Source organism: Pseudomonas sp. NBRC 111124 (genome assembly GCF_001320245.1).
Taxonomy (GTDB): Bacteria; Pseudomonadota; Gammaproteobacteria; order Pseudomonadales; family Pseudomonadaceae; genus Aquipseudomonas.
In genome coordinates this window covers 56,588-141,539 of the sequence record NZ_BCBA01000016.1, presented here as the reverse complement: position 1 = coordinate 141,539, position 84,952 = coordinate 56,588, and the positions used below count along the sequence as shown (strand labels likewise).

Sequence of the window (84,952 nt, the reverse complement as noted above, 5' to 3'; positions counted from 1 at the left end):
AACCGGTAGCGGACTTCGACGAATACTACTGTATCGGCGTCGAGCATGACCAGATCAAGCTCGCCGCCTTTGCATCGCCAATTGCGCGCCAGCAGTTGCAGGCCTTGCCCTTGAAGGTACTCAAGGGCTTGGGTCTCTGCCGCCTGGCCGGCGCTGCTTGGCGACGCCTCGGGCATCAGCGTGCGGTGTCCGGCAGGCGCTTGACCTGGCCGCCAGAGAACTCGGCCCACGGCAGCTGACGCTCGACGCGCTGGCTGGCGTTGATGCTCAGGCTGCCGGACAAGCCCTGCACGCGGTTGTCCGGCAGTGCCTTCAGCTGGCCCAGGCGTGGTGCCAGGCTGTAGGCGTCGACACCCATGGCATACAGGCGGCCCAGGCTACCTGCGGCTTGTGGCCACTGCTGCACGACCTGCTGGCGCAGGTTGTTGCTGGTGTCGAGCAGCCATGGGGTTTCGCAGAAGCGAATGCCGTTCATGTCGTTGTACTGGTTGACGTCACCGCTGGCGCTGTACAGGTTCGAGGTGGCGTAGACCGGAACGTCACCGGCGTACTGGAAGTTCAGGGTCGGTTTGATCTGCTGCGCTTGCTGTGGGGTCGAGGCGAGGAAGATGAAGTCGATGTCCTGACGACGCGACGGTTGTGCTGCGATGTTGCTGCCCACGGTGCTCTGCAGGCTCTGGGCGCGGCCTTCGCTCTGGCGCAGCTGGAACAGGCTGGCGATCTGCTGGGCCAGGGCGACCGGCTGGGCGATGCGCTCGGCGGCGATGATGGTGCCACCGTTGCCTTCCCAGTCCTGGCGGAAGGCAGCCAGCACACGGTCGCCCCACTCACCGCTTGGCACCAGGGCCACGGCACGGACCATGCCGTCAGCGCGGGCGCGGCGTGCCACTTCGCGGGCTTCGTCCTCGGCGGCGAGGCCGAACTGGAACAGCTGAGGCGGTGCCTTCTGGCCGGCGTCGGCGTAGTTCAGGGCGAGGGTGGTGATGGGCAGCTGAGTGTTGGCGGCCATTTGCTTGACCAGTGGTTTTTCCAGCGGGCCGACCACCAGTTGCACGCCGTCGGCCAGGGCCTGGCGATAGAAGGCGTCGAGCGAGCCGATGCGCGAGCTGTCGTAGACCTGCACGGCAGGCGCTTGCCCGCCCGCTTGCTGGGCCTGGAAGTGGGCAGCCATGAAGCCGTCACGCAGGGCACGGGCAACGCCGGCCAGCGGGCCTTCCTGGGGCAGCAGCAGGGCGATCTTGGTCAGCGGCTGGCTGGCCAGTTCCTTGAGCTTGGTCAGGGCCAGCGGCAGCTCCTTGGCGGCCGGGTGGTCCGGATGCTGCTTGCGCCAGGCATCGATGGCCGCCTGTTGCTGCTCGAGGGTGCCAGCGCTTTTCACGGCCAGCGCCAAGCTGGTCCAGCCGGCGAGGATTTCGTTGTTGGCAGGCTGTTGCAGCTGCTCGGGCGGCAGTGCGGCGACCAGGGCCCAGATTGCGTCATTGTTGGCGCTGGCAGCCTGGCCGCTGAGCAGAGGGCTCAGCAGCGCGCGTTGCTGGGCGGCGGCCAGGGTCTGGCCGTCGGCCTCGAGCGCGGCGGCGTGGACGCTGTAGGTGCGCACCTGCTGTTGCTCCGGCAGTTCTGCGATGTGCTGCAGGCTCGGGTGGGACAGCGCGGTCAGGGCGGCCTTGGGCTGGTTGCGGCTCATGGCCAATTCGGCGCCGAGGGTGGCGGCGAAAATCTGCTGGGCTGGCTTGAGCGTGTCCATCGGCACCTGCTCGAGGATGCGTGCGGCGCGTGGGAAGTCCTTCTGCTTGTAAGCCAGGTCGGCAGCGCTCAGGCGCAGCAGGGCAGCGTCTTCGGCGGACTTGCTGGTGGCGGCCTTCTCGAGCAGTTGCTCGATGCTGGCATCCGGGGTGCGTGGCAGTTCGCCCAGGCTGGATGAGGGCGAGCTGGCGCAGGCTGCCAGCAGGGCAGCGAGGCAGAGGGCTGTGAGCAGCCGCAGGCAAGCGATCATGTAAAGGTCCTGTTACTCGATCAAGTTGGCCGGCAATTGTACCCAAGCGGCAGCCGGGGCGCGATGTGCCGTTAGCAGAACCTTCACTATAGGCGGCCCGGCGGTGGTCGCCGACGAAGTTCTTTGCGCCCTGTTACCGGTGCTCGGGCTACAATGGCGCCTTTGATCCGAAAGGCAGGGTGTGTGCAGTGACTGATGTGGCCGGGACTTCGAAATCCACCATGGGGACGCTTTATGTGGTCGCGACCCCCATCGGCAACCTTGACGACATGAGCGCCCGGGCGCTCAAGGTGCTGGCCAATGTCGCCCTGATCGCAGCCGAGGACACACGGCATTCGATCCGCCTCCTACAGCACTTCGGCATCGATACGCCGCTGGCGGCTTGCCATGAGCACAACGAGCGTGACGAAGGCGGGCGCTTCATCACCAAGTTGCTGGCCGGTGAAGATGTGGCGCTGGTGTCCGACGCGGGTACGCCGCTGATTTCCGACCCGGGTTACCACCTGGTGCGTCAGGCCCGTGCCGCGGGCGTCAGCGTGGTGCCTGTACCGGGTGCCTGCGCCTTGATTGCTGCGCTTTCGGCCGCCGGCCTGCCTTCTGATCGTTTTATCTTCGAGGGCTTTCTACCGGCCAAGTCTGCCGGTCGCCGGGCTCGCCTGGAGCACGTCAAGGAAGAACCGCGCACGCTGATCTTCTACGAGGCGCCGCACCGCATCCTGGAGTGCCTCGAAGACATGGAGCGGGTGTTCGGCGGTGAGCGCCCGGCGCTGTTGGCGCGCGAGCTGACCAAAACCTTCGAGACCCTCAAAGGCTTGCCGCTGGCTGAGTTGCGCGCGTTCGTTGCAGGTGACAGCAACCAGCAGCGCGGCGAGTGCGTGGTGTTGGTTGGTGGCTTGAGTGCACCTGAAGGCGAAGATGCGATCAGTGCCGAGGCGCAGCGTGTGCTGGATCTGCTGCTGGCCGAGTTGCCACTGAAAAGAGCAGCAGCTTTGGCGGCGGAAATCACCGGCGTGCGCAAGAACCTGCTGTATCAGGTGGCCCTGGAAAAGCAGAAAGCGCAGTAGTGGCAATTAGGCATAGTTGACGGTAACGCTTGTTCTTGCGCGCGCGTGCCGTTAACCTTGTCGGCGGAGAGTCGATCGGACAGTCGCTGCCGTCTTTTGTTCCGCAAAAGATGGGGGAGGAAAGTCCGGGCTCCATAGGGCAGAGTGCCAGGTAACGCCTGGGAGGCGCGAGCCTACGGAAAGTGCCACAGAAAATAACCGCCTAAGCACTTCGGTGCCGGTAAGGGTGAAAAGGTGCGGTAAGAGCGCACCGCACGGCTGGCAACAGTTCGTGGCTAGGTAAACCCCACTCGGAGCAAGACCAAATAGGGTTCCATCAGGCGTGGCCCGCGTCGGAACCGGGTAGGTTGCTAGAGGCGTCCAGTGATGGCCGTCGTAGAGGAATGACTGTCCTCGACAAAACCCGGCTTACAGATCGACTCTCCACCCTTTCCTCTCCTGCTTGATTCGATAGCAGATCCCTCTTGGTAATACCAAAAAGATCTTACTCTTAATAATTCACTTTAACTTCGAACGGCATTCGTTTGAGCCGGTTTGATTTTTCTCGCGTTTTTCCCCGCCTGGTAGTCCTTCCGCATTCCTTTGTTGCGCTAAATCTCAGTCCTGTAAGGATTTTCCTTATGAACGCGCCTTGACGGTGCAGCGGACGGATTCCTATAGTGTGCGCAAGTGGCAGAAAGTGGGATGAAGTGGGTTTTCTGACACAAAAACGCTAATATTGTGGGGGTCGCTACCGTGTTTCGCGGAGCCAACGCCGTCAGCCTCGATGCCAAGGGTCGTCTCGCCATGCCGAGTCGGTACCGTGACGAGCTCGAATCGCGTTGCAATGGCCAGCTGATCGTGACTATCGACGCTGTTGACCCCTGCTTGTGTGTTTATCCCCTCGATGAGTGGGAGCAGATTGAAGCCAAGTTGCGTGCCTTGCCGTCGTTGCGTGAGGAAAACCGCCGCCTGCAGCGTTTGCTGATCGGTAATGCGGTTGACCTGGAGCTCGATGGCAGTGGGCGTTTCCTGGTACCGCCCCGCCTGCGTGAGTACGCCAAGCTGGACAAGAAGGCGATGCTGGTGGGGCAACTGAACAAATTCCAGCTGTGGGATGAGGATGCCTGGAACGCGGTTTCGGCAGCCGACCTTGCAGCTATTCAACAACCGGGTGCCATGCCCGACGATTTGCGTGACCTGATCCTGTGACCATAGATAGCGGCTTCAACCACATCACCGTCCTCCTCGATGAAGCTGTCGAGGCATTGGCCCTGCGCGCCGACGGTTGCTATCTGGACGGCACCTTCGGGCGTGGCGGCCATAGCCGCCTGATCCTCAGCAAGCTCGGGCCGCAAGGGCGGCTGCTGGGCTTCGACAAAGATCCTCAAGCGATTGCCACCGGGCAAGCGCTGGCGGCCGAAGACGGCCGCTTTGTCATTGTGCAGCGCAGCTTTGCCGAGCTGGGTTCGGAAGTGGCAGAGCGCGGCCTGGCTGGCAAGGTCAGCGGCATCCTGCTTGACCTGGGCGTATCCTCGCCGCAGCTGGATGATCCCGAGCGCGGCTTCAGCTTCCTCAATGATGGCCCGCTGGACATGCGCATGAACCCGGACCAGGGCATCAGCGCTGCCGAGTTCATCGCCACCGCACCTGCCGAAGAAATTGCCCGCGTCTTCAAGGAATACGGCGAAGAACGCTTTGCCGGGCGCATGGCGCGCGCCGTGGTCGAGCGCCGCGAGAAGCAGCCGTTCACCCGTACCGCCGACCTGGCTGAAGTGCTCAAGGTCGCCAACCCGGCTTGGGAAAAGGGCAAGAACCCGGCGACCCGTGCCTTCCAGGGCCTGCGCATCCACGTCAACAACGAACTGGGCGACCTTGAGACTGGCCTTGAAGCTGCGCTCGACGCCCTGGAAGTGGGCGGCCGCCTGGCGGTCATCAGCTTCCACTCGCTCGAAGACCGCATCGTCAAACTGTTCATGCGCAAGCTGGTCAAGGGCGAGGCCGACAACCTGCCACGCAACCTGCCAGTACAGCACAAGGTCTTCGAGCCGAAGATCAAGCTCATCGGCAAGGCTCAGTTTGCTTCCGAGGCCGAACTCAAGGCCAACCCGCGGTCGCGCAGCGCCGTGATGCGGGTAGCGGAGAAGCTTCGGTGAGCCGGCTATTCGCCAAACCTCTGCCAGGCGGAAGCTTTCTGATGCTTCTGCTGTTTGTCGGCGTGCTCGTTTCGGCCATCGCCGTGTCCTACAGCGCCCACTGGAATCGCCAGCTGCTCAACACCCTGTACGGTGAGTTGAGCGAGCGGGACAAGGCCCAGGCCGAATGGGGCCGGCTGATTCTCGAGCAAAGCACCTGGACTGCCTCCAGCCGTATCGAGAGCCTGGCCTCCGAGCAGCTGAAGATGCGCGTGCCTGCAGCTGACGAAGTGCGGATGGTGGCGCCATGATGAAGCTCGAAGGCGCACTGTACCCCTGGCGCTTCCGGGTAGTGATCGGCTTGCTGGCACTGATGGTCGGTGCGATCTGCTGGCGCATCGTCGACCTGCAGGTGGTCGATCGTGACTTCCTCAAGGGCCAGGGCGACGCCCGCAGCCTGCGTCACATTCCTATTCCCGCACACCGTGGCCTGATCACCGACCGCAACGGCGAGCCGCTGGCCGTCAGTACCCCGGTCACCACCTTGTGGGCTAACCCCAAGGAAATGCAGGTGGCCAAGGAACGCTGGCCGCAACTGGCCGCTGCCCTCGGGCAGAACGCCCAGCAACTGACCGAGCGCCTGACCCAGCAGGCCAACAAAGAGTTCATCTACCTGGTCCGTGGCCTGACCCCGGAACAGGGCCAGCACGTGCTCGACCTGAAAGTGCCAGGCGTGTACGGCCTCGAAGAATTCCGCCGCTTCTATCCGGCCGGTGACGTGACCGCGCACATGGTCGGCTTCACCGACCTCGACGACCACGGCCGTGAAGGCGTGGAGCTGGCCTACGATGAATGGCTGGCCGGCGTGCCCGGCAAGCGACAAGTGATCAAGGACCGGCGCGGTCGGCTGATCAAGGACATCCAGGTCACCAAGAACGCCAAGGCCGGCAAGACCTTGGCGTTGTCGATCGACCTGCGCCTTCAATACCTGGCCACCCGTGAACTGCGCAATGCCATTGCCGAACAGGACGCCAAAGCGGGCAGCCTGGTGATCATGGACGTCAAGACCGGTGAGGTCCTGGCCATGGTCAACCAGCCGACCTACAACCCCAACAACCGTCGCAGCATGTTCCCGGCCGCCATGCGCAACCGGGCGATCATCGATGTGTTCGAGCCCGGCTCGACGGTCAAGCCGATCTCGATGAGCGCTGCGTTGCAGAGCGGCCGCTGGAAGCCGACCGACAAGGTCGAGGTGTATCCGGGCAGCCTGCAGATCGGCCGCTACACCATCAAGGACGTATCCAAGAGCGAGGGCCCGATCCTCGACCTGACCGGCATCCTGATCAACTCTTCCAACGTCGGCATGAGCAAGATCGCCTTCGATATCGGCGGCGAGGCCATCTATCGGGTCATGTCCCAGGTTGGCCTGGGCCAATACACCGGCCTCGGCTTCCCGGGCGAGCGCGTCGGCAATCTGCCCAACCACCGCGAGTGGCGCAAGGCGGAAACCGCGACCCTGTCCTACGGCTATGGTGTGTCGGTCACCGCCTTGCAGCTGGTGCATGCCTACGCCGCCCTGGCCAACGACGGCAAGATGGTGCCGCTGTCGATCCTCAAGGTCGACAAGGCGCCGGAAGCGGTGCAGGCAATTCCAAAGGAAACCGCCGAGACCGTTCAGGGCATGCTGCAGCAAGTGATCGAAGCGCCGCGCGGCGTGTTCCGTGCCCAGGTGCCGTTCTATCACGTGGCCGGCAAGTCCGGTACCGCACGTAAGGCCACCGTCGGTTCCAAGGGTTACACCGAAAACGCCTACCGCTCGCTGTTCGCCGGCTTCGGCCCAATGAGCGACCCGCGCTACGCCATCGTCGTGGTCATCGACGAACCGGGCAAGGGGGGCTACTTCGGTGGCCTGGTATCGGCCCCGGTATTCAGCAAGGTCATGTCGGGCACCCTGCGCCTGATGAATGTGCCGCCAGATAACCTGCCGCCGCCGAGTGATCCGCAGCAGGCCAGTGCAGTACCCGCCAAGGGAGGGCGTGGATGATGACGATGCCATTGAGCAAGCTTTTCGCCCACGCCAGCCGCGATCCGCTGATCCGTGAACTGACCCTGGACAGCCGTCAGGTGCGCCAGGGCGACCTGTTCCTGGCTGTGCCAGGTGCCAAGGTTGACGGCCGTGAGCACATTGCCGATGCGCTCTCGCGTGGTGCTGCGGCCGTGGCCTATGAAGAGCAGGGCGTCAACGTGCTGCCGCTCACCGATGTGCCGCTGATTCCAGTGAAGGGCCTGATTGGTCAGCTTTCGCAGATTGCCGGACGCTTCTACGGCGAGCCGAGCCGCCAGCTCAATCTGGTGGGCGTCACCGGTACCAACGGCAAGACCAGCGTCACCCAGCTGGTGGCTCAGGCGCTCGATGCGCTGGGCCAGCGCTGCGGCCTGATCGGTACCCTGGGCACCGGCTTCTATGGCGAGCTGCAGAGTGGCCGCCTGACCACACCAGATCCGATCGCCGTGCAGTCGACCCTGAACGACCTCAAGAAAGGTGGCGCCAAGGCCGTGGCCATGGAGGTTTCCTCCCACGCCCTGGAGCAGGGCCGTGTGGCCGCGCTGGAATTCGACATCGCGGTCATGACCAACCTGTCCCGCGACCATCTGGACTACCACGGCAGCATGGAGGCTTACGAGGCCGCCAAGGCCAGGCTGTTCGCCTGGCCGAGCCTGCGTTGCCAGGTTGTCAATCTGGATGATGGCTTCGGTCGTCGTCTGGCCGAAGACTTTGCCCGCCGCCCGAGTGTCGATCATATCGAGACCCGGCTGCTCAGCTATAGCCTGGAAAACCCGGACGCGTCGCTGTTCTGCCGCGAAGCGCATTTCGATGACGATGGTGTGCGCGCTACGCTGGTCACCAGCCAGGGCGAACGCATCCTGCGCAGCCAGCTGCTTGGCCGCTTCAACTTGAGCAACATGCTCGCGGCCGTGGCCACGCTGCTGGCGCTGGACTACTCGCTGGACGAAATCCTCAAGGTCACTCCACAGCTGCAAGGCCCTGTCGGCCGTATGCAGCGCCTGGGGGGCGGTGACAAGCCACTGGTGGTGGTCGATTACGCCCACACCCCCGACGCGCTGGAGAAGGTCCTCGAAGCCCTGCGTCCGCATGCTCACGGCAAGCTGCTGTGCCTGTTCGGCTGCGGTGGCGACCGCGATCGCGGCAAGCGCCCGCTGATGGCCGAAGTGGCCGAGCGCCTGGCCGACCGCGTGCTGGTCACCGACGACAACCCGCGTACCGAAGACCCGCTGGGTATTTTCGACGACATTCGCCCCGGTTTCGCCAAGCCTGCCAACGTCGAGTTCGTCGCTGGTCGTGGTGAGGCCATCGCCCACCTGATTGCCACTGCTGCGGCCGATGACGTGATCGTCCTGGCCGGCAAGGGGCACGAGGATTACCAGGAAATCCATGGCGAGCGCCATGCCTTCTCCGACCTGATCGAAGCCGACAAGGCACTTGCAGCCTGGGAGGCTCCACATGCTTAAGCCCATGACCCTCAGCCAGTTGACCGGCGCCTTGAGTGCGCGCCTGATCAACGCCGATGCCAGCTTCACCGGTGTCAGCATCGACAGCCGCAGCGTCACCGCTGGTCAGCTGTTCGTAGCGCTGACCGGGCCGCGTTTCGATGGCCATGACTACCTCGCCGACGTGCAGGCCAAAGGCGCCGTCGCTGCTTTGGTCGAGCGCGAAATCGCCGATGTCGACTTGCCGCAGCTGTTGGTCGACGACTGCCGTGTCGCGCTCGGCCAGCTCGGTGCGCTGAACCGCGCCGCGTTCGACAAGCCGGTCGTCGCCATTACCGGGTCCAGCGGCAAGACCACGGTCAAAGAGATGCTTGCCAGCATCCTGCGTACGCGTGGGCTGGTGCACGCCACCCGCGGCAACCTGAACAACGACCTCGGTGCTCCGCTGACCTTGCTTGAAATCGCCCCGGAGCACAGCGCTGCGGTGATCGAGCTTGGCGCTTCGCGCATCGGCGAGATCCGCTACACCGTCGGCCTGACCCAGCCGCAGGTGGTGGTCATCAACAACGCGGGCACTGCCCACGTGGGTGAGTTCGGCGGCCCCGAGAAGATCGTCGAGGCCAAGGGCGAGATTCTCGAAGGCCTGGGCGAGGGCGGTATCGCCATTCTCAACCTGGACGACAAAGCCTTCGCCATCTGGAAGGCCCGTGCCGGTGCGCATCAGGTGATCACTTTCGCCCGTGGCAACGGTCAGGCAGATTTCCATGCCACCCACATCGGCCGCGATGCCCGTGGCTGCCCGTCGTTCAAGCTGCATGGCGCGGGTGAAGCAGTAGACGTGCAACTCAATGTGCTCGGCGAACACAACGTCAGCAACGCCCTGGCCGCTGCCGCCGCTGCCCATGCCGTTGGTCTGAGCCTGAGTGGCATAGCTGCCGGCCTCAATGCCGTGCAACCGGTCAAGGGCCGCACCGTCGCGCAAATCGCCCCGAACGGTGTGCGGGTCATCGACGACAGCTACAACGCAAATCCCACCTCCATGTGCGCGGCCATTGATATACTCCGCGGCTTTTCAGGGCGCACCGTTCTGGTGCTAGGGGATATCGGCGAGCTGGGCCAGTGGGCGGAGGAAGGTCACCGTCAGGTGGGCGAGTACGCACACGGCAAGGTCGACGCCCTGTATGCAACGGGCTCCAACATGATTCATGCGGTTACGGCGTTCGGTGCCGATGGCCGTCATTTCGCTACCCAGGCTGAGTTGATCGACGCCGTTCGTGCCGAGACTGCCAGCGACACCACTATCTTGATCAAGGGCTCGCGCAGCGCTGCGATGGAAAACGTCGTGGCTGCATTGTGCGGTGCCAGCGGGGAGAAACATTAATGCTGCTGCTGTTGGCCGAGTATCTGCAACAGTTCTACAAGGGCTTCGCGGTCTTCCAGTACCTGTCCCTGCGCGGGATTCTTGGTGTACTGACCGCGTTGTCGCTGGCGCTGTGGCTGGGGCCGTGGATGATCCGTACCCTGCAGATTCGCCAGATTGGTCAGGCCGTGCGTAACGACGGCCCGCAATCACACCTGTCCAAGTCCGGCACTCCGACCATGGGTGGCGCACTGATTTTGTCTGCTATTGGTGTCAGCACCCTGCTGTGGGCTGACCTGTCCAACCGCTACGTCTGGACCGTGCTGATCGTCACCCTGCTGTTCGGTGCCATCGGCTGGGTCGACGACTACCGCAAGGTGATCGAAAAGAACTCGCGTGGCCTGCCGAGTCGCTGGAAGTACTTCTGGCAGTCGGTGTTTGGTCTTGGCGCTGCGGTGTTCCTGTACATGACCGCACCGACCACAGTCGAGACCACCCTGATCGTGCCGTTCCTCAAGGACGTCACCATCCCGCTGGGTATCGGCTTCGTTGTACTGACCTATTTCGTCATCGTCGGCTCCAGCAACGCGGTCAACCTGACCGACGGCCTCGATGGCCTTGCGATCATGCCAACCGTGATGGTCGGTGGTGCATTGGGCATCTTCTGCTACCTGTCGGGTAACGTGAAGTTCGCTGAATACCTGTTGATTCCTTACGTGCCCGGCTCGGGCGAGCTGATCGTGTTCTGCGGCGCGCTGATCGGTGCCGGCCTGGGCTTCCTGTGGTTCAACACCTATCCGGCTCAGGTGTTCATGGGCGACGTCGGCGCGCTGGCACTGGGCGCCGCACTGGGCACCATTGCCGTGATCGTGCGCCAGGAAATCGTGCTGTTCATCATGGGCGGCATCTTCGTGATGGAAACCCTGTCGGTGGTGATCCAGGTCGCCTCGTTCAAGCTCACCGGCAAGCGCGTGTTCCGCATGGCGCCGATTCACCACCACTTTGAACTCAAGGGCTGGCCTGAGCCACGCGTGATCGTCCGCTTCTGGATCATCACCGTGATTCTGGTGCTGATCGGCCTGGCAACCCTGAAACTGAGGTAGAAAAGCGTGTCATTGATCGCTTCCGACCAATTCCGCATCGTTGTCGGCCTCGGCAAGAGCGGCATGTCCCTGGTTCGCTTCCTGGCGAACCGGGGCATTGCCTTTGCGGTCGCCGATACCCGCGAGCAACCGCCGGAACTGGAAACCCTGCGCCGTGATTACCCGCAGGTGGAAGTGCGCTGTGGTGAGCTGGATGTGGACTTCCTGTGCCGCGCCAACGAGCTGTACGTGAGCCCGGGCCTGGCCCTGGCCACCCCGGCCCTGCAGCAGGCAGCGGCGCGTGGGGTGCAGCTGTCCGGTGACATCGAACTGTTCGCCCGCCATGCCAAGGCCCCGATCGTGGCAATCAGCGGCTCGAACGCGAAAAGCACGGTCACCACCCTGGTCGGCGAAATGGCCGTCAAGGCCGGCAAGCGCGTGGCCGTGGGCGGCAACTTGGGCACCCCGGCGCTGGACCTGCTGAGCGATGAGGTCGAGCTGTACGTGCTGGAGCTGTCGAGCTTCCAGCTGGAAACCACCGACCAGCTCAACGCCGAAGTGGCCACCGTGCTGAACATCAGCGAAGACCACATGGACCGCTATAGCGTCCTGCCGGCCTATCACCTGGCCAAGCACCGGATCTTCCGTGGTGCCCGTCAGGTCGTGGTCAACCGCCAGGATGCCCTGAGCCGGCCGCTGCCGGTGGAAGGCCGCCCATGCTTCACCTTCGGCCTCAACCAGCCTGATTTCAAGGCCTTCGGCCTGCGTGAAGTTGATGGCGAAAAATACCTGGCTTACGAATTCCAGACGCTGATGCCGGTGCGTGAGCTGAAGATTCGTGGCGCCCACAACCAGAGCAACGCCCTGGCGGCCCTGGCCCTCGGCCATGCCGCCGGCCTGCCGTTCGCGCCGATGCTTGAAGCGCTGCGTGAGTTCAAGGGCCTGGCGCACCGCTGCCAGTGGATCCGTGAGCACAACGACGTCAACTGGTACGACGATTCCAAGGCCACCAACGTCGGCGCCGCCCTGGCCGCGATCGAAGGCCTGGGTGCGGACATCGACGGCAAGCTGGTGCTGATCGCCGGTGGCGACGGCAAAGGTGCCGATTTCGCCGCGTTGCGCGAGCCGGTCCAGCGCTTCTGCCGCGCCGTTGTGCTGCTCGGCCGTGATGCCGAGCGCTTGGCCGAAGCCCTGGGCGACGGCGTGCCATTGGTGCGGGTCAAGACCCTCGACGACGCCGTGCAGCAGTGCGCCGAGCTGGCTGAGGCGGGCGATGCCGTGCTGCTGTCGCCGGCCTGCGCCAGCCTCGACATGTTCAAGAACTTCGAAGAGCGCGGGCGCCTGTTCGCCCAGGCGGCGGAGGGGCTGGCATGATCTTCGGCATCCTCAAGCCTTACCCTTCGCCGCTGATCAGCGGCCGTGGTGTCGACCTCGACTTCGCCATGCTGGCCGGTTGCCTGGCGCTGCTCGGCCTGGGCCTGGTGATGATCACCTCGGCGTCCTCGGAAGTGGCCGCGGTGCAGTCCGGAAACCCGCTGTACCACATGTACCGCCATTTGGTTTACGTGTTCCTTGGCCTGGTCGCCTGTGGTGCGACCATGCTGGTGCCGATCGCCACCTGGCAGCGCATGGGCTTCATGATGCTGATCGGCGCCTTCGGCCTGCTGGTGCTGGTGCTGGTGCCGGGGATCGGCCGTGAAGTTAACGGTTCGATGCGCTGGATCGGCTTCAGCTTCTTCAACGTGCAGCCCTCTGAGATTGCCAAGGTCTTCGTCGTCATCTACCTGGCCGGCTACCTGGTGCGTCGGCAGACCGAGGTGCGCGAAACCTGGATGGGCTTCTTCAAGCCCTTCATCGTGCTGCTGCCAATGGCCGCCCTGCTGCTGATGGAGCCGGACTTCGGTGCCACCGTGGTAATGATGGGGGCCGCGGCGGCGATGCTGTTCCTCGGTGGGGTGGGGCTTTTCCGCTTCAGCCTGATGGTGGTGCTGGCGGTGGCTGCAGTGTTCATTCTGGTGCAGGCGCAGCCGTACCGGATGGCGCGTCTGATCACCTTCACCGACCCCTGGTCCGACCAGTTCGGTTCCGGCTATCAGCTGACCCAGGCACTGATCGCCTTCGGCCGCGGCGAGTGGCTGGGTGTCGGCCTGGGCAACAGCGTGCAGAAGCAGTTCTACCTGCCTGAGGCACACACTGACTTCGTGTTCTCGGTATTGGCCGAAGAGCTGGGCGTGGTCGGTTCGCTGGTCACCATCGCGCTGTTTGTCTTCGTCACCATTCGCGCGCTGTACATCGGCTTGTGGGCGGAGAAGGCAAAGCAGTTCTTTGCCGCCTACATGGCGTTTGGCCTGGCATTCCTGTGGATCGGTCAGTTCCTGATCAACATCGGTGTGAACGTCGGCTTGTTGCCGACCAAGGGCCTGACCTTGCCGTTCCTCAGCTATGGCGGCTCATCGCTGGTGATCTGCTGTGCCTGCGTGGGGTTGCTGCTGCGCATCGAATGGGAGAGCCGCACGCACCTGGGCAGCGAGGAGCACGAATTCAAAGAAAGCGATTTTGCCGAGGAGACCAGTCATGGCCGCTGACGGCAAGAACGTACTGATCATGGCCGGTGGTACCGGGGGCCACGTGTTCCCGGCCCTGGCCTGCGCCCGTGAATTCCAGGCGCGCGGGTACACCGTGCATTGGCTGGGCACTCCGCGTGGCATCGAGAACGAACTGGTACCGCAAGCCGGTCTGCCACTGCACCTGATCCAGGTCAGCGGCCTGCGCGGCAAGGGCAAGTTGTCGCTGCTCAAGGCACCGTTCACCCTGGTCAAGGCGGTGCTTCAGGCACGCCGTATCGTGCGGGAGCTCAACCCCGTGTGCGTGGTCGGCTTCGGCGGCTATGTGACTGGCCCAGGCGGCGTGGCCGCACGGCTGTGCGGCGTGCCGCTGGTGATCCACGAGCAGAACGCCCGCGCCGGCACCACCAACCGCCTGCTGCTGCCGTTCGCGGCGCGCGTCTGCGAAGCCTTCCCGGCGACCTTCGACGCCAGCGACAAGCTGCGTACCACTGGCAACCCGGTGCGCCCGGAGCTGTTCATGGATGCCCAGCGTGCGCCCTTGGCCGAGCGCCGCGCGCGCCTGTTGGTCATGGGTGGCAGCCTGGGTGCGGAACCATTGAACAAATTGTTGCCTAACGCCCTGTCCGAAGTACCGGCGAACCTGCGTCCAGAGGTGTTTCACCAGGCTGGCAAGCACCATGCGCCGGCCACCGCCGAGCGTTACCGCGAGGCAGGTGTCGAGGCCCAGGTCGAACCGTTCATCAAGGACATGGCCCATGCCTACGGCTGGGCCGATATCGTGGTCTGCCGGGCCGGTGCCCTGACCGTCAGCGAACTCGCGGCGGCGGGCCTGCCTTCGATGCTGGTGCCCTTGCCCCACGCCATCGACGACCACCAGACCCACAACGCCCAATATCTGGCCCGGGAAGGCGCTGCCTTCCTCATGCCACAAGCGACAACTGGCGCAGCGCAACTCGCTGAACGCCTGAACGAGGTGCTGATGCAACCCGAGAAACTCAACACCATGGCTGGCGCCGCGCGGCGCCTGGCCAAACCTGCTGCAACCAGCACCGTGGTCGATATCTGCCTGGAGGTGGCCCATGGTTGAAAGCCAGAAAGCCATGCCCCAGCCAAAGATGGGCCGCATCAACCGCATCCACTTCGTCGGTATTGGCGGCGTGGGCATGTGCGGCATCGCTGAAGTGCTGCTGAACCTGGGCTACCAGGTGTCCGGTTCCGACCTCAAGGCGTCGCCGGTCACCGAGCGCCTGGAGTCGTTCGGCGCTGAAATCTTCGTCGGCCACCGCGCCGAGAACGCTGCCAATGCCGATGTGCTGGTGGTGTCCAGTGCGATCAACACGGCCAACCCGGAAGTTGCCACTGCCCTTGAACGTCGCATCCCGGTGGTGCCACGTGCCGAGATGCTCGCCGAGCTGATGCGTTACCGTCATGGCGTGGCGGTTGCCGGTACCCACGGCAAGACCACCACCACCAGCCTGCTGGCCTCGGTATTCGCCGCTGGCGGCCTGGACCCGACCTTTGTCATCGGTGGCCGGCTGACCGCTGCCGGCACCAATGCGCAGCTGGGCACTAGCCGTTATCTGATTGCCGAAGCTGACGAAAGCGATGCCAGCTTCCTGCACCTGCAGCCGATGGTGGCCGTGGTCACCAACATCGACGCCGATCACATGGCGACCTATGAAGGCGACTTCAACAAGCTGAAGAAGACCTTCGTCGAGTTTTTGCACAACCTGCCATTCTACGGCCTGGCCGTGATGTGCCTGGACGACCCTGTGGTGCGCGAGATCCTGCCTCAGGTCAAGCGTCCGACCGTCACCTACGGCTTCAGCGAAGAGGCCGACATCCGCGCCATCAACGTGCGTCAGCAGGGGATGCAGACCCATTTCACCGTGTTGCGCCGTGACTGCGAGCCGCTCGAGGTGTCGGTGAACATGCCCGGCAACCACAACGTGCTCAACGCGCTGGCCACTATCGCCATCGCCACCGACGAAGGCATCAGCGATGAAGCCATCGTTCAGGGCCTGTCCGGTTTCCAGGGTGTCGGCCGACGCTTCCAGGTGTACGGCGAACTGCCGGTCGACGGCGGCAGCGTGATGCTGGTCGACGACTATGGTCATCACCCGACCGAAGTGGCAGCGGTGATCAAGGCCGTGCGCGGTGGCTGGCCAAGCCGCCGCCTGGTGATTGTCTACCAGCCGCACCGTTACAGCCGCACCCGTGACCTGTACGACGATTTCGTCCAGGTACTGGGCGATGCCAACGTGCTGCTGCTGATGGAAGTGTACCCGGCCGGTGAAGAGCCGATCCCGGGTGCCGACAGCCGTCAGCTTTGCCACAGCATCCGCCAGCGCGGCAAGCTGGACCCGATCTACATCGAACGTGGCGCCGAACTGGCGCCGCTGGTCAAGCCACTGCTGCGTGCTGGCGACATTCTGCTCTGCCAGGGTGCCGGTGATGTCGGTGGCCTGGCCCCGCAACTGATGAAAAGCCCGCTGTTCGCTGGCGCCAAGCAGGAGAAGTCGAAATGACCAGCGCCTACGAACAACTGCACTCGACCCTGGACGTGAAAGCGTTCGGCCGCGTGGCCGTGCTGTACGGCGGCAAGAGCGCCGAGCGTGAAGTGTCGCTGAAGTCCGGCGCCGCGGTGATCGACGCCCTGACCACTGCCGGTGTCGACGTGGTCGCCATCGATGTCGGTGACGACCTGCTGGCGCGCCTGCAGAACGAGAAGATCGACCGCGCCTTCATCATCCTCCACGGCCGTGGCGGTGAAGACGGCAGCATGCAGGGCCTGCTCGAGTGCCTGGGCATTCCCTACACCGGCAGCGGTATCCTCGCTTCGGCGCTGGCCATGGACAAACTGCGCACCAAGCAGGTGTGGCAGAGCCTGGGCATTCCGACCCCGCGCCACGCGGTGCTGGGCAGCGAAAACGACTGTGTTGCCGCCGGTACGGAACTGGGCTTCCCGTTGATCGTCAAACCGGCCCATGAAGGTTCCAGCATCGGCATGGCCAAGGTGCACAGCGTGGAAGAGCTGGTCGCCGCCTGGAAGGATGCCGCCCACTACGATTCGCAAGTGCTGGTCGAGCAATGGATTCACGGCCCGGAGTTCACCATCGCGGTTCTGCGTGGCCAGGTGCTGCCGCCGATTGCCCTGGGCACTCCGCACGTGTTCTACGACTACGACGCCAAGTACATCGCCAATGACACCCAGTACCGCATCCCGTGCGGCCTGGACAGTGCCAAAGAGCAGGAACTGATCGACCTGACCGCGCGCGCCTGCGATGCCATCGGCATCGAAGGCTGGGGCCGGCTGGACGTGATGCAGGACGAGCAGGGCCGGTTCTGGCTGCTCGAAGTCAACACCGCACCGGGCATGACTGATCATAGCCTGGTGCCCATGGCGGCCCGCGCGGCCGGCCTGGACTTCCAGCAACTGGTGCTGGCGATCCTGGCTGAAAGCGTGAAGACGCGAGGTTAACCATCATGCAAGGCGCAATGATACGTCAGCAGCAACCCGTTACCGGCCGTAGCAAGCCGGTGCCGCGTGGTGCCAGCCGACTGGTGGCCGACGAGCCCGTATCGGCGCGCCTGCCGCGGCCTAGCCTGGGTGGCCTCAAGCGCCTGCTGTGGCCGATCGTGCTGGTGGCTGCAGGGTTCGGTGCCTACGAGGGCGCCATCCGCCTGATGCCCTATGCCGACCGGCCGATCACCAAGATCGACGTGCAGGGTGACCTCAGCTACATCAGCCAGCAATCGGTGCAGCAGCGCATTGCGCCGTATGTGGCGGCGAGCTTCTTCAGCGTCGACCTCACCGCGATGCGCGCCGAGCTCGAGCAAATGCCGTGGATCGCCCACGCCGAAGTGCGCCGGGTGTGGCCGGACGAGGTGGTGATTCGCCTGGAAGAACAGCTGCCGGTGGCACGCTGGGGCGACGAGGCCCTGCTCAACAACCAGGGCCAGGCCTTCACCCCGCGCGAGCTGGCCAACTACGAGCACCTGCCGCAGCTGGCCGGGCCGCAGCGCGCGCAGCAACAAGTCATGCAGCAGTATCAGGTGTTGAGCCAGATGCTGCGCCCCCTGGGCTTTTCCATCGTGCGTCTGGAGCTGCGTGAGCGCGGCAGCTGGTTCCTGACCACCGGTGCGAACAGCGCAGGCCCAGGTATCGAGCTGCTGTTGGGGCGCGACCATCTGGTGGAGAAGATGCGCCGTTTCATTGCCATTTACGACAAGACACTCAAAGAGCAGATCACCAATATCGCCCGCATTGATCTGCGATACGCCAACGGACTTGCCGTTGGCTGGCGGGAACCGAACGCACCGACGACGGCCAAACCCGCCGTTGCGAAGAATTAGAGAGAGGCAGGACCATGGCAAACGCGCATAGCGGCAAAATGATCGTCGGGCTGGACATCGGCACCTCCAAGGTGGTGGCGCTGGTGGGTGAAGTGGGCGAAGACGGCACCCTCGAGATCGTGGGCATCGGCACCCATCCGTCCCGCGGCCTGAAGAAAGGCGTGGTGGTGAACATCGAGTCGACCGTACAGTCGATCCAGCGCGCGGTGGAAGAAGCCCAGCTGATGGCCGGCTGCCGCATCCACTCGGCGTTCGTCGGCGTGGCCGGCAACCACATCCGTAGCCTGAACTCCCACGGCATCGTCGCCATCCGCGACCGCGAGGTCAGCGTTGCCGACCTCGAACGCGTGCTCGACGCCGCACAAGCGGTGGCCATTCCGGCTGACCAGCGCGTGCTGCACACCCTGCCGCAGGACTACGTGATCGACAACCAGGAAGGCGTGCGCGAGCCGCTGGGCATGTCCGGCGTGCGTCTGGAAGCCAAGGTTCACGTGGTCACCTGTGCGGTCAACGCGGCGCAGAACATCGAGAAGTGCGTACGCCGCTGCGGCCTGGAAATCGACGACATCATCCTCGAGCAGCTGGCCTCGGCCTACTCGGTGCTGACCGATGACGAGAAAGAGCTGGGCGTGTGCCTGGTGGACATCGGTGGCGGTACCACCGACATCGCCATCTTCACCGAAGGGGCGATCCGCCACACCGCGGTGATCCCGATTGCCGGCGACCAGGTCACCAACGACATCGCCATGGCCCTGCGTACACCGACCCAGTACGCCGAAGAAATCAAGATCCGCTACGCCTGCGCCCTGGCCAAACTGGCCGGCGCCGGCGAGACCATCAAGGTGCCGAGCGTGGGCGACCGCCCACCGCGCGAGCTGTCGCGCCAGGCCCTGGCCGAGGTGGTGGAGCCGCGTTACGACGAGCTCTTCACCCTGATCCAGGCCGAGCTGCGCCGCAGCGGCTACGAGGACCTGGTGCCAGCCGGCATCGTCCTCACCGGCGGCACCGCGAAGATGGAAGGTGCCGTGGAACTGGCCGAAGAAATCTTCCACATGCCGGTACGCCTGGGCGTACCGCACAGCGTTCGGGGGCTGAGCGACGTGGTGCGCAACCCGATCTATTCCACCGGCGTGGGCTTGCTCACCTACGGCCTGCTCAAGCAGTCCGAGGACCTGGTCCTGACCGGTAACAGCAACAGCAGCAACAACAGCTATGGCGATGAACCGAAGGCCCCAGTGCTTGAGCGCTTCAAGAAGTGGGTCCAGGGCAACTTCTAAGTTTCAAAGCAGTAGTGGTAGGCGCAACAACTAGAGAACTGTAAGGAGAGGGAAAATGTTCGAGCTCGTAGACAACGTCCCGCAAAGTCCGGTCATCAAAGTGATCGGCGTTGGCGGTGGCGGCGGCAACGCCGTCAACCACATGGTGAAAAGCAGCATCGAAGGCGTCGAGTTCATCTGCGCCAACACCGATGCCCAGGCGCTGAAAAACATCGGCGCACGCACCATCCTGCAACTGGGTACCGGCGTGACCAAGGGTCTGGGTGCAGGTGCCAATCCGGAAGTCGGCCGTCAGGCCGCGCTGGAAGACCGTGAGCGCATCGCCGAGGTGCTGCAGGGCACCAACATGGTGTTCATCACCACCGGCATGGGCGGCGGTACCGGTACCGGCGCGGCGCCAATCATCGCCGAAGTGGCCAAGGAAATGGGCATTCTCACCGTTGCAGTGGTGACCCGTCCGTTCCCGTTCGAAGGCCGCAAGCGCATGCAGATCGCCGATGAAGGCATCCGCATGCTGGCTGAGAGCGTCGACTCGCTCATCACCATCCCGAACGAGAAGCTGCTGACCATCCTGGGCAAAGATGCCAGCCTGCTGTCCGCCTTTGCCAAGGCTGACGATGTCCTGGCCGGTGCCGTTCGCGGTATCTCCGACATCATCAAGCGCCCGGGCATGATCAACGTCGACTTCGCCGACGTACGCACCGTCATGGGCGAAATGGGTATGGCGATGATGGGGACCGGTTGCGCTAGCGGCCCGAACCGTGCGCGCGAAGCCACCGAGGCGGCAATCCGCAACCCGCTGCTCGAAGACGTCAACCTGCAGGGCGCCCGCGGCATCCTGGTGAACATCACCGCAGGTCCTGACCTGTCGCTGGGTGAATACTCCGACGTGGGTAGCATCATCGAAGCCTTCGCCTCGGACCACGCGATGGTCAAGGTGGGCACCGTGATCGACCCTGACATGCGTGACGAGCTGCACGTGACCGTGGTTGCCACAGGGCTGGGCGCGCGCATCGAAAAACCGGTCAAGGTGGTCGACAACACCCTGCAGACCGCTCAGCAGGTGTACGAGGCTTCCAACCCGGCGCCGGTTCGCCAGGAGCAGCCAGCCGTCAACTACCGTGACCTGGAGCGCCCGACCGTGATGCGCAACCAGGCCCACGCAGGTGCCGCGGCGGCAGCTAAACTCAACCCTCAGGATGACCTGGACTACCTCGATATCCCAGCCTTCCTGCGTCGTCAGGCCGATTGATGGAATTTATCAGGGGTATAAGGGTGATTGGTGTTCAGCAAAGGCCGGGTCTGTTATCATCCCCAGCCTTTGTTGATACCTGTTCGCATTATTTGCGCTGAAGCGGCCAATGCCATGATTAGACAACGCACCCTGAAGAATACCATCCGTGCCACGGGCGTCGGCCTGCACTCCGGGGAGAAGGTCTACCTGACCCTCAAGCCTGCGCCTGTCGACACCGGCATCGTCTTCCGTCGCGCCGACCTTGACCCTGTGGTCGAGATCCCGGCGCGTGCGGCCAACGTCGGTGAGACCACCATGTCCACCACGCTGGTCAACGGTGACGTCAAGGTCGATACGGTCGAGCACCTGCTCTCCGCCATGGCGGGCCTGGGCATCGATAACGCCTACGTCGAGCTCTCCGCCTCGGAAGTGCCGATCATGGATGGCAGCGCCGGTCCCTTCGTATTCCTGATTCAGTCTGCCGGCCTGGAAGAGCAGGACGCAGCCAAGAAGTTCATCCGCATCCTGCGCGAAGTGACAGTGGTGGAGGGCGACAAGAGCGCCACCTTCCTGCCATTCGACGGGTTCAAGGTGAGCTTCGAGATCGACTTCGATCACCCGGTCCTCAAGGGCCAGACCCAGAGTGCGGTCGTCGACTTCTCCAGCACCTCGTTCGTGAAGGAAGTCAGCCGCGCCCGTACTTTCGGCTTCATGCGTGACATCGAGTACCTGCGCAAGCACAACCTTGCGTTGGGTGGCAGTGTCGAGAACGCCATCGTGGTCGACGAGACTGGTGTGCTCAACGAAGACGGCCTTCGTTCCGATGACGAATTCGTCAAGCACAAGATCCTCGACGCCATTGGCGACCTTTACCTGCTGGGCAACAGCCTGATCGGCGAGTTCAAGGGCTACAAGTCCGGCCACGCGCTGAACAACCAGCTGCTGCGCAAGCTCATTGCTGAAACCGATGCCTGGGAAGTGGTCACTTTCGAAGATGCCAGCACGGCACCGATCTCGTACATGCGCCCTGTTGCGGCCGTGTAAGTTCGAACACTCTCTCTAGTGTGATTAAGGCCACCTTCGGGTGGCCTTCTTTATTTCAGGGCTTTTCTTTGCGTTGCGCGTGGCTTGCCAGGCGTTCCAGGGCGGCACGCAGCTTCGGGTCGGCGATGCCTTCAGCTGAGTCGCGGATGCTCTCGGCAGCATCGTTCGACAGCTCGGTCGTGTTGCCACCGCGCTTGGCCGGTACCAGCGGTGGCTGCACCTTGTAGAGGATGCGCTGCAGGTTGCCGAATGCTTCCAGGGCCTGGAGCTGGCGTTGCAGGCGCTTTTGCTGGTAGCGCAGGCGCGTGGCCCAGTGGCCGTCGGTCACCACCAGCAGCAACGTGCCATCGCGCCACGAGGCCACATGGCAATGCTCGCGAGCGGCCGGCTGCAGCTGGCTTTCCAGCAGGCGCTGCAGGTGCGCCAGGCGTTCGGCCTGGTTCAGCAGCAGGCGCAGTGGGCGGTTCTGACGCAGCAGGGTGGCGGGCGGCTGGGCGGGGGAAGGTTTGTAGGCCATGGCGGTATGCATGAGGTGGCAAGGTCGGCAGTCTAACACTTGCGCAACCTGCACTGACTGCTTCGTGGGACACGATACGAGTCGTTCTCGCTACGTTTCATCAACCTGCGGGTTGAACTCAGGGAAAATGCCCCTATCTTAGAAAAGCCCCCGCCTAAGCGCTGTGCCAGCATCGTGGCAATCGACCACTTTCCTCACCATCGTTTCCGGGTAGAATGCTCGTTCGCATGCGGCCTCAGGGCTGCACGGGCGACTCATGGGGCCGCCCTCCATCCCTACGTGTGGAAGATCCTGCCGATATGTTTGCGCCTTTGTTAAAAAAACTTTTTGGAAGCAAGAACGAGCGTGAAGTCAAACGCATGCTCAAGACGGTAGCTATCGTCAATGCCTTCGAAGAGAAGATGGTGGCCCTCTCCGATGAGCAACTGCGGGGCAAGACCGCAGAGTTCAAGGAGCGCCTGGCCAAAGGCGAGACGTTGGACCAGTTGCTGCCCGAAGCCTTCGCCGTGGCCCGCGAGGCCGGCAAGCGTGTCATGGGCATGCGCCACTTCGACGTGCAGCTGATCGGCGGCATGACCCTGCACGAGGGCATGATCGCAGAAATGCGTACCGGTGAAGGCAAGACCTTGGTCGGTACCCTGGCCGTCTACCTCAACGCACTGTCCGGCAAGGGCGTGCACGTGGTCACGGTGAACGACTACCTGGCCCGCCGCGACGCCAACTGGATGCGTCCGCTGTACGAATTCCTCGGTCTGTCCGTGGGCATCGTCTCGGCTTTCCAGCCGCCTGAGGAAAAGCGCGCCGCTTATGCAGCCGACATCACCTACGGCACCAACAACGAATTCGGTTTCGACTACCTGCGCGACAACATGGCGTTCAGCCAGGAAGAGAAGTTCCAGCGTGAACTGAACTTCGCCGTGATCGACGAAGTCGACTCGATCCTCATCGACGAAGCGCGTACCCCGTTGATCATCTCCGGCCAGGCCGAGGACAGCTCCAAGCTGTACATCGAGATCAACCGCCTGATCCCGCGTCTGACCCAGCACATCGAAGAAGTCGAAGGCCAGGTCACCCAGGAAGGCCACTTCACCATCGACGAGAAGAGCCGCCAGGTCGAACTCAACGAAGCCGGTCACCAGTTCATCGAAGAGATGCTGACCCAGGCTGGCCTGCTGGCCGAAGGCGAAAGCCTGTACTCGGCGCACAACCTGGGCCTGCTGACCCACGTCTACGCCGGCCTGCGTGCGCACAAGCTGTTCCACCGCAACATCGAGTACATCGTCCAGGACGGCCAGGTCCTGCTGATCGACGAGCATACCGGCCGTACCATGCCCGGCCGTCGCCTGTCCGAAGGCCTGCACCAGGCCATCGAGGCGAAAGAGAACCTGAACATCCAGGCTGAAAGCCAGACCCTGGCTTCGACCACCTTCCAGAACTACTTCCGCCTCTACACCAAGCTGTCCGGCATGACCGGTACCGCTGACACCGAAGCGTTCGAGTTCCAGTCGATCTACGCCCTCAACGTGATGGTCATTCCGCCGAACAAGCCACTCGCGCGCAAAGACTTCAACGACCTGGTGTACCTGACCGCCGACGAGAAATACGCCGCGATCATTGCCGACATCAAAGAGAGCATGACCCAGGGCCGCCCGATCCTGGTGGGTACCGCCACCATCGAAACCTCGGAGCACATGTCGAACCTGCTCAAGAAGGAAGGGATCGACCACAAGGTCCTGAACGCCAAGTACCACGAGAAGGAAGCCGAGATCATCGCGCAAGCCGGTGCCCCGGGTGCGCTGACCATCGCCACCAACATGGCCGGCCGTGGTACCGACATCCTGCTGGGCGGTAACTGGGAAGCCGAAGTGGCCGCCCTGGAAAACCCGACGCCCGAGCAGATCGCCCAGATCAAGGCCGACTGGCAGAAGCGTCACCAGCAGGTGATTCAAGCCGGTGGCCTGCACGTGATCGCCTCCGAGCGCCACGAATCGCGCCGTATCGACAACCAGCTGCGTGGCCGTTCCGGTCGTCAGGGCGACCCGGGTTCGAGCCGCTTCTACCTGTCGCTGGAAGACAGCCTGATGCGCATCTTCGCCTCTGACCGGGTGAAGAACTTCATGAAGGCACTGGGCATGCAGTCCGGCGAGGCCATCGAGCACCGCATGGTCACCAACGCCATCGAAAAAGCACAGCGCAAGGTCGAAGGCCGCAACTTCGACATTCGCAAACAGCTGCTCGAATACGATGACGTGGCCAACGAACAGCGCAAGGTGATCTACCACATGCGCAACAGCTTGCTGGCGGCCGAGAACATTGGCGATACCATCGTCGAGTTCCGCCAGGAAGTGCTGGACGCCACCATCAGCCAGCACATCCCGCCGCAGTCGCTGCCAGAGCAGTGGGACGTGGCCGGCCTCGAAGCTTCGTTGGCCAGCGACTTCGCCATGAAGCTGCCGATCCAGCAGTGGCTGGACGAGGACGATCACCTCTATGAGGAGACCCTGCGCGAGAAGCTGCTGAACGAAATCACCACCGCGTACACCGAGAAGGAAGACCAGGCCGGTATCGACGCCTTGCGTACCTTCGAGAAGCAGATCCTGCTGCGTGTGCTGGACGACCTGTGGAAAGACCACCTGTCGACCATGGACCACCTGCGTCACGGTATCCACCTGCGTGGTTACGCGCAGAAAAACCCGAAGCAGGAGTACAAGCGCGAGTCGTTCACCCTGTTCCAGGAGCTGCTCGAGTCGATCAAGCGCGACACCATCCGCGTGCTGTCGCACGTTCAGGTACGCCGCGAAGACCCGGCCGAAGAAGAAGCCCGCCTGCGCCGCGAAGCCGAAGAGCTTGCCAGCCGCATGCAGTTCCAGCATGCCGCCGCGCCGGGCCTCGAAAGCGAGGAGCTGAGCGAGGAGGGCGCCGAGGTGGCCGTGGCTGCTGCCCCGGTGCGCAACGACCTGAAGCTGGGCCGCAACGAGCCGTGCTGGTGTGGTTCGGGCAAGAAGTTCAAGCATTGCCATGGTCAGATCGAGTGACCTGACCTGATTGCTGTATCGTGACAACCTTGGGGGCCGCATTGCGGCCCCCTTTTTCCATATTCACCGTTTTTCTAGGAGCGCTCTAATGGCTGTTGGTCTTGGTCCTTTGCCCACCCTGCACCCGGTTCCGGGTTTTGAACTCGGTATTGCTTCTGCCGGCATCAAGCGTCCTGGGCGCAAGGATGTGGTGGTCATGCGCTGCGCTGAAGGCTCCAGCGTGGCTGGCGTGTTCACCCTCAATGCCTTCTGTGCAGCTCCGGTGATCCTGTCCAAGCAGCGGGTGCAGGGCACCGTGCGCTACCTGCTGACCAACACCGGTAATGCCAACGCCGGTACCGGCGCGCCAGGCCTGGCCGCCGCCGAACGTACCTGCGCCAAGCTGGCCGAACTGACCGGCGTGCCGGCCGAGTCGGTGCTGCCTTTCTCCACGGGTGTGATTGGCGAGCCACTGCCGGTCGAGAAGATCGAAGGCGCGCTGCAGGCCGCCCTGGACAACCTGTCGGAAAACCACTGGGCTGAAGCTGCCACCGGCATCATGACCACCGACACCCTGCCAAAAGGTGCCAGCCGCCAGTTCCAGCACGATGGCGTGACCGTCACCGTGACCGGCATCAGCAAAGGCGCCGGCATGATCCGCCCGAACATGGCCACCATGCTCGGCTACATCGCCACCGACGCCAAGGTCGCTCCGGCCGTGCTCAAGGACCTGATCCTCGACGGCGCCAACAAGTCGTTCAACCGCATCACCATCGACGGCGACACCTCGACCAACGACTGCTGCATGCTGATCGCCACCGGCAAGGCCAACCTGCCGGAAGTCACCGAAGCCAGCGGCGCGCTGTTCGAAGCGCTGAAGAAAGCCGTGTTTGAAGTGTGCATGGAAGTGGCACAGGCCATCGTTCGTGACGGCGAAGGCGCGACCAAGTTCGTCACCGTACAGGTCAACGGCGGTGGCAACCACCAAGAGTGCCTGGACGTTGGTTACGCCGTGGCCCACTCGCCGCTGATCAAGACCGCGCTGTTCGCCTCCGACCCGAACTGGGGCCGCATTCTGGCCGCCGTGGGCCGTGCCGGCGTGCCGGAGTTGGACGTGAGCCTGATCGACGTCTATCTGGGCGACGTGTGCATCGCCAGCCAAGGCGGCCGCAGCCCGAGCTACACCGAAGCGCAGGGTTCGGCCGTGATGGCCCAGGAAGAGATCACCATCCGTATCGAGCTTGGCCGTGGCCAGTGCAGCGAAACCATCTGGACCACCGACCTGTCCCACGAATACGTGAAGATCAACGCCGAATACCGCACCTGATGTAAATGGGGCCGCACAGCGGCCCCAAATTCCCCAAAGACATGGAGCCGAACCATGAGCTATCACCTGATCATCGGCGACAAATTGTATTCTTCCTGGTCGCTGCGTGGCGCCCTGGCCCTCGAACTGGCCGGCGTCGCTTATGAAGAAACGCTGATCAAACTGAACCAGCCTGACACCCGCAAGCGCATCCTCGAATTCTCCGCCACCGGCAAGGTGCCGCTGCTCAAGACCGAGCACGGGGTGATCGCCGACTCCCTGGCCATTGCCGAATACCTCAACGAGCGCCACCCCGAGGCCCAGCTGTGGCCGGCCGATGTGGCTGCCCGTGCCCAGGCCCGCTCGGCCTGCGCGCAGATGCACAGCGGCTTCTTCGCCCTGCGCGGGGCCATGCCGTTCGACCTGACCCGTGACCAGGCGCTGGAGAGCATCCCACTGGATGTGCAGGTGGACATCGACCGCATCGTCGCGCTGTGGTCCGAGTGCCGACTGGTCGCCAAGGACAACGGGCCGTTCCTGTTCGGCAAGCCGACCCTGGTCGATGCCTTCTTCGCCCCGGTGGCGGTGCGCCTGCGTACCTACCGTGTGGAAGTGCCCGCCGAGGCCGCTACCTATATCGAAACCATTTACCAGTGGCCGGCCTTCCAGGCCTGGCAGCAAGCTGGCCTGGCGGAGCGTGAAGGTTGAAACGGATTCATGTTGTAGCCGCGGTGATCCGGGGTAGTGACGGCCGCATTCTGATTGCGCGCCGCGCCGATACTCAGCACCAGGGCGGCCTGTGGGAATTCCCCGGCGGCAAGGTGGAAGAGGGTGAGGGCGTCGAAGCGGCGCTGGCCCGCGAACTGCGCGAAGAGCTGGGCATCGAAGTGACCCGTTCGCGGGCGCTGATCAAGGTCAGCCACGACTACCCGGACAAGCAGGTGCTGCTGGATGTTCGCGAGGTCGATGCCTTCACCGGCGAGCCCCATGGCGCCGAAGGCCAGCCACTGGCCTGGGTCGCACCACGGGACCTTGCCCAGTACGAGTTCCCTGAAGCCAACAAGCCGATTGTCGCCGCTGCGCGCCTGCCGGATCAGTACCTGATCACGCCGGATGGCCTGGAAGTGCCGCAAATGCTCAAGGGTATCCAGAAGGCCGTGGCCAATGGCATTCGCCTGATCCAGCTGCGCGCCCCGGACATGTACGACCCCAAGTACCGCGATGTGGCGGTGGACGCAGTCGGGCTGTGCGCCGGCAAGGCGCAGCTCATGCTCAAGGGGCCGCTTGAGTGGCTAGGCGACTTCCCGTCCGCCGGTTGGCACCTGACCGCCGCGCAGTTGCGCAAGTACGCGGCCAAAGGCCGCCCGTTCCCCAAAGAGCGCTGGTTGGCAGCGTCGTGTCACAGTGCCGAAGAGCTGGTACTGGCCGAGCAGATGGGCGTGGATTTCGTCACACTGTCGCCGGTACAGGCGACCCAGACCCATCCCGAGGCGGTGCCATTGGGGTGGGATGAGGCGCAGCGGCTGATTGCCGGGTTCAACCAGCCGGTTTACCTGCTGGGCGGAGTTGGGCCGGGTGAGCGAGAGAAGGCCTGGGAGGCCGGAGCCCAAGGTGTTGCCGGGATTCGCGCGTTCTGGCCTGAGGCCTGAGCATTCGGGCCGCTTTGCGGCCCATTCGCGACACAAGGCCGCTCCTACAAGGGATCGCGTTCTCCTGTAGTAGCGGCCTTGTGTCGCGAAAGGGCTGCAAAGCAGCCTCAGCACTATCAGCCCTGAGGCTTTTCTGCAGGCTGCCACAATACCTCGGCAATCCCTTGTCGTCTGGCAATGATCCGGGCTGCCACGAACAACAAGTCCGAAAGCCGGTTGATATACGCCAACCCCACCCCCTCCAACGGCTCCAGCGCATTCAGCTGCTGACACCGCCGCTCTGCACTACGCGCCAGGCTACGGCACACATGGGCCTGCGCCACCAGCGCCGAACCACTGGGTAGAATGAAATTCTTCAGCGGGCCCAGCTCGTCGTTCCACACATCAATTGCTGCCTCTAGCCGCTCAATTTCAGCCTGGTTCAAGGCCTGGTAGCTGGGCATCGCCAATTCGCCGCCAAGGTCGAAAAGGCGATGCTGGCAAGGCGCCAGAACGTCGCTCACCTCATCCAGCTTGTGATCAGCCAGCCCGGCCAGCAACAGCCCGAGCTGGCTGTTCAGGCTGTCCACCTCACCGATCGCTTCGACCCGCGGGTGGTCCTTCGGCACCCGCCGCCCATCGCCCAGGCCGGTTTCGCCCTTGTCGCCAGTGCGGGTGTAGATTTTGGACAGGCGATAGCCCATGTCATGCCTCCTTGTGGGTCGGCACCGCCGCTGGCGGCTGGCCGAGGGGCAGGCGCAGGGTGAAGCAGGTGCCCTGGCCGGGCGTGGACTGCACTTCCATCTGCCCCTTGTGGTTGTTGGTGATGATGAAGTATGAAACCGACAGCCCGAGCCCGGTGCCCTGGCCGATCTCCTTGGTGGTGAAGAACGGCTCGAAGGTGCGCTTGCGAACGGCTTCGGGCATGCCCACGCCATTGTCCTCGACCTGGATCTCGGCCCACGGCGGATTGAGCTTCGTGCGCAGGATGATGCGCCCGGGCTCGCTGGGCTGCGGCCGCTGATGGATGGCCTGTGCGGCGTTTTTCAGCAGGTTCAGCAGCACCTGCTCCAGTTCGTTGGCGGTGCAAGGCACCGGGCCCAGGTTGGGGTCGAACTGGCGGACGATGGCCTGCCCCTTGAAGTCGAAGCCGATGGTCAGGTCGAAGTCGTTGCTGGCGATTTCCACGGCCTGGTCGATCAGGGCCGGCAGTTCGCAAGGCGCCAGCTGGCGGTTGCTGCGGCGGCTGAAGCTGAGCATGTGGGTGACGATCTTGGCGGCGCGGGCACCGGCCTGCTGAATGCCGTCAAGCAGTTGCGGCACTTCGCGGTTTTCCAGGTAACGGTTGACGCTGGGCAGGTCGATGCCCAGTTCGCTGGCCTGTTCCTGGTTGCGCGGCAGCTCCGGCGACAGGCGCCGACGAATGTTCTGCACGTTGTGCAGGATCGCGCCCAACGGGTTGTTGATTTCGTGGGCCATGCCGGCAGCGAGGCCGCCGACCGAGAGCATCTTCTCTGATTGCACCATCATCTCTTCCAGCGACAGGCGCTCGGTGATGTCGTCAATACGGATGACCACGCCGCGGCCGCCGCCGCCCATCAGCGGGTAGAAGGTCAGGGCGTAATGGCGCAGGTCATCGCCCTTGGGCCAGGTGACCCGCTCGATCTTCGCTACCCGGTGCTTTTCGACGCTTTCCTTGAGCTGCGGCAGGAACGGCTTGAGCGGCTCGAAGGCGATGAAGATCGGTTGGTTCAGCGCTTCGTCCAGCGGCGTGCCGGAGAGCACCGTGGCTTCGTGGTTCCATTGGGTGACGTAGAGCTGCTCATCGAGGGCGATCAGAGCCGAGGGCATGGAATCGATGATGCTGTTGAGGTAGTTCTGGAAGCCGGTGAGCTTTTTCTCGATCTTGCTGCGTACCTGGACTTCCAGCTCCAGTTTGCGATTGGTGTGGCGGGTTTCTTCGGCCAGGCCCTGGGCCTGATCGTAGGCTGTCTGGAATTCGTCGCGGGTACGCTTGAGCTGCTGCTCGCGGGCCTCGATGCGCGAAAGCATGGTGTTGAAGGCTTCGGCGAGGCTGCCGATCTCGTCGTCGTTGCCGCGGGTGGCGCGCAAGGCATAGCTTTCTTCGCGGGTGACCTGACGGCTGAGCTGTTCGAGCTGGTTGATCGGCTGGGTGATCAGGCGCTTGATCTGCCGGGCGACGATCATCCACAGCAGGATGCTGAACACCAGGATGGCTAGGCTGGCGCTGAGCGTGCCGGTGTAGAACGCCGTAGGCAGTTCGCTGCTGGCTACCAGCAGCAGGTGCGCCGGCGGGCTGGCATCGCGCGGGATGCGGATCAGCTGGGTGCTGCGAAATTCCATCAGGCGCCAGCCGTCGATGTTGCGGTAGCGCTTGGGCAGGACCAGTGGCTCGCCGTGCTGCAACTGGGCCAGCATGTTGCCGTCGCCACCGTAGACGGCGGCAGCGCGTAGCGGCGTGTAGCTGTCCAATTCCTTGAGCAGAGCAGTGGCAGTCTCGGCGGAGTCGCCGGCACGGGCCGATAGCTGCGGGTTGGCCACCAGCTTGCCGATGGTCTGCAATGCCTGCGGCGCCATGCTCTCCTGGGTGATCCAGTAGGCGGCGCTGATGAAGGTCAGGTTGGCCACCAGCAAGATGGTCACCAGCAGTACCAGCAGGGCCGCCAGCAGTTTCTGCCCGACCGGGAGGTTTTCCAGGCGTTGGCGCAGGCTCATGGGCAAGGCAATGTCCGTATTGGGTTGAGGTCAGGCGCTGGGCAAGCCACGCGCTCGCAGGTTATCGACAAGGCGCTGGTGCAGGTGTTCCAGCCGTGGCAGCACCATGCCGTGGCGCTCTGCTGCCCGGCACGCGTGGCCAAGCAGGTAGTGCACCTCGGTACGCCGGCCAGCGCGCACGTCCTGATACATCGAAGAGTAGTTGGCGGCTGTGGCCAGGATCACCCGCTGCACTTCTTCGTCCAGGTCGGTTGCCGCTTCGGGCTGGCCGCAACGGCGCAGCAGTTCGGCAAGCTCCTTGCTTAGCGCCTCGACCTCGCCGAGGTGCCCGAGCAACCCGCCGTTCTGGCAGTCATGGAGCACGGTCAGCGGGTTGATGGCGCAGTTCAGCGCCAGCTTGCGCCACAGGCGGGTAAGGATGTCGACTGTCCACTCGCCCGGGATGCCGGCGTCGCTGAGGTCGGTGAACCATTCGGGGAGGGCGGGGTTGGCCGGGTCGCCCAGCCAGTTGAAACCATGGCCGGCGAAACGCACCCGCCAGTCGTCCTCGCGGAACGCGCCTTCGGTGCTGGAGGCGAAGATGCAGCGGGCGAGGGGGGCCTGGTCGGCGACTTCGTCCTGGCTGCCGAGGCCGTTCTGCAGCAGTACGATTTCTGCGCCTTCAGCCAGCCGCGGCAGCAGGCGGGCGATGGCAGGGGCGGCATCGTAGGCCTTGCAGGCCACCAGCAGGCGATGAATGGGCCCGCCGGTCTCGGCCGTTTCGGCCGGGATGGCGTAGACGCTGGCCTGGTCCTGTTTGACCAGGGTCAGGCCGCCGGCATGCTGGTAGGCCTGCAGGCGCTGCGCATCGCGCAGGATCAGGCGTACCGCCTTGCTGGCGCGTGCCAGGCGGCAGGCCCAGAGGCTGCCGAGGCTACCGGCGCCGAGAATATGCCAGGTGCTGCTCATCTGCGTTTCGCAACCCGTTATAATGAGCCCGCATTTTAACCTTCTAACACCGACGCGCTCCATGTTCAGACTGAGCGCGCTTTTATTTTATGGAGAATACCCATGCCTTCGTTCGACGTGGTATCGGAACTGGACAAGCACGAAGTGCAGAACGCAGTCGACAACGCCATCAAGGACCTCGACCGCCGCTATGACCTCAAGGGCAAGGGCAGCTTCGAGTTCAAGGACAAGGAGCAGACCGTGGTGCTGACCGCCGAAGAAGAGTTCCAGCTCGAAGCCATGCTGGAAATCCTGCGCCTGGCGCTGGTCAAGCGCAAGATCGATGTGAAGTGCCTGGAAACCAAGGACCCGTACGCCTCGGGCAAGGAAAAGAAACAGGAAGCCAAGTTCCGCGAAGGCATCGACAAGGACCTGGCCAAGAAGATCGTCGCCACCATCAAGGACGGCAAGCTCAAGGTCCAGGCCGCCATTCAGGGCGAGCAAGTGCGTGTCACCGGCAAGAAGCGCGACGACCTGCAGGAAGCCATTGCCCTGCTGCGCACCAAGGAATTCGACATGCCAGTCCAGTTCAACAACTTCCGCGACTGATCGCAGGGTTGCCCGGAACCTCGATGGCGCAATGATGTCCATGGGGGCCATGGCCGCTGGATGACCGGCGGCCTGCTTTACTGTGTACGTGCCGCACGGCATCAGGAGATGAATGCATGGATTTGAACGCTGAAGTCGATCAGCTGGTCCGCCAATCGCAGACCTGGATCCCGATGATCATGGCGTATGGCAGCCGTCTGCTGCTTGCGCTGGTGACCTTGGCCATCGGTTGGTGGATCACCAACAAGATCAGTGACCGGCTGGCCAAGCTTGTCGGCCTGCGGGTCGCGGACCCGGCGTTGCAGGGTTTCATTCGCACGTTGGCCAACATCGTCATGAAGGTGATGCTGGCGATCAGTGTGGCGTCGATGATCGGCATCGAGACCACCTCGTTCGTGGCAGCCATGGGTGGTGCGGTGCTGGCTGTCGGCCTGGCGTTGCAGGGCAGCCTGGCGAACTTCGCCGGTGGCGTGCTGATCCTGATGTTCCGCCCGTTCCGCATCGGCGACTGGATCGAAGCACAGGGTGTATCCGGTACCGTCGACAGCATTCAGATCTTCCACACCGTGCTACGCACAGGTGACAACAAGACTGTGATCATGCCGAACGGCAGCCTGTCCAACGGCATCATCACTAACACCAACCGCCAGCCGACGCGCAAGGTAGTGTTCGATGTGGGTGTGGACTACGAGGCCGACTTGCAGAAGGCACGTCAGGTGCTGCTGGAGCTGGCGCAGGACCCGCGCGTGCTGCCGGACCCGGCACCGCAGGCGGTAGTCTCGACCCTGGGTGACAGCTCGATCACGGTGTCGCTGCGCCTGTGGACCAAGACCGCCGACTACTGGGACGTGATGTTCATGCTCAACGAGCATGCCCGTGACCAGTTGAAGGCCGAAGGCATCGACATTCCGTTCCCGCAGCGGGTGATTCGTGTGGTGCAGGAGACTGCAGCGCAGTAAAGCCAGACCGGGGCCGCGAAAGCGGCCCCATTCTTTTTCAGCCCCTTACACTTGTTCACAGCAATTCCCCGCCATTTCTGGCATATAGCCTGACCCCTCCTGCCTGCACCTGATACGCCATCATGAAACCACTGCTCTACATCACTCCTCTTCGAGCCCTGCTGTTTGGCCTGACCTTGGCCCTGTTCGAGCTGCTCACTTACCTGGCCAGCGACGCCGTGATGCCGGCCATGCCGGTGGTGGTCGAGCACCTGAACGCCAACCCCGAATACATCCCCCACGCGCTCAACCTGTACCTGCTCGGTGGCGTGGTGCTGCAATGGCTGATTGGCCCGCTGGCCGATCGCTACGGCCGGCGCCCGCTGCTGTTGGCCGGCTGCGCGTTCTTCGGCGTCGCCTGCCTGGCCACCTACTGGGTGCAGGATATCGGCCTGTTCAACCTGCTGCGGCTGCTGCAGGGCATCGGCCTGGGCTTCGTGGTGACGGTCAGCTACCCGGCGCTGAACGAGTCGTTCAGCGAAGCGGACGCGGTGCGCATGATGGCGTTGCTGGCCAATATCGCCTTGCTATCGCCGCTGCTCGGGCCACTGGTCGGTACGCTGATGCTGCAGTGGCTGGACTGGCGCTGGTTGTTCGTGGCCTTTGCCATTGGCGCAGTGCTGTGCTGGCTGCTGCTGTATCGCCTGATGCCGGAAACCCTCGGCGTGGAACGCCGCGACGGCTCGCGCCTGGCATTCACACCGATCCACCTGCTGCCGCTGCTCGCCGGCTATGGCCAGCTGCTGGCCAACCGCAAGTTCGTCGCCGGCAGTGCCGCACTGGGCCTGGTGGGCCTACCGCTGATTGGCTGGATCGGCCTGTCGCCGGTGCTGCTTATCCACGATGAGGGGCTGAGCACGATGGAATATGCGCTGTGGCAGCTGCCCGTGTTCGGTGGCTTGATCCTGGGTAACCTGATCATCAACCGCATTGCCGATCGGTACCCGCTGCCGGCTTTGGTGCGTGGCGCGCTGGGGCCGTATCTGGCCGGGCTGTGCCTGATGGTGCTGGCGACTTGGATGTGGCCGACGGTGACCAGCGTGGTCGCCGGCATGTCGTTGTATGCCTTGGGGTTGGGTGTGGCCAATGCGGTGCTCTACCGCATGACGCTGTTCGCCAGCGAGCAGAGCAAAGGACTGGTATCGGCGATGCTGGGGATGATCACCATTGCCTTGCTGGGGCTCGGTGGCGCGGTAATGGCGATGATCGGGGCAGGTGCGAGCCTGTTGCACTTTGCCCTGGCTGCCGGTGTGGCAGGTGCCCTGGCGCTGTGGCCGCTCTGGTTCGTGGTAGGCGGACGGCCCGGGGAAGGGGCTGTGGCTCAATAATCATTGTTGCCTGTACCGGCCCTTTCGCGGGTAAACCCGCGAAGAGGCCGGTGCAGGCAGTGGAGAACTATCACGGCTGCTCAGTTGCCGGGTTATCCACCGGTACCTGCTTTCCCCGGCTCACTTCCTGGCGCCAGTGCAGCGCGATCAGAATCAGCGTGGGCACCCCCAGCAGCGCAGTGATCAGGAAGAAGTCGTGATACCCGTACTTCTCCACCATCACCCCTGAATAGCCGCCGATCAGGCGCGGCAGCAACAGCATGATCGAGCTGAGCAGCGCGTATTGCGTGGCCGAGAACTTCAGGTTGGTGAGGCTCGACAGGTAGGCGACGAACGCCGAGGTGGCCAGACCGGAGCTGAAGTTGTCCAGGGAAATGGTCACCACCAGCATTTCAAGGTTCGGCCCCATGTCGGCCAACATCAGGAACAGGATGTTGGTGGCCGCCGAGGCCGCGCCGCCGATGAACAGGATCGGCAGGATGCCGAAACGCACGATCAGCAAGCCGCCGACGCCGGCACCGACCAAGGTCATGATCAGGCCGAAAACCTTGCTGACGCTGGCGATCTGGTCCTTGGTGAAGCCCATGTCGATGTAGAACACGTTGGCCATGACGCCCATGACCGTGTCCGACATGCGGTAGGTAGCGATCAGCCCGAGCAGCAGCAGGGCCTGCCAGCGGTAACGGGCGATGAAGTCGTGCACTGGTGTCAGCACCGGAGCCAGGCCGCGTCGGCCCATACCCGAAAGGCAGGCCCAGGTCAGCAGCACGTAGAGGATCAGGCGCAGGAAGGCACGGTCTTCGAGCAGCAGGTCGAGCGGCGTCGCGTCGCCGGAAATCACGCTCGACCAGCCGGTGTTGAACATCTGGGTGAAGCTGGCCGGTACCGACACCAGCAGGATGATCAACACGAATACCGAGGCCATCTGATGCATCAGGCCGTAGCGCGCGGCCGACAGCTGGGTGCGCATCGGCACCGATGGCTCACGCATCACCAGGGTGGTGAACAATGCTGGCAGCATCATCACGCCGAACAGCACGTAGGTGCCGGCCCAGGCCTTGTGCAGGTAGCTGAAGCCGGTGGAACCGAACCATTCGGCGAAGAACAGCGCGCCTGCGGTGGCGAGCAGGGCAGCGACCCGGTAACCGGCCATGTAGCTGGCGGCGAGGGCTGCCTGGCGCTGATCGTCGGCAATCTCGAGGCGATAGGCATCGACGGCGATGTCCTGGGTGGCGGAGGCGAAAGCCACCAGCACCGCCAGGGCAATCAGCCAGGAAAGGTGTTGCTGCGGGTCGCACAGGCTCATGCCGACCAGGCCGATCACCACCAGCGATTGCGACAACAGCAGCCACGAACGCCGACGGCCCAGGCCGCCAAGCAGCGGCAGACGCCACTGGTCGAGCAGTGGCGACCAGACCCATTTGAAGGCATAGGCCAGGCCGATCAGACTGGCGTAGCCAATGGTTTCACGGGCCACGCCCGCTTCGCGCAGCCACACCGACAGGGTCGAGAACACCAGCATGTAGGGCAGACCGGCAGCAAAGCCGAGCAGCAAAAGTACCAAGGTTGACGGGCTGGCATAGGCAGCGAGCGCAGCGCGCCAGGTTTTACGGGGCATGGGCCAACATCTGCCTCAAATTTGCGAAAACAAAGCGCGCACTCTAACCGCTGTGCTCCATCGGGCGCCAGCCATGGCGTGTCATATCCACACGATTATTGGTCACGTTCACACCCTCTGCGCGCAGTCTGGCCCGCTGTTCATCGCCCGAAGGCGTGCCCAACGCCAGGCTCAGCCGCCCGCCTGCGCCGAGTACCCGGTGCCAGGGCAGGCGAGTATCGGTTGGCAACTGCCCGAGGGTGCGGCCCACCCAACGTGCTGCCCGGCCAAGCCCCGCCAGTTCCGCGAGCTGGCCATAGCTGACCACCTTGCCCTCAGGTACCTGGCCAAGCACTGAATACAGTGCCGTTCGTCGGGCTTCAGGCGAATCCTGTGTGTGTACATATCCCTCAGACACCAGGGCAGCCCTGCGCTGAGATGAAACCGGACGAGTGGTCGCGGCAAATGAGAGTTGAACTCAACGGCATACTCCTGGGTCTGTCCTTGCTCTGGTCGTCGGTATCTGGATAATGCCCGGCTTTTTTCGTCAAATCGAACCTGTAGCGCGCTTATGTATTCTAGATCCTTGCTTTGCCTGTTGACCGCTTCCCTGTGCGCCGCCCCGGCGTTCGCCGACACCGTGTGGATGAAGAACGGCGACCGGCTCAGCGGCAAAATCCGTGTTTTCGACGGTGGCAAGTTGCTGCTGGAAACCCCGTATGGCGGCTCGATCTCGCTGGACTGGAAACAGGTCCAGACGTTGGAAAGCGACCAGGAACTGCTGGTCAAGCAGGACGCCTACACCGGCGAAAAGGCGAAGTCGCTCAAAGCCGCTGAACCTGGCAAGGTCACCCTGGCCAATGGCGAGGCGCCCAAGACCGTCGACCTGGCCAGTGTCCAGCAGATCATGAAGCCCAAACCGCTGGTAGAGGACTTCATCTGGAAGGGTAACGTCGACGTGGCCATGGACTACAAGCGCGCCGAGACCGACAGCGACGATTACGATGTCGACTTCAAGACGACTGCCCGCCACGGGCGCTGGCGGCACAATGCCGAAGGCGAATACAACCGCGAATCCAAGGACGACGTCACCACTACCGACAACTGGAGCGCCGAGTACGCGCTCGACCGCTTCATCACCGAGAAGTGGTTCTGGCAGGGGCGTATGGAATACAAGCGTGACCGCATCGAGGACCTGGCTCGTCAGCGCACGGTCGGTACCGGCCCGGGCTACCAGTTCTGGGATGACGAGCTGGGCGCGTTCTCGCTGGGGTCGCTGATCAACCGTACCGATTTCGAGTACCAGGACGGTGCCAAGGACAACTTCTACTCGGCGGCGGTGAAGTGGGACTACACCCGCTACCTGATCGGCAAGAAAGTCCAGTTGTTCACCAATGGCGAGTTTGCCAAGCCGCTGGGCGGCGTGGCCGATTACTCGCTGGATGCCGAGCTGGGGCTGCGCTACAAGGTCACCGAATGGGCATCGCTCAACCTCAAGGCAGAGAAGGACATCATCACCGGTACGCGGGACAGTGACCTGGACAAGACCCGCTATACCGCTGGCTTCGGTGTGACCTGGTAAAACGCCGGGGCTGCGCAGCAGCCCCATTGGCACTGGATGTGATAATGCTTATCTTGTCACCCATCCAGTCCGCCGCCAGGAGCCGCGCCCAAGTGAGTACCAACGCCATCCGCCCTGCCCGGGAACTGCTGCTCAAGGAATACCGCGGCGTGCTCTCGACCCACTCCAAGTCCATGCCCGGCTTCCCGTTCGGTTCCGTGGTGCCGTACTGCCTGGATGCCGAGGGCAATCCGCTGATCCTCATCAGCCGCATCGCCCAGCACACCCACAACCTGCAGAAAGACCCCAAGTGCTCGCTGCTGGTGGGTGAGCGCGAGGCAGAGGACGTGCAGGCTGTCGGCCGCCTGACGGTCATGGCCGAGGCGCACAAGCTGGTCGACGAGGCCGCCATCGAGGCAGCGGCCGAGCGCTACTACCGCTATTTTCCCGACGCCGCCAACTATCACAAGGCCCACGATTTCGACTTCTGGGTCCTGCAGCCGGTGCGCCATCGCTACATTGGCGGCTTCGGTGCCATCCACTGGCTCGACCAGGTGACGCTGGCCAATCCGTTCGCGGGCAAGGCCGAAGCCAGCATGATCAAGCACATGAACAGTGACCATGCCAATGCCATCGCCCATTACGTCGAGTTGAGTGACCTGCCGCGCAGCGTGCCGGCGCAGATGGTTGGCATCGACAGCGAAGGCATGCACCTGCGCATCGGGCAGGGCATCTACTGGTTAGCGTTCCCCGCTTCTTGCAACACGCCGACACAAGTTCGCGAAGCCCTTGTTTTGCTGGCACGCGCCGACCAATGGCCAGCTACGACTGGAGTCGAGGCTTGAAAACCCAAGCGCACGCATCCATCTGTAGCTTTTACAGGAAGGGTCTCTTCCGACGAGGAATGCTTTGATGCGTGCTTTTCTATTGCTGTTTCTACTGTTCCCGGTGCTGGAACTGTTCGTCTTCGTCAAGGTAGCCGGCGCCATCGGTTTTTTCCCGGCGCTGCTGCTGATCATCGCCGGTTCTGCCCTGGGGGTGCTGGTGGTGCGCATAGCCGGCTTGGCCACCGCTCTGCGTGCCCGTGAAAGCCTGCAGCGTGGCGAACTGCCCGCCGAGGACATGTTCCAGGGCCTGATGCTGGCCGTGGGTGGTGGTCTGCTGCTGGTGCCAGGCTTCATCAGCGACGTGCTGGGCCTGCTGTGCCTGTTGCCGTTTACCCGCCGCCTGGCCGCCCGCAAGATGCGTGAGCGCGCCGAAGCCCAGAGCCTGCGCCAGCGCGCGTTCCAGGACGACCCGTTCCAGGCGCAGCCGCGTGATGGCGGGCACCGCCCGAATGTGATCGAAGGCGAGTACGAGCGCCGCGACAAATAGCCAGACCTGTAACCCCCGGGGCCGCACAAGCGGCCCCGGTGTTTTTTAACCGGCTGAAAAATTTTGCATATCAAGCCTTGTAATTGAATATGGCGGCCTCATGTATGTGGTCACCGCAAGGTTTCTGGTGGCAACACCAGTCATGACACAGGTGGTTCGCCCTTTGCGGGCCACCCCCGGCAACGCCGGACTGCATCAACCCGCCGGTGTCGATACCGGCCGATGAAAACCACAATTTGGGAGAGATCGACAATGAAGCTTCGTCCTCTGCATGACCGCGTAGTCATCCGTCGCAGCGAAGAAGAATCGAAAACCGCTGGCGGTATCGTCCTGCCGGGTTCGGCCGCTGAAAAACCAAACCGCGGCGAAGTCGTTGCTGTTGGCACCGGTCGCGTTCTGGAAAACGGCGAAGTACGTGCGCTGGCCGTTAAAGTCGGTGACAAAGTGGTATTCGGCCCTTACTCGGGCAGCAACACCGTGAAAGTCGATGGCGAAGACCTGCTGGTCATGGCCGAGAACGAAATCCTCGCCGTTATCGAAGGCTGATTTCCCCGACTTCCCGTTACTCCAAAGATTTTCAAGGATTAAACGATCATGGCTGCTAAAGACGTAAAATTCGGCGATTCCGCTCGTAAGAAAATGCTGGTTGGTGTCAACGTTCTGGCTGACGCAGTAAAAGCGACCCTCGGCCCGAAAGGCCGTAACGTGGTGCTGGCCAAGAGCTTCGGCGCTCCGACCATCACCAAGGACGGCGTTTCCGTCGCCAAAGAAATCGAGCTGAAAGACGCCTTCGAAAACATGGGCGCCCAGCTGGTCAAGGAAGTCGCTTCCAAAGCCAACGACGCTGCCGGTGACGGCACCACCACCGCTACCGTTCTGGCTCAGGCCATCGTCAACGAAGGCCTGAAAGCCGTCGCTGCCGGCATGAACCCGATGGACCTGAAGCGCGGTATCGACAAGGCCACCGCCGCCGTTGTCACCGAGCTGAAGAACCTGTCCAAGCCATGCGCCGACTCCAAGGCCATCGCCCAGGTAGGCACCATCTCCGCCAACTCCGACAACTCCATCGGTGAAATCATCGCCGAAGCCATGGAAAAAGTCGGTAAAGAAGGCGTGATCACCGTTGAAGAAGGCTCGGGCCTGGAAAACGAACTGTCGGTCGTAGAAGGCATGCAGTTCGACCGCGGCTACCTGTCGCCGTACTTCGTCAACAAGCCGGACACCATGGTGGCCGAGCTGGAAGGCCCGCTGCTGCTGCTGGTCGACAAGAAGATCTCCAACATCCGTGAGCTGCTGCCAGTTCTGGAAGCCGTTGCCAAAGCCGGCCGTCCTCTGCTGATCGTTGCTGAAGACGTTGAAGGCGAAGCCCTGGCTACCCTGGTCGTCAACAACATGCGCGGCATCGTCAAGGTTGCTGCGGTCAAGGCACCGGGCTTCGGCGACCGCCGCAAGGCCATGCTGCAGGACATCGCCGTCCTGACCGGCGGCCAGGTCATCTCCGAAGAAATCGGCCTGACCCTGGAAACCACCACCCTGGAGCACCTGGGTAACGCCAAGCGCGTCATCCTGTCCAAGGAAAACACCACCATTATCGACGGTGCTGGCGTTGACGCCGACATCGAAGCACGCGTCAAGCAGATCCGTGCCCAGATCGAAGAAACCTCTTCGGACTACGACCGTGAGAAGCTGCAAGAGCGTCTGGCCAAGCTGGCTGGCGGTGTTGCCGTGATCAAGGTGGGTGCTGGCACCGAAGTTGAAATGAAAGAGAAGAAAGCCCGCGTTGAAGACGCCCTGCACGCTACCCGTGCTGCCGTCGAAGAAGGCGTGGTGCCTGGCGGTGGTGTTGCCCTGGTTCGCGCCCTGGCTGCCATCGTTGACCTCAAAGGCGACAACGAAGACCAGAACGTCGGTATCGCCCTGCTGCGTCGCGCTGTAGAAGCGCCGCTGCGCCAGATCACTGCCAACGCCGGCGACGAGCCAAGCGTTGTCGCTGACAAGGTCAAGCAAGGTTCGGGCAACTACGGCTACAACGCTGCTACCGGCGAATACGGCGACATGATCGAAATGGGTATCCTCGACCCAGCCAAGGTCACCCGTTCGGCGCTGCAAGCTGCTGCTTCGATTGGCGGTCTGATGATCACCACCGAAGCGATGATTGCTGATGCCCCGAGCGAAGCTCCAGCTGGCGGCGGCATGCCAGACATGGGCGGCATGGGTGGCATGGGCGGCATGATGTAAGCCAGCCTTACCCCCTGCACCAAGAAAAAGCCCCGCCTAGTGCGGGGCTTTTTCATTCTCGTGCAACCCCACTATCAGGCAGTGCGATGCTCGCCGACTGGCACTTCGGCCATGCCCTTGCGATACAGCACCAGGTAGTACGACCCCAAGCCGATCAACCAGCAGAACACCGCCGTCCACACGTTATGCGACAGAAAGTGGGCGCCCTGCAGCATCCGCCCCAGCCCCAGCGCCGAGCCGGTCACCAGTGCCACCGCGAACGCCACCCGCGCCAGCTTCGGCTTGCGGTCACGCAGCATGAAGAACAGCCCGAACAAGCAGAACCCGGTCGCCGCATGCCCACCCGGCCAGCAAAGGCCTGGCTTGTCAGTGGCCGGGCGATGCTGCAGCAGTTCGCTGTACGTTTCCTTGCCGCCGAACTGGGTCAGGCTCCAGGGGCATTGCACCTGGGTCACCTTCTTCAGCGGCGTGACGAAGGCGGTTGATAGCCCCAGCGCCAGCACCAGGCAACCCAGCTCGCGGCGCCAGCTGAACAGGCGCTTCCAGAAGAAGCTCGAGGCGAACGCGCCCAGCGAGATCAGGCCAAGCAGGATCACGCCTTGCTTCACCCGGTCATGCATGATGGTTTCCAACAGGTAGCTGTGACGACCGATGAATTGCCCTGCGGCGGGGTCGAAGAACAGGTTGGCGACGTCCATGTCGACCGAGGTCAGTTCCAACAGTAGCAGGGCCGCGGCAACCGCCAGTGGTATGCCCAGGTACAGCCAGAAATTGATCGGACGCGGACGAGTGCGTTGTTGCATGACGACTCCAGGGGGTAAAAAGACCGGGCATTGTCGTGCGCCCGCTATCCTCTGTCCGTGAAGGATCAGTGAAAAAACTGTCAAGTTCGCTGAATTTGCTCAGGGGCTGGCACAGTACCGGCGATGGCCTTAAGCTGCGCCTGCCGCGCACCGTAGCGAAGCGCCGCACAGGAGAACCCGATGCGTATTCTTTTGGTTGAAGACAACCGCGATATTCTCGCCAACCTTGCCGATTATCTGGGCATGAAGGGCTACACCGTCGACTGCGCCCAGGACGGCCTCTCGGGCCTGCACCTGGCCGCCACCGAGCACTACGACCTGATCGTCCTCGACATCATGCTGCCGGGCATTGATGGCTATACCCTGTGCAAGCGCCTGCGCGAGGATGCCCGCCGTGATACCCCGGTGATCATGCTGACGGCCCGTGACCAGCTGGACGATCGCCTGCAGGGCTTCCGTTCTGGTGCCGACGATTACTTGCTCAAGCCGTTTGCCCTGTCCGAGCTGGCCGCACGCATCGAAGCCGTACTGCGCCGGGCCCAGGGCGGCGGCCGCCGTACCCTGCAGGTGGCGGACTTGAGCTACGACCTCGATACCCTCGAAGTGACCCGCCAGGGCCGCTTGCTCAAGCTCAACCCGGTCGGCCTCAAGCTGCTCGCCGTACTGATGCAGAAGAGCCCGCACGTGCTGCGCCGCGAGGTGCTTGAGGAAGCCCTGTGGGGCGATGACTGCCCTGACAGCGACAGCCTGCGCAGCCATGTGCACCAGCTGCGCCAAGTGATCGACAAACCGTTCGAAAAACCGCTGTTGCATACCGTCCATGGCGTCGGCTATCGCCTCGCCGAGGGCCGCGATGGAGTTTAAGCAAAGCCTTGCCCAGCGCATCATCATCGCCTTTGCGTTGATGAGTGCGCTGGTGGCCGGCGCCTTCGCCTTCGGTATTGTCGCCACCGTGCACCTGGTCGAGGAGCGTCTGATTTCATCGGTGCTCGGCGGCGACCTGCAGCGCCTGCTGCGCATGGACAGCGTCAGTGACTGGAGCCACAGGCCACGGCCTGACCAACTGTTCTATTTCAGTGGCGGGCGTGACGATTTCGAGCTGCCCAAGGACCTGCGACACCTCGATGTCGGCTTCCATGAGGTGTTTCGCGACCAGTTGTCCTACCACGCGATGGTCGAGATCGTCGATGGTCGCCGCTATGTGCTGTTGCAGGACCAGAGCGATTTCGAGGAGCGCGAGCGCGTGCTGTTCGCCGTCGTGGTGGTGGGCTTCGTGCTCAGCCTGGTATTGGCGGTGGTGCTCGGCTGGCTGCTGGCGCGCAGGGTGATGGCACCGGTCATCCGCTTGGCCCGGCAGGTTCGCCATCGTGATCAATTGCTTGGCCTGGCGCCGCCGTTGGCACCGGACTACGCGGCCGACGAAGTCGGCCAGTTGGCGGTGGCGTTCGACGATACCCTGGGCCGTTTGCGCGATGCGCTGACCCGCGAGCGTTTGTTCACCAGTGATGTCAGCCATGAACTGCGCACCCCGCTGATGGTGCTCGCCACCTCGTGCGAACTGCTGATGGAAAACCCCAATCTGGATACCCGCGCGCGCAGCCAGGTGGAGCGCATCGCCCGTGCCACGGAAGAGATGCGCGAGCTGGTCAAGACCTTCCTGATGCTGGCGCGTGCCCAGCGTGACCAAGGGGCCGTGGCGTCCCAGGCAACCCTGCGCGAAGTGGCCGATGACTTGGTCGGGGTGTGGCGCGACACCATCGAGCAGAAAGGCCTGGCGCTGTATTTCGATGGCCAGGTCAGTGCAGGCCCCTTGCTGTACAACGCCACCTTCCTGCAATCGGTAATGGGCAACCTGCTGCGCAATGCCGCGCATTACACCGATAGCGGTTACATTCGCCTGAGCCTGGAGGCCAACGGTTTCAGTGTCGAGGACAGTGGCGTGGGTATTCCGGAGGAGCAGCGCGAGGCGATGTTCCAGCCCTTCGTGCGCGGTGAAGAGCGGCGCGGCGAGGGTCTAGGCCTGGGCCTGTCGCTGGTGCAGCGGATCTGCGATGACCAGGGCTGGCGAGTGACGCTGAGCTCAACGGCTCCCCATGGCTGCCGTTTTCAGGTTGACCTGAGCCAGGGATCAGAAAAGATCGATCCTACGCAGTAATAACCTGAAACATTCCTGCCGTTTGATGACATTATTTTCACACTGGCGTGACCTGCTTCCAACGATTCGTTACCTAAGGTAAGCGCATTGGAAACAGGAGCCACTCGATGCGCAGCCCGATCAAACTCGAATTTTCCGAAAAGTATGACCAGCAACATGCCAAGGAGTACTTGCTCAAGCACCAGGACGGGCTGGCTCGGCGCCTGTCCCACCAGCGCGACGAGCAGCTGGCCCGTCGTGCCTTGGCGCTGGCGGGAGAACCGGGCCTGGTCCTTGACTTGCCCAGCGGCGCAGGCCGTTTCTGGCCACTGCTGGCGGAAAAGCCAAACCGGGTGATCATCGGTGCTGACAACTCAGAGGCGATGATCAAGACAGCCTGTGCAGCACAACCGCCAGCGGTGGTGGCTCGGGTACGCACTTTGCGAACATCGGCATTCGCGATCGACTTGCCGGATAATTCGGTCGACAGCATCTTCTGCATGCGGCTGTTTCATCATATTGGCGAGGCGGCTCATCGAAAGACCATTCTTGACGAGTTTCAAAGGGTTAGCCGTGACAGTGTAATCCTGTCATTGTGGGTGGATGGCAACTTCAAGGCCTGGCGCCGCCAGAAGCTCGAGCAAAAGCGCAGTGCCAAGGCCGAGCAGGGCACTATCAGAACCGTTTCGTGTTACCGGCAGAAACGGTTGAAGCAGAATTCAAGGCCGCCGGCTTCAGAATCCAGGAGCACCTCGACTTCCTGCCGTTCTATGCCATGTGGCGGGTATATGTATTGCGTAAGGGGTAGTGTTTGATGGCTGTAGCCCAAAATGGGGAGTCGCGGTTCGATTATTACTGGCGTCAGCAGGGCGAATGGGTCGAGGAACCCAACCAGCGGCGCGGTGGTGAAAGTGGCGTACAACGCCTGAGCGATGGCAACGGCAAAGTGCTGTATGCCAAGCGTCAGGTCGGCCATATCTATCGCAGTTTGTTGCACCCATTCGGCAGGCCGACGGTGTTGCGCGAGCTCGATGCGCTGAATAGTTTCGAGCAATTGGGCGTGCGTGTGCCACGCATCGTGTTCTGTGGCGCCGAACGTGATCCCGAGCACCAGTGGCGCGCGCTGCTGGTCAGCGAGGCGCTGGACGGCTTTGTCGAGCTCGATACGTGGCACGCCGAAGGTGCACGCGAGCGCTACCCTCAGGTAGTGCATGAACGCATGCTCAAGGACCTGGCCGACAACCTGGCGCGCATGCACTTGGGCCACTGGCAGCATGGCTGCCTCTACGGCAAGCACGTCTTCATCAAGGTCATCGGCGAGGGTGAGCAGGCCCGCGTCGAAGTCGCACTCCTGGACCTGGAAAAGTGCCGACGTCGCATCAGCTGTCAGCGGGCTGCGGGTAACGACCTGCGCCAGCTACGCCGCCACTCGTCGCTAAATGACACGGAATGGCAAACGCTGCTCTATTTTTACCAGATGGCGTTTGGCAGCGCTGTCAAAGGGTTAGGGTAATGAAACTAGAAATAGCTCGAGCTTTGTTCCTGGTGGCTGGGTTGGCTGTGACCACGGCGGCGGTCGCTGCCTGGGAAGAGCCTCGGCCTGTGGTATTCAGCAAGGCAGACCAGTGCGCGGCGCCGCGCGTGGTCAAGGCGCAGCAGAAGGCCGAACCGGACCAGGACCTGCTGTTGTTCCTCTTTGGCATGCGCCAGGGGCTACGGCCGTTTGGCTGATACAGCTCGAGCAAGATGAAGGCCTCGCAAACGCGAGGCCTTTGTTTTTAGGTCAAAGCGTACACTGGCCTTTGTAGGAGCGGCCTTGTGTCGCGAAAGGGCTGCGAAGCGGCCCCTGAATTGATGTGTGACACTGGCATTGCTGGGGCTGCTTCGCAGCCCTTTCGCGACACAAGGCCGCTCCTACAGGGGTTGCAGTCATGCAGTTATCGGCTGTTTGGCTTCAGATTTGTGTGCCAGCAGGGTGTAGATGCAAGGCAAGACAAACAGCGTAAACAACGTCCCGATCGACATCCCGGTGGCAATCACCGTGCCGATGTCAAAGCGGCTCACCGCGCCTGCCCCGGTGGCGAGGATCAGCGGCACCATGCCGAACACCATCGCCGCCGTGGTCATCAGAACTGGCCGCAGGCGAATGGCTGCCGCTTCCTCGATGGCTTGGCGAACGCTCAGGCCCTTTTCCTCTCGCAACTGGTTGGCGAACTCGACGATCAGGATGCCGTGCTTGCTGATCAGGCCGATCAGCGTCACCAGCCCCACCTGCGTGTAGATGTTCATGCTGGAAATGCCTAGGAACAGCGGTAGCAGCGCGCCACAGATCGACAACGGTACGGTCACCAGAATCACCAATGGGTCGCGGAAGCTCTCGAATTGCGCGGCTAGCACCAGGAAGATGATCGCCAGGGCCAGGCCGAAGGTCACCCACAGGGCGCTGCCTTCTTGCACGTACTGCCGCGCTGTCCCGGCATAGTCGAATGAGAAGCCCTCGGGCGCTTCTTCCTGGGCGATGTCGCGCACTGTCTGCAACGCCTCGCCAATGCTGACCATCGGCACCCCCTGGATGATCGCTGAGTTCAACTGTTGGAACTGGTTGAGCTGGCGTGGGCGGGCGCGGTCACTGAGGGTAATCAGGGTCGACAAGGGCAGCAGCTGCCCTTGCTCGTTCTTCACGTAGTAGTTGTTCAGCCAGCCGGCGTTGTCCCGATAGGGCCGCTCGACCTGGGCAATCACCTTGTAGCTGCGGCCCTCGAGGGTGAAACGATTGATTTCCGCCTCGCCCAGCAGGGTGGCCAGGGTGCTGCCGAGCGTGTCCATGGACACGCCCATCTGCGCCGCCTTGGCCCGGTCGATGTCTACCACCACCTCGGGCTTGTCGAAGGCGAGGTCGATATCGAGGAAGGCGAACTTGCCCGACGCCTGGGCCCGTTGCTTGACCCGCTGGGCGACCTCCAGCAGGGCAGGGTAGTCACCGGCTGTGTTGATCACGAACTGGAACGGCAGGCCCTCACCGGTGCCCGGCAGCGCCGGCAGGTTGAACCCGAAGATCTGCAGCCCGCCGATCTGCTCAAGCTCGGCCTGCACCAGCGGCAGCAATTCCATCTGCGTGCGCTGGCGTTCGTTCCAGGGTTTGAGCAGGAAGCCACCAATGCCGCTCTGCACACCGTTGAAACCGTTGATCTGGAACGACGAGTAGTATTCGGGGAAGCGCTTGAACAGCGGTGTGAACTGGTCGGTGTAGGCGTTCAGATAGTCGAGGTTGGCCGGCTGCGGCGAGCTGCTCATCATGAAGATCACGCCCTGGTCCTCGTTGGGCGCCAGCTCGTTCTGGGTGAACTTGAGCAACAGTGGAATCAGGCACAGGATGATCACGGCAAACACCAGCACCACCGGGCGGCTGTCGAGGGTGGCGTGCAGCACACGCTGGTAACGCACCTTGAGGCCCTCGAACAGCACGTCGAGCCGATGGGCCAGGCCGCTGGGATTTTGCTCCTGGCGCAACAGCAGGGCGCACATCATCGGCGACAAGGTCAGGGCGACGATGCCGGAGATCACCACCGCGCCGGCCAGGGTCAGCGCGAATTCCTTGAACAGCGCACCGGTGAGCCCGGTCAGGAAACCGATGGGGGCGTACACCGCCGCCAGGGTGATGGTCATCGACACAACCGGCATGGCAATTTCCCGCGCGCCTTCCAGGGCTGCGTCGAAAGGTGATTTGCCTTCCTCCATGTGTCGGTGAATGTTCTCCACCACCACGATGGCATCGTCCACTACCAGGCCGATGGCCAGCACCATCGCCAGCAGCGTCAGCAGGTTCAGCGAATAGCCCATCATTTGCATGAAGAACAGCACGCCGATCATCGACAGCGGAATGGTCACCACCGGGATCAGTACCGAGCGCAGGGCGCCAAGGAACAGGAACACCACCACGATGACGATCAGCACGGCTTCGCCGAGGGTCTTGATCACTTCGTCGATGGAGGCCTGGATGAACAGCGTGGCGTCGTAGGCGATCGACACCTTCAGCGCCGCAGGCAGCTGGCTTTCCAGCTCTGGCATGATGCGCCGCACTTCCTTGATCACGTCGAGTGGGTTGGCCGCTGGGGTGGCCTTGATGCCGATGTAGACCGACGGCGTGCCATCGAACGAGCTGACCGTGTCGTAGTTTTCCGCGCCCATCTCCACCCGTGCCACGTCGCCCAGGAGCACCCGGCTGTCACCGGAAACCTTGAGCGGCAGCGCGGCGAAGGCTTCGGCCGATTTCAGCTCGGTGCTGGCGTTGATGCTGGTGACCACGTATTCGCCTTTCACCTCGCCGGCGGCGGAGAGGAAGTTGTAGCGGCGCACGGCATTGGTCACGTCGGTGGCCGACAGGCCGAAACCCGCCAGCTTTACCGGGTCGATCCAGATGCGCATGGCAAACACCTGGTTGCCGAGGATTTCCGCCTCGGCCATGCCCGGCAGGGTAGCAAGCTTCGGCTGGATCACCCGCGACAGATAGTCGGTGATCTGCGGGTTGCTCATCTCCTTGCTGAAGAAGCTGATGTACATCAGTGCCGAGGCATCGGCGGATTCCTTGCTCAGTACCGGGTCTTCAGCATCCTGAGGCAGCTGGTTTCGCACTTCGTTGGCCTTGGCCAGCAGTTCGGTGAACAGGCGGTCGCTGTCGGCGCCGATACGTGCATAGATGGAAATCACCGAGAAGTTCTGCCGGCTGACCGAGGTCATGTAATCGATGCCTTCGGCGCTGGCCAGGCTCTGTTGCAGCGGCTGGGTGATGTAGCCCTGGATGGTCTCGGCGTTGGCCCCGGGGTAGGCGGTGGTCACCGTGATCAGGGCGTTTTCCATTTTTGGGTACTGGCGGATCTGCAGCTTGTTCCAGGCCTGGAAGCCGAGCAGCAGGATCAGCAGGCTGACCACGCTGGCCAGAACCGGGCGGCGGATGAACGGGTCGGTGAACGCCATGCCTGCCTCCTGCTCAGTCAGTGCGCGGTGTGCCCTGTTCGGGCTTTAGCGCGCTGTCCTGGCCAATGCGGATGGCCGCACCCGGGGTCAGCTTGAGCTGCCCGGCGGTGACCACCTGTTCGCCGGCCCTGAGGCCCTTGCTGACCACCACCACGCCATCGCGGCGCTCGCCAGTCTGCACCGTGCGCTGCTCGGCAGTGAGCTGCGGCTGGCCCTTGTCGTCGTTTTCCGGGTTGCCGTCCTTGTCCTTCTTCGGCGTGGCGACGTATACCGAGTTGCCGTACAGGGTATAGGTGATGGCGCTTTCCGGGACGACCACTTGTGGTTGCGGGTTGGGCAGGAGGATCAGCAAGTTGGCGAACATGCCGGGCAGCAGTTTGTCGTCTGGGTTGGCCAGGGTCGCGCGCACCAGCAGGTTGCGGGTGTTCTCATCGACCTTGGGGTTGATCGCACTGAGGCTGGCCGGGAAGGTCTGGCCCGGGTAAGCAGCCACCTGCACCCGCACCTGCTGGCCCAGGCTCAGGTGCGGTAGCGCCTGTTCCGGTACGTTGAAGTCGACGTACAGGCTGGACAGGTCCTGCAAGGTGGCGATCACCGTGCCAGCGGCCAGGTACTGGCCGATGTCCACCTGGCGAATGCCGATGGTGCCACTGAACGGCGCGTTGATGCCTTTCTTGATCTTCTGCGCCTTGAGCTGCTCGACCACCGCCTGATTGCGCCGGTACTGGGAGGACAGGCGGTCGAACTCGCCGCGGGAAATGGCGGCATCGCCAACCAGCTGGCTGCCGCGGCCGAAATCGACCTTGGCCAGCCCGAGGTCAGCCTGGGCCGTGCCGAGCAGGGCGGTTTCCTGGTCGTCGTTGAGCTGCAGCAGTGGTTGCCCGGCTTTGACCTTCTGCCCGGAATCGAAGTACAGGGCCTTGACGATGCCTTCCACTTCCAGGCTCAGGTCAACGCCCTGCGAAGCCTTCAGGCTGCCGACGGCGGGCAGGCGCTCCTGCCACAGGCGTTGTTCGGCCGGGGCGGCCGCAACGGTGATGGGCGGGCGGGGTGCGGAGAACATCTGGATCTGCTTGTAGATCGAGAAGCCCTTGTAGCCCCCCAGGGCCAGCACGATCAGCAGAACGACGGCCAACATGATAAGCATGCGGCGGCGTAGCATAAGTCCGGTTCCTTGGATGCATGGTTGTTATTCGTTATGACACGACAACGGGCGGTCCTGCCCACGTGCGGATAGAGGGAAGTATTGCAGAAGGAGAGAGAATTGCCTGTGCCGGCCCCTTTGCGGCTTTAGCCGCGAAGAGGCCAGTGCAGGTAGCAGAAAAATCAGACCAGGTGCAGGTGGTTGTCCCAGAAACCGGACGGCAGGTCCATCGGTTGCCCGATCAGTTCGGCCTTGCGGCAATTGTAGAAGCGGCAACGGCCCTGGCCTGAGGTCACGACAAAACCATCCTTGACCGCGCCCACCCCGGCGCAATCGGGCATCGGTGCATCGAGTTTCACCGCGCCGCTGTCCAGGTCCCAGACGAACAGGCGGTTGGCCCGCGGTGCAGTCAGGGCCACCAGGCGCAAGTCGCTGTGGATGGCGACGCTGGCGGTGTACTGGGCCATCGATTGCAGCTGGCGCTCCGGCACCGGGAAGGCCTTGAACGGCTCACCCGGGCGCTTGATCGCCAGCAGCTCGGCGGTTTCGTCGGCAGCGCCCATGAACTGCTGGCAGGCAGCGATGGTGCCATCGTCGCCCACCGCCAGATGGCGCACGCTGTTCATCTGTTGGGCAAGGGTTTCCTTGCTCAGCAGGGTGCCGTCACGCTGCATCAGCACCAGGCTCGGCTCCATGGCATTGAGGTTCATCTCGACCCGGCTCTCGGCCTCGGTGCGGATGCCACCGTTGGCCACGACCAGGGTTTCGCCGTCAGGCAACCAGGCCACTTCATGGGGGCCGATGCCGTGGGTCGGGATCTCACCAGTGTGCACCAGGCGTTCACCTTCGAAACGGTACACGCCGAGCACGCCACGGCCGGGGTCGGTGGTGTCGTTCTCGGTGGCATACAGCCATTCGCCGCCCTTGTGGACCACCGCATGGCCATAGAAGTGCCGGTTCGGTTGCGAGGTGACGGTCTGCAGCAGGCGCCCGTCGCGCAGGTCGACCAGGTAGCTTTCGGTACCGGGGCGGCGGGCGACGAACAGGGCGATCGGCAGCTCGGGGTGGTTGATGATGGCATGGCAACGCTGGGCGACCTGGGTGCTGAACACCTGGGTGCCGTCCAGGCGGAACCCGACCGCATAGTGCTTGCCGTCGCCATCGTCACGCGCCGACAGCAGCAAGGGTTCGCTGCCTTTGTTGCGAAACAGGCTCCAGCCGCCCAGGGTCAGGGCGCTGAGCAATACGCTACCGAGTTTGAGGGCCTGGCGTCGCAGCATGATCAGTCACCGTCGTTGGCATTGAAGCCCAGCTGGATGTTCAGCGCCTTGGCCAGGTCGCCTTCGTGCAGGCGGTGGACGACGTTGAGGGCATCGTAGATCTGGTTGAGGGTTTGTTGCCCGGCGTCGTCGGCCAGCAGCTCGCCCAAGGTCTTCTGGTTGTCGGCCAGCACTTTGAGCGCCGTAGCGTATGCGTCGTCGATCTTCTGCGCCAGGGCTTTCTGATCGCCGGGCAGCAGGCCACGCAGCCCTTGGTTGTCGACCCCGACCCACACTGCCTGGGCGGCCTTGAGGGTGGCTTCCAGGCTCTTCAGCGAGGAATGGCTGCGCCAGGCTTCGGCCTGCAGCGGCTGGGGGATGCCCTTGCTCTGGCGGCCCATCGGCGCGCCCAGCTTCTTCTTCAGGGTATCCAGGGCGGTGACCTGGGAGCGCAGCAGGTCGGCGATCGCCTCATGGGAATCGGCGTAGCGCTGGTTGGGGAACTTGGTCATCTGCGACAGCATGCCGTCGGTGCTGTTCCAGGTCTTGAGGATGTCCTCGGCCAGGGCCTTCTGGTGATCGGCGATGGCGACCAGCAGCGGGCAGTAGCGGGCTTTCTGCTCGGCAGTGGCGATATCCGGCTTGCTGTCGAAGAGGATGTACTCGTAGGCCGACAGGCCGCGCACCACGACGCTGGCCTTGCCCAGAGCAGCGGCATCGACCGGCTTGTCGCCGTTGACCAGCTGTTCGACCTGGCGGCCAACCAGGTTCTTCTTGTCTGGCCAGAACTGAACCTGCCAGGCGCGGTTGCCTTCGGCCAGCGGGCCGACCAGCAGCGGCTGCAGTTCCGCCCAGGCTTTTTGCGCATTGAGGAAGTCGGCGCGTGCGGTGTCCAGGCTTTCCTTGCCTTCACAGTAGGCCAGGGCGCTGGCGGCCAGCTGGCGATCAGCTTCGACCCAGCGGCTGTAGGTCGGCAGGATCACCTGCTTGGCGATGGCGGCGGAAGTCACTGCCTGCGGGTCCTGCGGCGAGCAGGCTCCGAGGGCGAGTGCGGCGAGGCTGGTGAACAACAGTTTGGGTCGGAACATGCCCGGCTCCTTGCGCGTTTAAAGTGAGTTCAGGAAAGCCAGCAACGCGGCGCGTTGCTCGGCGTTGAAGGTCAAAACATGGTCGCGCGCGGTCTGGGCTTCGCCGCCGTGCCAAAGCACAGCTTCGAGCAGGTTACGGGCGCGGCCGTCATGCAGGTACTGGGTGTGGCCGCTGACGGCCTCGGTCAGGCCGATGCCCCACAACGGCGGGGTACGCCAGTCCTGGCCGTTGGCGGCGAATTCGGTGCGCTCGTCGGCCAGGCCTGGGCCCATGTCGTGCAGCAGCAAGTCGCTGTAGGGGCGGATCACCTGGTTGGCCAGCTCCGCTTCGGCGGTGTTGGCGGCGGTGGTGAACTGCGGAATATGGCAGGCCTGGCAACCGGCCTGGTAGAACAGGTTCTTGCCGGCCAGTACCTGTGGTGCGCCGACGTCACGGCGGGCAGGCACGCCGAGGTTGCGGGTGTAGAAGGTGACCAGGCGCAGAATGTTGTCGCTCACTTCCTTCTCGTCGCCCTCGCCATCGCCATTGGGTGCGGCCAGGCAGTCGACCTGGGCCGGGGTGCAGTCGTCCTTGGGTTGCAAGGTGGTGGTCAGGCCCATGTCACCGTTGAAGGCGTGCACGTTCTGCTGATTGACGTTGGGCTGCCCGGCCTTCCAGCCGAAGCGGCCAATCACCGTCTTGCCCTGGGCATCGTCCCAGACCCGGTTGGCGCGGCCACGGATACCGTCGTGGTTGCGATCGTCCGGGTCTTCGTTGGCCAGGATGTCGGCTTCGGGGATGGCTTCGAGCAGGCCCAGGCCAATCATCGGCGGGGCCACGCGGGCCGAGAAGCGCGTGTCAGGGTGCATCGGGCCGTAGCCGAGCTGGGTAATCTGCAGGGTCGGGCGGCGCAGCTCAACTGGGTGGCCGTCCTTGAACGTGACGGTCTGGGTGGTGTAGTTCACCCGCACCTTGCCCTCTGGCGCCACGCCGGGGATGGCCATGTCCTGCAACTGGGTGCCGTAGACGGGCTCGGGCACAACGCCCAGGCGCTCGATTTCCTTGGCGAGGTACGGCTGATCGGGGATCGACAGGCGCACCAGCATGCCCACGGCGTTGCTGTCGTCGGGCTCCGGCGGGTGCCCACGGCCGTCACGCACGTGGCAGTTCTGGCAGGCCGTGGTGTTGAACAACGGGCCAAGGCCGTCACGCGCGGTGGTGGTGGACGGGGCGATCACCCAAGGGCTGCGGAAGAAGCTGTTGCCCACGGCGAAGTCCAGGCGGCGCTCGGCTGAGAGGTTGGCCGAGGGCAGCGAGAACGCCTTGCGGTCGTCGCGCTGCACCGTTGCCTGGCCGCCAGACAGCGCTTCGCCGGGCTCGGCCTGGGTGAAACGCGGGGCGTCGTCACAGGCGGCAAGGGCGAGGGCCAGCAGCAAAGGGGAGAGTCGGGACAGCGACGAGGACATGCAAAATCCTGGGCGTGGACGAAAAACCGGCGTGCAAGCTTAGCAGGCCAGCCTTGTTTGAATAAGAGCAATTTGCAATTACCCGGGTGAAAAGGATGTGAAATTTCAACATTTTCATGGGCTTCACTGGCCCTTTCGCGGGTACACCCGCTCCTACAGGTGTGCAGCGGCAGAAAAAAAGGCGACCCGAAGGTCGCCTCTTTTCAACACCCTTTGCGCGATCAGAACTCGTGATCGGCAGTGTCCGGGTTCAGGTTGGCAATGCCCAGCTTGCCCGCAGCCTGCTCGATCGAGCCGGTCTGCTTGACCAGCGAGGCGATGGCATCGCGCACGATCTGGTTGCCGGCGGCGTTGTCGGCGGCGATCAGCTGGTCGTAGTGCTCGCCCTTGAGGGCGTGGTCGACCATCACCTGGATCTTGGCTTCGGTAGCTTCGAGGTCAGCCTTGAGGGTGGCATCGGCAGCCGGGTCGGCCTTGGCCACCAGCGAGGACAGGCTCGGACCAGTCAGCTTGGTGCCGTCGACACGGGTGTATTCGCCCAGGTAGACGTTACGGATGCCCTTGGCGTCGTAGAAGTGCGAGTAGTGGGTGTTGTCGCTGAAGCAGTCCTGCTCGTCTTCCGGCGAGTTGGCTTCCAGCGAGACCTTCATGCGCTCACCGGCCAGTTCGCCCAGCGACAGGCTGCCCATGCCGAACAGCATCTTGCGCAGGCCATCGTTGACCGGCTCGGCTTCCAGCGTGGCACGGTAGTTGTCGGCGACATTCGGCGCCCAGTTGCCGACCATCTCTTCGAGGTCCTTGACCAGCAGCTCGGTGACCGCCTTCAGGTAGGCGCGGCGACGGTCGTTGTGGCCGCCGGTGGCACCTTTGCCTTCCAGGTAGTCGGACGCCGGGCGGTTGCCCGCGCCTGGGCCGGTGCCGTTGAGGTCCTGGCCCCAGAGCAGGAATTCGATGGCGTGGTAGCCAGTGGCGACGTTGGCTTCAGAACCTGCCAGTTCGTTCAGGCTGGCCAGCTTCTCAGGGGTGATGTCCTTGACGTCGACCTTCTCTTCGCCCACCTGAATCTCGGTGTTGGCGATGATGTTGGCGCTGGCTGCCGGGTTGCCCAGGGCATGCTCATAGCTCTTGTCGACGTAGTCGATCAGGCCTTCGTCCAGCGGCCAGGAATTCACCTGGCCTTCCCAGTCGTCGATGATGGTGTTGCCGAAGCGGAACGCCTCGCTCTGCAGGTACGGAACGCGCGCGGCAGCCCAGGCCTCTTTGGCGGCCTTCAGGGTGTCGTCGTTGGGTTTGGCGAGGAACGCGTCGACGGCGGTCTGCAGGGTCTTTGCGGTGCTCAGCGAGTCGCTATACACGGCATAGACCATTTCGGTGTAATGCTTGACCACGGCTTTGCCAGCCGCTTCGTCCACAGCCCCAGGCGCCGCAGCAGCGGTGCTGGCAGCCGGTGCCTGAGCTTGCGGAGCGGCGGCCTTGTCATCCTTGCCTTCACCACAACCGGCGAGAGCAATGGCGATGGCCAGCAGACTGGCGGAGGCCAGAGGCATACGAATCATTATTGGTTTTCCTGCGTCGTGTGGTTGGACCAAGGGGGTTAGGCCGTGCGCCGTGGCACGCGAAACGGCAACATCATGCGAAAGATTTGCATTTGCTGTAAAGGGGTTGGTGCGCAATTCATGTAAATGCGCGTCACGGCTTGTAATCGCGGGGGCAAGCGTTACAGCGCGGAGACCTGATTGCGCTGCGCCTGCTTGAGGAAGCTGGTCAGCTCGCGCGCTGGCAGCGGCTTGCTGTAGTGGTAGCCCTGACCCTCGTGGCAACCTTGGGCGATGATGTAGGTTTCCTGCTCGGCGGTTTCCACGCCTTCGGCGATCACTTGCATGCCAAGGCTCTTGCCCAGCTGGATGATGGCGCGAACGATGGTGGCGTCGTCATCATCGTCGAGCAGGTCCTGGACGAAGCTCTTGTCGATCTTGATCTTGTCCAGCGGCAGCGATTTCAGGTAGCTGAGCGACGAGTAACCAGTGCCGAAGTCGTCGATGGCGATCATCGCCCCGGAACGACGCAGGCTCAGCAGGTGCTGGGCGGCAGTGCTGATGTCTTCCATCAGGCCGGTCTCGGTCACCTCCAGCTCCAGGCTGCGCGGTGGCAGGCGGTAGGCCTGCAGCAGGTTGTTGACCACCCGAGGCAGCTCGTTGTGGTGCAGCTGCACGGTGGACAGGTTGACCGCCATGCGCAGTTCGCTGAAGCCCATGTCGTGCCATTCGCGCAGTTGCCGGCAGGCCTGGTCGAGCACCCACTCGCCGATGCTGATGATGCTGCCGTTCTGCTCGGCCAGCGGGATGAACTGATCGGGCGGGACCATCCCCAGCTCGGGGTGCTGCCAGCGCAGCAAGGCCTCGACGCCGACCACGCGGTGGTCGCGGTAGCTGATCTGCGGCTGGTAGACCAGGTACAGCTGGTTGCGCGGCAGGGCTTCGCGCAGGTCCTTTTCCAGCTCGCGGCGGCGGCGCATTTCGCTGTCGACGCTGGCGATGTAGAACTGGTAGCGGTTGCGCGAGCGGGCCTTGGCCAGGGTCATGGTCTGCTCAGCCTTCTGCAGCAGCTTCTCGGTGCTGTCGCCGTCCTCTGGAAACAAGGTGATGCCGATGGTGGCGCGCAGGCGGATCTGTTGGTGGTCGAGGCCGAACGGTAGCTCCAGATCGTCGAGGATACTCTGGGCCAGCTCGGCAGCCTCGTAAGGCTGTTCGATATTGGCCTGGACCAGGGCAAACTGGTCGCCACCCAGGCGTGCCAGAGCACCCAGGCGGCCACTGTGGGCGCGCAGGCGGTCGGCCAAGGCCAGCAGCAGCTGGTCGCCGGTCTGGTAACTGAACTGTTCGTTGATGCCCTTGAAGTCGTCCAAGCCTACGCACAGTACGGCCACGCGATGCTGCAGGCGACCGGCGTCGGCGAGAATCTTGTCGAGTTGCTCCTGCAGTTGCTGGCGATTGGGCAGGCCGGTGAGGAAGTCGTATTGGGCCATACGCTGCAGGCTGTTCTCGGCTTCGTGGCGCAGGTGGGTGTTACGCTCGATCGAGGCCAGTAGCTGGTTGGCGGTGTTGACCCAGATGCCCAGCTCGTTCTTCTCGTGGCCCTTGAGCAGCGGGATCTGGTGCTGGCTGGGGCGGTCAGGGTTGATCTGGGTGAGGTGCTCGATGATCTTGGACAGCGGCTTGGTCAGCAGCCAGTGGTAGACCAGGTACAGCACCAGGCCCATGGCCAAGGCGCGCAACACCCCGGAAATGAAGATGATCACCGCGTTGATCAGGAAATCTTCGCCGTAGGACGAGGTATCGAGGGTGATGCTCAGGTCGCCGTAGTACTCGCTGTACGGGCCGCGGCCGACCAACTGGGTGGTGTAGGTGCGTTCCTGGCCGAGGATCAGGTCGGTCAGCCAGCGCATCGACATGTCCTGCAGCGGGCGGGACTTTTCCGCCAGCATGGTTTCGTTGGGGTGGCCGATCGAGGCCATGCGCACCGACTCGTCCTGGAACAGGCCTTCCATTACCTGCATGCCCATCTCCCGGTCGAGGCTGTACACCGCCTGGGTGGAAGGGTCGCGGAACATATCGAGAATGCGTTGAGCGTCATTGTTGACGGCCTGGCGGGTCTTGTAGGTGTCGTAGACGATCTGCGCGCAACTGAGGACGACGCCGACCGCTAGCGCCGAAAGGAGCACGACCCTGAGCAACTTGACCGATAAGCTGTTCCGCAATTCCAGCTTCAATGGGGTTTCCTTAATCCATGCGCATGGCATCATTTTGCCATTAACGTTGGCAATACACTATCGGCCGCCTTGGATAGTGTATCGGTTGCCTGACCCTGCAACTTGAGTGCGCGCCATCAAACTTTCAGACGTTTGATGTTAGCGTGCTATACGCGCTGAGCAAGACCCTTGGGGAAAACTGTCAGGCACAAAAAAGCCCGGCACTTGGCCGGGCTTCTGCTTCAGGGCTGGATGAATCAGGCCTTGAAGGTCTTGCCTTCGAACTGTTCGGCAACAAAGGCCCAGTTGACCAGGTTCCAGAACGCCTCGACGTACTTCGGACGCAGGTTGCGGTAGTCGATGTAGTAGGCGTGTTCCCAGACGTCGCAGGTCAGCAGCGGGGTGTCGCCGCTGGTCAGCGGGCAGCCGGCGCCGATGGTGCTGGCCAGGGCCAGGGAACCGTCAGCTTTCTTCACCAGCCAGCCCCAGCCGGAACCGAAGGTGCCGACCGAAGTCTTGGTGAACTCTTCCTTGAACTTGTCGAAGGAACCGAAAGCGGCGTTGATGGCGTCAGCCAGGGCGCCGGTCGGCTGGCCGCCGCCGTTTGGCGACAGGCAGTTCCAGTAGAAGGTGTGGTTCCAGACTTGAGCGGCGTTGTTGAAGATGCCGCCCGAAGAGGCCTTGACGATCTCTTCCAGGGTCTTGCCTTCGAATTCGGTGCCTGGGACCAGGTTGTTCAGGTTCACGACATAGGTGTTGTGGTGCTTGTCGTGGTGATACTCCAGGGTTTCCTTGGAGATGTGCGGCTGCAAGGCATCGTGGGCGTACGGCAGCGGCGGCAATTCAAAAGCCATGGTGGATCTCCTGATTCAGGTCTGTTTGCGGTTTGCGCAAGGCCGATCACGGGCGGCCCGATGTACGTCGGCGAGTTTGTACTCTTTGCGACGCAAGGGCTGGATCATAGCACCGGGCCCGACGCATAACCACGCAACAAAGATAGGGAATAGAGGTTCCAGAGCGGTCCGCAGCCGCCGACCGGCGGCCGTCAGGTGAAGATCAGCTGTGCGGCCACCGCGAACATCATCACCGCCACCATCAGGTCGAGCATCCGCCAGGTGGCCGGGCGGGCCAGCCATGGCGCCAGCCAGGCCGCACCGATCGCCAAGGTCGAGAACCACAGCAGCGACGCACTCGCTGCACCTGCCACATAAGCCCCAGGCGCTGTCTGCTGGGCCCCCAGCGAACCGATCAGCAGCACCGTGTCGAGGTACACGTGCGGGTTGAGCAAGGTAACCGCCAACGCGCTCAGCAATACCGCCTTGCGTGAGCGCATGCCCTGGCCTTCCTGATGCTGCAGGCTCTGCTTGGAAAACGCGCTGCGCAGGGCTTTGCTGCCGTACCAGATAAGGAATACCGCGCCGCCCCAGCGGGCGATGGCCAACAGCGTCGGGTTGTGCGCCAGCACCGTGGCCAGGCCGAATACCCCTGCCGCCACCAGGATTGCATCGCAGACGATGCACAGCGCGGCCACCGGCAAGTGATGCTCGCGGCGCAGGCTTTGGGCGAGAACGAAAGCGTTTTGTGCACCGATGGCCATGATCAGGCCGAAGGCCACCAGCATGCCGTTGAGATAGCTTTGCCACATGGCGAATGCTCCAGAGAAGATGCTGGATATTGTGGGGCGTGTGGTTGTATAAGAAAAACAAATAGCGCTGATCACTCATTAGGAAAATCGATGTTCGACTACAAGCTGCTGGCTGCCCTTGCGGCGGTGATCGAGCAAGGCGGTTTCGAACGTGCCGCACAGGTGCTGGGGCTGTCGCAGTCGGCCATTTCGCAGCGCGTCAAACTGCTCGAAGCGCGGGTCGGCCAGCCGGTGCTGGTACGTGCCACCCCGCCGAGCCCGACCGAAGTCGGCCGGCAGTTGCTCAACCATGTGCAGCAGGTGCGCCTGCTCGAGCGCGACCTGCAGCGTCAGGTGCCGGCGCTGGACGAGGAGGGTATGCCCGAGCGCCTGCGCATCGCCCTCAACGCCGACAGCCTGGCGACCTGGTGGGCTGGCGCGGTGGGGGCTTTCTGCGCCGAACATCAGTTGCTCACCGATCTGGTGGTGGAAGACCAGGAGGTCGGCCTCAAGCGCATGCGCGCCGGTGAAGTGGCGGCCTGCCTGTGTGGTAGCGAGCGGCCGGTGGCCGGCGCACGGAGCCTGCCGCTGGGCGCGATGCGCTATCGTGCGCTGGCCAGCCCAGGGTTCATGGCGCGTTATTTCCCGCAGGGGTTCGCGGCGCAGCGCCTGGCCCGCACGCCGGCCATCGTCTATGGGCCGGATGATTTCCTGCAGCACCGCTACCTGGCATCGCTGGGGATTCAGGACGGTTTCCTGCACCACCTGTGCCCGTCGTCCGAAGGATTTCTGCGCATGACCGAGGCAGGCCTGGGCTGGGGCCTGGTGCCCGAGCTGCAGGCCCGCGAGCAGTTGGCGAACGGCCAGTTGGTGGAAATCTGCAGCGATACCCCCATCGATGTACCGTTGTACTGGCATCATTGGCGCAACGGCGGGCACCTGCTCGCGCAACTGACCGATCATCTGCGGCATACGGCACAGCATTGGCTGGTGCCCTTGTAGCGGCGGCTGGCGTCTGTTGCATCTGAAATCAAGGCGGAGTCACACATGCAAATTCTGGTCACCGGCGCGAGCGGCTTCATTGGTGGGCGCTTTGCGCGCTTTGCCCTGGAGCAAGGCCTGGCTGTACGGGTCAGCGGCCGGCGTGCCGAGGGCGTGGAGCACCTGGTCAAGCGAGGCGCCCAGTTCATCCCTGGCGACCTGAGTGACCCTGAGCTGGCGCGGCGGCTGTGCCAGGGGGTCGAGGCCGTGGTGCATTGCGCCGGGGCTGTGGGTAACTGGGGGCGTTACCAGGACTTCTATCAGGGCAACGTGGTTGTCACGGAAAACGTCGTCGAGGGCTGCCTCAAGGAGCATGTTCGCCGCTTGGTGCATTTGTCATCGCCGTCGATCTATTTCAATGGGCGTTCGCGCCTGGGTATCCGTGAAGACCAGGTGCCGCGCCGCTTTCATGACCACTATGGGCAAACCAAACATATCGCTGAGCAGAAAGTCTTCGGTGCCCAGGAGTTCGGCCTGGAAGTGCTGGCGCTGCGCCCGCGATTTGTCACCGGCGCCGGTGATGCGAGTATCTTCCCGCGCTTGATGCAGATGCAGCGCAAGGGCCGTGTCGCGATCATCGGCAACGGCCTGAACAAGGTCGACTTCACCAGCGTGCACAACCTCAACGAGGCACTGCTCAGCGCGTTGTTCGCCGAAGACCGCGCGCTGGGCCAGGCCTACAACATCAGCAACGGCCAGCCGCTGCCGTTGTGGGACGTGGTCAACTACGTGATGCGCCAGATGCAACTGCCGCAGGTTACCCGCTACCGCGCCTATGGCCTGGCCTATAGCCTGGCGGCATTGAACGAGGCGGCCTGCATGCTCTGGCCGGGGCGCCCACAGCCGACCTTGTCGCGTACGGGCATGCAGGTGATGCGCCACGATTTCACCCTGGATATCAGCCGCGCCCGCCAATACCTGGATTACCAGCCCAAGGTCAGCCTGTGGACCGCGCTGGATGAATTCTGCGCCTGGTGGAAGCATCAACCGCTGGGTCAGTGAACCAGATCGGCAGATGATGGTCATCAGTGCGCCGCGCGAGCGGTTTATACTCATGCCTCTTTGCTACTACCGCGGTTGAAGCCACTTATGCGTAACGATGCCAACGACGATTTCGATGATGTGCCCACCTTGCGGGCGGGTACCCCCGATGACGACGAGTTGCTGCCCGCGCACGTCTCGCGCAGCCGTCAGAAGGCCGCCAAGCCGGCCAGCAACGGGGCCCTGTGGGCGTTGCTGGGGGCGTCGTTCATCGCTCTGGCGGGGCTGGGCTGGTGGAGTTTCCAGCAGATCTCGCTGATGGAGCAGCAACTGGTGGCCACCCAGGAAAGCTTTGCGCGCATCAGTGAAGAAGCCGCCGGGCGTTTGCAGGCGATCAGCGGCAAGGTCGATGCCAGCGAGTCGTCGAGCAGCACGGGCAGTGAAGCGCTGAAATTGCAGATCCGTCAGTTGCAGGCCAACCTGGCCGAGCAGGGCAAGCAGCAACAGGGTGTGGCGGGGCAGGCCGGTGACCTGGGCAAACGCCTGGAGCAGGTACTGGCCGATACCCGTGAGCAGCAGAAGGTGGTGACCGAGCTGCAGACGCAGTTGCAGGCGCAACTGAAGGCAGTGAACGGTGAGCTGGCGGCGCTCAAATCGGGGCAGGTTGACGGTGGCAAGCTCGATGGCCAACTTAAGAACTTGAACGATGAAGTGGCCGCACTGAAGAAGCAGGGCAACCAGAAGGCGGCAGTGGAAAGCCTGGAGCAGGATGTACTGGTGCTCAAGACCCAGATGGAAAACCGCACGGCGTCATCGAGCGGGGCGACGGTGCAGGAGTTCGATGCGTTCCGTGGGCAGACCACGCGCAACCTCAACACCTTGCAGAGCCAGATTCAGAACCTGCAGCAGCAGATCAATTCCCGCCCCTGAAAATGCGAGGGCCGCAGGCGACCCCCCACCATCGATTACAGGCGCGGATAGTCGATGTAGCCCACCGGCCCTTTGCCATAGAAAGTCTCCGGATGCGCCTCGTTCAGCGGTGCATCCGCCGCCAGCCGTGCCGGCAGATCTGGGTTGGCGATAAACGGCACACCAAATGCCACCGCATCCGCCTTCCCAGTCGCCAAAGCGGCAGTGGCACTGGCCTTGTCAAAGCGTTCGTTGACGATGTACGGCCCACCAAATGCCGCCTTGATCAGCGGGCCTATGCTGTCATCACCTTCCTTCTCCCGCGAGCAGATGAATGCGATGCCGCGCTTACCCAGTTCTCGCGCCACATAGGTAAAGGTCTCGGCGCGGTCGGCATCGCCCATGTCATGGGCATCGGCACGCGGCGCCAGGTGCACGCCGACGCGGCCTGCGCCCCACACTTCGATGGCCGCATCGGTCACTTCCAGCAGCAGCCGGGCACGGTTTTCAAGCGAGCCGCCGTAGCGGTCAGTGCGCTGATTGGTGCTGCTCTGCAGAAACTGATCGAGCAGGTAGCCGTTGGCGCCGTGGATTTCCACACCATCGAAACCGGCGGCCTTGGCGTTCTCGGCGCCGCTGCGGTAGGCCTCGACGATGTCGGCAATCTCTTCGGTTTCCAGTGCGCGCGGGGTCGGGTAGTCGCTCAGCGGGCGCACCAGGCTGACGTGGCCCTTGGCCTGGATCGCGCTGGGCGCCACCGGCAGTTCGCCATTGAGGTAGCTGGGGTGGGAGATACGGCCGACGTGCCACAGCTGCAGGAAAATGCGCCCGCCAGCGCCATGTACGGCCTGGGTGACGTTGTGCCAGCCACGCACTTGCTGGTCGTTCCAGATGCCGGGGGTGTCGGGGTAGCCGACGCCCATCGCGCTGACCGAGGTCGCTTCGCTGAGGATCAGGCCGGCGCTGGCACGTTGCACGTAATACTCGGCCATCAGTGCATTGGGCACGCGGCCTTCATCGGCGCGGCAGCGGGTCAGCGGGGCCATGATGATGCGGTTGGGCAGTTGCACATCACCCAGTTGGATCGGATCGAAAAGCGTGGTCATAACGGTTACCTGCCTTGTCAAAGTGCTTGGCGCAGTTGTTCGAGGAACGCCTCGATGGTGGCTTCGTTGCGTTTGAAGAAGTGCCACTGGCCGACCTTCTGGCTGCTGATCAGGCCGGCCCGCTGCAACGTGGCCAGGTGGGCGGAGACGGTCGACTGCGACAACCCGCAGCGCTGGTCGATCTGCCCGGCACACACACCGTTTTCGGTGCTGTGGTACTGGTCGGGGAATTGCATTGCCGGGTCTTTCAGCCAGCTGAGGATTTCTCGCCTGACCGGGTGGGCCAGTGCTTTTATGATTTCGTCGAGATCGAGTGGCATGGGATTGAGGCTCGTGCTGTAACGGTATATCGCGATAGGGCGAAACGTACATCGGTATTTCGCGATATACAAATATGAAGAGGTTCTGAGCTGAGCACGAATCGCTATATCGCGTTATAACGATATACGCGGTGGCGGTGCTAGACTGCATCCATGAACTACCTCGCACATCTGCACCTGGGCGGCCCGGCGCCGCAACAACTGTTTGGCAGCCTGTATGGCGACTTCGTCAAAGGCTCGCTGGAGGGGCGCTTCCCGCCTGTGCTAGAGGCAGCGATCCGGCTGCATCGGCATATCGACAGCTACACCGACCAACATCCGCTGGTGCTGGCAGCGCTGGCGCGTTTCCCGCGGGAGCGGCGGCGCTTTGCCGGGATCGTCCTGGACGTGTTTTTCGACCATTGCCTGGCGCGGCACTGGGGGGATTACGCCGAGCAGCCGCTGGTGCAGTTCACTGGGGATTTTTATCGGGTACTGCTGGCCGAACCGCAGCTGCCGGGGCGGCTGGCGCGGATTGCGCCGTTCATGGCGGCGGATGACTGGCTGGGGGCGTATGGCGATTTTGCCACGCTGGAGCAGGTGTTCAACGGCATTGCACGGCGGTTGTCGAGGCCGGAAGGGATGGCCGGAGTGATGGCTGAGCTGGAGCGGTTGTATGAGCCGTTGCTGGCGGATTTTCGCGAGTTCTATCCACAGCTGCAGGCGTTTGCGGCGGTGGAGCGCAGAGGGGCATGACGATGGAGCTCAGCGCCACAGACCATACAACCCCAACATCATGCTCAAGCAGCGCGCGCCTGGCGTCGAGGCACCCCCGCCTCTTCTTCAACCCCGAACAACGCCATGTGAATCGCCTGCTGCGCCTGAAATGCCAGCGCTGCACGTTCCTTCCCGATACTGCAAATTGGCTTGAGCAGGTGAATACAGACCACGCTCGGAGGCTCGGCAAATAAGCGCATCAGGTGCGAAACCAGGTCATCGTCGCCAATGAACGGCGCAATCGGGTCCGCCTCGCCATTGCGCAGGTACTGAATGGCCACCGGCTGCACCTCCACACCCTGTTCAATGGCACCGGCCAGCAGGCGGCCGTGGAAGGTACGCAACTGACGGCCGTCAGTGGTGGTGCCTTCGGGGAAGATCAGCAGCGGCCGGGCCTGGCCCAACTGCTCGCTGATCTGTTCGCGCAAGCGCTGGCCATCCCCACCGCCGCGGCGAATGAACAACGTGCCGGCCTTCTCCGCCAGCCACCCGGCCACCGGCCAGTGACGCACTTCGGCCTTGGACAGGAACGACAGCGGCAACAGCATGCCGAGCAGGGGAATGTCGGTCCAGGAAACGTGGTTGCTGACCCACAGCATCGGCCGTTGCGGCAGCGCGCCGATCACCCGCACCGCGAAGGGCAGGGCAGCGACCAGACGCTTCATGAACCAGCAGGACCAGCGCTGGCGAAGTTCGAGGGAGGTCTTTATCCCCAGGCGTTCGCCCACGGCGATGACGCCGGCCATGAGCATGCCCAGCGACAGCACCAGCAGCAGCCGCAAGAGGCGGGCGAGCACCCGCAGGCCAGGCATCAGACTGCTGCCTTGAAGTGGCGGGCGTAACGCGGGCAGAGGTCGTCGCGCTTGAGCAGGATGAACACGTCGGCCACCTGGAAGTCCTCGTCCCAACACGGCTCGCCGCAGATCTTCGCCCCGAGGCGCATGTAAGCCTTGAGCAGCGGCGGCATTTCGGCGATGACGTTGTTCGGCAGGGCCAGGCTGGGCAGCGGGTTCTTCGGTTCGGCACGCAGGTGCTCGGTGCACAGGTAGCGCTCGCGCAGGCGCTGCATGACTGCGTGGGCCTGCACGCCGCCGTCCTGCATGGGGATGCTGGCGCAGCCCATCAGGTAGCTGTAGCGGCCCTCGTTGAGGACTTCGGCCAGTTCGCCCCAGAGCACGGCGATGGTGCCGCCGTTGCGGTAGTCGGGGGCGACACAGGTGCGGCCCAGTTCGAGGATCGGGCCCTGCAGTTGCAGCAGGCCGTGCAGGCTGAATTCTTCTTCACTGTAGAAGCGCCCCAGGCTGCTGGCAGCCTGGTGGTCAAGCAGGCGGGTAGTGGCTACCAGCTCACCGGTACTCAGGTCGCGCACGCCGATGTGGCGGCAATGTACGTCGTAGTCATCCATGTCCAGGCCCAGTTCGGCGCCTTTGAGCTTGGCCTTGAATTCTGCGCTGAACACCTTGTAGCGCAGGGCCTGGGCTTCCTGCAGGGCCGTGGCGCCGACCAGGCGTTCGGCTTGCAGACGGCGTTCGGTGCTGTTGTCGCCAGCGTGAGCGATCCGAGTCATTACGAGTCTCCATAAGCCAGCCATGAAAGGTTGCGGCCGGTCGGCTTTGTTGTGCAAAGTCAGCCTAGGTAGGCGCGGTGTCACCCCTGTGAATGTTTGGTGATGCTTGCATGACACCCCAGAACAGCACCTTGAAGGAGCACCCGATGGCCTGGTTGCAACGACTCAACGACCCCCTCCGCCAGCCTCTGGCTGGCACCCTGGGCGAGACCTATGCCACGCAGCTCGAGCGCCTTGGCGCGGTTGCCCCGTTCGAACTGGCGGTGCTCGGCGGACGCGCCATGGCCACGCCGGGCCTGGCGTTTCTCGTCGGTTACCAGGCCGCCTTGCGCGTGCTCTGGCCCAGTGCGCCGTCCAGCCTTGGCGCGCTATGCGCCACCGAACGGCGCAGCGTGCGCCCAGCGGACATGCATACCCGGCTGGTCGGTCTGCGCCTGAACGGCAACAAGGACTTCGTCACCGCCGGCCTGGACGCCGAGTGGCTGCTGGTGGCCGCACGCAGTGAAGCGCTGGGTGAAGCACCGCGGCTGAACCTGGCAGTGGTCTATCCGGGGGAGGCCGGGGTGACGCTGGAAGCCTTGCCGACCCTGCCGTTGATGCCCGAGGTAGGACATGGTCGCCTGCACTTGCAGGACGCGGCCTGCGAGTTGCTGGCAGGTGATGGTTGGGACGCCTACGTCAAACCGTTCCGCTCGCTGGAGGATCTCTACGTGCTGGCGTCGCTGACCGCCTGGTTGTATGGGGTGGGGCAGGAGTGCGACTGGCCGCAAGAGCTGCGCCTGCGCTTGCTTGGATTGTTGGCGGGGTGTGCCGAGGGCAGTCGGCAATGCGCCGACAGCGTTGGCTGCCACCTGTTGCTGGGGGGCTTGTTCTCGCAGTTTCAGGAGCTGCGCGGGGCGATCGACAAGGCGCTGCTGGCAGGGCCGGAGCAGTGGGCGCAGTTGTGGCAGCGGGATCAAGGGGTGCTTGCGCTTGCTACTGCGGCGCGGGAAAAGCGCCTGGCCAAGGCCTGGGTGGCCGCAGGGCTGTCATGAAAGCCTGAGAAGCTGTGGGATCTTTTAGATCATGGGGCCGCTTCGCAGCCCTTTCAGGCCAGGACGATGAAAATACTGCTGCTGATCCTTGCATTGGCTGCGCGCCCAGCCTGGGCCGAAGTCTGGCCCGAACCGGACTGGCCTAGCGACAACACCGCCCTCGACTGGCAGGCCGTCGACGCTTACGCCTTCCAGGAACGCAACGCCAGCGAGCGCAGCGGGATCCGCACCGACGCCCTGCTGATCATCCGCGACGGGCGGATCCTCCACGAACGCTACAGCGCCCCCACCACCGCCAATACCGCCCACCTGACCTGGTCGGTCAGCAAGAGCGTGCTGGCCACCGTGCTGGGAGTTGCCCAAGGACAAGGGCACTTCCAGCTGCAGGACCCCGTCGCACGCTTCTACCCGCCCATGCAGGCTCACCCCGACGTTCACCTGGCCGATTTGCTGCACTGGGCAAGTGGCCTGGATTGGCAGGAGGACTATGAGTACGCACCACTGAAATCTGCGGTGGTGGCCATGCTTTATACCCGTGGGCGCAACGACATGGCGGCCTACACCGCAGCGCGCGCCCGCGCCGATAAGCCCGGCCAGCGCTTTCTCTATTCCAGCGGCGACAGCAATGTGCTGGCTGCCGCGTTGCGCGGGATGCTCGACGCCGGCGCTTATGCCGACTACCCCTGGCAGGCGCTGTTCACCCCGCTGGGCATCGACAGCGCAGTCTGGGAACGTGACGGCGCGGGCACCTTCGTTGGCTCGTCCTACCTCTATCTGAGTGCCCGGGATCTGGCGCGCATTGGCTTGCTGATGCAACGCGATGGCCGCTGGCGAGGTCGCCAGCTGTTGCCTGCGAGCTGGGTTGCCTTCAACCGCACACTGTTCACCCAGGCCGCGGCGATGCCCAGTGAGGCCAACCCGGGCGGCCACTGGTGGCTTAACCAACCATTGCCGGGAAGCCCTGCACCCTGGCCCGATGTCCCGACCGATACCTACGCCGCGCTCGGCCACTGGGGCCAGGCGCTGTACATCGTGCCGTCGCAGAAACTGCTGATCGTGCGCTATGCCGATGACCGCGACGCCAGCTACAACCACAACGAACTGCTCAAGCGGGTGCTGGCGGTGGTGGCCAAGGAGGACACATGAAGCGCGTGCTGTTGCTGGTGATCGTTGCCTTGCTCGGCTGGGCCTGGCTGGAGCGCCAGGCGTTGGCGGACTTCCCGGGCATCCTTTCGGCCTATTCGGCCAAGGAGTATTGCTCGTGCCGCTTCGTCATGGGCTTCGACGAAGCCTATTGCCGAGGGTATGTGAAGCAATGGCTGCCCCTGAGCAGGCTGGAGGAAGAAAGGTCGCAGCGACGCGTCATCGCCGAGGGCCTTGGCCAGCGTCGCCAGGCGGCCTGGCAGGGTGCGCAGGCGGGCTGCCGCTTGCTGCCTTGAAGGCGGGCGGGTAAGGTTGACGGTCAAGTTTCACGAGACCTGTCATGTTCAAGTTGCCCCGTCTTCTGCCTGCCCTGCTGCTGGCTTTGTGCTTGCCCGCCCACGCCAACTGGCACCTCGATGGCGAATCTTCACGCCTGTCGTTCGTCACCGGCAAAAACGGTGATACGGCCGAGGTGCATCGCTTTCTGGTACTGCACGGCAGCGTCAACAACAAGGGCACGGCCGCGCTGAGCATCGAGATGGACTCGGTGAGTAGCGGTATCCCACTGCGTGACGAGCAGATGCGCGACAACCTGTTCGAGGTGGAGCGCTTCGCTGAGGCGAGCGTAAAGGCGCAGATCGACTTGCGCCCCATCAATGACCTGGCCGATGGTGCGCAGATCGAATTGCGTCTGCCGCTGACCGTCACCCTGCATGGCCAGTCGCACAGCTACAACGCGCTGCTGCTGGCCACCCGTTTGGACCAGCGGCGCTTCCAGGTGGTGACCCTCGAACCCCTGGTGCTGAGAGCCTCGGACTTCGGACTGTTGCCAGGGCTGGAGAGCCTGCGCAAGTTCGCCAAGCTGAAATCCATCAACCCGTCGGTACCGGTCAATGCGGTACTGATCTTCAACGCCCGCTGACATGTCGGGGCCGGTTTTTCCCTGGCGGGATGGCAACCAATTCGAACTGCTGATCGACGGCCCTGACTTCTTTCCGCGCATGCTCCAGGCGATCCAGCGCGCTGAGCTCCAGGTCGATCTGGAGTTGTACCTGGTCGAGGCCGGTGCTTGTGCCGAAGCGGTAGTCGAGGCGCTGGAGCAGGCGGCACTGCGCGGGGTGCGCGTGCGGTGCCTGTTCGACGACTATGGCTCGTTGGCTTTCACGGTGGCGCTGCGCCAGCGACTGCAGGAGGCCGGGGTTTACCTGCGCTGGTACAACCGCCTGCGCTGGAAGCGCGGTTTTCGCAACCTGTACCGCGACCATCGCAAGCTGTTGCTGGTGGATGAACGCTGGGCGGTGGTGGGTGGCACTGGCGTCACCGATGAATTCTGGACGCCGGGTGAGGCGAGCAGCGAGTGGCATGAGGTGATGGTGCAGATGCAAGGGCCGGTGGTGACTGACTGGCAGTTGCTGTTCGACCGCCAGTGGCAAGCCAACAACCGCCGCACCGCCTGGCGCCCGGCCGAGGGTTTTGGCCTGCCGCGTTTACCCAAGGTGCCGGTGCAAGGCCAGGGCATGGGCCGGGTGGCCTATGCCGACGCCCGTCAGCACCAGGACATCCTGCATTCACTGGTACGGGCGATCAACAGCGGCAAGCAGCGGGTGTGGCTGGCCACGCCATACTTCCTGCCGACCTGGAGCGTGCGTCGGTCGCTGCGCCGGGCCGCCAGCAAAGGTGTCGACGTGCGGTTGCTGTTGACCGGGCCACGCACCGACCACCCTTCGGTGCGTTATGCCGGGCACCGTTACTACCCGCGCTTGCTGCGTGCCGGGGTGCGCATCTACGAGTACCAACCGTGTTTTCTGCACCTGAAGATGGTGCTGATCGATGACTGGGTCAGTGTCGGCTCCTGCAACTTCGACCACTGGAATCTGCGCTTCAACCTGGAAGCCAACATCGAGGCGCTTGACCCGCCGCTGACGGCTGCCGTTCAGGCCAGCTTCGAGCGTGATTTTGCCTTGAGCCAGGTGGTCGACCTTGATCATTGGCATGCCCGGCCGCTGTGGCGGCGGGTGAAGCAGCGCGTATGGGGCTGGCTGGACCGGCTGGTGGTCAACTTGCTCGACCGGCGCGACTGAGAGCGGCTATCGTGCAGTGACTGTCTCTAGGCAATCGAAGGAGTGAGTGCGATGACGGCGAAGAAGATTCTCATGCTGGTTGGCGACTATGTCGAAGATTACGAGGCCATGGTGCCGTTCCAGGCGCTGAGCATGGTCGGCCACACGGTGCATGCGGTGTGCCCGGAGAAGGTTGCGGGGCAAACCGTGCGCACGGCGATTCACGACTTTGAAGGCGAGCAGACCTACAGCGAGAAGCCTGGGCACAATTTTGCCCTGAACTACGATTTCGTGCGGGTACGGGCTGAGGGCTACGACGCGTTGCTGATCCCCGGTGGCCGAGCGCCGGAGTACCTGCGCCTGGATGAGAAAGTGCTGGACCTGGTGCGCGCGTTCGACCAAGCCGGCAAGCCGATTGCGGCTGTGTGCCATGGCGCGCAGCTGCTGGCGGCGGCTGGCGTGCTGGAAGGGCGTGAGTGCAGTGCGTATCCGGCCTGTGCGCCGGAGGTGCGCCTGGCCGGGGGCACGTTCATCGACATCGCGGTGGACCAGGCGCATGTCGACGGCAACCTGGTGACCGCCCCCGCATGGCCGGCGCACCCGGCCTGGTTGGCGGCCTTCCTCAAGGTGCTTGGCACCCGTATCGCCTGACAAGCGCGGTCAACTTGTGGGAGCGGGCGCGCCCGCGAAGAATCCAGCGCGGTGCATGGCACCGGCTGCGCCGGTGTTCGCGGGCCCGCCCGCTCCCACAGAGACCGTTTAGGTTCACGCCACCTGTTCGACCCAGTCATTGAGGTTGTAGTAGTTGGGTTGATGTCGTGAATCACGTCTTCGCTGAGCAGTGCCAGGGAGGCTGGCATGTCGCCGGCATTGAAGGCGGCGTAGTAAGCATTTACCAGCTCGGTAGCGGTCATGGAACAATACCTGTCGTGTAGGGAAAAGGCGGCGTGCTGGCTCGGATGATAGGGTTTCCCCTCAAGCCCGGCTTAGCCGAGCGCGTCATCCACATCGACAAAACGACCGCCAAGCATGGAAATACGCCTGTTGCACGGCGCCGCTATCGCGCCTTACATCGATGACCTCGCTCGCCTGCGCCTGACCGTGTTTCGCGAGTTTCCCTATCTCTACGACGGCACCCCGGAGTACGAGGTGGACCACCTGGCCCGCTACACCCGCTCCGGGCGCAGCCTGGTGGTGCTGGCCCTGGACGACGGCCAGGTGGTCGGCGCTTCTACCGGCTTGCCGCTGGTGGATGTAGCCCCGGAGTTTCAGCAGCCTTTCCTGGCCCAGGGGCGCGACCCGGCCAGCGTCTACTACTTCGGTGGGTCGCTGGTATTGCCGGAGTACCGTGGCCGCGGGCTGGGCGTGCGCTTCTTCATTGAGCGCGAGTCCTATGCCCACAAACTGGCCGAGTTCGACTTTTGCGCGTTCTGCGCCGTGGAGCGCCCGGGTGTGCATCCGCGCCGGCCTGTGGACTACAAACCGCTGCATGGCTTCTGGCGCAATCGCGGCTTTCTGCATGAGCCATCCCTGCGCACGCGCTATGCCTGGCGAGACCTCGACGAGCAGGACAGCTCGGAAAAGATCATGTCGTTCTGGACCAAGGAACTGCCGATCTGATCCGCCTCGCGGCCTGCCAGTGGCTGGTGTGTGAGATGGATTATGAGGTAGTGCGGGGGGGCAGCAGGAAGGGCAGGTGTTTACCCGCAGGGACTGGCCGGAGCAGTTTGAAAGATTCCTGAAAACAGCAGCGGCGCCACTCGGGCGCCGCTGCTGTTACATCAGGTTTACTTCACTTCAACTGCCAGGCTCTGGGCAATCTTGCTCTGCCACAGGGCAGGGCCAGTGATGTGCACCGACTCACCGTTGCTGTCGACAGCGACGGTCACCGGCATGTCCTTGACCTCGAACTCGTAGATCGCTTCCATGCCCAGCTCGGCGAAGGCCAGGACCTTCGACTTGCGGATGGCCTGGGCCACCAGGTAGGCAGCGCCGCCCACAGCCATGAGGTACACGGCCTTGTTGTCCTTGATCGCTTCGATCGCGGTCGGGCCACGCTCGGACTTGCCGATCATGCCCAGCAGGCCGGTCTGCTCGAGGATCTGGCGGGTGAACTTGTCCATGCGGGTGGCGGTGGTCGGGCCGGCTGGGCCTACCACTTCGTCACCGACCGGGTCGACCGGGCCGACGTAGTAGATGAAGCGGCCTTTGAGGTCGACCGGCAGTTCTTCACCGCGGTTGAGCATTTCGACCATGCGCTTGTGCGCAGCGTCGCGACCGGTGAGCATCTTGCCGTTGAGCAGGATGGTCTCGCCCGGCTTCCAGCTGGCGACTTCTTCCGGAGTGATGTCGTCGAGGTTGACGCGACGGGCGCTCGGGCCGGCTTCCCAGACGATTTCCGGGTAGGCGTCCAGCGACGGCGCTTCAAGCTCGGCCGGGCCGTTGCCGTCGAGCACGAAGTGGGCGTGACGGGTAGCGGCGCAGTTCGGGATCATGCACACCGGCAAGGAGGCGGCATGAGTCGGGTAGTCCATGATCTTGACGTCGAGCACGGTGGTCAGGCCGCCGAGGCCCTGGGCGCCGATGCCCAGCTGGTTGACCTTGTCGAACAGCTCCAGGCGGATCTCTTCGAGGCGGTTCTGCGGGCCACGGGCTTTCAGTTCGTGGATGTCGATGGACTCCATCAACACTTCCTTGGCCATCACCGCGGCCTTCTCGGCGGTACCACCGATGCCGATGCCGAGCATGCCAGGCGGGCACCAGCCAGCGCCCATGGTCGGGACGGTCTTCAGCACCCAGTCGACGATCGAGTCGGACGGGTTGAGCATGGCCATCTTCGACTTGTTCTCCGAACCGCCGCCTTTGGCTGCAACGTCGACTTCGACCTTGTCGCCCGGGACGATGGAGTAGTGGATGACGGCCGGGGTGTTGTCCTTGGTGTTCTTGCGGGCACCGGCCGGGTCGGCCAGGATCGAGGCGCGCAGGACGTTTTCAGGCAGGTTGTAGGCGCGACGCACACCTTCGTTGATCATGTCGTCGACACTCATGGTGGCGCCGTCCCAGCGCACATCCATGCCCACGCGGATGAACACGGTGACGATACCGGTGTCCTGGCAGATCGGGCGGTGGCCGGTGGCGCACATCCGCGAGTTGATCAGGATCTGGGCGATCGAATCGCGTGCAGCAGGCGACTCTTCACGCAGGTAGGCTTCGTGCATCGCCTGGATGAAATCGACGGGGTGGTAGTACGAGATGAATTGCAGGGCGTCGGCGACGCTCTGAATCAGGTCGTCTTGCTTGATCACGGTCATGCAGCGCGCTCCTCTTAAAGACGGGAACATTCAAAAAGACGCTCGACGGTGCCGACCAGCGTGTCGAAGCGCCTTGCAAGGCGCCGGCAGGTCAGGCCGACGGAAAAAGGCGCGGCAGTATACCGCGCCTCACTGCGCGAAACACCTGCGCGTGGTCCGGACCATGGTCGGCAGCTGGCAGGCATCCTTTTTGCTGCCAATGCGCGCTTGGCATACAGTGACCCGGTGATCGATGGAGAAAGACTTACCATGCCTGAACTTTGCGTGGGCGCGCGCCGCTGGAAGGTGCCGACCGGCAGCAACCTGCTTGATGCCCTTAACGAGGCCGGGCTGAATGTGCCCTATAGCTGCCGAGCCGGCAGTTGCCACGCCTGCCTGGTGCATTGCCTGGAAGGGCAGCCAGCGGACGCCTTGCCCGAGGCCCTGGCGCTGGACAAGTATGCCCTGGGCTGGCGCCTGGCCTGCCAGTGCCGGGTGGTCGAGGACTTGCACGTGGCAGTGTTCGACCCGCAGCAGGATGGCGTGCCGGCGCGGGTGTGTGCGGCGGACTGGTCTGGCGATGTGCTGCGCTTGCGGCTGCGCCCCGAACGGGCATTGCGTTATCAGGCGGGGCAGCATGTGGTGCTGTGGCTGGGGGCGATAGCCCGGCCTTATTCCTTGGCAAGCCTGCCGGGGGAGGATGACTTCCTCGAGTTTCATGTTGATTGCCAGCGCCCGGGCGCCTTTTGCGACAAGGCACGTGGGCTGCAAGTGGGTGATGAATTGCGCCTGGGTGAGCTGCGCGGCGGAGTACTGCACTATGACCCGGACTGGCACACGCGGCCGCTCTGGCTTTTGGCCGCGGGCACCGGGCTGGCACCGTTGTGGGGCATTTTGCGCGAAGCATTGCGCCAGGGGCATCAAGGGGAGATTCGGGTGGTGCATGTGGCGCGGGACAGCGCTGGGCACTATCTGGCTGAATCACTGATGCAACTGGAGGGTGTGACGGTCGAGCTGGTGCTGGCGGAGCATATGGAGGAAGCGCTAGCGGGGATGCGGCCGTCATCGCGGCAGACGGTGGCGCTGGTGTGTGGGGCGTCGGGGAGCGTCGAGCGGTTTGCCCGGCGGCTGTTTATTGCCGGGGTGCCGCGGGGGCAGGTGTTTGCTGATGTATTCGTCGAGCATGCTTGAGTGAGCTGGGAGGGCTTTGCCCTCCTTTCGCGACACAAGGCCGCTCCTACAGGGAAATGCGATCACCTGTAGGAGCGGCCTTGTGTCGCGAAAGGGCCGCAAAGCGGCCCCGGGAGGCTATCAGCCGATCAGCGGATCACCGACGTGCAGGATCTTCATGCCGTTGGTACCACCGATGGTGTGGTAGCTGTCACCCTTGGTCAGGATCACCCAGTCACCTTGCTCCACCAGGCCGCGCTTGAGCAGCTCGTCGACGGCTGCCTGGCTGACCTTGTCGGCCGGCAGCGAAGCCGGGTCGAAGGCGATCGGGTAGACGCCGCGGAACATGTTGGCACGGGCCTGGGTGGCGCGGTGCGGCGACAGTGCGAAGATCGGCACGTGCGAACGCAGGCGCGACATGATCAGCGGGGTGTAGCCGCTTTCGGTCAAGGCGATGATCGCCTTCACGCCCGGGAAGTGGTTGGCGGTGTACATCGCTGCCAGGGCAATGCTTTCGTCGCAGCGCTCGAAGGTGGTGTGCAGGCGGTGGCTGGACTTCTGGCTGGTCGGGTGCTTCTCGGCACCGGAGCAGATACGGGCCATGGCCTGTACGGCTTCGATCGGGTAGGCACCGGCGGCGCTTTCGGCCGACAGCATCACCGCATCGGTGTTGTCGAGCACGGCGTTGGCCACGTCGGACACTTCGGCGCGGGTCGGCATCGGGTTCTGGATCATCGACTCCATCATCTGGGTCGCCACGATCACCGCTTTGTTGTTGCGGCGGGCGTGCTGGATGATCTTCTTCTGGATGGCGATCAGCTCGGCGTCACCGATTTCCACGCCCAGGTCGCCACGGGCAACCATTACGGCGTCGGAGGCTGCGATCAGCTTGTCCAGCGTCTCGTCGTCGGCTACGGCCTCGGCACGTTCGATCTTGGCTACCAGCCAGGCGCTGCCGCCGGACTCGTCACGCAGCTTGCGCGCGTATTCCATGTCGCTGGCGTCACGCGGGAAGGAGACGGCCAGGTAGTCCAGGTCCATTTCCGCAGCCAGCTTGATGTCGGCCTTGTCTTTTTCGGTCAGGGCAGGTGCGGTCAGGCCGCCACCTTTGCGGTTGATGCCTTTATGGTCCGACAGCGGGCCACCGATGATCACCACGCAGTGCAGGGCGTCTGCGGTGGCGGTCTCGACGCGCATGACCACACGGCCGTCGTCGAGCAGCAGTTCGTCACCAACGCCGCAGTCCTTGACCAGGTCGGGATAGTCGATACCGACGATGTCCTGGTTGCCTTCGGTCAGCGGGTGGGCGGTAGAGAAGGTGAACTTGTCACCGATCTTCAGTTCGATGCGCTTGTTGGCGAACTTGGCGATGCGGATCTTAGGACCCTGCAGGTCACCCAGCAGTGCGACATGGCGGCCGTTCTTGGCGGCGATGTCACGGATCAGGCGCGCGCGCGCCTTGTGCTCGTCCGGAGTGCCGTGGGAGAAGTTCAGGCGTGCCACGTCCAGGCCGGCGAGGATCAGCTGTTCGATCACTTCCGGCGAGTTGCTGGCGGGGCCAAGGGTGGCAACGATTTTGGTACGGCGGATGCTCATGCACAGACTCCTATAGTGAAGCGCAGCGAAAGGCTACTCCTCAATTGCGCTGTAGTCATTGTTCCGTTGCACTACCTGCGACCAATGCAGGGTGGCATTTGAACGGGCCGGAGTATCCTTGCAAATGGCTGTGAAGATTTGCCGGCAATGGCCGATACACTGGCATCAAAGGAGATACCCCATGCGCGCCCTGATCGTAATCGCCCTGGCGGCCAGCACCCTCGGCTGCACCCGCTGGTCCATGGACCACCACCTGAACAACGCTTACCGCGCCTATGACCGTGGCGATTGCTCGAAGGTCATGCTGGAGCTGTCGCAGGTCGACCGCACCAGCCGTGCGCGGCCGTTCATCCACCCGGAAGTGTCGCTGCTGCGTGGCCAGTGCCTGGAGCGCGACAAGCTATATGTGGATGCCGCGCAGACTTACGAATACCTGATCCAGCAGTACCCGGGCAATGAATACGCCTATCGGGCCAAGGCGCGTCTGGAAACCCTGCAGAAGCTTGGGCATTACCGGGGTGCGGAAGCGGCGGTGGCCAACCCGGTGAATACCCCCACTTGGCGTTAACACCAAGGTGTCGTTAATTTCACGGGATTTGCCTGGTGCGCTGCGCTAACCTGTAACTCAGCTGTTACAACAACCGCCAGTACCTTGCATTCCTGGCATCAGGTACGGGACTGCACTCGCGATCATGTTCATCAAGCGCCATATCGAACGCCATCAGTTGCCTTGTGTACTCAAGGTCTACAACCGCTTTACCGATCAGCCGATCGGGCAACTGGGTAATGCCTCCGAAGACGGGATCATGCTGATCAGTTCGCTGCCTGTGCTGGTCGGGCCGGATTTCGAACTGCAATTGCGCCTGCCGCTGGCCGGGGGCGGGTTTCAGTTCATCAACCTGACCGCCAGTTGCCTCTGGTGCTGCGAAGATCAGACCCCGGGCCACTACGATTCCGGCTTCATGCTGCTGCAGGCGCCGCGCGAGTACGATGAATTCGTCCGCTCGCTGCGCGACTATTTCAGTTTCCATCCCGCCAACGCTTCCGCCTGAGCCTGGCTCCGCTAGAATCGGGTCGACCTCGAAACAGGACGACCCCGTGACTACCAGCATTTTCTGGCACGACTACGAAACCACTGGCATCAACCCGCGCTGCGACCGGCCGCTGCAGGTCGCTGGTGTGCGCACCGATCTCGAACTCAACGAGATCGAAGAACCGATCAGCCTTTATTGCCGCCCTTCGGACGATATTCTGCCGCACCCGGCCGCCTGCCTGGTCACCGGTATCACCCCCGAGCAACTCGCCAACCAAGGCCTGTGCGAAGCCGAATTCATGACTCGGGTCCACGAGCAGCTGGCGCGGCCCGGCACCTGTAGTGCCGGCTATAACACCTTGCGCTTCGACGACGAGGTGACCCGCTATAGCCTCTACCGCAACTTCTTCGACCCTTACGGCCGTGAGTGGCAAGGCGGCAACAGCCGCTGGGACTTGATCGATGTTGTGCGCACCGCTTATGCCTTGCGCCCGGAAGGCATCGTCTGGCCGCAGCAGGATGGGCGCACCAGCCTGCGCCTGGAACTGCTCAGCCAAGCCAATGGCATCGACCATGGGCATGCCCATGAAGCGCTTTCCGACGTACGGGCAACGATTGCCCTGGCGCGCCTGATAAGGCAGAAACAACCCAAGTTGTACGAGTGGCTGTTCCAATTGCGCAGCAAGCACAAAGTGATGGAACAGATCCGTTTATTGCAGCCGCTGGTGCATATATCCGGGCGCTTTTCCGCAGCACGTAATTATCTGGGTGTGGTCCTGCCATTGGCCTGGCACCCGCGTAATCGCAATGCACTGATTGTGTGCGACCTGGCTCAGGAAACCCTACCGTTAATAAGGGAAACTGCCGAGGTGCTGCGTGAGCGTTTGTACACACGGCGTGAGGAATTATCTGAAGGACAATTACCGGTCCCACTCAAGTTGGTGCAGATCAACCGCTGTCCGGTAGTCGCGCCGCTCTCGGTATTGCGCCCAGCGGATCAGCAACGTCTGGGTATTGATCTGGCATTGATGCAATCACGCGCTGAACAGTTGGCGAATCAACAGTCTGAATGGCAAGACAAGCTTGAGCTTATCTACGGCGAGGCAGAATTTGCGGCGGTTGAAGACCCGGAACAGCAGTTGTATGACGGTTTCATCGGGAACCGCGACCGCCGCCTGTGCGAACAAGTTCGCACGCTGGACCCCGCGCAGTTAGGGCTCGGCCATTGGATGTTCGATGATCCCCGCCTGCCGGAGTTGTTGTTCCGTTACCGCGCGCGGAACTTCCCAGAGACCTTGAACAGCGAAGAGCGCCAGCGCTGGTTTGGTTTCTGCCAGCAGCGCTTGAGTGACCCGCAATGGGGGGCACCGAACACGCTGGGTGATTTCGAGCAGGCCAGGCTGGATGCCTGGGCCAAAGCAGACGAGGCCGGGCGACGGGTGCTGGACGCCTGGCAGGTGCATGCCAGCAACTTGCGCGAGCAGTTTGCTATCAACCTTTGAATACGTAAACAAAAACGCCGGCTTTATGCCGGCGTTCTTGTTTGTAAGGGCAGAGCGTTGCGGTGGACAATCAGTCCAGCAGGGTTGCCCAGCTTTCAACCACATCACCACCCCATTTGGCTTTCCATTCTTTCAGGGTCTTGTGGTTGCCGCCTTTGGTTTCGATCACTTCACCGTTGTGCGGGTTCTTGTATTGCTTGACCTTGCGCGCACGCTTGGTGGCGACGGTTTTGACTGCGCCACGTGGGGCTTTGCTCAGTTTGGATTCTGGGTCGAGCAGGGCAATCACGTCGCGCAGCGACTTGGAGTATTCGCCCATCAGCGCGCGCAATTTACCTTCGAACTCCAGTTCAGTCTTGAGCTTGTCATCCTGCGACAGGTTGGCCAGGCGGGCCTGAAGTTCCTTGATGGCTTCTTCGGTAGCGCGGTATTCGTTGATCAGGGACATGGAGTGTTCCTTAATGCGTGTTCAGAATGTGTGGGGCAATAATAGTCAGGCGGTACTCTCAAGTAAACATATTATTGGGCACTTAACTGTTATTAGCCCTGTGACAAAATATCTCAAGATTAAGAAAAATTTACATAGCGCCCCGCAGTTCGTCCTGATTGTCACGGGGCTGTAGTAGCCGGGCTGACACCCTGCGTCGCTCCGGCCTGTGGCTACCGACGGGCGCAATGATTACTGCGTTTTTCTGGTCGGGCCGCTAGAATGAGCGCCTTTGCGAAGTTCTGGAGTCTTAATTCATGCGCACCTATCGTCTGGTGATCGCCTGCCCCGACCGTGTTGGCATCGTGGCGAAAGTCAGTAATTTCCTGGCCTTGTACAATGGCTGGATCAATGAAGCCAGCCACCACTCCGATGAGCAGAGCGGCTGGTTCTTCATGCGCCATGAAATCCGTGCCGAATCGCTGCCATTTGGTATCGAGGCGTTCCGCGAAGCCTTCGCGCCGATCGCCGAAGAGTTCTCCATGACCTGGCGCATCACCGACTCGGCGCAAAAGAAGCGTGTGGTGCTGATGGCCAGCCGCGAATCGCACTGCCTGGCCGACCTGCTGCACCGCTGGCACACCGATGAACTGGATTGCGATATCCCTTGTGTGATTTCCAACCATAACGACCTGCGCAGCATGGTCGAGTGGCACGGCATTCCGTTCTTCCACGTGCCGGTCGACCCCAAGGACAAGGCCCCGGCCTTTGCCGAGGTGTCGCGCCTGGTGCAGGAGCACGCGGCTGACGTGGTGGTGCTGGCGCGCTACATGCAGATCCTGCCGCCGCAGCTGTGCCAGGACTATGCCGAGAAGGTCATCAACATCCACCACAGCTTCCTGCCGTCGTTCGTCGGCGCCAAGCCGTACCACCAGGCGGCCCTGCGTGGCGTGAAGCTGATCGGTGCGACCTGCCACTACGTGACCGAAGAGCTGGACGCCGGCCCGATCATCGAGCAGGACGTGGTGCGTGTGAGTCACGCCGACAGTATCGAAGACATGGTCCGCTTTGGCCGCGACGTCGAGAAGATGGTGCTGGCCCGCGGCCTGCGCTATCACCTGGAAGACCGCGTGCTGGTACATGGCAACAAGACCGTGGTATTCGACTGATACTGCATGGGGCGCAAAGCGCCCCTTTTGCCGGGAGTGAAGATGGCCAAGCGTAACCAGCCCACCGCCTCATCCCCGCCCACCCTGGGCGAAGGCTGCCTGGCCCGCTACGACCCCGAAGCGCTGAGCGACGACGACGGCACCGACTTCCCCGATGCCGCCCGATTGTGGCGCCAGCTCAACCCGCCTGTCGCCGCCAGCGCTCCAGCAACGGACGCGCCAGCAGGCAGACAAACACCGGCCCACCCGCCAGCAGATAAAAGTAGTAAGTAATCGCTCGCCAGATCAGGATCGCCGCTGCGGCTGTCGAACTGCCGACCAGCGGTGTCAGCAGGCTTGCCGAGGTCAGCTCGGCGGCGCCGGCGCCACCCGGCAACAGGCTGAATTGCCCGGCACTGAGCGATAACATCTGCACCAGGAAGCTCGGGATCCACGACAGCTCCACCCCCAAGCCTTGCAGCACTAGATACAGCACGCTGTAGCGCAGGCTCCAGTGCAGGCAGGTGAGGGTGAAGACCAGCGCCAAGGTGCGCTTGGGCAGCTGCCAGGTCTGCGCCAAAGCCTCGATGAAATGCAGTACCTTGCGTGCCCAGCGGCGTCTGCGTTTGCCAGGCATGCCCAGGCGCTTGAGCACCCGCCCGTTGAAGCGCATCACCGCACGCCGGTATCGCAACAGCACGACGATCATGGCCAAGGCTGCGCACAACAACAATGCGCTGCCCAGCAGCATGCTTTCCTGGCTGCGGCCAAGGCTGTGGAACAGGGCATAGCCGGCAATCGCCAGCATCGCGCAGAAGAAGAACAGCAAGTCGTTCAACTGATCCATGGCAAATACCGCACCGCTGCGGGCCGGCCCGATGCGGTCCCGGGCGAGCAGGGCCATGAGGGTGATGGGCCCGCCGCTGCCACCTGGGGTGGTGCAGATGGCAAACTCGGTGGCCATGACCACGCCGAGGCTGCGCACACGGCCCAACTGCGCCGCTTGTCGACCGAGCAGCAGGCGCAGGCGCATGGCATTGATCACCCAGCACAGCAGGATCATGCCCAGCAGTGCCAGCAACAGCCCGGTGTCGAAGGCCATCAGCCTGGGCATCAGCTCGTTGCCACCCAACAGCGCCGGCACCAGCAGGGCGCCCACCAGTGCCAGGGCCAGCCAGCCGAGGCGGCTCATGCGATCACCTGACGCTCCAGCCAGGCCGATTTGGTCAATGGCTCGCGGCCTTGTAGCAGCAAGTTGTCGAGGGTGCGCAGCCAGTAGTTGCGGGATGAGCGGTGGCGCATGTCCACCGGGTGCAAGCCCAGGCGCAGGGTTTCGGCTGTATGCCAGCGCCGGCGTTGCCAGTCGCAGACCATCCTCGACAGCCCCCGGCGCCAGGTGCTGCGTGCGCTCCATACCAGCCCTGGTGCCTCGAATGCGGTGAAGTCCGGCAAGCGATAAAGGTGCTGGGGCGTGCTGGTGTAGCGCAGCGGCAGCTGGGCAAGGGCCTGCCGGGTGCCTTGGCTCATCAGCCAGGCCGGGGCGACGAAACCGGCCACCGGCCAGCCTTGCCCGGCGAACAGGGACAGGCCTTGCTCCAGGCGTTGCAGGGCTTGGGCCTGGTCGAGGGCATAGAACTCGCCTTCGTGGGTGTAGATACGCCGCATGAAATATTCGCCGAGGTTGCGCGGTGCGGGCCCGTCGTCGGCGTGGTAGAAACCGTGCAGCGCCAGTTCATCGCCCCGCGCCAGGCGCCGCTCCAGCAGGCGGCAGAAGGTCGGGGAGCGGGTCAGCGGGTTGCGGTGATGAAAGTCAGGGACCACCAGCCAGGTCATCGGCACGTTGCCCATCTCGTCCACAGCCTGCACGAACGGCTGGTAGTCAGGCCAGGTTTCGGGTGCGACATCGTGCAGCACCAGCATCAGGCTGCCAGGGTCTTTGCCGGGCTCAGCCATGGGCGCGCACCTGCGGTTGGTGGCCGAGCACGGCCTGGTAGTGCTGCAGCAGGCCAGCCACCACGTTGTCCCATGAATAATGCTGTTCCACATGCTGGCGGGCCTGGGCGCCGAGCTTGCGCACCCCAACCTCGAACGCTTCACGCACCGACACGGCCATGGCCTTGCCATCGTTGGCGGGGCACAGCCGCCCGCAGTGTTCGTTGACGATTTCACCGAAAGCTCCGGCGCGTACCGCGACCACCGGGGTGGCGCTGGCCATGGCTTCGAGGATGACCAAGCCGAAGGTTTCCTGGTCGCCCGCGTGCACCAGCAGGTCGGCGCTGGCGACCAGGCGGGCGACTTCCTGCGGCGGTCGGAACTGGTCAATGACGCTGACATTCTCGGGCACGTTGGCCGGCATGTTCGAGCCGACCAGCAACAGGTGATAAGGGCGCCCCAGGTGCTTGATACATTCGAGCAGTACCGGCAGGTTCTTTTCGCGTGAACCGCGCCCGGCATAGATGAGCAGGCGGCTGGTATCGGCGATGCCGAGCTGAGCCCGCAGCTGCGGGTCGCGACGGTCGGGGTGGAACGTCTGCAGATCGACGCCCAGGCGCTGCACATGCACGTCACGCACGCCCAGGCGGCGCAGCTTGTCGGCCATCACCAGGCTCGGCGCCAGCACCCGGTCAAAATTGCCATACAGCTTGCTGACATAGGCCTCGACATTGGGTGTAAACCAGTTGCCCATGCGATTGCTTACCAGCAGTGGCAGGTCGGAGTGGTAGAAGCCGATCACCGGCACGTCGAGCTGGCGCCGGGCCTCCAGCGCGGCCCAGGCGGTGAGGTAGGGGTCGCCCACTTCGATCAGGTCGGGCTTGAGGTGACGCAGCACGTTGCACCAAGGGGCCAGGCGCACCGGGAAGCGGTAACCTTTGCCGAACGGCAGGGGCGGTGCGGGAACCTGGTAGATGCCATCGGCATGGCTGGCACTGGCACCGGGGATCAGGAGGCTGTGGCGTACGCCCGGGAGGGCGTCGAGGCGGTGGTGTTTGGCATCGAGGTACGTCCGCACACCGCCGCTGGCCGGGGCGTAGAACATGGTGATGTCGGCGATGTGCACGATCAGCATCCCTCCAGGATCGTCTTCGGGTGTGTCATCTGGCAATGACGCGCCTAAAGGTTGACCTACCTGAAGGATAGTTTGTTCGATCGAGGTTGGGCGGGAGGGCAGTGCGGGATTCTACGCAGCACAAGCCGCTTCCACAGGGATTTCCACAATCCTGTAGGAGCGGCTTTAGCCGCGAAGCAGGCGACGCGGTCTGATGATCAGATACGGAAGCTGCCGACCAGGTGTTTCAGGCGGGTGGCCTGCTGCTCCAGGTCCGAGCAGGCGCGCAGGGTGGCCTGCAGGTTCTCGACACCTTCCTGGTTGAGCATGTTGATCTCGTTGATGTCCATGTTGATCGAGTCGACCACGGCGGTCTGCTCCTCGGTGGCGGTGGCCACCGACTGGTTCATGCCGTCAATTTCGCCGATGCGCACGGTCACGCTGTCCAGGCGCTCGCCGGCCTGGTTGGCGATCTGCATGCTGTCCTGGCTGTGGCGCTGGCTCTGGCCCATGGTGTCGACCGACTCGCGGGCACCGACCTGCAGCTCTTCGATCATGGTCTGCACCTGCTGCGCCGACTCCTGGGTGCGGTGCGCCAGGTTGCGGACCTCGTCGGCGACCACGGCAAAACCACGCCCGGCTTCACCCGCGCGGGCCGCTTCGATCGCAGCGTTGAGCGCCAGCAGGTTGGTCTGCTGGGAAATGCTGGTGATCACTTCGAGGATCTGACCGATGTTCACGGTCTTGCTGTTGAGCGTCTCGATGTGCGCGCTCGAGGTGACGATCAGGTCGGACAGGCGGTTCATTGCAGCGATGTTGCGCTCCACCACCTGCTGACCTTCTTCGGCCAGCAGGCGCGCTGAACTGGCGTGCTGCGAGGCCTGGGCGGCATTGCCGGCGATTTCCTGGGCGGCGGCGCCGAGTTCATTGATGGCCGCGGCGACACTGTTGGTGCGGTTGGACTGTTCGTCGGAATTGGCCATCGACGAGTTCGAAGCGCTGATCACGCGCAGGGCCACTTCGTTGACCTGCTCGGTCGCCGACGACACTTCGCGGATCGAGCCGTGGATACGTTCGACGAAGCGGTTGAAGGCCTTGCCCAGGATGCCGAACTCATCGAGGCTGTGGATGCTCAGGCGTTTGGTCAGGTCACCTTCACCTTCGGCAAT

The 84,952-nt window shown here is 63.3% G+C and carries 77 protein-coding genes, 1 other RNA gene and 5 pseudogenes (1 of these 83 only partly in view); 52 read left to right on the top strand and 31 right to left on the bottom strand.

Translation table 11 applies throughout. The features are described from left to right. Both APH28_RS28000 and APH28_RS08775 read right to left on the bottom strand, forming a co-directional pair. On the bottom strand, nt 1-176 hold a 176-nt coding region (locus tag APH28_RS28000), incomplete at its 3' end, for a YraN family protein (protein WP_177334244.1). Next, nucleotides 176-1,993 (bottom strand): penicillin-binding protein activator, encoded by a 1,818-nt coding sequence (locus tag APH28_RS08775; protein ID WP_060508554.1) that lies wholly within the window; start codon nt 1,991-1,993, stop codon nt 176-178. The genes APH28_RS28000 and APH28_RS08775, both read right to left, overlap by 1 nt. Nucleotides 1,994-2,214: 221 nt before the next feature. Between APH28_RS08775 and rsmI the strand changes: the two genes are divergently transcribed. The 18 genes from rsmI (at nt 2,215) to lpxC (ending at nt 21,601) form a co-directional block, all read left to right on the top strand. Continuing rightward, the gene (rsmI, locus tag APH28_RS08770) at nt 2,215-3,057 is read left to right on the top strand and encodes a 16S rRNA (cytidine(1402)-2'-O)-methyltransferase (protein ID WP_177334249.1); all 843 of its coding nucleotides are present in this window, start codon (nt 2,215-2,217) and stop codon (nt 3,055-3,057) included. A 67-nt stretch (nt 3,058-3,124) separates the two neighbouring features. Next, nucleotides 3,125-3,484, top strand: an RNA gene (rnpB, locus tag APH28_RS08765) — RNase P RNA component class A. Between the two features lie 308 nt (nt 3,485-3,792). Beyond that, nucleotides 3,793-4,248 carry a division/cell wall cluster transcriptional repressor MraZ gene (mraZ, locus tag APH28_RS08760; protein WP_060508556.1) on the top strand — a complete coding sequence of 152 codons (456 nt, stop codon included), beginning with the start codon at nt 3,793-3,795 and terminating at the stop codon, nt 4,246-4,248. Continuing rightward, on the top strand, nt 4,245-5,192 hold the full coding sequence (gene rsmH / locus APH28_RS08755) for a 16S rRNA (cytosine(1402)-N(4))-methyltransferase RsmH (protein WP_060508552.1): 948 nt from the start codon (nt 4,245-4,247) through the stop codon (nt 5,190-5,192). The genes mraZ and rsmH overlap by 4 nt, the downstream gene beginning before the upstream one ends. Then, on the top strand, nt 5,189-5,482 hold the full coding sequence (ftsL, locus tag APH28_RS08750) for a cell division protein FtsL (protein WP_033702839.1): 294 nt from the start codon (nt 5,189-5,191) through the stop codon (nt 5,480-5,482). Before rsmH ends, ftsL begins: the two co-directional genes overlap by 4 nt. Further along, entirely contained in the window at nt 5,482-7,215 is a 1,734-nt protein-coding gene (locus APH28_RS08745) for a penicillin-binding protein 2 (RefSeq protein ID WP_177334247.1), read from the top strand. Before ftsL ends, APH28_RS08745 begins: the two co-directional genes overlap by 1 nt. Next, nucleotides 7,212-8,702 carry a UDP-N-acetylmuramoyl-L-alanyl-D-glutamate--2,6-diaminopimelate ligase gene (locus tag APH28_RS08740; protein ID WP_371263073.1) on the top strand — a complete coding sequence of 497 codons (1,491 nt, stop codon included), beginning with the start codon at nt 7,212-7,214 and terminating at the stop codon, nt 8,700-8,702. Before APH28_RS08745 ends, APH28_RS08740 begins: the two co-directional genes overlap by 4 nt. Beyond that, nucleotides 8,695-10,062, top strand: coding sequence for a UDP-N-acetylmuramoyl-tripeptide--D-alanyl-D-alanine ligase (gene murF / locus APH28_RS08735; protein ID WP_060508550.1), 1,368 nt, complete (start codon nt 8,695-8,697; stop codon nt 10,060-10,062). Before APH28_RS08740 ends, murF begins: the two co-directional genes overlap by 8 nt. Continuing rightward, the gene (gene mraY / locus APH28_RS08730) at nt 10,062-11,144 is read left to right on the top strand and encodes a phospho-N-acetylmuramoyl-pentapeptide-transferase (RefSeq protein WP_060508549.1); all 1,083 of its coding nucleotides are present in this window, start codon (nt 10,062-10,064) and stop codon (nt 11,142-11,144) included. Before murF ends, mraY begins: the two co-directional genes overlap by 1 nt. Nucleotides 11,145-11,150: 6 nt before the next feature. Then, complete coding sequence (gene murD / locus APH28_RS08725; RefSeq protein WP_060508548.1) at nt 11,151-12,497, top strand: UDP-N-acetylmuramoyl-L-alanine--D-glutamate ligase; 1,347 nt, start codon at nt 11,151-11,153, stop codon at nt 12,495-12,497. Continuing rightward, entirely contained in the window at nt 12,494-13,708 is a 1,215-nt protein-coding gene (gene ftsW, locus APH28_RS08720; protein ID WP_060508547.1) for a putative lipid II flippase FtsW, read from the top strand. Before murD ends, ftsW begins: the two co-directional genes overlap by 4 nt. Further along, nucleotides 13,698-14,777, top strand: a complete 1,080-nt coding sequence (gene murG / locus APH28_RS08715; protein WP_060508546.1) for an undecaprenyldiphospho-muramoylpentapeptide beta-N-acetylglucosaminyltransferase — start codon at nt 13,698-13,700, stop codon at nt 14,775-14,777. The genes ftsW and murG overlap by 11 nt, the downstream gene beginning before the upstream one ends. Continuing rightward, complete coding sequence (gene murC, locus APH28_RS08710) at nt 14,770-16,218, top strand: UDP-N-acetylmuramate--L-alanine ligase (protein WP_060508545.1); 1,449 nt, start codon at nt 14,770-14,772, stop codon at nt 16,216-16,218. Before murG ends, murC begins: the two co-directional genes overlap by 8 nt. Further along, on the top strand, nt 16,215-17,171 hold the full coding sequence (locus APH28_RS08705) for a D-alanine--D-alanine ligase (RefSeq protein WP_060508544.1): 957 nt from the start codon (nt 16,215-16,217) through the stop codon (nt 17,169-17,171). Before murC ends, APH28_RS08705 begins: the two co-directional genes overlap by 4 nt. Nucleotides 17,172-17,176: 5 nt before the next feature. Beyond that, nucleotides 17,177-18,046, top strand: coding sequence for a cell division protein FtsQ/DivIB (locus APH28_RS08700; protein ID WP_060508543.1), 870 nt, complete (start codon nt 17,177-17,179; stop codon nt 18,044-18,046). Nucleotides 18,047-18,060: 14 nt separating this feature from the next. Then, nucleotides 18,061-19,323, top strand: a complete 1,263-nt coding sequence (ftsA, locus tag APH28_RS08695) for a cell division protein FtsA (RefSeq protein ID WP_012274055.1) — start codon at nt 18,061-18,063, stop codon at nt 19,321-19,323. 55 nt (nt 19,324-19,378) lie between these two features. Beyond that, nucleotides 19,379-20,575 (top strand): cell division protein FtsZ, encoded by a 1,197-nt coding sequence (gene ftsZ, locus APH28_RS08690; RefSeq protein ID WP_003260772.1) that lies wholly within the window; start codon nt 19,379-19,381, stop codon nt 20,573-20,575. 114 nt (nt 20,576-20,689) lie between these two features. After that, nucleotides 20,690-21,601 carry a UDP-3-O-acyl-N-acetylglucosamine deacetylase gene (lpxC, locus tag APH28_RS08685; RefSeq protein WP_060508542.1) on the top strand — a complete coding sequence of 304 codons (912 nt, stop codon included), beginning with the start codon at nt 20,690-20,692 and terminating at the stop codon, nt 21,599-21,601. A 55-nt stretch (nt 21,602-21,656) separates the two neighbouring features. Here the strand turns inward: lpxC and APH28_RS08680 are convergent, their stop codons facing one another. Next, complete coding sequence (locus APH28_RS08680; protein WP_060508555.1) at nt 21,657-22,118, bottom strand: DUF721 domain-containing protein; 462 nt, start codon at nt 22,116-22,118, stop codon at nt 21,657-21,659. A gap of 299 nt (nt 22,119-22,417) precedes the next feature. Between APH28_RS08680 and secA the strand changes: the two genes are divergently transcribed. From secA to APH28_RS08660, 4 genes are all read left to right on the top strand, one after another. After that, nucleotides 22,418-25,153 (top strand): preprotein translocase subunit SecA, encoded by a 2,736-nt coding sequence (secA, locus tag APH28_RS08675; protein ID WP_060508541.1) that lies wholly within the window; start codon nt 22,418-22,420, stop codon nt 25,151-25,153. 88 nt (nt 25,154-25,241) lie between these two features. Beyond that, a complete protein-coding gene (gene argJ / locus APH28_RS08670; RefSeq protein ID WP_060508540.1) occupies nt 25,242-26,459 on the top strand; it encodes a bifunctional glutamate N-acetyltransferase/amino-acid acetyltransferase ArgJ in 1,218 nt (405 codons plus the stop codon). 54 nt (nt 26,460-26,513) lie between these two features. Beyond that, nucleotides 26,514-27,146 (top strand): glutathione S-transferase family protein, encoded by a 633-nt coding sequence (locus APH28_RS08665; RefSeq protein WP_060508539.1) that lies wholly within the window; start codon nt 26,514-26,516, stop codon nt 27,144-27,146. Beyond that, nucleotides 27,143-28,087, top strand: coding sequence for a Nudix family hydrolase (locus APH28_RS08660; protein WP_060508538.1), 945 nt, complete (start codon nt 27,143-27,145; stop codon nt 28,085-28,087). Before APH28_RS08665 ends, APH28_RS08660 begins: the two co-directional genes overlap by 4 nt. A gap of 116 nt (nt 28,088-28,203) precedes the next feature. On the opposite strand, the gene APH28_RS08655 is transcribed toward APH28_RS08660, so the two are convergent. Genes APH28_RS08655 through APH28_RS08645 form a run of 3 tightly spaced genes read right to left on the bottom strand, consistent with a single transcriptional unit; the run spans nt 28,204 to nt 31,750 of the window. Continuing rightward, the gene (locus tag APH28_RS08655) at nt 28,204-28,770 is read right to left on the bottom strand and encodes a cob(I)yrinic acid a,c-diamide adenosyltransferase (protein WP_060508537.1); all 567 of its coding nucleotides are present in this window, start codon (nt 28,768-28,770) and stop codon (nt 28,204-28,206) included. Nucleotide 28,771: 1 nt separating this feature from the next. Then, nucleotides 28,772-30,802, bottom strand: a complete 2,031-nt coding sequence (locus APH28_RS08650) for an ATP-binding protein (protein WP_060508536.1) — start codon at nt 30,800-30,802, stop codon at nt 28,772-28,774. 30 nt (nt 30,803-30,832) lie between these two features. After that, the gene (locus APH28_RS08645; RefSeq protein ID WP_060508535.1) at nt 30,833-31,750 is read right to left on the bottom strand and encodes a putative 2-dehydropantoate 2-reductase; all 918 of its coding nucleotides are present in this window, start codon (nt 31,748-31,750) and stop codon (nt 30,833-30,835) included. A gap of 102 nt (nt 31,751-31,852) precedes the next feature. On the opposite strand from APH28_RS08645, the gene APH28_RS08640 reads away from it, so the two are divergent. The 3 genes from APH28_RS08640 to APH28_RS08630 all read left to right on the top strand — a co-directional run bounded on the left by APH28_RS08640 (nt 31,853) and on the right by APH28_RS08630 (nt 34,664). Continuing rightward, nucleotides 31,853-32,338 carry a YajQ family cyclic di-GMP-binding protein gene (locus tag APH28_RS08640; RefSeq protein ID WP_060508534.1) on the top strand — a complete coding sequence of 162 codons (486 nt, stop codon included), beginning with the start codon at nt 31,853-31,855 and terminating at the stop codon, nt 32,336-32,338. A 116-nt stretch (nt 32,339-32,454) separates the two neighbouring features. After that, the gene (locus tag APH28_RS08635) at nt 32,455-33,297 is read left to right on the top strand and encodes a mechanosensitive ion channel family protein (protein ID WP_060508533.1); all 843 of its coding nucleotides are present in this window, start codon (nt 32,455-32,457) and stop codon (nt 33,295-33,297) included. A gap of 122 nt (nt 33,298-33,419) precedes the next feature. Next, nucleotides 33,420-34,664 carry an MFS transporter gene (locus tag APH28_RS08630; protein ID WP_060508532.1) on the top strand — a complete coding sequence of 415 codons (1,245 nt, stop codon included), beginning with the start codon at nt 33,420-33,422 and terminating at the stop codon, nt 34,662-34,664. 70 nt (nt 34,665-34,734) lie between these two features. On the opposite strand, the gene APH28_RS08625 is transcribed toward APH28_RS08630, so the two are convergent. Further along, a complete protein-coding gene (locus APH28_RS08625) occupies nt 34,735-36,282 on the bottom strand; it encodes an AmpG family muropeptide MFS transporter (RefSeq protein WP_060508531.1) in 1,548 nt (515 codons plus the stop codon). A gap of 43 nt (nt 36,283-36,325) precedes the next feature. Then, a complete protein-coding gene (locus tag APH28_RS08620) occupies nt 36,326-36,679 on the bottom strand; it encodes an MGMT family protein (protein ID WP_060508530.1) in 354 nt (117 codons plus the stop codon). Nucleotides 36,680-36,832: 153 nt separating this feature from the next. On the opposite strand from APH28_RS08620, the gene APH28_RS08615 reads away from it, so the two are divergent. From APH28_RS08615 to groL, 5 genes are all read left to right on the top strand, one after another. Continuing rightward, entirely contained in the window at nt 36,833-37,843 is a 1,011-nt protein-coding gene (locus tag APH28_RS08615; RefSeq protein ID WP_060508529.1) for a DUF481 domain-containing protein, read from the top strand. 92 nt (nt 37,844-37,935) lie between these two features. Beyond that, on the top strand, nt 37,936-38,667 hold the full coding sequence (locus APH28_RS08610; protein WP_060508528.1) for a HugZ family protein: 732 nt from the start codon (nt 37,936-37,938) through the stop codon (nt 38,665-38,667). 67 nt (nt 38,668-38,734) lie between these two features. Next, nucleotides 38,735-39,196 carry an FxsA family protein gene (locus APH28_RS08605; protein ID WP_060508527.1) on the top strand — a complete coding sequence of 154 codons (462 nt, stop codon included), beginning with the start codon at nt 38,735-38,737 and terminating at the stop codon, nt 39,194-39,196. Nucleotides 39,197-39,448: 252 nt separating this feature from the next. Then, nucleotides 39,449-39,742, top strand: coding sequence for a co-chaperone GroES (locus APH28_RS08600; RefSeq protein WP_009684394.1), 294 nt, complete (start codon nt 39,449-39,451; stop codon nt 39,740-39,742). A 48-nt stretch (nt 39,743-39,790) separates the two neighbouring features. Further along, nucleotides 39,791-41,434, top strand: a complete 1,644-nt coding sequence (gene groL / locus APH28_RS08595) for a chaperonin GroEL (protein ID WP_060508526.1) — start codon at nt 39,791-39,793, stop codon at nt 41,432-41,434. A 74-nt stretch (nt 41,435-41,508) separates the two neighbouring features. Here groL and APH28_RS08590 read toward each other — a convergent pair whose 3' ends face one another. Continuing rightward, a complete protein-coding gene (locus tag APH28_RS08590) occupies nt 41,509-42,237 on the bottom strand; it encodes a phosphatase PAP2 family protein (RefSeq protein ID WP_060508525.1) in 729 nt (242 codons plus the stop codon). 180 nt (nt 42,238-42,417) lie between these two features. On the opposite strand from APH28_RS08590, the gene colR reads away from it, so the two are divergent. The 5 genes and pseudogenes from colR to APH28_RS08565 all read left to right on the top strand — a co-directional run bounded on the left by colR (nt 42,418) and on the right by APH28_RS08565 (nt 46,102). Beyond that, nucleotides 42,418-43,101, top strand: a complete 684-nt coding sequence (gene colR, locus APH28_RS08585) for a two-component system response regulator ColR (protein WP_003255215.1) — start codon at nt 42,418-42,420, stop codon at nt 43,099-43,101. After that, nucleotides 43,091-44,392: a HAMP domain-containing sensor histidine kinase gene (locus APH28_RS08580; RefSeq protein WP_060508524.1), complete on the top strand. Its 1,302-nt coding sequence runs from the start codon at nt 43,091-43,093 to the stop codon at nt 44,390-44,392. The genes colR and APH28_RS08580 overlap by 11 nt, the downstream gene beginning before the upstream one ends. A gap of 107 nt (nt 44,393-44,499) precedes the next feature. Continuing rightward, nucleotides 44,500-45,179 (top strand): annotated as a pseudogene (locus APH28_RS08575) (class I SAM-dependent methyltransferase). 6 nt (nt 45,180-45,185) lie between these two features. Continuing rightward, complete coding sequence (locus tag APH28_RS08570; protein WP_060508523.1) at nt 45,186-45,884, top strand: lipopolysaccharide kinase InaA family protein; 699 nt, start codon at nt 45,186-45,188, stop codon at nt 45,882-45,884. Continuing rightward, a complete protein-coding gene (locus APH28_RS08565) occupies nt 45,884-46,102 on the top strand; it encodes a hypothetical protein (RefSeq protein WP_060508522.1) in 219 nt (72 codons plus the stop codon). The genes APH28_RS08570 and APH28_RS08565 overlap by 1 nt, the downstream gene beginning before the upstream one ends. 198 nt (nt 46,103-46,300) lie before the next feature. On the opposite strand, the gene APH28_RS08560 is transcribed toward APH28_RS08565, so the two are convergent. The 9 genes from APH28_RS08560 to APH28_RS08520 form a co-directional block, all read right to left on the bottom strand. Further along, complete coding sequence (locus APH28_RS08560; RefSeq protein WP_060508521.1) at nt 46,301-49,345, bottom strand: multidrug efflux RND transporter permease subunit; 3,045 nt, start codon at nt 49,343-49,345, stop codon at nt 46,301-46,303. Between the two features lie 13 nt (nt 49,346-49,358). After that, entirely contained in the window at nt 49,359-50,507 is a 1,149-nt protein-coding gene (locus APH28_RS08555) for an efflux RND transporter periplasmic adaptor subunit (protein ID WP_060508520.1), read from the bottom strand. Between the two features lie 164 nt (nt 50,508-50,671). Further along, nucleotides 50,672-51,769 (bottom strand): DUF1513 domain-containing protein, encoded by a 1,098-nt coding sequence (locus APH28_RS08550; protein ID WP_060508519.1) that lies wholly within the window; start codon nt 51,767-51,769, stop codon nt 50,672-50,674. A gap of 2 nt (nt 51,770-51,771) precedes the next feature. Next, nucleotides 51,772-52,836 carry an imelysin family protein gene (locus APH28_RS08545; protein ID WP_060508518.1) on the bottom strand — a complete coding sequence of 355 codons (1,065 nt, stop codon included), beginning with the start codon at nt 52,834-52,836 and terminating at the stop codon, nt 51,772-51,774. A gap of 18 nt (nt 52,837-52,854) precedes the next feature. Beyond that, entirely contained in the window at nt 52,855-54,282 is a 1,428-nt protein-coding gene (locus APH28_RS08540) for a di-heme oxidoredictase family protein (protein WP_060508517.1), read from the bottom strand. Between the two features lie 221 nt (nt 54,283-54,503). Then, nucleotides 54,504-55,838 (bottom strand): imelysin family protein, encoded by a 1,335-nt coding sequence (locus APH28_RS08535; RefSeq protein ID WP_060508516.1) that lies wholly within the window; start codon nt 55,836-55,838, stop codon nt 54,504-54,506. A gap of 161 nt (nt 55,839-55,999) precedes the next feature. Then, complete coding sequence (locus APH28_RS08530) at nt 56,000-58,051, bottom strand: bifunctional diguanylate cyclase/phosphodiesterase (protein ID WP_060508515.1); 2,052 nt, start codon at nt 58,049-58,051, stop codon at nt 56,000-56,002. Nucleotides 58,052-58,287: 236 nt separating this feature from the next. Continuing rightward, entirely contained in the window at nt 58,288-58,884 is a 597-nt protein-coding gene (locus APH28_RS08525; RefSeq protein ID WP_060508514.1) for a superoxide dismutase, read from the bottom strand. Between the two features lie 191 nt (nt 58,885-59,075). Then, nucleotides 59,076-59,675 carry a LysE/ArgO family amino acid transporter gene (locus APH28_RS08520; protein WP_060508513.1) on the bottom strand — a complete coding sequence of 200 codons (600 nt, stop codon included), beginning with the start codon at nt 59,673-59,675 and terminating at the stop codon, nt 59,076-59,078. Between the two features lie 90 nt (nt 59,676-59,765). Here APH28_RS08520 and APH28_RS08515 point away from each other — a divergent pair, with 90 nt between their 5' ends. The 3 genes from APH28_RS08515 (at nt 59,766) to APH28_RS08505 (ending at nt 62,606) form a co-directional block, all read left to right on the top strand. Next, on the top strand, nt 59,766-60,656 hold the full coding sequence (locus tag APH28_RS08515; RefSeq protein WP_060508512.1) for a LysR family transcriptional regulator ArgP: 891 nt from the start codon (nt 59,766-59,768) through the stop codon (nt 60,654-60,656). A 45-nt stretch (nt 60,657-60,701) separates the two neighbouring features. Beyond that, nucleotides 60,702-61,697: an NAD(P)-dependent oxidoreductase gene (locus APH28_RS08510; protein WP_060508511.1), complete on the top strand. Its 996-nt coding sequence runs from the start codon at nt 60,702-60,704 to the stop codon at nt 61,695-61,697. Nucleotides 61,698-61,784: 87 nt separating this feature from the next. Further along, nucleotides 61,785-62,606 carry a hypothetical protein gene (locus tag APH28_RS08505; RefSeq protein ID WP_060508510.1) on the top strand — a complete coding sequence of 274 codons (822 nt, stop codon included), beginning with the start codon at nt 61,785-61,787 and terminating at the stop codon, nt 62,604-62,606. Nucleotides 62,607-62,641: 35 nt separating this feature from the next. Here APH28_RS08505 and APH28_RS08500 read toward each other — a convergent pair whose 3' ends face one another. Together APH28_RS08500 and APH28_RS08495 are read right to left on the bottom strand one after the other, a co-directional pair. Further along, the gene (locus APH28_RS08500; RefSeq protein ID WP_060508509.1) at nt 62,642-63,691 is read right to left on the bottom strand and encodes an alkene reductase; all 1,050 of its coding nucleotides are present in this window, start codon (nt 63,689-63,691) and stop codon (nt 62,642-62,644) included. Nucleotides 63,692-63,708: 17 nt separating this feature from the next. Continuing rightward, a complete protein-coding gene (locus APH28_RS08495; RefSeq protein WP_060508508.1) occupies nt 63,709-64,011 on the bottom strand; it encodes a helix-turn-helix transcriptional regulator in 303 nt (100 codons plus the stop codon). Nucleotides 64,012-64,164: 153 nt separating this feature from the next. Between APH28_RS08495 and APH28_RS08490 the strand changes: the two genes are divergently transcribed. Further along, on the top strand, nt 64,165-64,746 hold the full coding sequence (locus APH28_RS08490) for an ACP phosphodiesterase (RefSeq protein WP_060508507.1): 582 nt from the start codon (nt 64,165-64,167) through the stop codon (nt 64,744-64,746). 44 nt (nt 64,747-64,790) lie between these two features. Here APH28_RS08490 and APH28_RS08485 read toward each other — a convergent pair whose 3' ends face one another. After that, nucleotides 64,791-65,579 carry a lysophospholipid acyltransferase family protein gene (locus APH28_RS08485; protein WP_060508506.1) on the bottom strand — a complete coding sequence of 263 codons (789 nt, stop codon included), beginning with the start codon at nt 65,577-65,579 and terminating at the stop codon, nt 64,791-64,793. Then, complete coding sequence (gene olsB, locus APH28_RS08480) at nt 65,579-66,334, bottom strand: L-ornithine N(alpha)-acyltransferase (RefSeq protein WP_060484070.1); 756 nt, start codon at nt 66,332-66,334, stop codon at nt 65,579-65,581. The genes APH28_RS08485 and olsB overlap by 1 nt, the downstream gene beginning before the upstream one ends. 146 nt (nt 66,335-66,480) lie before the next feature. Here olsB and APH28_RS08475 point away from each other — a divergent pair, with 146 nt between their 5' ends. From APH28_RS08475 to APH28_RS08450, 6 genes are all read left to right on the top strand, one after another. Next, nucleotides 66,481-67,368, top strand: a complete 888-nt coding sequence (locus tag APH28_RS08475) for an acyl-CoA dehydrogenase (protein ID WP_060508505.1) — start codon at nt 66,481-66,483, stop codon at nt 67,366-67,368. Nucleotides 67,369-67,434: 66 nt separating this feature from the next. Further along, nucleotides 67,435-68,514: a serine hydrolase gene (locus APH28_RS08470; RefSeq protein ID WP_060508504.1), complete on the top strand. Its 1,080-nt coding sequence runs from the start codon at nt 67,435-67,437 to the stop codon at nt 68,512-68,514. Continuing rightward, entirely contained in the window at nt 68,511-68,807 is a 297-nt protein-coding gene (locus tag APH28_RS08465) for a hypothetical protein (RefSeq protein WP_060508503.1), read from the top strand. Before APH28_RS08470 ends, APH28_RS08465 begins: the two co-directional genes overlap by 4 nt. Before the next feature lie 44 nt (nt 68,808-68,851). Next, nucleotides 68,852-69,433 (top strand): YceI family protein, encoded by a 582-nt coding sequence (locus APH28_RS08460; protein ID WP_060508502.1) that lies wholly within the window; start codon nt 68,852-68,854, stop codon nt 69,431-69,433. Nucleotide 69,434: 1 nt separating this feature from the next. After that, nucleotides 69,435-70,592 (top strand): phosphatidylserine/phosphatidylglycerophosphate/cardiolipin synthase family protein, encoded by a 1,158-nt coding sequence (locus APH28_RS08455; protein WP_060508501.1) that lies wholly within the window; start codon nt 69,435-69,437, stop codon nt 70,590-70,592. 51 nt (nt 70,593-70,643) lie between these two features. Beyond that, nucleotides 70,644-71,222, top strand: a complete 579-nt coding sequence (locus tag APH28_RS08450) for a DJ-1/PfpI family protein (RefSeq protein WP_060508500.1) — start codon at nt 70,644-70,646, stop codon at nt 71,220-71,222. A 158-nt stretch (nt 71,223-71,380) separates the two neighbouring features. Here the strand turns inward: APH28_RS08450 and APH28_RS27995 are convergent. Continuing rightward, a pseudogene (locus APH28_RS27995) lies at nt 71,381-71,485 on the bottom strand (isopropylmalate/homocitrate/citramalate synthase); the annotation flags it as partial. 115 nt (nt 71,486-71,600) lie between these two features. On the opposite strand from APH28_RS27995, the gene APH28_RS08445 reads away from it, so the two are divergent. Together APH28_RS08445 and APH28_RS29120 are read left to right on the top strand one after the other, a co-directional pair. Further along, a complete protein-coding gene (locus APH28_RS08445; RefSeq protein WP_060508499.1) occupies nt 71,601-72,191 on the top strand; it encodes a GNAT family N-acetyltransferase in 591 nt (196 codons plus the stop codon). Between the two features lie 8 nt (nt 72,192-72,199). Then, nucleotides 72,200-72,312, top strand: a pseudogene (locus APH28_RS29120) (amidohydrolase); the annotation flags it as partial. A gap of 46 nt (nt 72,313-72,358) precedes the next feature. Here the strand turns inward: APH28_RS29120 and APH28_RS08440 are convergent. Then, complete coding sequence (locus APH28_RS08440; protein WP_060508498.1) at nt 72,359-73,882, bottom strand: fumarate hydratase; 1,524 nt, start codon at nt 73,880-73,882, stop codon at nt 72,359-72,361. A gap of 249 nt (nt 73,883-74,131) precedes the next feature. On the opposite strand from APH28_RS08440, the gene APH28_RS08435 reads away from it, so the two are divergent. Further along, complete coding sequence (locus APH28_RS08435; RefSeq protein ID WP_060508497.1) at nt 74,132-75,052, top strand: iron-sulfur-binding ferredoxin reductase; 921 nt, start codon at nt 74,132-74,134, stop codon at nt 75,050-75,052. 120 nt (nt 75,053-75,172) lie between these two features. Here the strand turns inward: APH28_RS08435 and pyk are convergent, their stop codons facing one another. After that, the gene (gene pyk, locus APH28_RS08430; protein ID WP_060508496.1) at nt 75,173-76,627 is read right to left on the bottom strand and encodes a pyruvate kinase; all 1,455 of its coding nucleotides are present in this window, start codon (nt 76,625-76,627) and stop codon (nt 75,173-75,175) included. A 181-nt stretch (nt 76,628-76,808) separates the two neighbouring features. On the opposite strand from pyk, the gene APH28_RS08425 reads away from it, so the two are divergent. The 3 genes from APH28_RS08425 (at nt 76,809) to sbcB (ending at nt 79,162) form a co-directional block, all read left to right on the top strand. Continuing rightward, complete coding sequence (locus APH28_RS08425; protein WP_060508495.1) at nt 76,809-77,195, top strand: hypothetical protein; 387 nt, start codon at nt 76,809-76,811, stop codon at nt 77,193-77,195. A gap of 124 nt (nt 77,196-77,319) precedes the next feature. Further along, nucleotides 77,320-77,679 carry a PilZ domain-containing protein gene (locus APH28_RS08420; RefSeq protein ID WP_060508494.1) on the top strand — a complete coding sequence of 120 codons (360 nt, stop codon included), beginning with the start codon at nt 77,320-77,322 and terminating at the stop codon, nt 77,677-77,679. Between the two features lie 46 nt (nt 77,680-77,725). Further along, nucleotides 77,726-79,162, top strand: a complete 1,437-nt coding sequence (gene sbcB, locus APH28_RS08415; RefSeq protein WP_060508493.1) for an exodeoxyribonuclease I — start codon at nt 77,726-77,728, stop codon at nt 79,160-79,162. A 70-nt stretch (nt 79,163-79,232) separates the two neighbouring features. Here sbcB and mvaT read toward each other — a convergent pair whose 3' ends face one another. Then, complete coding sequence (gene mvaT / locus APH28_RS08410) at nt 79,233-79,610, bottom strand: histone-like nucleoid-structuring protein MvaT (protein WP_060508492.1); 378 nt, start codon at nt 79,608-79,610, stop codon at nt 79,233-79,235. Nucleotides 79,611-79,906: 296 nt separating this feature from the next. Between mvaT and purU the strand changes: the two genes are divergently transcribed. Continuing rightward, entirely contained in the window at nt 79,907-80,758 is an 852-nt protein-coding gene (purU, locus tag APH28_RS08405; RefSeq protein WP_060508491.1) for a formyltetrahydrofolate deformylase, read from the top strand. A 178-nt stretch (nt 80,759-80,936) separates the two neighbouring features. Here purU and APH28_RS08400 read toward each other — a convergent pair whose 3' ends face one another. From APH28_RS08400 to APH28_RS29445, 5 genes and pseudogenes are all read right to left on the bottom strand, one after another. Then, on the bottom strand, nt 80,937-81,929 hold the full coding sequence (locus APH28_RS08400) for a lysylphosphatidylglycerol synthase transmembrane domain-containing protein (RefSeq protein WP_060508490.1): 993 nt from the start codon (nt 81,927-81,929) through the stop codon (nt 80,937-80,939). Further along, nucleotides 81,926-82,690, bottom strand: a complete 765-nt coding sequence (locus APH28_RS08395; RefSeq protein ID WP_060508489.1) for a DUF2334 domain-containing protein — start codon at nt 82,688-82,690, stop codon at nt 81,926-81,928. Before APH28_RS08395 ends, APH28_RS08400 begins: the two co-directional genes overlap by 4 nt. Then, complete coding sequence (locus APH28_RS08390) at nt 82,683-83,804, bottom strand: glycosyltransferase family 1 protein (protein ID WP_060508488.1); 1,122 nt, start codon at nt 83,802-83,804, stop codon at nt 82,683-82,685. The genes APH28_RS08395 and APH28_RS08390 overlap by 8 nt, the downstream gene beginning before the upstream one ends. Before the next feature lie 197 nt (nt 83,805-84,001). Further along, nucleotides 84,002-84,598: pseudogene (locus APH28_RS29450) on the bottom strand (methyl-accepting chemotaxis protein); the annotation flags it as partial. Nucleotides 84,599-84,859: 261 nt separating this feature from the next. Continuing rightward, nucleotides 84,860-84,952 (bottom strand): annotated as a pseudogene (locus APH28_RS29445) (cache domain-containing protein); its annotated part runs 924 nt beyond the window's last position; the annotation flags it as partial.

Bases quoted from the DNA above. Each gene is read 5' to 3' on its own strand.
- APH28_RS08460 (WP_060508502.1), top strand. From the start codon at position 68,852: ATGTTCAAGTTGCCCCGTCTTCTGCCTGCCCTGCTGCTGGCTTTGTGC.
- ftsZ (WP_003260772.1), top strand. From the start codon at position 19,379: ATGTTCGAGCTCGTAGACAACGTCCCGCAAAGTCCGGTCATCAAAGTG.
- mvaT (WP_060508492.1), bottom strand. From the start codon at position 79,610: ATGTCCCTGATCAACGAATACCGCGCTACCGAAGAAGCCATCAAGGAA.
- APH28_RS08655 (WP_060508537.1), bottom strand. From the start codon at position 28,770: ATGGGCTATCGCCTGTCCAAAATCTACACCCGCACTGGCGACAAGGGC.
- APH28_RS08665 (WP_060508539.1), top strand. From the start codon at position 26,514: ATGAGCTATCACCTGATCATCGGCGACAAATTGTATTCTTCCTGGTCG.
- APH28_RS08535 (WP_060508516.1), bottom strand. From the start codon at position 55,838: ATGATTCGTATGCCTCTGGCCTCCGCCAGTCTGCTGGCCATCGCCATT.
- APH28_RS08505 (WP_060508510.1), top strand. From the start codon at position 61,785: ATGCGTAACGATGCCAACGACGATTTCGATGATGTGCCCACCTTGCGG.
- APH28_RS08500 (WP_060508509.1), bottom strand. From the start codon at position 63,691: ATGACCACGCTTTTCGATCCGATCCAACTGGGTGATGTGCAACTGCCC.
- mraY (WP_060508549.1), top strand. From the start codon at position 10,062: ATGCTGCTGCTGTTGGCCGAGTATCTGCAACAGTTCTACAAGGGCTTC.
- APH28_RS08635 (WP_060508533.1), top strand. From the start codon at position 32,455: ATGGATTTGAACGCTGAAGTCGATCAGCTGGTCCGCCAATCGCAGACC.
- APH28_RS08515 (WP_060508512.1), top strand. From the start codon at position 59,766: ATGTTCGACTACAAGCTGCTGGCTGCCCTTGCGGCGGTGATCGAGCAA.
- purU (WP_060508491.1), top strand. From the start codon at position 79,907: ATGCGCACCTATCGTCTGGTGATCGCCTGCCCCGACCGTGTTGGCATC.
- APH28_RS08615 (WP_060508529.1), top strand. From the start codon at position 36,833: ATGTATTCTAGATCCTTGCTTTGCCTGTTGACCGCTTCCCTGTGCGCC.
- APH28_RS08450 (WP_060508500.1), top strand. From the start codon at position 70,644: ATGACGGCGAAGAAGATTCTCATGCTGGTTGGCGACTATGTCGAAGAT.
- APH28_RS08455 (WP_060508501.1), top strand. From the start codon at position 69,435: ATGTCGGGGCCGGTTTTTCCCTGGCGGGATGGCAACCAATTCGAACTG.
- APH28_RS08475 (WP_060508505.1), top strand. From the start codon at position 66,481: ATGGCCTGGTTGCAACGACTCAACGACCCCCTCCGCCAGCCTCTGGCT.
- APH28_RS08440 (WP_060508498.1), bottom strand. From the start codon at position 73,882: ATGACCGTGATCAAGCAAGACGACCTGATTCAGAGCGTCGCCGACGCC.
- APH28_RS08550 (WP_060508519.1), bottom strand. From the start codon at position 51,769: ATGCTGCGACGCCAGGCCCTCAAACTCGGTAGCGTATTGCTCAGCGCC.
- APH28_RS08425 (WP_060508495.1), top strand. From the start codon at position 76,809: ATGCGCGCCCTGATCGTAATCGCCCTGGCGGCCAGCACCCTCGGCTGC.
- lpxC (WP_060508542.1), top strand. From the start codon at position 20,690: ATGATTAGACAACGCACCCTGAAGAATACCATCCGTGCCACGGGCGTC.
- APH28_RS08605 (WP_060508527.1), top strand. From the start codon at position 38,735: ATGCGTGCTTTTCTATTGCTGTTTCTACTGTTCCCGGTGCTGGAACTG.
- APH28_RS08565 (WP_060508522.1), top strand. From the start codon at position 45,884: ATGAAACTAGAAATAGCTCGAGCTTTGTTCCTGGTGGCTGGGTTGGCT.
- murF (WP_060508550.1), top strand. From the start codon at position 8,695: ATGCTTAAGCCCATGACCCTCAGCCAGTTGACCGGCGCCTTGAGTGCG.
- colR (WP_003255215.1), top strand. From the start codon at position 42,418: ATGCGTATTCTTTTGGTTGAAGACAACCGCGATATTCTCGCCAACCTT.
- APH28_RS08775 (WP_060508554.1), bottom strand. From the start codon at position 1,993: ATGATCGCTTGCCTGCGGCTGCTCACAGCCCTCTGCCTCGCTGCCCTG.
- APH28_RS08465 (WP_060508503.1), top strand. From the start codon at position 68,511: ATGAAGCGCGTGCTGTTGCTGGTGATCGTTGCCTTGCTCGGCTGGGCC.
- APH28_RS08555 (WP_060508520.1), bottom strand. From the start codon at position 50,507: ATGCTACGCCGCCGCATGCTTATCATGTTGGCCGTCGTTCTGCTGATC.
- APH28_RS08520 (WP_060508513.1), bottom strand. From the start codon at position 59,675: ATGTGGCAAAGCTATCTCAACGGCATGCTGGTGGCCTTCGGCCTGATC.
- APH28_RS08545 (WP_060508518.1), bottom strand. From the start codon at position 52,836: ATGTTCCGACCCAAACTGTTGTTCACCAGCCTCGCCGCACTCGCCCTC.
- APH28_RS08435 (WP_060508497.1), top strand. From the start codon at position 74,132: ATGCCTGAACTTTGCGTGGGCGCGCGCCGCTGGAAGGTGCCGACCGGC.
- APH28_RS08645 (WP_060508535.1), bottom strand. From the start codon at position 31,750: ATGAGCAGCACCTGGCATATTCTCGGCGCCGGTAGCCTCGGCAGCCTC.
- APH28_RS08540 (WP_060508517.1), bottom strand. From the start codon at position 54,282: ATGTCCTCGTCGCTGTCCCGACTCTCCCCTTTGCTGCTGGCCCTCGCC.
- APH28_RS08495 (WP_060508508.1), bottom strand. From the start codon at position 64,011: ATGCCACTCGATCTCGACGAAATCATAAAAGCACTGGCCCACCCGGTC.
- APH28_RS08650 (WP_060508536.1), bottom strand. From the start codon at position 30,802: ATGAGCCTGCGCCAACGCCTGGAAAACCTCCCGGTCGGGCAGAAACTG.
- APH28_RS08600 (WP_009684394.1), top strand. From the start codon at position 39,449: ATGAAGCTTCGTCCTCTGCATGACCGCGTAGTCATCCGTCGCAGCGAA.
- APH28_RS08700 (WP_060508543.1), top strand. From the start codon at position 17,177: ATGCAAGGCGCAATGATACGTCAGCAGCAACCCGTTACCGGCCGTAGC.
- groL (WP_060508526.1), top strand. From the start codon at position 39,791: ATGGCTGCTAAAGACGTAAAATTCGGCGATTCCGCTCGTAAGAAAATG.
- APH28_RS08510 (WP_060508511.1), top strand. From the start codon at position 60,702: ATGCAAATTCTGGTCACCGGCGCGAGCGGCTTCATTGGTGGGCGCTTT.
- APH28_RS08470 (WP_060508504.1), top strand. From the start codon at position 67,435: ATGAAAATACTGCTGCTGATCCTTGCATTGGCTGCGCGCCCAGCCTGG.
- secA (WP_060508541.1), top strand. From the start codon at position 22,418: ATGTTTGCGCCTTTGTTAAAAAAACTTTTTGGAAGCAAGAACGAGCGT.
- APH28_RS08740 (WP_371263073.1), top strand. From the start codon at position 7,212: ATGATGACGATGCCATTGAGCAAGCTTTTCGCCCACGCCAGCCGCGAT.
- APH28_RS08490 (WP_060508507.1), top strand. From the start codon at position 64,165: ATGAACTACCTCGCACATCTGCACCTGGGCGGCCCGGCGCCGCAACAA.
- APH28_RS08420 (WP_060508494.1), top strand. From the start codon at position 77,320: ATGTTCATCAAGCGCCATATCGAACGCCATCAGTTGCCTTGTGTACTC.
- APH28_RS08705 (WP_060508544.1), top strand. From the start codon at position 16,215: ATGACCAGCGCCTACGAACAACTGCACTCGACCCTGGACGTGAAAGCG.
- rsmI (WP_177334249.1), top strand. From the start codon at position 2,215: ATGGGGACGCTTTATGTGGTCGCGACCCCCATCGGCAACCTTGACGAC.
- APH28_RS08680 (WP_060508555.1), bottom strand. From the start codon at position 22,118: ATGGCCTACAAACCTTCCCCCGCCCAGCCGCCCGCCACCCTGCTGCGT.
- APH28_RS08390 (WP_060508488.1), bottom strand. From the start codon at position 83,804: ATGCTGATCGTGCACATCGCCGACATCACCATGTTCTACGCCCCGGCC.
- APH28_RS08445 (WP_060508499.1), top strand. From the start codon at position 71,601: ATGGAAATACGCCTGTTGCACGGCGCCGCTATCGCGCCTTACATCGAT.
- ftsW (WP_060508547.1), top strand. From the start codon at position 12,494: ATGATCTTCGGCATCCTCAAGCCTTACCCTTCGCCGCTGATCAGCGGC.
- pyk (WP_060508496.1), bottom strand. From the start codon at position 76,627: ATGAGCATCCGCCGTACCAAAATCGTTGCCACCCTTGGCCCCGCCAGC.
- APH28_RS08485 (WP_060508506.1), bottom strand. From the start codon at position 65,579: ATGCCTGGCCTGCGGGTGCTCGCCCGCCTCTTGCGGCTGCTGCTGGTG.
- APH28_RS08580 (WP_060508524.1), top strand. From the start codon at position 43,091: ATGGAGTTTAAGCAAAGCCTTGCCCAGCGCATCATCATCGCCTTTGCG.
- argJ (WP_060508540.1), top strand. From the start codon at position 25,242: ATGGCTGTTGGTCTTGGTCCTTTGCCCACCCTGCACCCGGTTCCGGGT.
- APH28_RS08570 (WP_060508523.1), top strand. From the start codon at position 45,186: ATGGCTGTAGCCCAAAATGGGGAGTCGCGGTTCGATTATTACTGGCGT.
- APH28_RS08560 (WP_060508521.1), bottom strand. From the start codon at position 49,345: ATGGCGTTCACCGACCCGTTCATCCGCCGCCCGGTTCTGGCCAGCGTG.
- APH28_RS08630 (WP_060508532.1), top strand. From the start codon at position 33,420: ATGAAACCACTGCTCTACATCACTCCTCTTCGAGCCCTGCTGTTTGGC.
- APH28_RS08395 (WP_060508489.1), bottom strand. From the start codon at position 82,690: ATGGCTGAGCCCGGCAAAGACCCTGGCAGCCTGATGCTGGTGCTGCAC.
- APH28_RS08625 (WP_060508531.1), bottom strand. From the start codon at position 36,282: ATGCCCCGTAAAACCTGGCGCGCTGCGCTCGCTGCCTATGCCAGCCCG.
- APH28_RS08590 (WP_060508525.1), bottom strand. From the start codon at position 42,237: ATGCAACAACGCACTCGTCCGCGTCCGATCAATTTCTGGCTGTACCTG.
- APH28_RS08640 (WP_060508534.1), top strand. From the start codon at position 31,853: ATGCCTTCGTTCGACGTGGTATCGGAACTGGACAAGCACGAAGTGCAG.
- APH28_RS08400 (WP_060508490.1), bottom strand. From the start codon at position 81,929: ATGAGCCGCCTCGGCTGGCTGGCCCTGGCACTGGTGGGCGCCCTGCTG.
- APH28_RS08745 (WP_177334247.1), top strand. From the start codon at position 5,482: ATGAAGCTCGAAGGCGCACTGTACCCCTGGCGCTTCCGGGTAGTGATC.
- murC (WP_060508545.1), top strand. From the start codon at position 14,770: ATGGTTGAAAGCCAGAAAGCCATGCCCCAGCCAAAGATGGGCCGCATC.
- ftsA (WP_012274055.1), top strand. From the start codon at position 18,061: ATGGCAAACGCGCATAGCGGCAAAATGATCGTCGGGCTGGACATCGGC.
- APH28_RS08525 (WP_060508514.1), bottom strand. From the start codon at position 58,884: ATGGCTTTTGAATTGCCGCCGCTGCCGTACGCCCACGATGCCTTGCAG.
- olsB (WP_060484070.1), bottom strand. From the start codon at position 66,334: ATGACTCGGATCGCTCACGCTGGCGACAACAGCACCGAACGCCGTCTG.
- murG (WP_060508546.1), top strand. From the start codon at position 13,698: ATGGCCGCTGACGGCAAGAACGTACTGATCATGGCCGGTGGTACCGGG.